Annotated in this window: 93 protein-coding genes, 1 tRNA gene and 2 pseudogenes (2 of these 96 cut by a window edge); 49 read left to right on the plus strand and 47 right to left on the minus strand. The window is 72.8% G+C overall.

The genetic code is table 11. From position 1 onward, the window contains the following. Positions 1–329: the 3' portion of a restriction endonuclease gene (locus ACZ4MH_RS01775; protein ID WP_467753756.1), read on the plus strand. 349 nt of this gene lie to the left of the window's left edge; only the last 329 of its 678 coding nucleotides appear in the window; the start codon falls outside the window, past its left edge; the stop codon is at positions 327–329. A 136-nt stretch (positions 330–465) separates the two neighbouring features. Here the strand turns inward: ACZ4MH_RS01775 and ACZ4MH_RS01780 are convergent, their stop codons facing one another. Beyond that, positions 466–1,032, minus strand: a complete 567-nt coding sequence (locus ACZ4MH_RS01780; protein WP_351587244.1) for a TetR/AcrR family transcriptional regulator — start codon at positions 1,030–1,032, stop codon at positions 466–468. 113 nt (positions 1,033–1,145) lie between these two features. Between ACZ4MH_RS01780 and ACZ4MH_RS01785 the strand changes: the two genes are divergently transcribed. From ACZ4MH_RS01785 to ACZ4MH_RS01840, 12 genes and pseudogenes are all read left to right on the plus strand, one after another. Then, complete coding sequence (locus tag ACZ4MH_RS01785; protein ID WP_351587246.1) at positions 1,146–1,607, plus strand: nuclear transport factor 2 family protein; 462 nt, start codon at positions 1,146–1,148, stop codon at positions 1,605–1,607. 119 nt (positions 1,608–1,726) lie between these two features. Next, a complete protein-coding gene (locus tag ACZ4MH_RS01790) occupies positions 1,727–2,020 on the plus strand; it encodes an ArsR/SmtB family transcription factor (RefSeq protein ID WP_351587248.1) in 294 nt (97 codons plus the stop codon). Then, positions 2,017–2,403 carry a VOC family protein gene (locus tag ACZ4MH_RS01795; RefSeq protein WP_351587250.1) on the plus strand — a complete coding sequence of 129 codons (387 nt, stop codon included), beginning with the start codon at positions 2,017–2,019 and terminating at the stop codon, positions 2,401–2,403. Before ACZ4MH_RS01790 ends, ACZ4MH_RS01795 begins: the two co-directional genes overlap by 4 nt. 193 nt (positions 2,404–2,596) lie before the next feature. Beyond that, positions 2,597–2,806: pseudogene (locus ACZ4MH_RS01800) on the plus strand (ArsR/SmtB family transcription factor); the annotation flags it as partial. 231 nt (positions 2,807–3,037) lie between these two features. Continuing rightward, positions 3,038–3,454 (plus strand): tellurite resistance TerB family protein, encoded by a 417-nt coding sequence (locus ACZ4MH_RS01805; RefSeq protein ID WP_351587305.1) that lies wholly within the window; start codon positions 3,038–3,040, stop codon positions 3,452–3,454. Between the two features lie 166 nt (positions 3,455–3,620). After that, positions 3,621–4,148 (plus strand): DinB family protein, encoded by a 528-nt coding sequence (locus ACZ4MH_RS01810; RefSeq protein ID WP_351587252.1) that lies wholly within the window; start codon positions 3,621–3,623, stop codon positions 4,146–4,148. A 398-nt stretch (positions 4,149–4,546) separates the two neighbouring features. Beyond that, on the plus strand, positions 4,547–6,733 hold the full coding sequence (gene helR, locus ACZ4MH_RS01815; RefSeq protein WP_351587254.1) for an RNA polymerase recycling motor ATPase HelR: 2,187 nt from the start codon (positions 4,547–4,549) through the stop codon (positions 6,731–6,733). Between the two features lie 115 nt (positions 6,734–6,848). Next, a complete protein-coding gene (locus ACZ4MH_RS01820) occupies positions 6,849–7,766 on the plus strand; it encodes a helix-turn-helix transcriptional regulator (protein WP_351587256.1) in 918 nt (305 codons plus the stop codon). A 159-nt stretch (positions 7,767–7,925) separates the two neighbouring features. Next, positions 7,926–8,333 (plus strand): YciI family protein, encoded by a 408-nt coding sequence (locus tag ACZ4MH_RS01825; protein WP_351587258.1) that lies wholly within the window; start codon positions 7,926–7,928, stop codon positions 8,331–8,333. Between the two features lie 20 nt (positions 8,334–8,353). Beyond that, entirely contained in the window at positions 8,354–9,529 is a 1,176-nt protein-coding gene (locus ACZ4MH_RS01830; protein ID WP_351587307.1) for an RNA polymerase sigma factor, read from the plus strand. A gap of 117 nt (positions 9,530–9,646) precedes the next feature. Beyond that, on the plus strand, positions 9,647–10,774 hold the full coding sequence (locus tag ACZ4MH_RS01835; protein WP_351587260.1) for an aminotransferase: 1,128 nt from the start codon (positions 9,647–9,649) through the stop codon (positions 10,772–10,774). A 72-nt stretch (positions 10,775–10,846) separates the two neighbouring features. Then, a complete protein-coding gene (locus ACZ4MH_RS01840) occupies positions 10,847–11,395 on the plus strand; it encodes a hypothetical protein (RefSeq protein WP_351587262.1) in 549 nt (182 codons plus the stop codon). 10 nt (positions 11,396–11,405) lie between these two features. Here ACZ4MH_RS01840 and ACZ4MH_RS01845 read toward each other — a convergent pair whose 3' ends face one another. Continuing rightward, positions 11,406–12,251, minus strand: a complete 846-nt coding sequence (locus ACZ4MH_RS01845) for an EamA family transporter (protein ID WP_351587264.1) — start codon at positions 12,249–12,251, stop codon at positions 11,406–11,408. A 73-nt stretch (positions 12,252–12,324) separates the two neighbouring features. Here ACZ4MH_RS01845 and ACZ4MH_RS01850 point away from each other — a divergent pair, with 73 nt between their 5' ends. Continuing rightward, entirely contained in the window at positions 12,325–13,236 is a 912-nt protein-coding gene (locus tag ACZ4MH_RS01850) for a LysR family transcriptional regulator (protein WP_351587266.1), read from the plus strand. 38 nt (positions 13,237–13,274) lie between these two features. Here ACZ4MH_RS01850 and ACZ4MH_RS01855 read toward each other — a convergent pair whose 3' ends face one another. Then, a complete protein-coding gene (locus ACZ4MH_RS01855) occupies positions 13,275–13,940 on the minus strand; it encodes a TetR/AcrR family transcriptional regulator (protein ID WP_351587268.1) in 666 nt (221 codons plus the stop codon). A gap of 167 nt (positions 13,941–14,107) precedes the next feature. Between ACZ4MH_RS01855 and ACZ4MH_RS01860 the strand changes: the two genes are divergently transcribed. Further along, entirely contained in the window at positions 14,108–15,028 is a 921-nt protein-coding gene (locus ACZ4MH_RS01860; protein ID WP_351587309.1) for an alpha/beta fold hydrolase, read from the plus strand. Between the two features lie 104 nt (positions 15,029–15,132). After that, positions 15,133–15,206: transfer RNA gene (locus ACZ4MH_RS01865), tRNA-Met, on the plus strand. 24 nt (positions 15,207–15,230) lie between these two features. Here the strand turns inward: ACZ4MH_RS01865 and ACZ4MH_RS01870 are convergent. Further along, the gene (locus ACZ4MH_RS01870) at positions 15,231–16,478 is read right to left on the minus strand and encodes an ROK family transcriptional regulator (RefSeq protein ID WP_351587270.1); all 1,248 of its coding nucleotides are present in this window, start codon (positions 16,476–16,478) and stop codon (positions 15,231–15,233) included. Between the two features lie 141 nt (positions 16,479–16,619). On the opposite strand from ACZ4MH_RS01870, the gene ACZ4MH_RS01875 reads away from it, so the two are divergent. The 4 genes and pseudogenes from ACZ4MH_RS01875 (at position 16,620) to ACZ4MH_RS01890 (ending at position 21,129) form a co-directional block, all read left to right on the plus strand. After that, positions 16,620–17,936 carry an ABC transporter substrate-binding protein gene (locus ACZ4MH_RS01875; RefSeq protein ID WP_351587272.1) on the plus strand — a complete coding sequence of 439 codons (1,317 nt, stop codon included), beginning with the start codon at positions 16,620–16,622 and terminating at the stop codon, positions 17,934–17,936. A 16-nt stretch (positions 17,937–17,952) separates the two neighbouring features. After that, a pseudogene (locus ACZ4MH_RS01880) lies at positions 17,953–18,861 on the plus strand (carbohydrate ABC transporter permease); the annotation flags it as partial. Beyond that, positions 18,854–19,717 carry a carbohydrate ABC transporter permease gene (locus ACZ4MH_RS01885; RefSeq protein WP_351587274.1) on the plus strand — a complete coding sequence of 288 codons (864 nt, stop codon included), beginning with the start codon at positions 18,854–18,856 and terminating at the stop codon, positions 19,715–19,717. The pseudogene ACZ4MH_RS01880 and the gene ACZ4MH_RS01885, both read left to right, overlap by 8 nt. Next, complete coding sequence (locus ACZ4MH_RS01890; protein WP_467753765.1) at positions 19,714–21,129, plus strand: GH1 family beta-glucosidase; 1,416 nt, start codon at positions 19,714–19,716, stop codon at positions 21,127–21,129. Before ACZ4MH_RS01885 ends, ACZ4MH_RS01890 begins: the two co-directional genes overlap by 4 nt. Here the strand turns inward: ACZ4MH_RS01890 and ACZ4MH_RS01895 are convergent. Further along, positions 21,107–22,438 carry a formimidoylglutamate deiminase gene (locus tag ACZ4MH_RS01895; RefSeq protein WP_351587278.1) on the minus strand — a complete coding sequence of 444 codons (1,332 nt, stop codon included), beginning with the start codon at positions 22,436–22,438 and terminating at the stop codon, positions 21,107–21,109. The two genes, ACZ4MH_RS01890 and ACZ4MH_RS01895, sit on opposite strands and share 23 nt — an antisense overlap. A 306-nt stretch (positions 22,439–22,744) precedes the next feature. Then, positions 22,745–23,860, minus strand: coding sequence for a LacI family DNA-binding transcriptional regulator (locus tag ACZ4MH_RS01900; RefSeq protein WP_351587280.1), 1,116 nt, complete (start codon positions 23,858–23,860; stop codon positions 22,745–22,747). 208 nt (positions 23,861–24,068) lie between these two features. Between ACZ4MH_RS01900 and ACZ4MH_RS01905 the strand changes: the two genes are divergently transcribed. Genes ACZ4MH_RS01905 through ACZ4MH_RS01930 form a run of 6 tightly spaced genes read left to right on the plus strand, consistent with a single transcriptional unit; the run spans position 24,069 to position 33,558 of the window. After that, positions 24,069–25,382 (plus strand): ABC transporter substrate-binding protein, encoded by a 1,314-nt coding sequence (locus ACZ4MH_RS01905; RefSeq protein WP_351587282.1) that lies wholly within the window; start codon positions 24,069–24,071, stop codon positions 25,380–25,382. A 3-nt stretch (positions 25,383–25,385) separates the two neighbouring features. Beyond that, positions 25,386–26,264 (plus strand): carbohydrate ABC transporter permease, encoded by an 879-nt coding sequence (locus ACZ4MH_RS01910; protein WP_351587285.1) that lies wholly within the window; start codon positions 25,386–25,388, stop codon positions 26,262–26,264. After that, positions 26,261–27,091, plus strand: coding sequence for a carbohydrate ABC transporter permease (locus ACZ4MH_RS01915; RefSeq protein WP_351587287.1), 831 nt, complete (start codon positions 26,261–26,263; stop codon positions 27,089–27,091). The genes ACZ4MH_RS01910 and ACZ4MH_RS01915 overlap by 4 nt, the downstream gene beginning before the upstream one ends. Before the next feature lie 45 nt (positions 27,092–27,136). Next, positions 27,137–28,357, plus strand: coding sequence for a glycoside hydrolase 5 family protein (locus ACZ4MH_RS01920; protein ID WP_351587289.1), 1,221 nt, complete (start codon positions 27,137–27,139; stop codon positions 28,355–28,357). 30 nt (positions 28,358–28,387) lie between these two features. Beyond that, on the plus strand, positions 28,388–31,432 hold the full coding sequence (locus ACZ4MH_RS01925; RefSeq protein WP_467753770.1) for an alpha-mannosidase: 3,045 nt from the start codon (positions 28,388–28,390) through the stop codon (positions 31,430–31,432). 2 nt (positions 31,433–31,434) lie between these two features. After that, positions 31,435–33,558: an endo-beta-N-acetylglucosaminidase gene (locus ACZ4MH_RS01930; RefSeq protein ID WP_351599460.1), complete on the plus strand. Its 2,124-nt coding sequence runs from the start codon at positions 31,435–31,437 to the stop codon at positions 33,556–33,558. A 3-nt stretch (positions 33,559–33,561) separates the two neighbouring features. Here the strand turns inward: ACZ4MH_RS01930 and ACZ4MH_RS01935 are convergent, their stop codons facing one another. After that, positions 33,562–34,359, minus strand: coding sequence for a GNAT family N-acetyltransferase (locus ACZ4MH_RS01935; protein WP_351599459.1), 798 nt, complete (start codon positions 34,357–34,359; stop codon positions 33,562–33,564). Between the two features lie 262 nt (positions 34,360–34,621). Here ACZ4MH_RS01935 and ACZ4MH_RS01940 point away from each other — a divergent pair, with 262 nt between their 5' ends. Continuing rightward, positions 34,622–35,074 (plus strand): DUF7144 family membrane protein, encoded by a 453-nt coding sequence (locus ACZ4MH_RS01940; protein ID WP_351599458.1) that lies wholly within the window; start codon positions 34,622–34,624, stop codon positions 35,072–35,074. A gap of 55 nt (positions 35,075–35,129) precedes the next feature. Here the strand turns inward: ACZ4MH_RS01940 and ACZ4MH_RS01945 are convergent, their stop codons facing one another. The 17 genes from ACZ4MH_RS01945 to ACZ4MH_RS02025 all read right to left on the minus strand — a co-directional run bounded on the left by ACZ4MH_RS01945 (position 35,130) and on the right by ACZ4MH_RS02025 (position 59,471). Next, positions 35,130–36,398 (minus strand): MFS transporter, encoded by a 1,269-nt coding sequence (locus ACZ4MH_RS01945; RefSeq protein ID WP_351599457.1) that lies wholly within the window; start codon positions 36,396–36,398, stop codon positions 35,130–35,132. Between the two features lie 81 nt (positions 36,399–36,479). Next, the gene (locus ACZ4MH_RS01950) at positions 36,480–38,201 is read right to left on the minus strand and encodes a 3-hydroxyacyl-CoA dehydrogenase family protein (protein ID WP_351599456.1); all 1,722 of its coding nucleotides are present in this window, start codon (positions 38,199–38,201) and stop codon (positions 36,480–36,482) included. 44 nt (positions 38,202–38,245) lie between these two features. After that, a complete protein-coding gene (locus ACZ4MH_RS01955) occupies positions 38,246–39,472 on the minus strand; it encodes a beta-ketoacyl-[acyl-carrier-protein] synthase family protein (protein ID WP_351599455.1) in 1,227 nt (408 codons plus the stop codon). Further along, positions 39,469–39,723, minus strand: a complete 255-nt coding sequence (locus ACZ4MH_RS01960) for an acyl carrier protein (RefSeq protein WP_351599454.1) — start codon at positions 39,721–39,723, stop codon at positions 39,469–39,471. Before ACZ4MH_RS01960 ends, ACZ4MH_RS01955 begins: the two co-directional genes overlap by 4 nt. Before the next feature lie 52 nt (positions 39,724–39,775). Then, positions 39,776–40,852 (minus strand): beta-ketoacyl-ACP synthase III, encoded by a 1,077-nt coding sequence (locus tag ACZ4MH_RS01965; RefSeq protein WP_351599453.1) that lies wholly within the window; start codon positions 40,850–40,852, stop codon positions 39,776–39,778. Continuing rightward, the gene (locus ACZ4MH_RS01970) at positions 40,849–41,931 is read right to left on the minus strand and encodes an AfsA-related hotdog domain-containing protein (RefSeq protein WP_351599452.1); all 1,083 of its coding nucleotides are present in this window, start codon (positions 41,929–41,931) and stop codon (positions 40,849–40,851) included. The genes ACZ4MH_RS01965 and ACZ4MH_RS01970 overlap by 4 nt, the downstream gene beginning before the upstream one ends. A 151-nt stretch (positions 41,932–42,082) precedes the next feature. After that, the gene (locus ACZ4MH_RS01975) at positions 42,083–42,871 is read right to left on the minus strand and encodes a thioesterase II family protein (RefSeq protein ID WP_351599451.1); all 789 of its coding nucleotides are present in this window, start codon (positions 42,869–42,871) and stop codon (positions 42,083–42,085) included. After that, positions 42,868–43,731: an ACP S-malonyltransferase gene (fabD, locus tag ACZ4MH_RS01980; RefSeq protein WP_351599450.1), complete on the minus strand. Its 864-nt coding sequence runs from the start codon at positions 43,729–43,731 to the stop codon at positions 42,868–42,870. Before fabD ends, ACZ4MH_RS01975 begins: the two co-directional genes overlap by 4 nt. After that, on the minus strand, positions 43,728–44,285 hold the full coding sequence (locus tag ACZ4MH_RS01985) for a flavin reductase family protein (protein WP_351599449.1): 558 nt from the start codon (positions 44,283–44,285) through the stop codon (positions 43,728–43,730). Before ACZ4MH_RS01985 ends, fabD begins: the two co-directional genes overlap by 4 nt. A 20-nt stretch (positions 44,286–44,305) precedes the next feature. Next, positions 44,306–45,355 (minus strand): MupA/Atu3671 family FMN-dependent luciferase-like monooxygenase, encoded by a 1,050-nt coding sequence (locus ACZ4MH_RS01990; RefSeq protein ID WP_351599448.1) that lies wholly within the window; start codon positions 45,353–45,355, stop codon positions 44,306–44,308. A 36-nt stretch (positions 45,356–45,391) separates the two neighbouring features. Beyond that, the gene (locus tag ACZ4MH_RS01995) at positions 45,392–46,645 is read right to left on the minus strand and encodes an MFS transporter (protein ID WP_351599447.1); all 1,254 of its coding nucleotides are present in this window, start codon (positions 46,643–46,645) and stop codon (positions 45,392–45,394) included. Positions 46,646–46,661: 16 nt separating this feature from the next. Continuing rightward, positions 46,662–48,248: an amino acid adenylation domain-containing protein gene (locus ACZ4MH_RS02000; RefSeq protein WP_351599446.1), complete on the minus strand. Its 1,587-nt coding sequence runs from the start codon at positions 48,246–48,248 to the stop codon at positions 46,662–46,664. Beyond that, the gene (locus tag ACZ4MH_RS02005; protein WP_467753779.1) at positions 48,245–51,556 is read right to left on the minus strand and encodes a beta-ketoacyl synthase N-terminal-like domain-containing protein; all 3,312 of its coding nucleotides are present in this window, start codon (positions 51,554–51,556) and stop codon (positions 48,245–48,247) included. Before ACZ4MH_RS02005 ends, ACZ4MH_RS02000 begins: the two co-directional genes overlap by 4 nt. Continuing rightward, entirely contained in the window at positions 51,553–55,065 is a 3,513-nt protein-coding gene (locus tag ACZ4MH_RS02010) for an amino acid adenylation domain-containing protein (protein ID WP_467753781.1), read from the minus strand. Before ACZ4MH_RS02010 ends, ACZ4MH_RS02005 begins: the two co-directional genes overlap by 4 nt. Further along, positions 55,062–56,528, minus strand: a complete 1,467-nt coding sequence (locus tag ACZ4MH_RS02015) for a condensation domain-containing protein (RefSeq protein WP_351599818.1) — start codon at positions 56,526–56,528, stop codon at positions 55,062–55,064. The genes ACZ4MH_RS02010 and ACZ4MH_RS02015 overlap by 4 nt, the downstream gene beginning before the upstream one ends. After that, positions 56,528–58,384: a non-ribosomal peptide synthetase gene (locus tag ACZ4MH_RS02020; protein WP_351599816.1), complete on the minus strand. Its 1,857-nt coding sequence runs from the start codon at positions 58,382–58,384 to the stop codon at positions 56,528–56,530. The genes ACZ4MH_RS02015 and ACZ4MH_RS02020 overlap by 1 nt, the downstream gene beginning before the upstream one ends. Before the next feature lie 346 nt (positions 58,385–58,730). Next, complete coding sequence (locus ACZ4MH_RS02025; RefSeq protein ID WP_351599814.1) at positions 58,731–59,471, minus strand: SDR family NAD(P)-dependent oxidoreductase; 741 nt, start codon at positions 59,469–59,471, stop codon at positions 58,731–58,733. Positions 59,472–59,673: 202 nt separating this feature from the next. On the opposite strand from ACZ4MH_RS02025, the gene ACZ4MH_RS02030 reads away from it, so the two are divergent. Genes ACZ4MH_RS02030 through ACZ4MH_RS02040 form a run of 3 tightly spaced genes read left to right on the plus strand, consistent with a single transcriptional unit; the run spans position 59,674 to position 62,262 of the window. Next, a complete protein-coding gene (locus tag ACZ4MH_RS02030; RefSeq protein ID WP_351599812.1) occupies positions 59,674–61,284 on the plus strand; it encodes a sodium:solute symporter family protein in 1,611 nt (536 codons plus the stop codon). Between the two features lie 25 nt (positions 61,285–61,309). Beyond that, positions 61,310–61,945 (plus strand): RNA polymerase sigma factor, encoded by a 636-nt coding sequence (locus ACZ4MH_RS02035; RefSeq protein ID WP_351599811.1) that lies wholly within the window; start codon positions 61,310–61,312, stop codon positions 61,943–61,945. Next, a complete protein-coding gene (locus tag ACZ4MH_RS02040) occupies positions 61,942–62,262 on the plus strand; it encodes a hypothetical protein (protein ID WP_351599810.1) in 321 nt (106 codons plus the stop codon). Before ACZ4MH_RS02035 ends, ACZ4MH_RS02040 begins: the two co-directional genes overlap by 4 nt. Before the next feature lie 13 nt (positions 62,263–62,275). Here the strand turns inward: ACZ4MH_RS02040 and ACZ4MH_RS02045 are convergent, their stop codons facing one another. The 3 genes from ACZ4MH_RS02045 to ACZ4MH_RS02055 form a co-directional block, all read right to left on the minus strand. Beyond that, positions 62,276–64,045 (minus strand): FAD-dependent oxidoreductase, encoded by a 1,770-nt coding sequence (locus ACZ4MH_RS02045; RefSeq protein ID WP_351599808.1) that lies wholly within the window; start codon positions 64,043–64,045, stop codon positions 62,276–62,278. Further along, entirely contained in the window at positions 64,045–65,973 is a 1,929-nt protein-coding gene (locus ACZ4MH_RS02050) for a maleylacetate reductase and hydroxyquinol 1,2-dioxygenase domain-containing protein (RefSeq protein WP_351599806.1), read from the minus strand. Before ACZ4MH_RS02050 ends, ACZ4MH_RS02045 begins: the two co-directional genes overlap by 1 nt. A 150-nt stretch (positions 65,974–66,123) precedes the next feature. Next, entirely contained in the window at positions 66,124–67,002 is an 879-nt protein-coding gene (locus ACZ4MH_RS02055; protein WP_351599804.1) for an AraC family transcriptional regulator, read from the minus strand. 392 nt (positions 67,003–67,394) lie between these two features. Between ACZ4MH_RS02055 and ACZ4MH_RS02060 the strand changes: the two genes are divergently transcribed. Then, positions 67,395–67,715, plus strand: coding sequence for a GNAT family N-acetyltransferase (locus ACZ4MH_RS02060; protein ID WP_467753904.1), 321 nt, complete (start codon positions 67,395–67,397; stop codon positions 67,713–67,715). Here ACZ4MH_RS02060 and ACZ4MH_RS02065 read toward each other — a convergent pair. From ACZ4MH_RS02065 to ACZ4MH_RS02075, 3 genes are all read right to left on the minus strand, one after another. Continuing rightward, the gene (locus ACZ4MH_RS02065) at positions 67,648–70,464 is read right to left on the minus strand and encodes a molybdopterin-dependent oxidoreductase (protein WP_467753787.1); all 2,817 of its coding nucleotides are present in this window, start codon (positions 70,462–70,464) and stop codon (positions 67,648–67,650) included. The genes ACZ4MH_RS02060 and ACZ4MH_RS02065 overlap by 68 nt on opposite strands. Beyond that, a complete protein-coding gene (locus tag ACZ4MH_RS02070; RefSeq protein WP_351600194.1) occupies positions 70,461–71,288 on the minus strand; it encodes an FAD binding domain-containing protein in 828 nt (275 codons plus the stop codon). The genes ACZ4MH_RS02065 and ACZ4MH_RS02070 overlap by 4 nt, the downstream gene beginning before the upstream one ends. A 103-nt stretch (positions 71,289–71,391) precedes the next feature. Next, positions 71,392–71,979 (minus strand): Rv1733c family protein, encoded by a 588-nt coding sequence (locus ACZ4MH_RS02075; protein WP_351600188.1) that lies wholly within the window; start codon positions 71,977–71,979, stop codon positions 71,392–71,394. A 343-nt stretch (positions 71,980–72,322) separates the two neighbouring features. Between ACZ4MH_RS02075 and ACZ4MH_RS02080 the strand changes: the two genes are divergently transcribed. Then, complete coding sequence (locus tag ACZ4MH_RS02080) at positions 72,323–73,195, plus strand: GvpL/GvpF family gas vesicle protein (protein WP_351600186.1); 873 nt, start codon at positions 72,323–72,325, stop codon at positions 73,193–73,195. Between the two features lie 28 nt (positions 73,196–73,223). On the opposite strand, the gene ACZ4MH_RS02085 is transcribed toward ACZ4MH_RS02080, so the two are convergent. Together ACZ4MH_RS02085 and ACZ4MH_RS02090 are read right to left on the minus strand one after the other, a co-directional pair. After that, on the minus strand, positions 73,224–73,877 hold the full coding sequence (locus ACZ4MH_RS02085; RefSeq protein WP_351600184.1) for an HD domain-containing protein: 654 nt from the start codon (positions 73,875–73,877) through the stop codon (positions 73,224–73,226). A gap of 162 nt (positions 73,878–74,039) precedes the next feature. Next, complete coding sequence (locus ACZ4MH_RS02090) at positions 74,040–74,858, minus strand: DeoR/GlpR family DNA-binding transcription regulator (RefSeq protein ID WP_467753790.1); 819 nt, start codon at positions 74,856–74,858, stop codon at positions 74,040–74,042. A gap of 285 nt (positions 74,859–75,143) precedes the next feature. Here ACZ4MH_RS02090 and ACZ4MH_RS02095 point away from each other — a divergent pair, with 285 nt between their 5' ends. The 5 genes from ACZ4MH_RS02095 to ACZ4MH_RS02115 are packed head-to-tail and all read left to right on the plus strand — an operon-like array spanning position 75,144 to position 81,226. Next, a complete protein-coding gene (locus ACZ4MH_RS02095) occupies positions 75,144–76,505 on the plus strand; it encodes an MFS transporter (protein WP_351600182.1) in 1,362 nt (453 codons plus the stop codon). Between the two features lie 2 nt (positions 76,506–76,507). After that, the gene (locus ACZ4MH_RS02100) at positions 76,508–78,010 is read left to right on the plus strand and encodes an FGGY-family carbohydrate kinase (protein ID WP_351600180.1); all 1,503 of its coding nucleotides are present in this window, start codon (positions 76,508–76,510) and stop codon (positions 78,008–78,010) included. Next, complete coding sequence (locus ACZ4MH_RS02105) at positions 78,010–79,518, plus strand: FGGY-family carbohydrate kinase (protein WP_351600178.1); 1,509 nt, start codon at positions 78,010–78,012, stop codon at positions 79,516–79,518. The genes ACZ4MH_RS02100 and ACZ4MH_RS02105 overlap by 1 nt, the downstream gene beginning before the upstream one ends. After that, positions 79,515–80,141, plus strand: coding sequence for a histidine phosphatase family protein (locus ACZ4MH_RS02110; RefSeq protein WP_351600176.1), 627 nt, complete (start codon positions 79,515–79,517; stop codon positions 80,139–80,141). Before ACZ4MH_RS02105 ends, ACZ4MH_RS02110 begins: the two co-directional genes overlap by 4 nt. A 44-nt stretch (positions 80,142–80,185) precedes the next feature. Then, positions 80,186–81,226, plus strand: a complete 1,041-nt coding sequence (locus tag ACZ4MH_RS02115) for a 2-hydroxyacid dehydrogenase (protein ID WP_351600174.1) — start codon at positions 80,186–80,188, stop codon at positions 81,224–81,226. A gap of 9 nt (positions 81,227–81,235) precedes the next feature. Here ACZ4MH_RS02115 and ACZ4MH_RS02120 read toward each other — a convergent pair whose 3' ends face one another. The 4 genes from ACZ4MH_RS02120 to ACZ4MH_RS02135 are packed head-to-tail and all read right to left on the minus strand — an operon-like array spanning position 81,236 to position 83,927. After that, a complete protein-coding gene (locus tag ACZ4MH_RS02120; RefSeq protein ID WP_351600172.1) occupies positions 81,236–81,754 on the minus strand; it encodes a lasso peptide biosynthesis protein in 519 nt (172 codons plus the stop codon). Then, entirely contained in the window at positions 81,751–82,026 is a 276-nt protein-coding gene (locus ACZ4MH_RS02125; protein ID WP_351600170.1) for a PqqD family peptide modification chaperone, read from the minus strand. Before ACZ4MH_RS02125 ends, ACZ4MH_RS02120 begins: the two co-directional genes overlap by 4 nt. After that, a complete protein-coding gene (locus tag ACZ4MH_RS02130; protein WP_467753795.1) occupies positions 82,017–83,753 on the minus strand; it encodes an asparagine synthase-related protein in 1,737 nt (578 codons plus the stop codon). The genes ACZ4MH_RS02125 and ACZ4MH_RS02130 overlap by 10 nt, the downstream gene beginning before the upstream one ends. 60 nt (positions 83,754–83,813) lie before the next feature. Further along, positions 83,814–83,927 (minus strand): lasso RiPP family leader peptide-containing protein, encoded by a 114-nt coding sequence (locus ACZ4MH_RS02135; RefSeq protein ID WP_351597894.1) that lies wholly within the window; start codon positions 83,925–83,927, stop codon positions 83,814–83,816. A 97-nt stretch (positions 83,928–84,024) separates the two neighbouring features. Here ACZ4MH_RS02135 and ACZ4MH_RS02140 point away from each other — a divergent pair, with 97 nt between their 5' ends. Both ACZ4MH_RS02140 and ACZ4MH_RS02145 read left to right on the plus strand, forming a co-directional pair. Continuing rightward, a complete protein-coding gene (locus ACZ4MH_RS02140) occupies positions 84,025–85,044 on the plus strand; it encodes an ATP-binding cassette domain-containing protein (protein WP_351597891.1) in 1,020 nt (339 codons plus the stop codon). After that, positions 85,041–85,871 (plus strand): ABC transporter permease, encoded by an 831-nt coding sequence (locus ACZ4MH_RS02145; protein ID WP_351597888.1) that lies wholly within the window; start codon positions 85,041–85,043, stop codon positions 85,869–85,871. The genes ACZ4MH_RS02140 and ACZ4MH_RS02145 overlap by 4 nt, the downstream gene beginning before the upstream one ends. Before the next feature lie 69 nt (positions 85,872–85,940). On the opposite strand, the gene ACZ4MH_RS02150 is transcribed toward ACZ4MH_RS02145, so the two are convergent. Beyond that, positions 85,941–86,267, minus strand: a complete 327-nt coding sequence (locus ACZ4MH_RS02150; RefSeq protein ID WP_351597885.1) for a chaplin — start codon at positions 86,265–86,267, stop codon at positions 85,941–85,943. Positions 86,268–86,569: 302 nt separating this feature from the next. Here ACZ4MH_RS02150 and ACZ4MH_RS02155 point away from each other — a divergent pair, with 302 nt between their 5' ends. Together ACZ4MH_RS02155 and glxA are read left to right on the plus strand one after the other, a co-directional pair. Beyond that, on the plus strand, positions 86,570–88,933 hold the full coding sequence (locus ACZ4MH_RS02155) for a glycosyltransferase family 2 protein (RefSeq protein ID WP_351597882.1): 2,364 nt from the start codon (positions 86,570–86,572) through the stop codon (positions 88,931–88,933). 44 nt (positions 88,934–88,977) lie between these two features. Continuing rightward, positions 88,978–90,906, plus strand: a complete 1,929-nt coding sequence (glxA, locus tag ACZ4MH_RS02160) for a radical copper oxidase GlxA (protein ID WP_351597879.1) — start codon at positions 88,978–88,980, stop codon at positions 90,904–90,906. On the opposite strand, the gene ACZ4MH_RS02165 is transcribed toward glxA, so the two are convergent. The 6 genes from ACZ4MH_RS02165 to glyA all read right to left on the minus strand — a co-directional run bounded on the left by ACZ4MH_RS02165 (position 90,854) and on the right by glyA (position 98,666). After that, positions 90,854–92,005: a glycoside hydrolase family 6 protein gene (locus tag ACZ4MH_RS02165; RefSeq protein WP_351597876.1), complete on the minus strand. Its 1,152-nt coding sequence runs from the start codon at positions 92,003–92,005 to the stop codon at positions 90,854–90,856. The two genes, glxA and ACZ4MH_RS02165, sit on opposite strands and share 53 nt — an antisense overlap. Positions 92,006–92,204: 199 nt before the next feature. Continuing rightward, a complete protein-coding gene (locus ACZ4MH_RS02170) occupies positions 92,205–92,834 on the minus strand; it encodes a sarcosine oxidase subunit gamma (protein ID WP_351597873.1) in 630 nt (209 codons plus the stop codon). Then, on the minus strand, positions 92,827–95,718 hold the full coding sequence (locus tag ACZ4MH_RS02175) for a sarcosine oxidase subunit alpha family protein (protein WP_351597870.1): 2,892 nt from the start codon (positions 95,716–95,718) through the stop codon (positions 92,827–92,829). Before ACZ4MH_RS02175 ends, ACZ4MH_RS02170 begins: the two co-directional genes overlap by 8 nt. Further along, the gene (locus tag ACZ4MH_RS02180; protein ID WP_351597867.1) at positions 95,715–96,011 is read right to left on the minus strand and encodes a sarcosine oxidase subunit delta; all 297 of its coding nucleotides are present in this window, start codon (positions 96,009–96,011) and stop codon (positions 95,715–95,717) included. The genes ACZ4MH_RS02175 and ACZ4MH_RS02180 overlap by 4 nt, the downstream gene beginning before the upstream one ends. A 139-nt stretch (positions 96,012–96,150) precedes the next feature. Next, complete coding sequence (locus ACZ4MH_RS02185) at positions 96,151–97,371, minus strand: sarcosine oxidase subunit beta family protein (protein ID WP_351597864.1); 1,221 nt, start codon at positions 97,369–97,371, stop codon at positions 96,151–96,153. Beyond that, entirely contained in the window at positions 97,368–98,666 is a 1,299-nt protein-coding gene (gene glyA, locus ACZ4MH_RS02190) for a serine hydroxymethyltransferase (protein WP_351597861.1), read from the minus strand. The genes ACZ4MH_RS02185 and glyA overlap by 4 nt, the downstream gene beginning before the upstream one ends. A 94-nt stretch (positions 98,667–98,760) precedes the next feature. Between glyA and ACZ4MH_RS02195 the strand changes: the two genes are divergently transcribed. Further along, a complete protein-coding gene (locus tag ACZ4MH_RS02195) occupies positions 98,761–99,420 on the plus strand; it encodes a GntR family transcriptional regulator (RefSeq protein WP_351597858.1) in 660 nt (219 codons plus the stop codon). A gap of 344 nt (positions 99,421–99,764) precedes the next feature. Then, positions 99,765–100,244, plus strand: coding sequence for a flavin reductase family protein (locus ACZ4MH_RS02200; protein ID WP_351597855.1), 480 nt, complete (start codon positions 99,765–99,767; stop codon positions 100,242–100,244). Between the two features lie 8 nt (positions 100,245–100,252). On the opposite strand, the gene ACZ4MH_RS02205 is transcribed toward ACZ4MH_RS02200, so the two are convergent. Next, positions 100,253–100,705, minus strand: a complete 453-nt coding sequence (locus ACZ4MH_RS02205) for a winged helix-turn-helix transcriptional regulator (protein WP_351597852.1) — start codon at positions 100,703–100,705, stop codon at positions 100,253–100,255. Between the two features lie 99 nt (positions 100,706–100,804). On the opposite strand from ACZ4MH_RS02205, the gene ACZ4MH_RS02210 reads away from it, so the two are divergent. Continuing rightward, a complete protein-coding gene (locus tag ACZ4MH_RS02210) occupies positions 100,805–102,079 on the plus strand; it encodes an MFS transporter (protein ID WP_351597849.1) in 1,275 nt (424 codons plus the stop codon). Beyond that, on the plus strand, positions 102,072–103,088 hold the full coding sequence (locus tag ACZ4MH_RS02215) for a LacI family DNA-binding transcriptional regulator (protein ID WP_351597847.1): 1,017 nt from the start codon (positions 102,072–102,074) through the stop codon (positions 103,086–103,088). The genes ACZ4MH_RS02210 and ACZ4MH_RS02215 overlap by 8 nt, the downstream gene beginning before the upstream one ends. A gap of 67 nt (positions 103,089–103,155) precedes the next feature. Here the strand turns inward: ACZ4MH_RS02215 and ACZ4MH_RS02220 are convergent, their stop codons facing one another. Next, positions 103,156–105,306 carry a SpoIIE family protein phosphatase gene (locus ACZ4MH_RS02220; protein WP_351597845.1) on the minus strand — a complete coding sequence of 717 codons (2,151 nt, stop codon included), beginning with the start codon at positions 105,304–105,306 and terminating at the stop codon, positions 103,156–103,158. Between the two features lie 218 nt (positions 105,307–105,524). Between ACZ4MH_RS02220 and ACZ4MH_RS02225 the strand changes: the two genes are divergently transcribed. After that, positions 105,525–106,388, plus strand: coding sequence for a serine/threonine protein kinase (locus ACZ4MH_RS02225; RefSeq protein ID WP_351597843.1), 864 nt, complete (start codon positions 105,525–105,527; stop codon positions 106,386–106,388). 129 nt (positions 106,389–106,517) lie between these two features. Here ACZ4MH_RS02225 and ACZ4MH_RS02230 read toward each other — a convergent pair whose 3' ends face one another. Continuing rightward, positions 106,518–106,862, minus strand: a complete 345-nt coding sequence (locus ACZ4MH_RS02230) for an STAS domain-containing protein (RefSeq protein WP_351597840.1) — start codon at positions 106,860–106,862, stop codon at positions 106,518–106,520. Between the two features lie 751 nt (positions 106,863–107,613). On the opposite strand from ACZ4MH_RS02230, the gene ACZ4MH_RS02235 reads away from it, so the two are divergent. After that, the gene (locus ACZ4MH_RS02235; protein WP_351597838.1) at positions 107,614–108,972 is read left to right on the plus strand and encodes an NAD(P)/FAD-dependent oxidoreductase; all 1,359 of its coding nucleotides are present in this window, start codon (positions 107,614–107,616) and stop codon (positions 108,970–108,972) included. A gap of 34 nt (positions 108,973–109,006) precedes the next feature. Here the strand turns inward: ACZ4MH_RS02235 and ACZ4MH_RS02240 are convergent, their stop codons facing one another. Further along, positions 109,007–109,381 (minus strand): ArsR/SmtB family transcription factor, encoded by a 375-nt coding sequence (locus tag ACZ4MH_RS02240; protein ID WP_351597836.1) that lies wholly within the window; start codon positions 109,379–109,381, stop codon positions 109,007–109,009. A 173-nt stretch (positions 109,382–109,554) separates the two neighbouring features. Here ACZ4MH_RS02240 and ACZ4MH_RS02245 point away from each other — a divergent pair, with 173 nt between their 5' ends. Further along, on the plus strand, positions 109,555–111,543 hold the full coding sequence (locus ACZ4MH_RS02245; protein WP_467753810.1) for a heavy metal translocating P-type ATPase: 1,989 nt from the start codon (positions 109,555–109,557) through the stop codon (positions 111,541–111,543). A gap of 161 nt (positions 111,544–111,704) precedes the next feature. Beyond that, positions 111,705–113,521, plus strand: partial view of an ABC transporter ATP-binding protein gene (locus tag ACZ4MH_RS02250; protein ID WP_351602061.1) — the 5' portion only. Its footprint extends 76 nt past the window's final position; the window shows 1,817 of its 1,893 coding nt (coding positions 1–1,817); its start codon is at positions 111,705–111,707; the stop codon falls past the right edge of the window.

The following is a 113,521-nucleotide window of genomic DNA, read 5'->3' on the forward strand; positions in this document are numbered from 1 at the left end:
ACAACGGCGCCGATGTGAAAGCAACCGACCCGTACGGGAGGCGGTGGGTCATCCAGTGCAAGCACCGCAGCGCCGGCGCGGCCGGCTCCCCCGTCGGCACCCCTGACCTGCACGTCCTCAACGGCACCGCGCGGCAGCTGCACGGCGCGGACGTGGTGGTCCTGGTGACCAACGGCCGGTTCACCGCCAAGTGCCCCCCGCTGGCGAAGTCCCAACGGCTGCACCTGGTCGACCGCCAGACACTCGCCACCTGGGCGGCAGGCTCCCGCCCCCTGTGGGAGCTCCTCCCCCGACTGCCCGCACCACGCAAGCCCGACTCACTGCCATAGCCCTGTCACTCGTGCCTCGTATGTGCGCCAGAGCCAGAAGCCGTACCGACTTTCTGGGTCGACCTGGAGACGGTCGCCGTGTTGCTGGGGCTCTAATTGCTGTGGGCCACCAGATCGTTGACCGTGTGGCCAGGCGTCAAGGCGTCCCGAGCAACATCTCGACGGCTGCGCGTGCATGGCGGGCTGGGGCTGGGTCGCCGCTGATGCCGGCGGTCACAATGGCTCCTTCGGCGAGCAGGAAGACCGGTTCAGCCACCGGCACCCCAGTGGCGTGGACCCACGCCGCAACCTGGTCGTGGAACTCCTGCTTGTGCGACCGGACTTCGACCAGTACCGCCTCGGACGTCGGGCCGAGTTCGCCATGGGCATTGACCCAGGCGCAGCCACGGAAACCCGGCTCTGCGAACCACTCCGCAAGCCAGTCGAAGATCGCGAGTACGCGCTCGCGAGGATCCGGGACCTGATCGACATGGGCGGCCAGGTCTCCCCTCCATCGTTGGTCGCGGCGTTTGAGCATCGCGACGACGAGGTCCTCCTTCGCCGCGAACAATCGGTAGATCCGCTTCAGTGGCAGACCAGACGCTGCGCGGACCTCATCCATTCCGACCGCCTGTATGCCTCGCTCATAGAAGAGCCTCTCCGCTGCGTCGAGCAGTGCCTCACGGTCCTGGCGGCTCCGTTCCTCGGTGATCGGGGCTGGCATCCGGGGCTCCTTGACGTTGAGAACGATCGTTCTCTAGCCTATGCCTTACCGGTGGAGAACGCACGTTCTCGCCAGGTCTCACCCTGAGAAGGTCTCACCCCGAGGGGGTCGCAGTGCCGGAAGAACGCCCGCCCTACCCGCCATTCACGCGGGAGACAGCCCTGCAGAAGGTCCAGGCGGCCGAGGATGCGTGGAACACGCGCGATCCCCAACGCGTGGCACTCGCCTACACGCCGGACTCGACGTGGCGGAACCGGGACACGTTCGTCAGCGGCCGCGAGGAAATCGTCGCTTTCCTGACGCAGAAATGGGAGCGCGAACAGGACTACGCGCTGCGCAAGAGCCTCTGGAGTTTCCACGAGAACCGGATCGCCGTCCGCTTCCAGTACGAGTGGCACGACGCCGACGGCCAGTGGTGGCGCAGTTACGGAAACGAGCTGTGGGAGTTCGAGGAGCGCGGTTTGATGGGACGCCGCGAGGCGAGCATCAACGACATCGCCATCACCGAAGCCGACAGGCGCATTCACGGCCCCCGGCCCATGGACGAGTACGGGATCGACATCCCACTCCGATAGCGCCCGCCACCACGCCACCTCAAGGTGGCCCGCCGCCACGCCACCTCTCTTCGATCAGGCAACGCCGTCAGAGCGCCCGACTTGATAGGCAAGCCGCCACTTGCCTATGGTGGATGATTATGACGGAGGATGTCTTCAAGGCACTCGCCGACCCAACCCGTCGGCGCATCCTTGATGAGCTGGTGGAACGGGACAGCCAGACCCTGTTCGAGATATGCGCACGGTTGGTGACCAAGCACGGCCTGGGGCTGTCCCGCCAGGCGATCAGCCAGCACCTGGCCGTACTCGAATCCGCGGGTCTGGTCGTTTCGCGGCGCCAGGGCCGCTACAAGTTCCACGATCTGAACACCGAACCTCTTGAGCGCATCGCGACCCGATGGCTCAGGCCCGACGCACCGGAGAGCACACCATGAGGATCCACCTGACCAGCGTCTTCGTCGATGACCAGGAGAAGGCCCTGCGTTTCTATACGGACGTGCTGGGCTTCGTGAAGAAGCACGACGTTCCGTTGGGTGAGGACCGGTGGCTGACCGTGGTCTCGCCGGAAGATCCCGACGGGACCGAACTGGTACTGGAGCCCTCCGGCCATCCTGCGGTACAGCCGTACAAGACGGCGCTGGTCCAGGACGGCATCCCGGCCACCGCTTTCGCCGTGGACGACGTACAAGCGGAGTTCAACCGGCTGAGCGGGCTCGGGGTGCGCTTTACGCAGGACCCGCTGGAGATGGGCCCGGTCACCACTGCGGTTTTGGACGACACCTGCGGCAACCTGATCCAGATCATGCACACCAAGTAAGGCGCCCCCCCCAGGCACCGGCCGCGATCCACTGGCGCCGGCCGGGGCCGGACCGGCAGCGAGGCGGCTTCGGCGCTGTGAGAAAGTGAGTGCTTCTACGCGACTGTCGATCGAGGCGTCAGCGCACTGGCCGGAGGTGGTCGTGAGCAGGGTGCAGGTGCAGGTGCAGGAGACACCGTTGGACGAGGAAACGGTGGTCTTCCTCAAGGCACTGGCAAGCGAGACCCGGCGGCGGATGCTGACGCATTTCTCGGGCACCGGCGAACTCACCGCCGGCGAGATAGCCGAGCGCAACGGCCTGAGCCCCTCCACCGCCTCCGAACATCTGCGCCTCCTCCATCGCGGCGGTCTGATCGACGCCCGTAAGGACGGGAAGCAGATCTACTACCGGGTCGCCGACGTCACACTGGACCAGCGCCTCTCCGCTCTGCAGGACTATCTCGATCACTGCCGCCTGCCACCCGCCCTTCCGGACGGTACCGACGCCTGCGCCGACAGCCATCAGGAGGCCGGCTCGGGCGAGCGGAGCCTCACGGACAGGACGTCGACCCGGCAGCGGCAGGCGGGCACCCATCACCCGGCCACGGGAGGGCGGGTAGCGGTCTGGGACCGCCTCAAGGCATCCGCCTCGGCGATGCAGGCCCAACTGGTCGCGCGCAAGCACGAATTGCGGAGCGGCGCGTTCCGCGACGCGAGCATGGCGATGTGCGCCCTGGTCGCTGCCGCCGACGGCATCATCGACCCCGCTGAGCAGGTCCGGGTCGCTCAACTCATCGCCACGAACGAGGTACTGCAGAACTTCGCCGCGGACGACCTGCAGCGCCGTTTCGAAGACAACCTCGACCGGCTGGCCCTCAATTTCGACCACGGGAAGACCACCGTCCTGCACGAGGTCGGCAAGGCGAAGAGGAAACCCACCGAAGCCCGCGCCGTCATCCAGATCGGCATCATCATCGGCGGCGCGGACGGCGCCTTCATCGAAAGTGAACAGGCCGTCGTCCGCGAAGCCTGCCATGCACTCGGGCTGGCCCCGCAGGACTTCGACCTGTGATTCCGGGCGTGGCCCTCAAGGCTGCCGCCCTGCATCAGTGCTCCAAGGCCACCCGCTCGCCGAGGCGGCCTGAGACAACCCGGTGAAGATCGCGGACCGTAGGAGGCCCGCTGTCTCGGCGATACCGGGTAGGCCGCAGAGCCCGCCCGGCGCTACCCTCCGGCGCATGATCGCTTCCCCCGAGCCCGCGGTAGAGCCGCCGGACACCTTGACCGACCCCCGCGAGCTGGTGCTCGCTTACCTCGACTACTACCGTGCCGCGCTGCTGCGCAAGCTTGACGGCATGTCCGAGGAGGACCTGCGTACCAGCAGGCTCCCGTCCGGCTGGGCCCCGCTCGCTCTGCTCAAGCACCTCGCGTTCGTGGAACGGCGATGGTTCCGCTGGGGGTTCGCCGCCGAATCAGTGGATGCCGTCTGGGGCGATGAAGACCCGGACACACGAAAATGGCAGGTCGGCGCCGAGGAATCGACAGAAGAGATCCGAGACCTCTTCCTGGACGAGTGCGCGCGATCCCGCAAGATCGTGGCGGGCGCCGAACTGCAGGAACCCGCACGCAGCGGTGGCGGCTTCAATCCCCCTGACCACCACCCGGCGCTGAGCTGGATCCTGTTCCACGTGCTGCAGGAGTACGCCCGACACGTCGGCCAGCTCGACGTGGTCCGCGAACTCGCCGACGGGGTCACCGGCGAGTAGCGCAGCGCCGGCGGGAACAGACCACGCCGGCACCCCGCAGTCGCTGCCACCATCGTCGGCTGCGGACCCCGCGACGGGCCGAAAAGTGTGAGGTAGGGCCTGTCGTCACAAAGAGAAAGGCAAAGAGGAATACCCACTCCTTGCCACTCTCAACTTATAGCGCACTGGGGGGCTTGCCGCAAGGCCCCGGTCGTGGGGCAGAATCGCGGGCCGAGGCCAGAACCTGCCGAAATTGGAGATTCACGAAGTGCGTGTGGTGTTGTCGGTTTGTGAGTCATGCGGTGACGTCGTCGGGCCGGTGAGGGGACGCGCGCTGCGGGTGCGGGCGCTCGGCACTGAGGCGCGGGCGGGCGCGCCGTCGGCCGTCGCGGCAGCGACCCCGGACCGGAGCTGATGACATGAATCCCCTGGCCACCAGCGCGTTCGACCTGCCCGACCGCCTCTCCCCCAAGGCGGACCCGACGCTGATCGACGGCGACGAGCAGCACTTCGCGGCCATCGCGGAGAGCCTTGAGCAGACGATCGCCGAACTGTCCGACCGCCTCGATGCCGAGCGCAAGGCGCCCGGCGGCATCGGCCGGGCGGCGATGGACCGGGACGCGGAGATCCACCGGCTGGCCGCCCGCCTGCGCGCGTTGCGTCGCTTCGGTCTTGACCTGTGCCTGGGGCACATCGTCCGTGCGGACAGCCCCGAGCCCGTGTACATCGGACGCCTCGGCCTCACCGACAGCACGGGGCGCCGGCTGCTGCTCGACTGGCGTTCCCCCGCGGCCGAGCCGTTCTTCGCGGCGACCCACGCCAACCCGATGGGCCTGGCGAGCCGCCGCAGGTACCGCTGGACCCGCGGCCGGGTCAGCGACTACTGGGACGAGGTGTTCACCGCCGACGGGCTCGAAGGGCACGCCGCGCTCGACGACCAGTCCGCGTTCATCGCCAGCCTGGGCAGCAACCGGTCGGACCGGATGCGCGACGTACTCGGCACCATCCAGGCCGACCAGGACGCCGTCATCCGGGCCGGCTCCCGCGGCGCCCTCGTCGTCGACGGTGGTCCCGGTACGGGCAAGACCGTCGTCGCTCTGCACCGCGCCGCCCACCTCCTCTACGCCGACCCGCGCCTCGGTCACCGTCGGGGCGGTGTGCTGTTCGTCGGTCCGAGCCGGCCCTACCTGGCCTATGTCGCCGATGTCCTGCCGAGCCTCGGCGAGGAGGGCGTGCAGACCTGCACCGTGCGCGACCTCGTCACCGAGGGGGCCGGAGCGGCGGTCGAGACCGACCCGAGCGTGGCCCAGCTGAAGGCGTCCGCGGACCTGGTGAAGGCGATCGAGCCGGCCGTCGGCATCTACGAGGAGCCGCCCACCGAGGGGATGACGGTCTCCAGTCACTGGTCCGACGTCTGGCTGAGCGCCGAGGACTGGGCCGCGGCGTTCGCGGCCGTGGAGCCCGGCACCCCGCACAACGAGGCGCGCGACCAGATCCGCGAGGAGCTGCTCACGATCCTCATGGACAAGCACACGGAGGAGTACGAGGACGACGGCGCGGTCTCGCCCCAGCTGCTCCGGAGGTCGCTGCTGCAGAACCGGGAGCTGATCAGGACCCTCAACCGTGCGTGGCCGATACTCGAAGCGGCCGACCTCGTCGGAGACCTGTGGTCGGTGCCTGCCTACCTGCGTAAATGCGCTCCCTGGCTCAGCCTCGATGAGGTACGGAAGCTCCAGCGCGCGGACGCCCAGGCCTGGACGGTGTCCGACCTGCCGCTCCTGGACGCGGCACGGCAGCGGCTCGGCGACCCGGAGGCGTCCGTACGCAAGCGTCGGCACGAAGCCGCTGTCGCCGCCGAACGTGCGCGCAGGGCCGATGTCATCGACGGCATCCTGCAGGACACCGAGATCGACGAGAGCGAAGGCGCGGTGGGGATGCTGCGCGGACAGGACCTGCAGGACACTCTGATCGACGAGGGCGCGCTGTCCGGCACCGAACCGGACCTGCTCGCCGGCCCGTTCGCGCACATCATCGTGGACGAGGCTCAGGAACTGACCGACGCCGAGTGGCAGATGCTGCTGCTCCGCTGCCCGTCCCGGAGCTTCACCATCGTCGGTGACCGCGCCCAGGCCAGGCACGGGTTCACGGAGTCGTGGCAGGAACGGCTGGCGCGGGTCGGGCTCGACCGGATCACCGTGGCCTCCCTGAGCATCAACTACCGCACGCCGGAAGAGGTCATGGCGGAAGCCGAGCCGGCCATCCGCGCTGCGCTGCCGGACGCCAATGTGCCGACCTCCATCCGCAGCAACGGCATCCCCGTCGTACACGGCTCTCTCGCGGAGCTGGACACGGTCCTCGACACCTGGCTCGCTGCGCATGACGACGGCATCGCCTGCGTCATCGGCGCTGGTGACACGGGGGTCGGCACGTTCCGGGCGTCATCCCGCGTGCGGTCGCTGACGCCGGAGCTGTCGAAGGGGCTGGAGTTCGATCTGGTTGTCCTCATCGACCCGGAGACGTTCGGCGAAGGCATCGAAGGAGCCGTCGACCGCTATGTTGCGATGACCCGCGCGACCCAGCAACTCGTCGTCCTGACGAGCGCCTGATGAACTCCTGACGAGCTCCTGACAAGTCTCGATGAGCTCCTGACGGGCGGCGGATGCTTATGGGGGGTACAAGCTCAACCTCCCTCCGTGGCCGTTCGCGGATACCGTGGGTTGCATGGACCACCGACCCGGCGACCGCACCGACAACCGCTCCGAGATCCGGGATTTCCTCGCCAGCCGGCGCGCCAAGATCACACCGGGGCAGGTCGGGCTGCCCACCAGCGGCCGGCGCAGGGTTCCCGGGCTGCGGCGCGAGGAAGTCGCCGTGCTCGCCGGCGTGAGCACCGAGTGGTACACCCGGCTGGAAAAGGGCCACATCAGCGGCGTGTCCGAAGAGGTACTCAACGCGGTCGCCGAGGCACTCCAGCTGGACGACGCCGAACGCACGTACCTCTTCGACCTGGCCCGCGCGGCCCGGCCCGCCCACCGCACGCAGTCCCGCCGCAAGAATGTCGAGGCCCCACCACCCGTCCAGTGGCTGCTCGACTCCGTCACCATGTCCGCTGCCTTCGTACGCAACGGCCGCATGGACGTCGTCGCCGCGAACCCGCTGGCCCGCGCCCTGCACGCGCCGATGTTCGACAGCGAGACCACCGACAAGCGCGGTCGCGCCAACATGGCCCGGTACCACTTCCTCGACCCCGGGGCCCACCACTTCTTCGTCGACTGGGACGCCGCCGCCAACGCCACCGTCGCGCTGCTGCGCGCCGAAGCCGGGCGCGAACCCCATGACCGGGCCCTGCGCGAACTCATCGGCGAGCTGTCCACACTCAGCCCCGAGTTCCGTACGATGTGGGCCGCGCACGACGTCCGCACCCGCCACGACGGCATCAAGCGCCTGCAGCACCCGGAAGTCGGCCGCCTGGAGCTGACCTATCAGTCCCTGGATCTTCCCCTGCCCAACCGGGCGGTGCACGACCTGACCTTCTACACCGCCGAACCGGGCACCACCTCCGAGGACCGGCTCAAGCTCCTCGCCAGCCTGGCAGCGACCCGGTCCCGGGCAACGGAGCCCACCAACGAGCTGCACTGAGCCACCTGCGCCGGACACGCCTCCGAGACGACCGATCGAGCCTCATCGATGCTCATGCCAAAAAATATTTCGGACGATGATGTCGAGAACCCGTGACCGGCTCCGTCCCCGCAGTGAATGCGACCACAATGGGTCGCACCAGCATCGAGGAGACTCACGATGGCCAAGTACCTGCTGCTCAAGCACTACCGTGGCGCCCCGGCTGCGGTCAACGACGTGCCCATGGACAAGTGGACGCCGGAGGAGATCTCGGCGCACATGCAGTACATGCAGGATTTCGCGGACCGGCTCGAGAAGACCGGCGAGTTCGTCGACGGTCAGGCGCTCGCCCCCGAGGGGACGTGGGTCCGGTACGACGGTGAGGGGCGTCCGCCGGTCACCGACGGACCGTTCGCCGAGACTAAGGACCTCATCGCCGGCTGGATGGTGATCGACGTCGACAGCTACGAGCGCGCCGTCGAGCTGGCCGGGGAGCTGTCGGCCGCTCCCGGTGCGGGCGGGAAGCCGATCCACGAGTGGCTCGAGCTGCGCCCGTTCTACGGCGTGTCGCCCACCGTCACGGAGTGATCTCCGAGGTGACCTCAGAGCTGGACGAGGCCCTGCTCCGGAGCCTCACGCCGAGCGTGCTCGGGATCCTCGTCCGCCGCGGAGCCGACTTCGCGGCGGCCGAGGACGCCGTGCAGGAAGCGCTGGTCGAGGCGGTCCGCGTGTGGCCCGCCGACCCTCCGCGCGACGCGAAGGGCTGGCTGGTCACCGTGGCCTGGCGCAAGTTCCTCGACGCGACCCGGGCGGACACCGCCCGGCGTCGGCGCGAGGACCTCGTCGAGGAGGAGCCGGCGGCCGGGCCCGCGCCCGCGGTGGACGACACGCTCCAGCTGTACTTCCTGTGCGCCCACCCGTCGCTGACGCCGTCGTCCGCGGTCGCGCTCACGCTGCGCGCCGTCGGCGGGCTGACGACCCGCCAGATCGCCCAGGCGTACCTGGTGCCCGAGGCGACCATGGCGCAGCGCATCAGCCGGGCCAAGCGCACCGTGACCGGCGTGCGCTTCGAGACGCCCGGCGACGTCGCCACCGTGCTGCGCGTCCTCTACCTGGTCTTCAACGAGGGTTACTCCGGCGACGTCGACCTCGCCGCCGAGGCCATCCGGCTCACCCGGCAGCTCGCGGCCGCGATCGACCACCCCGAGGTGGCGGGGCTGCTCGCCCTCATGCTGCTCCACCACGCCCGGCGCGCCGCCCGGACCGCGCCCGACGGCAGCCTGGTACCGCTCGCCGAGCAGGACCGCGGCCGGTGGGACACCGAGTCGATCGCCGAGGGCGTCGAGATCCTGCAGGCGGCCCTCGCCCGCGACCGGCTGGGCGAATTCCAGGCCCAGGCCGCCATCGCGGCACTCCACGCCGACGCGCCCACCGCCGAGGAGACCGACTGGGCGCAGATCGTCGAGTGGTACGACGAGCTCGCGCGCCTGACCGACAGCCCGGTCGTCCGGCTCAACCGCGCGGTGGCCGTCGGCGAGGCCGACGGACCGCGCGCCGGCCTGGCGGCGCTCGCGGCGCTGGACGACGCCTGCCCGAGCTCTTCGGGCAAGGGATCCCCCATACCCCGCCGCGCCGCGGTGGCGGCGTACCTCCACGAGCGCGACGGCGACCTGGCGACGGCGGCACGGCTGTACGCCGAGGCGGCCCAAAAGGCACCCAACCTCGCCGAACGCGACCACCTGACCCGCCAGGCCGCCCGCCTCAACGCCCGCCGGCGTGACTGACGAGGCGCGCTCGGACGTTCCCGCGGCACTCGGCCAGAGGCGACGGTCACCTGGCCCTCCTCCTACCATCACCACCAGAGCGACGACGAGACGACGAGACGACGAAGGGCAGCCCCGGTGAAGATCCGTGAGTTCGCGGTCGAGCAGTGGATGAACGAGTACGAGGAGTCCTGCCGGTACAACCTGGCCGAGACCTGCGTCCGCTCGCTCACCACCGGGGAGCTGCTGGACCTGTCCGGCCGACGCGAGGAGGTACTGGCCGAGCTGGCAGCCACCCCGCTCACCTACGGGCCGATCCCGGGCAGCCCCCGCCTGCGCGGGCTGGTCGCGGGCCTGTACTCGGCTCAGGACGCGGACAACGTCCTGGTCACCCATGGCGCGATCGGCGCCAACGCACTCGTGCACGCCACCCTCGTCGATCCGGGCGACCACGTCGTGGCCGTGGTCCCCACCTACCAGCAGCACTACTCCATCCCGGACAGCTACGGCGCCCGCGTCGACCACCTGACGTTGCGTGAGGAGCACGGGTGGCTGCCCGACCTGGACGAACTCGACCGCCTGGTCACCCCGGACACCAAACTCATCGCGGTCAACAACCCCAACAATCCCACCGGCGCGCTCATCGACGCCACCGGGCTGGCCCGCATCGCCAAGATCGCCGAGCGCGTCGGGGCGTGGGTGCTGTGCGACGAGGTCTACCGGGGCGTGGACCAGGACGGTGCCGGATTCACCACCTCGATCGCCGACCTGTACGAGCGCGGCATCTCCACCGGCAGCATGTCCAAGCCGTACTCCCTGGCCGGTCTGCGCCTGGGCTGGATCGTCGGCCCGACCGGCCTGCTGCAGGCGGTCGCCACCCACCGCGACTACACCACGATCAGCGTCGGACGCGTCGACGACCTCCTGGCCTGCGTCGCGCTGGAGAACAAGGACGCAATCCTGGCCCGCTCCCACCGGATCACCCGCACCAACCTGGCCGTCCTGGACGAGTGGATCACCGGCCGCGACGACATCGGCTACGTCAAGCCGTCCTCGGGCACCACCGCGCTGCTCCGCTACAACGCCCCTCTCGACTCCTATGAATTCTGCATCCGCCTGCTGAAGGAGACCGGAGTCATGCTCACCCCGGGCGCCGCCTTCGACATCGAACACACCGTACGCATCGGATTCGCCGACGACACCGACACACTGCGCACCGGCCTGCACCTGCTCGGCCAGTTCCTCGACCAACTCCCCCTGGCGTAACGCCCCAGGGCGAGCTCCGTGGTGCGGCTGCCGTGCGAGCATGGGTGGTCGGACTGTCACCGAGGAGCCCACGTGAGACAGAGCGTCGGAATTGCGCTGCCCCTGGCGGCTCTGGCATGTGCTCTGGCACTGCTCACCGCGTGCGGGGGATCCACGGGAAACACCCACCCTTGCACCCTGAGGGGCACGCTCGCCGGCATCCAGGTCAAGGTCCCCCCGGAACTGGCGAACCGGACGGCCGACGCGACCCTCACGGCCTGCTGGGACGGCACATGCCGGAAGCGCACGCTGTGGCTGCGGGGAACCCGGCCGGAAGAACCGGCGACCCCGGGGAACCCGGTAATGACCACGGAGACCGCCACTGCCACTGCCACCGCGACCGGGGCCGCCTCCCAACCCCCCGAGCCCCATACCTGGCCTGGCTTCGCGGCCATACGCGACCTGCCAACACAGCCGGTACACATCACGCTGGTATTCAAGAATCAGCGCGGCGCCACCGTGCTCGACCGACAGATCACTACCACCCCGCAGCCCACCTATCCCAACGGCCGCGACTGCGCACCGGGTAACCATCAGGCACACCTGACGGTCACGAAAGAGGGCTCGCTGATCCCACGCTGACCGTGCGGATTCACAACGGACGGGCTCTCTCCTCATCCCCTCCGACCACCGCCCCGGCACTCGCCGTGCCCACGCAGGCCAGGGCCACCCACTGCACCACGCTCAGGTGTTCCGCCAGGACCAGCACTCCCGCAAGGCCCGCGCTCGCCGGCTCCAGGCTGGTCAGTACGCCCACCGTCCTCGTCGGCAGCCGCCGCAGGGCCGCCAGCTCCAGCGAGTACGGGAGTACCGCCGAGAGCATCGCCACCACCACTCCGGTCAACAGCACTCGCGGGGCAAGCAGTTCCGTCCCCTGACGCAGCACGCCCAGCGGTGCCGTCAGCACGGCTGCCCAGGCGACCGCAAGAGCGAGTAGGCCCCCTCCCGTACTGCCGGCACCCGCTTTCTTGCTCAGTAGCAGGTAGGCGGCCATACAGGCGCCTGCGGCCAGGGCGAGAAGCACGCCGGCGAGCGGGAAGTGGGTGCCGTGCGGGGTGTGGAAGAGCCACACGCCGCCTCCGGCCAGGACAGCGCAGCCCGCGTCACGCAGGCGGCGCGAGGTGAGGAGGGCGAGGGTGATCGGTCCGAGGAGTTGGAGAGCGCTGGCCAGGCCCAGGGGCAGGAGGAGCAACGCGGGGTAGATCAAGTTCATCCCCGCGATGGCCGTGCCGAAGCCGAGTACCACCAATGCGTCCGTACGGCTGCGCGGCAGCGAAGGCCGGTACAGGAGCAGCAGGAATACCGCGGCCAGTCCGAGACGCAAGGTCACGACTCCCGGCGCGCCGACCGCACCGGAGAGTTGTTTGCCGATGGCCTGCCCGAACTGGATGCTCAGCACGCTTCCCAGCATCAGCGCGGGAGCGGGAGGCTTCGTCATGGCTCCAGGCTCGGCGCCGTGAGCATCCAGGTCCAGCAAAGGTTTTTGCAGGTAACTGTTTAGGCTTGACTGCATGATTGACCATCGGCTGCACGTTCTGCGGACGCTCGCCGAGCACGGGACAGTGACCGCGACCGCCGCTGTCCTGCACCTGACCCCCTCGGCCGTCTCCCAGCAGTTGCGTCTGCTGGCCCGTGATCTGGAGGTGGAACTGCTGCGGCCGGAGGGGCGGCGAGTGCGGCTGACACCGGCCGCGCACATCGTGCTCCGGCACGCCGACACGTTGCGGATGCAGTGGGAGGCGGCCCAGGCGGAACTCGCTCAGCAGAGCACTGTCCTCCGGGGCACGCTGCGATTGTGCGGGGTGTCCTCCGCGCTGGCCGCGCTCGCAGCCCCGGCCTTGGCCCGGCTGCGGAAGACGCACCCGCTGGTGGAGCCGCTGATCTTCGAGGAAGAGAGCGCCGAGTGCTACCGGCTGCTGCTCGCCGACGAGGCGGACGTGGCCCTGGTGCTGCCCGGCCCGGACGCGCCGCCCGTCACCGACGCCCGTTTCGAGCAGACACCACTGACGACCGACCGCCAGGACCTGCTGGTCGCCGAGGGACACCGGCTCGCCCGACCCGAGGGAGTCCAACTCGCGGAAGCCGCCGATCAGCCGTGGATCGTGAAGAAACACAACAATGACACCTACCCCTTGGTGACTGCGGCGTGTGCGGCGGCCGGGTTCACTCCCTGCATCGTCCACCAGGTCAAGGAGTGGTACGCAGTCTCCTCACTCGTCGCCGAAGGGCTCGGCGTCTGCCTCATGCCCAGAATTGTTCCGCTGCCCCAACACGCCGTTGTGCGGGTCCCGTTGCTGGGCGAACCGACTCCCGTGCGGCAATTGCTGACCGCCGTGCGGCGAGGCAGCGCCGCACACCCCCTCGTCAAGGCCGGACTGGACGCGCTGCGCAACGCGGCGTCGACCCACGCTGTTGGCGGCTGACACCACGGCCCGGATGGACACGGATACGAGGAAGCGGCTCAGCTCCTGGCCGCACCCTTCCCCGTACCGTTTCGTGTCTGTCGAGTCGGAGCGCGGTGCTTGTCCGGGCGGAAGATCCGGTCCAGGTGGTACTCGAAGATCGCGGTGGCGGAGTCCGGGCCGCGCTGGCCGACGAGGATACTGGTGCCGAGCCCGGCGGACATGGCGAGCAGGCTGACCGCCTCCGCCCGGGGGTCCACACCGGGCCGCAGCAGACCGGACTCCTGCGCCTGCCGGAGGAGTCCGGCCAGGGCGGCCTCGGCGGCGTCGGGGTCCTTGATGAACGGCTGGGCCGCGAGCGCCGGGTCGTTCACGGCCAGGACGGCGTACGAGGTGTAGAGGTGGTGGAAGGTGCGGCTCTCCTCGTCGGTCGGCAGTGCCGCCATCAGCAGCGCCTCGATCGTCGCGCGCGGCCCCGGGTGGTCCCCGGCGGCCCGGAGCCTGGCGGCGACCCGCTCGCCGAATCGCTCGGTCAGCTGCCGCAGCCCGAAGAGCAGCAGCTTCTCCTTGGTCTCGAAGTAGTACTGCACCAGCCGAAGCGAAACCCCCGCCTCCGCCGCCACGTCGCGCATCCCCACGGCATGCAGCCCGCGCCGGGCGGCGACCCGGACGAGCGCCTCGGCGATCTCGGTCCGGCGCTCTGCGTGATCCACGCGCTTGGGCATCGTCCGGCTCTCCGCTTCTCGTTGGCATGAGTTGGCATGGGCTGGCGGGGGCTGGCATGGGCTGGCATGGGTGCGGGCTCCAGCGGCCCCCTTGATGATACAGCCGTACCACCATCGTGGTACGTTCGTATCACGACGTCCGTACTACGACGTTCGACTACCCGGAGGTGGCCGTGCCCGAGACCACTGCAGTCCGCGCCCAGGCCGATGTCGGCCGCTATGTGAGCGACGTCCGGCGCGACCGCTACTTCGCCGCCTGCGACGCGGTCTACGCGTTGGGGGCGCCCGCGCTGGCGGAAGAGGACGTCACGACGTCCTTCGGCACCACGCACGTCTACCGCTACGGCCCGGCGGACCCGGCCGCCCGCCGCCGCACCCCCATCGTCCTGGTGCACGGAGCGGGCTCCTGCTCCGCCATGTGGTACCCCAACACCCCCGCACTCAGCGCCGAGCGACCGGTCTACGCGATCGACACGCCGGGCGACCCCGGCCGCAGCGTGCAGCGCGCGCCCATCCACCAGCCCGACCGCGCCGCCCAGTGGCTGGACGAAACGCTCGCCGGGCTGGGGCTCGACCGCGTGCACCTCGTCGGCTCGTCCTACGGCGGATGGCTCGCCCTGAACCAGGCGCACCGTGGGCCCAACCGCTTGGCCTCGGTCACCCTGCTCGACCCCGGCGGCCTGGAGAAGGTGGGGCTGCGCTTCTTCGTCTGGATCTTCGCCAGCCTCTTCGCGACCTTCGCGCCGAAGGCGCTGCGGCCACGGCTGGCGGCCTGGCTGGAGCAGCCGGTGCTCGTCGTGCCGGAGCTCCGCGCGATGATCAGGCTCGGCGTACGCGCCTATCGCATCCGCCGCCCGGCGCCGCTGCCCCTCTCCGATGCCGAACTGTCCGGCATCCGCACCCCGCTCTCTCTGATACTCGGCAAGCGCAGCCTGCTCGTGCACCCGCAGCGGCAAGTGGAGCGTGTCCCGCGTCTGATACCGGGCGCCCGGGCCGAGATCGTCTCCCACACCGGCCATGGACCGCAGATCGACCATGCCGAGGAGGTCAACCGGCGGATGCTGAGCTTCCTGGAGTCCGTCGACTGATCAGCCGGTTCTCGAAGCCGGGCCTGGCTGCGGTCCCGGCGGGATGCGGGGCCGCTCGCCGATTAGGTGTGCGGGCTCGGGCCGCGTAGAGTTGCAGCTACCGACGCGGGGTGGAGCAGCTCGGTAGCTCGCTGGGCTCATAACCCAGAGGTCGCAGGTTCAAATCCTGTCCCCGCTACTGATCCCCGGGCCCGGCGGAATATCATCCGCCGGGCCCGGGGCTTTTGCGTGTACGGGCTCCCGGTGCTCCGCCTGTGGTGAGGAAGCGGTTCAGGGGCAGTGTCGCGGCGCCTACCGTTACCGCGTCCGTGCCGAGGCGGCCGAGTTCGATCGTGGCGCGGGCTGCCGGGTACCGGAGGGCGTATGCCGCGGTGGCCTCGCGTACGGCAGGCAGCAGGCGGGCGCCGAGGAGGAGGCCGGCCCAGCCGGCCAGTACGATCCGCTCGGGGTTGAAGAGGTTGACCAGGTCGGCGATGCCCGCGCCGAGGTATTCGGCGGTCTCCGCCAGGACTTCGGCGGCGGCCGGACCGTCGGCGGCCAGCAGCGCGGCGAGCGCGGACTCCTCGTCCGCGCCGGGCGCGCCTCCGCCGCCCGCCTCCCGCCAGCGTTCCCGTACCGCTTCGGCGCCGACGTACGCCTCAAGGCAGCCGCGGGCGCCGCAGCGGCAGCGGCGGCCGCGCAGCTGCAGGGTGGTGTGGCCCCACTCCCCCGCGCCCTGTGCGGCGCCGCCGTACGCGCTGCCGTCGGTGATCACGCTGGCGCCGACGCCGGAGCCGATGAGGGCGATGACGGCGTTGCGTGCCCCTCGACCGGCGCCGAACCACATCTCGGCCTGACCGAGCGTCTTGGCCCCGTTGGAGATGAACAGTGGTGTGTTCGAGGTGAGTTGGGCGGTGGTGCGGAGGAGGGATTCGAGCGGGGCGGCGTCCCAGCCGACGGTTTGGGCGTGCACGACGGCGCCGCCGGTGGCCGGGTCCTCCGCGACGATGCCGGGGACGCCGACGCCGATGCCGAGCAGCGGGCCGCGCGGGACGTCCGCGCCGCGCACCGCCTCCAGGCCCTCGGCGATGAGCCGTACGACGTGGGTGACGTCATGACCGCCGTCCTTCAACGGGTGTTCGGAGCGGGCGAGTTCGGTCATGGAGAGGTTGAAGAGTTCCACGCGAATTCGGGTTTCGCCGACGTCCACGCCGATGAGTGAGCCGGCGCCCGGCGGGACCCGCAGCAGGGTGCGCGGGCGGCCGCCGTCGGAGTCGACGGAACCCGCCTCCTCCAGCAGGCCGTCCGCGAGCAGTTCGGCGGTGACGTTACTGATGGACGCCGAGCTCAGGCCGGTGTGCGCGGCCAGTTCCTGACGGCTCAGCGGTCCCTCGAAGTACAGCCGGCGCAGCAGTGTCGCGCGGTTGCCGCGGCGCAGATCGCGGACCGTCCTGCGGTGGCGTTCGGGCATGTGGCTCCTTCCCTCCACGCCAACTTACCGGCGTCCGGCGTCTTGACGGCCCCTTCTCTCACTACTTAACTCACGCCTTGAGTTAAGACCGAGCCGCGTTCAGAGCTTTGACGCTCACCTCCCAGAGGGGCCTCAACGACCATGCGCAGAATCCGTATGGCGGCAGCCGCCGCGCTCACCACCGCACTGACCGCCGCCCTCGCCACCGGCTGTGGCGGTGGCACAGCGCCCGGCGGCGCGGCCGGCAACGACAACCCGAAGGAGCTGACGTACTGGGCGACCAACCAGGGCTCCAGCGTGGAGGCCGACAAGAAGGTGCTGGCGCCCGAGCTGAAGAAGTTCGAGCGGCGGACCGGCATCAAGGTTCATCTCGAAGTCGTGCCCTGGGCCACACTGTTGGACCGCATCCTCGCCGCGGCCTCCTCCGGGCAGGGGCCCGACGTGCTCAACATCGGCAACACCTGGTCCGCCTCGCTGCAGAAGAGCGGCGCACTGCTGCCCTTCGACGGCAAGGCGTTCACCAAAATCGGCGGCAAGGACCGGTTCGCGACCGCGCCGATGGCCGCGACCGGCGCCGCCGGACAGGACCCGGCGGCGGTCCCGCTGTACTCCCTGACGTATGCGCTTTATTACAACAAGAAGATGTTCCGGGAGGCCGGGATCGCTCAACCACCCACGACGTGGGGGGAGTTGGTCGCTGATGGGAAGAAGCTGACCAAGGGCGGGACGTACGGGCTGGCCGTCGAGGGCGGCAATCCGGTGGAGAACGCCCACCATGCGTTCGTCTTCGGCAAGCAGCACGGCGCCGACTTCTTCGACGCCGCCGGGAAGCCCACGTTCGACAAGCCCGCGAACGTCGCGGCCGTCAAGCAGTACATCGACCTGCTCGCCGCCGACCGGATCGCCGCGCCGGGCAACGCCGAGTACGCCCAGAACCAGTCCGTGCGGGACTTCGCGACCGGCAAGGCCGGGATGCTGCTGTGGCAGGCCGCGCGCACCTCGCTGCTCGCGCACGGCATGAAGCCGGAGGAGTACGGTGTCGCGCCCGTCCCCTTCCGGTCCGCCGACACTGCCGACCGTCGCAACATCAACTCCATGGCCGCCGGCATCAACATCGGTGTCTTCAAGAACACCGACAACCTCGACGGTGCCCTGAAGTTCGTGAAGTTCATGACTTCGACGGATGAACAGAATGTGCTGACGACGGCGTACGGGTCGCTGTCGCCCGTGCTCGCGGTGCAGAAGCACGCGCCGCGGACGCCGGACGAGGCCGTGCTGCGTGACGTACTCGCCAAGAGTGCGGAGCCGTTGCCGCAGGTTCCGGACGAGGCGCAGTTCGAGACGCTGGTCGGCGGGGCGATGAAGGAGCTGTTCGCCGACGCCGCCGCGGGCAAGAAGATCACCACGGCGGACGTACGGGCCCGGCTGACCGCGGCCCAGCAGCAGATGCAGCGGTGAGGCGGCGATGATCGCCCGTATCCGGCGCGGCGGCCTGCCGTATCTTCTGTTGCTCCCGGCGCTCGCTCTCGAACTGCTCATCCATCTCGTGCCGATGGTCATCGGCATCGCGATGAGTTTCAAGCGGCTCACCCAGGAGTACATCGGCAACTGGGGCGCGGCGCCCTGGGCCGGGCTGGACAACTTCCGGCTCGCGGTCGACTTCGACGCGCCGGCCGGCCGGGCGCTGCTGCACTCCTTCGCGGTCACCTGCGCCTTCACCGTGCTCGCCGTGGGCCTGGCCTGGCTGCTCGGTGTGACGGCCGCGATCCTGATGCAGGACGCGTTCCGGGGCCGCGGCCTGCTGCGCGCGCTGTTCCTCACCCCGTACGCACTGCCGGTCTACACCGCCGTGATCACCTGGTCCTTCCTGCTCCAGCGGGACAACGGGCTGGTGAATCACGTCCTGCACGACCAGCTCGGGCTGACCGACTCGCCCACGTTCTGGCTGGTCGGCGACAACAGCTTCCTCGCGCTCGTGGTCACCTCGGTCTGGCGCACCTGGCCGTTCGCCTTTCTGATGCTGACGGCGGCGCTGCAGAACATTCCCCGGGAGTCGTACGAGGCCGCGCAGCTGGACGGGGCCGGGATCCGGCGGCAGATCCGGCACATCACGCTGCCCGCGCTCCGTCCCGTCAATCAGGTGCTGGTGCTGGTGCTCTTTCTGTGGACCTTCAATGACTTCAATGTGCCGTACGTACTCTTCGGAAAGGCCGCGCCGGAGGCCGCCGACCTGATCTCGATCCACATCTACCAGGCGTCCTTCGAGACCTGGAATTTCGGCTCGGGCTCGGCGATGTCCGTCCTGCTGCTGTTGTTCCTGCTCGTGGTGACGGCCGTATATCTGCTGGTCACCGGCCGTGGAAGGAGGGGCGGGCATGGCTGAGGCCGTAAAGTCGCCCACCGCGCCGCCCCGGTCCTTCGTCTGGACCCGGCGCGTGCTGCTCACCCTGCTGGCCCTGTTCACGGCCACCCCGCTGTATGTGATGCTGAGCAGCTCGCTCAAGCCGCTGCGGGACGTGACCGGCGCCTTCCGGTGGTTCCCCAGCCACCTGACGGTGCAGCCGTATCTCGACATCTGGCGGACCGTGCCGTTGGGCCGGTACTTCGTGAACTCGCTCATCGTGGCGAGCGCGGCGACCGCCTGCTCGGTGGTGATCGCGGTGTTCGCGGCGTACGCGGTGAGCCGGTACACCTTCCGGGGCAAGCGGCTGTTCACGGTGACGGTGCTGTCCACCCAGATGTTCCCCGGCATCCTCTTCCTTCTCCCGCTCTTCCTGCTCTTCGTCAACATCGGGAACGCCACCGGCATCGCGCTCTACGGCTCGCGCGGCGGCCTGATCCTCACGTACATGACCTTCACCCTGCCGCTGTCCATCTGGATGCTGGTGGGTTACTTCGACTCCATCCCGCGCGATCTGGACGAGGCGGCGCAGGTCGACGGCTGCGGGCCGCTCGGCGCGCTGCTGCGGGTGGTCGTGCCCGCGGCCGTGCCGGGCATCGTGGCCGTGGCGATCTACTCCTTCATGACCGCCTGGGGCGAGGTGCTCTTCGCCTCGGTCATGACCAACGACGTCACCCGCACGCTCGCGATCGGCCTGCAGGGCTACGCCACCCAGACCGAGGTGTACTGGAACCAGATCATGGCCGCCTCGCTCGTGGTCAGCGTCCCCGTCGTCGCGGGCTTCCTGCTGCTCCAGCGCTATCTCGTCGCCGGGCTCACCGCCGGCGCCGTCAAATGACGCCTTACGGAAGGACTTCCGTGTCCGACAGCCAGCTCGCCGCGCTCCCCGCCGGCTTCGTGTGGGGGACGGCCACCGCCGCGTACCAGATCGAGGGCGCGGTCGCCGAGGACGGCCGGGCGCCGTCCATCTGGGACACCTTCAGCCACACCCCCGGTGCGGTCGACAAGGGCGACACCGGGGACGTGGCCTGCGACCACTACCACCGCTGGCCCGAGGACATCGCGCTGATGCGGCGCCTCGGGGTGGACGCGTACCGCTTCTCCGTTGCCTGGCCGCGGGTCGTGCCGGGCGGCGACGGACCGGTCAACAAGGCGGGCCTGGACTTCTACGACCGGCTCACCGACGCGCTCCTGGAAGCCGGGATCACGCCGTACCCGACCCTGTACCACTGGGATCTGCCGCAGGCGCTGCAGGACCGCGGCGGCTGGCCGGCCCGGGAGACCGCCGAGCACTTCGCGTCGTACGCCGCGGTCGTCGCCAAGCGGCTCGGCGACCGCGTCCAGCACTGGGCCACGCTCAACGAGCCGCTCTGCTCCGCCTGGATCGGCCACCTCGAAGGCCGGATGGCGCCGGGCCTGACCGACCTCACCGCCGCCGTCCGCGCCTCCTTCCACCTGCACCTCGGGCACGGCCTGGCGACGCAGGCGATCCGGGCCGCGGTGCCCGGCGCCCGGATCGGCATCGTCAACAACCTCACGCACTGCGAGCCGGCGAGCGAGCGCGAGGCCGACCACGCCGCCGCGCGCCGCTCCGACGGCCACACCAACCGCTGGTGGCTGGACCCGCTGCACGGCCGCGGCTATCCCGAGGACATGGTCGCGCTGTACGGCACCGAGCCGCCGGCCCGCGCCGGGGACCTGGAGACCATCGCCGCGCCGCTGGACTGGCTCGGCCTGAACTACTACTTCCGCAACGTCGTCGCCGACGATCCGGCGGGCCCGGTGCCGCACGCCCGGCAGACCGCCGTCCCCGGCGCGCGCCGCACCGCCATGGGCTGGGAGGTCCACGCGGAGGGTCTCGTCGCGACGCTGCGGCGGCTGACCGAGGACTACGGGGCGCGCTGCCTGTACGTCACCGAGAACGGCTCCGCCTACCCGGACACCGTCGGCCCCGACGGGCGGGTCGACGACCCGGAGCGGGTGCGCTATCTGGAGGAGCACCTGGCGGCCTGCGCCCGCGCGGTGTCCGAAGGGGTGCCGCTGGCGGGCTACTTCGCCTGGTCACTGCTGGACAACTTCGAGTGGGCGTACGGCTACGACAAGCGGTTCGGGCTGGTCCATGTGGATTACGGGACGCAGCGGCGGACGATCAAGAGCAGCGGACACCGGTACGCCGCCCTGATCGCCGCACACCGGGCCCGGGTGGGCCCGGTTCCACGAGTGGCGTTCAATCGGCCAGCAAGGTCGTGATGGCCTTGTCCAGCGCGCCGCCGACGTCCTCGATGTGCCGGTGCCGGCCGTTCTCGACGACGAGTTCGCCGCCGGTGACGACATGGCTGACGTCGGCGGCGGTGCCGGCGAACACGGTGTGGGCCAGCGGATCGCCGGCCCGCGCCCCGGCCGTGCGCGGCGAGTCCAGCCGTACGGTGGCGAGGTCGGCGAGCCGGCCCGCCGCGATCGCGCCGGCGTTCCAGCCGAGCGCCGCCATGCCCGCCGAGGTCGCGGCGGTGAGCAGTTCGGCGGCGGTCCAGTGGCCGCGGCGGCCGCTGATCAGCCGCTCGTCCAGTTCGATGGCGCGGGCCTCCTCCCACAGGTCGATCATCATGTGCGCGTCGCTGCCGAGGCTCAGCGGCGTGCCGGCCGCCGCCAGCCGCCCGGCGGGCCCGATCCCGTCGGCCAGATCGCGTTCGGTCGTCGGGCACAGGCAGACGCCGGTGCCGGAGCCGCCCAGCAGCGCGATGTCGGCGGAGTCCAGATGGGTCGCGTGCACGGCCGTCGCGCCCTCGCCCAGTACTCCCTTCTCGTGCAGCAGACGGGTGGGGGTGCGGCCGTACCGCTGGCGGCAGGCGGCGTTCTCGGCGGGCTGTTCGGAGAGGTGGACGTGGAGGGGGACGCCGCGGCGGCGGGCGTCGGCGGCGACGAACGTCATCGCCTCGCGCGGCACGGCCCGCACACTGTGCACGGCGGCGCCGATGCGGAGCCGGTCGCCGTCCCGCAGGGCGCCCGTGCGCCGGGCCCAGTCCTCGGCGCTGCCGTCGCTGAACCGCCGCTGCACGCCTTCCAGCCGTCTGCCGTCGATGTCGGCCATGAGGTAGCAGGTGTCGAGGAGGGTGAGCCGGATGCCCGCGTCGGCGGCGGCGCGGGCGAGCGCGTGGCCCATGGCGTTGGGGTCGTCGTACGGTGTGCCGTCCGGGTTGTGGTGAACGTAGTGGAACTCGCCGACGGCGGTGATGCCGGACAGCGCCATCTCGGCGTACGTGGCGCGGGCGAGGGCGTACATACGGTCGGGATCGAGGTGTCCCGCGGCGTCGTACATGACATCGCGCCAGCGCCAGAAGTCGGTGACGCCGCTCTGGCTGCGGCCGCGGATGGCGCGGTGGAAGACGTGGGAGTGGGTGTTGGCCAGGCCCGGTACGGTGAGTCCGGGCAGTCGGTGGGCACCGGGCGGTGCCGGGGTGTTGTCGGTGACGCGGGTGATCCGGCCGTCGGCCACGTCGATGAGGACCTGCTCGGCGACGCCGGCCCCGCCGAGCCAGGCGTACTCGCAATGAAACGTCATCCGGCCTCCCTAGGGAGCCTGTGTCATGGCCCCGGCCGGGCGCCCGCCGCCTGGCACGCACGCTCGCGGCGTTGTCGTCGGTCGCCGACGCTCCGCGTCGACTCCCTCCTCCGCCTTGCGATCGCACGCACCAGACGACGTTCGCTGATCCGACCAGGGCCATGACACAGGCTCCGACGACGGTCCGCCGCGACCGGTCACGCACCGCGGCGACCACGGAGCTCTCCGTCAACGGTAGTTGATCTCCGAACGACTGGGAACGCCTCGTGCGGACGTGGCGTCAAGATGCCTGTGCCATGGGCGAGTTCAGGATGACCGTGGTGGGCCGGAAGGGCCCTCTTGCGGCGCCGGGGCCGGCTCCGGAGCCGACGCCGCGGCCGGGACCGGGCCCGTGCTGCCCCGCGGCTGGATCCGGGGCAGCGGCTCCTGGGTGTGCCCTGCGGGCGCGCCGTCCAGGAGGGCGGTGAGGGCCTGCGCGGCGTGCCGGCCGAAGGCGGCGGTGTCGCGCACCGGTGCGGTCAGCGCCGGGTGGACGCTGCGGCACAGGACCGAGTCGTCCCAGGCGACGAGGGAGAGCCGGTCGGGGACGCGGATGCCGCGCTCGGCGGCGACGCCCAGCCCGGCGACGGCCAGTACGTCGTTGTCGTAGATCAGGGCGGTGGGCGGCCGGGGGTGGTCCAGCACCCGGCGGGTGGCCGCCGCGCCCTCGCTGTCGGAGTAGTCGGTGGTCACCGAGGCGACCTCGGTGAGGCCGAGGCGGGCCGCCTCGGCGCGCAGGGAGGCGATCCGGCGCTGGGTGTGGGCGAATTCGGGCAGTCCGGCGATGTGCGTGATGCGGCGGTGGCCGAGCGCGTGGAGATGGCCGACGAGGGCGGCCATGATGCCCGCGTCGTCGGCGCCGAGGGTGGAGACGGCCGGGCTCTCACCGTCCACGACGGCCGGCGCGGGGGCGCCGATCATCACGGCGGGCAGCCCGAGGCCGCCCAGCAGGTCGGGGCGGGGGTCGTCCTGGCGCGGGTCGACGACGAGGACGCCGTCCACGCGGTGCTCGGCCCACCAGCGGCGGTAGGTCGCGCACTCCGCGTCCAGCCCCTCGACGACCTGGAAGAGCAGCCCCAGCTTGCGTTGGGACAGCTCCTCCTGGATGCCGGAGACCAGCTGGAGGAAGAAGGACTCCACGCCGAGGGTGCGGGCCGGCCGGGCCAGTACCAGTCCGACCGTCGCCGAGCCCTCGCCGGACAGCGCGCGGGCCGCGGCGCGCGGCTGCCAGCCGAGCTGCTCGGCTACCCGGCGGATGCGGTCCCGGGTCACCGGCGAGACGCCGGGGCGGTCGTTGAGCGCGAAGGAGACCGCGCTCTCGGACACCCCGGCGCGCAGGGCGATGTCCTTCATGGTCGGCCGCCGGGCCGGCGTAGGGCGCATGCTCCCTCTTCCGCTTCGCTACTAATGCGCTTGAGTACGGAGAGACTAAAGCGCATTAGCACTTCGCGCAACAGGCCCGAACTTACCGCTGTGACCTGGGGTTTCAGCACGCAGAAAAGAAATTCGCGCGAAAAGTGTTGACGTAACTCGGGGGCTGCGGGCACCTTTTGGGTCGCCACTCCGGCCCGATCGAAGGAGCCCTGCGGTCATGCGCACTTCCCGAGGCACCCGTGTGCCCAGATCCGCCCGGATCGCCGTACCACTGCTGGCGTCGGCGCTCGTCCTCAGCGCCTGCGGCGGAGGCGGCGGTTCCACCGGCGGCAGCAGCGCCGACGGCAAGGTGAGCGGCCACATCACCTTCCAGACGTGGAACCTGCGCGCCCAGTACAAGGACTACTTCAACGGCCTCATCGACCGGTTCGAGAAGCAGCACCCGGGCACGAAGGTGAAGTGGATCGACCAGCCGGCCGAGAACTACCCCGAGAAGCTCAGCGCGGACGCCGGCGGCGGCACCCTGCCCGACGTGGTGAACGTCTCGCCCGACCTGTCCTATCCGCTGGCCAAGGCCGGGCTGCTGATGAACCTGGACAAGGAGCCGGTCACCGCGAAGGCGAAGAGCACATACACGCCGGAAGCCTGGGCGGGCAACGAACTGCCGGGCCTGGACGGCGCGTACGCCTTCCCCTGGTACCTCAGCACCGGCCCGCTCTTCTACAACAAGGCGCTGTTCAAGAAGGCCGGGCTGAACCCGGAGAAGCCGCCGACGACGTACGACGAGCTGTTCGCTGACGCCGGGAAGATGGCGAAGTCCTCCGGCGGGAAGGTCGCCACGCTGGCCGGGGTGCCCGCGATCGAGGACTTCGGGCGGTACGGCGTGAAGCTGATGAACGCCGACGCCACGAAGTTCACGTACAACGAGCCGCGCGGCGTGGAGCTGCTCACCGAGTACAAGAAGCTGTTCAAGAGCGGCGGGCTGGACTCGCAGGCGCTGAGCGCCACTCCGGAGAGCGCGGGGCGGAAGTTCCTCCAGGGGCGCGTCGCCATGAACCCGGGCAGCGCGCCCGACCTCGTGGACTTCAAGGAGAACGCGCCCGAGCTCTACAAGAACCTCGGCATCACCGACGCGCCGGCCAACACCGGCAAGCCCAATATGTACGTGATGGGCCTCGGCGTGAACGACCGCAGTGAGCACAAGGCCGCCGCCATCGCCTTCGCCCGCTTCGTCACCAACCAGCGCAACCAGGAGTCCTTCGCGCACGAGGTCGCGGTCTTCCCCAGCACCAAGGGTTCCCTCGACAAGCCGTACTGGACCAAGGACGACGGCACCGACGAGGGCCGGGTGCGGGTGGCCGCGGCCAAGATGCTGGACGGCGCGGTCAACTACACGCCCGTGGTGATGACGGACGAGATGAAGACCGTCCTGCAGAACGAGGTCGCCAAGGCGCTGCAGGGCGACAAGTCGCCGAAGCAGGCGCTGGACGACGCGGTCGCGCAGAGCGACCGGCTGCTGCAGCAGGGCTGAGCCATGAGCGTACGGACCCATCGCACGGCCAGTCCCTGGCTGTTCCTGCTGCCGGGCCTGGCCGTGGTCGCGGCCTTCATCCTGTATCCCTTCCTCAGCACCGTTCAGCACGCCTTCACCGACGCGCGGACCCTCACCCCCGGCGTGTGGGTGGGGTTGCGCAACTTCCAGGAGATGCTGGCGGACGGCCAGTTCTGGACGGCGCTGCGCAACAGCCTGCTGTACGTCGTGGTCGTCGTGCCGTGCACGGTCCTGCTGCCGCTGCTGCTCGCGCTGCTCGTGGAGAAGCCGCTCAAGGGCGTCGTCTTCTTCCGCGCGGCCTTCTACACGCCGGTGGTCGCGTCCGTGGTCGTGGTCGCGCTGATCTGGGTGTGGATGCTGGACGACCGCGGGCTGCTCAACAGCATGCTGGAGATGCTGGGCGCGGGCCCGGTGTCCTTCCTCGGCGACGCCTGGCTGGTGCTGCTGTGCGCGATGGCCCTGACGGTCTGGAAGGGCCTCGGCTACTACATGATCATTTACCTGGCGGCGCTGGCACAGGTGCCCAAGGAGCTGCACGAGGCGGCCGCCGTGGACGGCGCAGGGCCGCTGCGCCGCTTCGTCACCGTCACCGTGCCCGCCGTGCGCTCCACGATGGTGCTGGTCGGCGCGCTCTCCTCGGTGGCCGCCTTCAAGGTGTTCTCCGAGGTGTATCTGCTGGCCGGGCCGACCGGCGGCCCGGCCGGGGAGGACAGCACGCTCGTGATGCTCGTCCAGCGCTCCGGCACCGGGCTCTCGGGCCGGGTCGGCTACGCCTCCGCGCTCTCCCTCGTCATCTTCTGCATCGCGCTGGTGCTGATGCTGCTCGTACTGCGCGCCGACCGTAAGGAGAACGCCGCATGACCCGCCTCGGCCGCACGGAGCGGGTCGTGCGTTACCTCCTGATGCTCGCCGTGCTGGCGATCACCGTCGGGCCCTTCCTGTGGCAGCTGTCCACCTCGCTCAAGGGCCCGGCCGAGAACATCTATCCCTCGCCGCCGTCGTTCGTCCCGCACGACCCGACCCTCGCCAACTACGCCGAGGTGGCCCGGATCATCCCGGTCTGGGACTACGCGCTGAACTCCCTGAAGGTCGCCGCCGCCAACGTCCTGACCAACTGCGTCGGCGCCTCGCTCGCCGGATACGCGCTGGCCCGGCTGCGCTTCCGCGGCCGTACGGCGGCCGGACTGCTCTTCGTCGCCGCGCTGCTGGTCCCCCTGGAGTCCATCGTCATCGCGCAGTTCACCACCATGCGCGACCTGGGCCTGAACAACACGCTGGTCGCCGTCGTCCTGCCGGGCAGCGTCGGCGCGCTCAACGTGCTGCTGATGCGCAACGCCTTCCGCGCGATCCCGTACGAGATCGAGGAGGCGGCCGTCGTGGACGGCGCCAACGTCTGGCAGCGTTTTCTGCGCATCGCGCTGCCGTCGGTCAAGGGCACTCTCGCGGTCGTCGCGATCTTCGCGTTCATGGGCGCCTGGGACGACTTCCTCTGGCCGCTGATCGTGCTCTCCGACCCGGACCACTTCACGCTCACCGTCGGCCTGAACTTCCTGCACGGCACCTTCGCCGACAAGCCACGCGTGGTCGCCGCCGGCACGATCATCGCGGTCGCGCCGCTGATCGTGATGTTCGCCTGCCTGCAGCGGTACTTCTTCCGCGGCGTCGGCGAGGGCGCGGTCAAGGGCTGACCCGCCGTAAGCGACGCTCCCCCTTCTCCGTCGAACAGGACCCGTATGCCCCCGCTCCGCTTCGGTGTGAACTACACGCCCACCTGCGGCTGGTTCCACCACTGGCTCGACTTCGACCTGGACGAGGTCCGGGCCGACCTCGATTCCATCGCGGCCCTCGGCCTGGACCACGTCCGGGTCTTCCCCCTGTGGCCGCTCTTCCAGCCCAACCGCACCCTGATCCGCCCGCGCGCGGTGGACCAGCTGGTCTCCCTGGCCGACGCGGCCGCCGAACGCGGCCTGGACGTCGCCGTCGACGGCCTCCAGGGCCACCTGTCCAGCTTCGACTTCGTGCCCGCCTGGACCACCACCTGGCACCGGCGGAACCTCTTCAGCGACCCCGATGTACTGGACGGCCAGGCGGCGTACCTGGAGACGCTGGCCGCGGCGCTCGCCGACCGGCCGAACTTCCTCGGCATGACCCTGGGCAACGAGACCAACCAGTTCTCCGGCGACCCGCACCCCGACCCCGACCGCATCACTCCCGCGCAGGCCACCGCCTGGCTGGAGCGAATGCTGGCGGCCTGCGAGCGCGGCGCACCCGGCCGGCTGCACCTGCATGCCTCGTACGACGCGGCCTGGTACCTCGACGGGCATCCGTTCACGCCGGGTCACTCCGCCACGCTCGGCGCGCTGACCGCCGTGCACGCGTGGGTGTTCAACGGGACGGCACAGCGGTACGGGCGCGAGTCCACGGCCACGGCCCAGCACGCCGCGTACCTCATCGAGCTGTCCAAGGCGTGGGCGGCGGACACGGGCCGGCCGGTGTGGCTCCAGGAGGTGGGCGCGCCGGCGCCGCACATTCCCGCCGAGCACGCGCCCGGCTTCGTACGGGACACCGTGCGCGCCGCGCTGGACTGCACGGACCTGTGGGGCATCACGTGGTGGTGTTCGCACGACGTGGACCGGGCGCTGGCGGACTTCCCCGAGCTGGAGTACAGCCTCGGGCTGCTGACGAACGACCGGCGGGCCAAGCCGGAGGGGCTCGCCCTCGCCGACGCCGTACGGGAGCAGCGGTCCGCGCCGCATGTACCGGAGCCGCGCACCCTCGCGCTGGCCGTGGAGAGCGGCACCCCGTGCGCGCCCGGCGGCCCGGTCTTCGAGGCCTGGATGCGGTTGGCCGAGCGCGGCCTGCGGCCCGCTTGCGTACGGCGCGAACTCGCGGGCGATGACGCCCACTTGAAGGCGCGCGGCATCACGGAAGTGCTCGCCCCCGACCAGGTCTGACAGCCCCGTTCCTGAAGGAGTCCCACCGCCATGCACGACCACCGCACCACCACCGAAGCCCGCCTGAAGCGGGTGCTGGAAGAGCGCCTGTGGCCCGCCGTGTACCCGGAGTCGGTGCCGCTGACCGTCGGCGTGTGGCACGCGCCCGGGGAGCCAGTGCCGGTCGCCGAGGGCATCGCCGCGCCGCGTACGCCCATCGAGCCCGGCGCCCCATGGGGCCCGCCGTGGGGCACCAGCTGGTTCACCGTGCGCGGCACCGTCCCCGAGGCGTGGGCGGGCCGTACCGTCGAGGCGCTGCTGGACCTGGGCTTCGACGAGAACATGCCGGGCTTCCAGTGCGAGGGCCTGGTGTACCGCCCGGACGGCTCGCCGGTGAAGGGTCTCAACCCGCGCAACCAGTGGGTACGCATCGCCGCCCCGGCCCGCGGCGGCGAGGAGGTGCACCTGCACGTCGAGGCGTCCGCCAACCCCGTGATCCTGGACTACCACCCCTTCCTCCCCACCGAGCTCGGCGACCGGGAGACGGCCGGCGATGTGCCGCAGTACAAGCTGGCCCGGATGGACCTGGCCGTCTTCGACGGGACCGTGTGGGAGCTGGCGCACGACCTGGAGGTGCTCGGCCAGCTGATGGCCGAGCTGGGCGAGGACACGGCGCGCCGCTGGGAGATCCTGCGGGCGGTGGAACGCGCACTGGACGCGGTGGATCTGCAGGACATCGGCGGGACGGCGGCCCGCGCCCGTGAGCTGCTGACCGACGTGCTGGCCGCGCCCGCGCACGCCTCCGCGCACCGCATCAGCGCCGTCGGCCACGCACACATCGACTCGGCGTGGCTGTGGCCGCTGCGCGAGACGGTGCGGAAGGTCGCCCGCACAGCGTCCAACATGACCGCGCTGCTGGAGGACGACCCGGACTTCGTGTACGCGATGTCGCAGGCGCAGCAGTACGCGTGGCTGAAGGAGCACCGGCCCGAGGTGTACGCGCGGGTGAAGAAGGCGGTGGCGGACGGCCGGTTCGTGCCGGTGGGCGGCATGTGGGTGGAGTCGGACACCAACATGCCGGGACCCGAGGCGCTGGCACGGCAGTTCGTGCACGGCAAGCGGTTCTTCCTGGAGGAGTTCGGGGTCGAGACGGAGGAGGTGTGGCTGCCGGACACCTTCGGGTACTCCGCTGCGCTCCCCCAGCTGGTCCGGCAGGCGGGCGCCAAGTGGTTCCTGACGCAGAAGATCTCCTGGAGCCGGGACAACAAGTTCCCGCACCACACCTTCTGGTGGGAGGGTCTGGACGGCACGCGGGTGTTCACGCACTTCCCGCCGATGGACACCTACAACGCGCAGCTGTCGGGCCAGGAAGTCGCGCACGCGGCACGCAACTTCCGCGAGAAGGGCGCGGCGACCCGGTCGCTGGCGCCGACCGGCTGGGGCGACGGGGGCGGCGGCACGACCCGCGACATGCTCGCGCGGGCGCGGCGGCTGGCCAATCTGGAGGGCTCGGCCAAGGTCGTCTTCGAGAAGCCCGCGGAGTTCTTCGAGAAGGCGCACGCGGAGTACCCGGACGCGCCGGTGTGGGCCGGTGAGCTGTATCTGGAGCTGCACCGCGCGACGCTGACCAGCCAGGTCCGTACGAAGCAGGGCAACCGGCGCAGCGAACACCTGCTGTACGAGGCGGAGTTGTGGTCGGCGACGGCGGCGGTGCGGACCGGACATCTTTACCCGTACGCGGAGTTGGACCGGCTGTGGAAGGAGGTGCTGCTGCACCAGTTCCACGACATCCTGCCGGGCACGTCGATCGCCTGGGTGCACCGGGAGGCGGCGGAACGGTACGCGCGCATCGCGGTGGAGCTGGAAACGCTCATCGAGGCGGCCCAGCGGGTGCTGGCGGGCGATCCGGCGGCGGGCTCCACGCTGGTGTTCAACGCGGCGCCGCACGGGCGGGAGGGCGTGCCGGCGCGCGGTGCGCTGCCCGAGCGGGCGGCGGCGAACGGCACGGGCTGCGTGCCGCGCGCGGGCGGCGGCTACGTCCTGGACAACGGGCTGCTGCGGGCCGAGATCGACGGCCGCGGGCTGCTGGTCTCCCTGTACGACCTGCGGGCCGGGCGGGAGACGCTGGCGCCCGGCAAGGCGGCCAACCTGCTCCAGCTGCACCAGGACTTCCCGACGATGTGGGACGCCTGGGACGTGGACGAGTTCTACCGCAGCACGGTGACGGACCTGGTGGAGGCCGATGCGGTGGAGGCCGTGGACGGCGGCACGGCCGGTGCCGTCCGGGTCCGGCGGACGTTCGGCTCCTCGGCCGTCGAGCAGGTGCTGACGCTGCCGCCGGGCGCGGCGCGGCTGGAGATCGCGACCGAGGTGGACTGGCACGAGACGGAGAAGTTCCTCAAGGCCGCCTTCCCGCTGGACGTGCACGCGGACCGGGTCGCGGCGGAGACCCAGTTCGGGCACCTGTACCGGCCCACCCACACCAACACCAGTTGGGACGCGGCCAAGTTCGAGGCGTGCGCGCACCGCTTCGTGCACGTCGAGGAGCCCGGCTGGGGCGTGGCGCTCGTGACGGACTCCACGTACGGGTACGACGCCTCGCGCGCGGCACGGGAGACGGGCCGCGGCACGACCACGACCGTACGGCTCTCCCTGCTGCGCGCGCCGCGCTTCCCCGACCCGCGCACCGACCAGGGCACCCACCGCTTCCGCTGTGCGCTCGTGCCGGGCGCCGGGATCGGCGACGCGGTGCGCGAGGGCTGGGCGCTGAACCTGCCGGAGCGGCGCGTGCCGGGCGACGCGGCGGTCGAGCCGCTGGTGTCGGTGGCCGGCGAGGCCGTCACCGTCACGGCCGTGAAGCTCGCGGACGACGGCAGCGGGGACGTGGTGGTACGCCTCCACGAGGCCCGCGGCGGGCGCGTCCGTACGGCACTGACCTGCGGCTTCCCGGTGGCCTCCGCGGTCCGGTGCGACCTGCTGGAGCGGCCCGCCGGAACCGGCGAGGAGCGGTGCGAGGGCGGCGTACTGCCCCTGGAGCTCCATCCGTTCGAGATCGTCACGCTGCGGCTGGGCCGCGGCGCCATCGAGGAGGCGTGACCGTGAGCAGTGGACCGCTGGATCGCAGAACCTTCGTACGGATGCTGGGCGCGGCCGGGGTGGCCGTGGGGCTGACCGGGCCGCTGGGTCCTTTCAGTGCGCCGCCCGCCGCCGCTGCCGCCCCCGCGCGCGGCGCCCACCAGCCCTTCATGCACGGCTACGACGCGGCCGCGCTGAAGTCCTGGAGCCCGAAGACCGACCGGTTCGCGCGCCACTTCCGCTCGCGCGTGCCGCTCGCCCGCCGCATTCCCGCGTTCGCCGCCACCCAGGCTGACCCGAACCTGGCGACCGGCCCGCGGCTGATGAACCTCAGCTACGACTACGACAACTCCTTCTTCACCGCATACAAGTACGGCGACGTCTTCGCGCGCAGGCTGCTGCGCTTCTGGCAGTACACCGACCTGTACGGCTCCTGGCACGGGATGCCGGTCGACGGCTCGCCCGAGGACGAGCCGGTGCACGGCGTGGTGAACCTGCCGAACCCGGCCTGGACCGACGCCGCGCACCGCAACGGCGCGCGCAGCCTGGGCTGTTGGTTCTGGCCGCGCACCGGCACCTTCGCCGACCTCCTGGAGCGCCGCGCCGACGGCTCGTACCCGGTGGCCGACGGACTCCTGGCGATGGCCGACTACTTCGGCTTCGACGGCTACTTCATCAACCAGGAAGCGAGCATCTCCGCGGCCGACGCGCACGAGCTGATGCGGATGCTGACGTACCTGCGGGCCAAGGCGCCCGAGGGCTTCCACCTCCAGTGGTACGACACGATCACCACCGGCGGGAAGCTGGACTACCAGAACGAGCTCAACGACAAGAACGCCGACTGGATCCAGCATGGCGACACCCCCGTCAACCACAGCCTCTTCGCCAATTACTGGCTCACCGAGGAGGGCGTGGAGACCTCGCGCCGCACGGCCCTGGAGCGGGGCCTCGACCCGTACGAGGCGGTCTTCCACGGCACCGAGACCGAGAAGTACGGCTTCAATCCGCCGTTCGACGCCCGGATGGTCTGTCCCGACGGGGAGCCGGCCCGGACCAGCTGGGCGCTGTTCGGCTCGCACTTCCCCTGGGACCGCTACCCCGAGCGCGAGGACCCGGACGCGCAGGGCGAGGTCTTCGTGCGCGAGCGGCACTACTGGTCGGGCCCGAACGAGGACCCGACCCGGACCGGGCGCACGGAGTACGTGCCCTGGCCGGACGAGGACGACGGCAAGCCGCGCGACGAGCACAACTTCCGCAAGTGGGACGGCGTGGCCCGGTACCTCACCGAGCGGTCGGTGATCGGCAGCTTTCCTTTCGTCACCCGCTTCAACACCGGGCACGGGCGTGCCTTCTTCCTGGCGGGCCGTCAGGTGTCCGACCGGGAGTGGAACAACATCGGCATCCAGGACGTGCTGCCCACCTGGCAGTTCTGGACGCGGGGCGCGGGCGGCGCCGAACCCTTGCACGCGGAGTACGACTACGCCACGGCCTACGACGGCGGCAGCTCGCTGCGCTTCTCCGGCCGCCTCACCCCGGAAGGGCCCACCACCGCCCGGCTGTTCAAGACCCGGCTGCGGGTCACGGGCGGGGAGCGGGCCCGGCTGGTGTACGCGACGGACGAGCGGGCGGGCCGGGTCGAGCTGGGCCTGATCACCGAGGAGGACCCCGGGGCCACGGTCTGGCTGCCCGCAGCCCGGCCGCGCGCGGGCGGCTGGACCACCGCGGAGCTGCCGCTGGCCGCGCTCGCGGGGCGTACCGTCGCCGCGGTGGCTGTCCGGTTCTCCACCACGGGCGGCCCCGCCGACCACACCTTCCGTCTCGGCGAACTCGCCTTCCTCGCCGGCCGCCCCGCGCCCCGCCCGGCCGCACCCGCCGGCTTCACGGTCGACGCCGTGCACCCCGCCGGGGACACCGCCGAGGTCTTCCTCTCCTGGCGGCTGGCACGGCAGGGCGTCTGGTACTACGACCTCACCCGGGAGCTCCCGGGCGGCCGTACCGAGTCGCTGGGGCGGATCTTCGACGACGTGTACTACGTCAAGGCCCTGACGCGGTCCGGGTCCGAGCGCGGGACGGAGCTGCGCCTGACGGCGGTGGCGCCGGACGGCACTCGGGGCGGCAGCGCCGTGGCCACGGTGCGCTGGCCCTGATCGTCAGCCGGTGGCCGCGGCCCCGGGCGTGAACACGTACGGGGTCGTGGTCGTCAGCGGCGCGAAGCCGAGCCGCTGGAGGATGGGGCGGCTCTGGTCGGAGGCGTCGACCTGGAGGTACGGGTAGCCACGTGCGGCGGCGATGCGGGCGCGGTGGGCGATCAGGGCGCGGTAGATGCCGCGGCCGCGCCAGGCCGGGTCGGTGCCGCCGCCCCAGAGGGTGGCGAAGGGCGCGTCCGGCGGCAGTTCCATGCGGGCCGCGCTCACCGGCTCCTCCCCTGCCATCACGACCACCGCCACCACCGTCTCCGGGGCCGCGGCGAGCCGGTCGAGGAGCTGGCTGCCGAAGCGGGCGCGGCCGGGGCCGAAGGCACGTTCGTGCACCGTGAGCATGAGGTCGACGCCGGCGGCGCCGGTGACCGGCTCCAGGCGGACACCGGCCGGGAGGTCCACCGCGGTGGGGAGGTCACGGGCCTCGGCGACCATCAGGGTCTCCTCGTCCTCGGGGACGAAACCGGCCGCCAGCAGTCGGTCCGCGAGGCCGGCCGGGCGGTCGTGGGCGTGCAGCTTCCACTCGAAGGCCCGGCCGAGCCCGGTGAAGTACCGGATCTGCGCGGCGATCGCGGCGTCCGCGGTGGCGGGCGTGAGGTCCGCCCAGAGGACGCCGTGCCAGCCGTCCGCCGCGTCGGCGGCCTGCCGGACCACGCCGTCCGCCCGCTCGATCCGGGAGCCGGGGCCGTCGGGCCGCGCCCCCTGCCGCATGTGCCGGTCGTACGCCGCGAGCACCGCTTCGTGATCCATGTGCTCACCTCAGCAGGGGCCGCGCGGCGGGACAACGGGTTTTCCGCGCCCGGAAGGCCCACAGGAGCGGTGCCGCACCGCCTGCGCGCTGCGCGCCCCTCGCGAACGGACCTGAGGTCTCCCGGTCCCGGCGTCCAGCCGGGCGTGCCCGTCCGGGACCGGGTTCGTTCGGTCTGCAACGTATCCGGTGGACACCGGGGCGCGGCGGGACGACGCTGGACGGACGGCATTCGCCGACGCATGTCTCGGAAGGGGAGCCACCATGTCGCAGGCAGCACCCCACGCAGCGGGCCCCAAGCCGTCCCGGGCGCACGGCCCGGACAACGTCTGGGCGTCCAGCGGCACGCTCTTCGCCGGAGTCCTGATGCTGGTCTCCGGGGTCCTCGGCGTCCTGGAGGGAATCGCCGGCATCGCCAACGACCAGGCGTACGTCCTGACGGGCAACCTGGCGGGCGACACCTATGTCTACAAGTTCGACACCACCGCGTGGGGCTGGATCCACCTCGTACTGGGCCTCGCCGTCGCCGTGATCGGGTACGGGCTGCTCAAGGGGACCCGCTGGGCCCGCACCCTCGGCGTCGTGGTGGCGGCGCTGTACGTGATCGCGCACTTCATGTGGCTGCCGTACCAGCCCATCTGGGCCCTGGTCGGCATCGCGCTCGGCGTCTTCGTCATCTGGTCGCTGTGCACGGACCGCACGCGTTACATCCCCTGACCGGCGCCCGATCCCGAGGCCGCTCCGCTCCGCCGAGCGGGGCGGCCTCCCGTGCTCAGCCCCGCGGCGCCGGCCTCGTGCGTACCGTGACCGCGATGCTGGTCAAGGCCAGCAGGACCACCACAGCGGCGAACACCGTGGCGGCGGTCCGCAGTGTCGTCGCCGTGACCAGCAGGCCGACGCCGATCGCCGGTACGGCCAGGCCCAGGTAGGCGGCGACGAAGTAACTGGAGATCAGTTCGCTCGCGCGGCCCGCCGGGGCCTCGGCCGCCACCAGCGCGAGCCCCGACCGGAACGCCACGCCGCCGCCCGCGCCCGCCACAGCGGCGCCGACCAGGAACAGCGGCAGCGAGGCGGCCGGCAGCGCGACCACGATGGCGGCCAGCCCGAGCGGTACGACGACCATGCCCCACACCGCCCCGGTGCGCGGCGCGATGCGCGCCGCGGCCAACTGGGCGAGGCCCGCGCTGCCGAACGCGCAGAAGACGACGATGCCCGCGAGGACCGGGCTGGTGTGGTGCAGACCCTCGGCCAGGAACTTGCCCGCCAGCGCCGACAGCAGCCCGAGGACCGCGAACGAGCCGAACACGGCGACGGCCGCCGCGGTGAACACCGGGCGGGCCGGCGCCGGTATCGACAGCCGCTGCGGCCGGACGCGGGCCTTCGCCCCGCCCTTGCGCACGGTCTCGGGGAGCGCGAGGACCAGCAGGCCGGGCAGGAGCAGGGCGGCGAGCACCGCGTACGGGGTGATCAGCGGGGCCGGGGCGTGCGCCACGAGCAGGCCGGAGAGCAGCGGGCCGACGCCCAGCCCCGCCATGTTGGTGACCGCGGCGATGAGCGCGGCGCGGGGCGGGCGGGAGTGCAGCTCACCGAGATAGGCGGTGGCCGCGCCCGTGGTCAGGCCGACCGAGACACCGGAGAGGATGCGGCCCGCGAGCAGGCCGGGGAGGGTGGGGAAGGCGGCGAAGACCACGCAGCTGAGCAGCCCGACGCCGACGGCCGGTGCGAGGACGGCGCGCCGGCCGATCTGGTCGGACAGGCCGCCGGCCAGCAGCAGCGGGCCGAGGATGCCGAGCGCGTACGCCGCGAACACCAGGGCCACCATCAGGGGGGACAGGCCCAGGCGCGCGGCGTACATGGGGTAGAGCGGGGTGGGCAGGGTGCCGCCGAGCATCACTGTGAAGAGCAGGGCCGTGACCGTGCACACGGCGAGGCCGCGGTGGCGTGGTGGGGCGGGGGCCGGGCGTGCGGCGGGGGCGTCCGGCCGCGCCCCTGTCACGGTCCCGGAGGAGGGGCCGGATGCGGTGCTGCTGTCCATCGTCATGAGCTGTCTTTCCGGCCGGGCGCACCCGGCCTTGAGTCGTTCTGCGATTGCTCGCCCGTCCCCCCCCCCGTGTTCCGTACGTCAGGCGGCCACCGCGGCCGCCGCCTCCGTCAGGTAGGCGCGTACGCCCCGGCCCGCGCTCTTGCGGCCCAGGAAGCCGCCGTCGACCAGCCGCTCCAGCAGGGGCGCGGGCGCGAACTCCGGCCGTCTGCCGTACTGCTCGTACAGCCGCCGGGCCACGGTGAGCGCGACGTCCGCGCCGACCGTGTCCAGCAGCCGGGTGGGCCCGATGGGCTGGCGGCCGACCGACTTCACCGCCGCGTCGAGCAGGGCCGGCCCGACCGCGCCGTCCTCCAGCAGCCCCAACGCGTCGTTGAGGTACGGGAAGAGGAGCGCGTTGACGAGGAAGCCGGTGCGGTCGGCGCAGTCGACGGGGGTCTTGCCGAGCCCCGTCACGATGCGCCGGGCGGTGGCGAGCGCGGGCTCGCCGGTGCCCGCGGCGCGGACCAGTTCCACCAGCGGCATCGCCGGCGCCGGATTGAAGAAGTGCAGCCCGACGACGTCGGCGGGGCGGCCGCTCGCCGTGGCGCACTCCCCCACCGGCAGGCTGGAGGTGGTCGTGGCGAGCAGGGTGCCGGTCGCGCAGACCGCGCCCAGCTCGGCGAAGAGCGCGCGCTTGACGGCCGGGTCCTCGACGACGGCCTCGATCACGAGCCCCGCGCGGCCGAGCACGCTCCGGTCAGTGGTCGCCGTCCAGCGGGCCACCGCCTCGACCGGGTCGGGCCCGCTCGCGGCGGTGCGCTCCAGTCCGAACCGCACGGCCTCGTCCGCCGCTGCCGCCTTCTCCTCCGTACGGGCCAGCAGCACGGTCCGGTAGCCGCCGCGCAGGAAGACCTCGCCGATACCGGTGGCCATCGTGCCGGAGCCGATGACGACGACCGGATCGATGCCGGGGACGGGGGCGGGGGTGGTGGCGGTGGCAGGTGCGGGCGTGGCGGCGGCGTTCCCGCACACATACCCCCGCCCCGCCTTGGCCCCGAGCGCGCCCTGATCGACCAATTTCCGCAGGCCGCGCGGTGGTTGGAAGCGCGGGCCCAGGCGTTCGTGCAGGCCGTCGAGTACGTCCAGTGCCGTGTCCAGGCCGATCGCGTCGAGCGTCCGCAGCGGGCCGTCGGGCCAGCCGCAGCCCAGCCGTACGGCGGTGTCCAGCTCGGCCGCGCTCGCGTGGCCCTCCTCGTGCATCCACGCGGCCTGGTTGAGCAGCGCGAAGAGCAGCACGGGAGCGACCGACCCCGGCAGGTCCGGTACCTGATGCACCTTCAGCCCGAGGCGGTGCAGCAGCGCGAGGACGATGGCCGTGTGCCGCTCGGGGGTGCCGGGTGCCCGGGCCAGCTCGACCGCGGTGAGCCGGTCGGCCCGTACGAAGCGGAGGGCCTGCAGACCGGGGCCGCCGCTCGCCGCGGTCAGTTCGGCGGCGGTCAGGGTCAGGGCCGTGGTGAGCACCGGGACGCCGGGACGGCGGTGGGCGGCGACGGCCGCCAGCACCGCACGCTTGGCCGCGGCGCGTTCCGGTACCGCCTCGATGACCGCGTCGGCCGCGGCGACGGCGTCGAGTGCGCAGGTCACCTCGATGCCGGTGCCGGCCAGCTCCTTCCGGGCGCGGTCCGCGTGCGCCGCGTCCGCCGTCACGCCGATCGTCCGCAGGCCCGCGGCGGCGCAGCGCCGGGCCAGGGCCGCGCCCGCCGTGCCGAGGCCGACCACGGCGACGGTCCGCACGCCGGCCTGTTCCGCTTCCTCATCCATCGTTGCTGTTCCCCCATTTCTCCCGTTCGGCGGTGCGCCGCGGGTCATGCTGCGGTCAGTACGAGCGCCGCGTTGTGGCCGCCGAAGCCGAGCGAGGTGCTGACGGCCACGTCGATCGGTGTCCTGCGGGCGGCGCCGGTCACCACGTCGACCTCGATCTCCGGGTCCAGCGCGGTGACGTTGGCGGTGGGTGGTACGACGCCGTCGCGCAGTGCGAGTGCCGTGTAGGCGGCCTCGACCGCTCCCGCGGCGGCGAGCGTGTGCCCGGTGACGCCCTTGGTGGAGGTCACGGCGGGGCGGGTGCCGAGCACGCGGTGCAGCGCGCGGGCCTCGGTCAGGTCGTTCATGGGCGTGGAGGTGCCGTGCGCGTTGACGTGGTCGACCTCGTCGGGCGCCACGCCCGCGTCCCGCAGTGCCGTACGCAGCGCGCGGGTCACGCCCCTGCCTTCCGGGTCGGGCGCCGTGGCATGGTGGGCGTCCGAGGAGGCGCCGTAGCCGGTGAGGCGGGCGTAGCCGCGTGCGCCGCGGGCCCGCAGGTCATCGGCGCGTTCCAGGACGAGGACCGCGGCGCCCTCGGCGGCGACGAAGCCGTCGCGGTCGGCGGCGAACGGGCGGGACGCGGCGGCGGGTTCGTCACGCCGGGTCGAGAGGGCGCCCATGCGGGAGAGGCCGGTGAGCGTCGCCGGTGTGATCGCCGACTCCGTGCCGCCCGCGAGGACGATGTCGCACAGGTCCGCGGCGAGCCAGGCGCGGGCGGTGCCGAGGGCCGCGGCGCCGGAGGCGCAGGCGGTCGCGGTGACCAGGCTGGGCCCGTGGACGCGCTGGTCGATGGCCACGTAGCCGGCGACCATGTTGACCATCGCCATGGGGATCATCAGCGCGGAGACCTCGTCGGGCGCCCCGTCGTAGTACGTGCGGTGCTGGGCCTCGAACGTGGCGGTCCCGCCGAGGGAGTTCCCCAGGACGACGCCCACGCGGGTGCCGTCCCAGGTCGCGGCATCGTGTCCGGCGTCCGCGACGGCCTGCCGGGCGGCGACCATGGCGAGCTGTACGAAGCGGTCCAGGCGCCAGGCGGTGCGCCGGCCGAGCAGCGCGTTCGCGTCGAAGTCCGGTACGCGGCAGGAAAAGTCGACGGGGAGACCGGCGAGTTCGGGGTCGCGGGCCGCGGCGGATCTGCCCGCGCGGACGCGGTCCCAGTTGGCCTCGACGCCGATGCCCGCCGGGGTGACGAGGCCGATGCCGCTGATCGCGACCTCCCGGCCTGCGCTCATGCCTGGCCGCCCTTCTCGGCGACGACCGCGACGGCGTCGTCGATACGGAAGGAGGACTGCAGGTCGCCTTCGGCCAGGACGACGCCCAGCTCCTTACGGACGAGCAGGCCCAGTTCGACGAGGATGAGCGAGTCGATGTCCAGCTCGTCGAAGGTCGCGCCGGCGAGGATCTCCTCCTCGGGCAGCCCGAACTTGGTGCTCAGGAGCGTGACGAGGCGGGTCTTGATGTCGGCAGGGGCGATGGTGGGCACGGTGGTTCCTTGTCGTGTAGAGGTGAATGAGGGGTACACGGCGCGGGGCGCGTCAGGGCGCCCGCGGCGCCGCGACCGGTTCGACGTACGGGGACGGCCAGCGCAGGGCCGCCGAGCCCCAGGTGAGGCCGCCGCCGAAGCCGGTGAGCAGTACCTTGTCGCCGGGGCGCAGGGTGCCGTCGGCGGCGGCGTCGGCGAGGGCCAGGGGGATGGAGCCCGCGACGGTGTTGCCGACGCGGTCGAGGTTGATGACGAGGCGGTCCTCGGGGAGGCCGAGCTGTTCGCCGACGGCCCGCAGGATGCGGACGTTGGCCTGGTGGGCCACGACCCGGTCCAGGTCCGTGCCGCGCCAGCCGATCCGGGCGAGCAGCGTCTCGGCGGACTTGCTCATGCTGAGCACGGCCTCGTTGAAGACGGCGCGGCCCTGCATGGTGAAGTACCGGTCCCGTTCGGGCGGGGGCGTGGCCGTCGAGCGCTGCCGGGAGCCGCCGGCCGGTACGGTGATCAGCTCCTCGCCCGCGCCGTCGCTGCCCAGGTCGAAGCCGAGCAGTGCGCCCGGCTCGGCGGGGTCGCCCGCGCGCAGCACGACCGCTCCGGCGCCGTCGCCGAAGATGGCGCGGGTGGTGCGGTCGGCGGGGTCGAGGATGGTGGAGAAGGTGTCGGCGCCGATGACGAGCGCGCGGCGCGCGGCGCCCGCGGTGATCATGGAGGCGGCGGTGGCCAGCGCGTAGACGAAGCCCGTGCAGACCGCGCCGATGTCGAAGGCCGCGACGCCGGTCAGGCCGAGCCGCTGGGCCACGGCGGGTGCGGTGGCCGGGCAGGGGTGGTCGGGGGTGCTGGTGGCGAGGACGACCAGGTCCACCGTGTCCGCTGCGGTCCCGTCCTGACCGCCCTCGGTGCCGTGGCCCCTGCGGGCGGATTCCAGGGCCCGGCGCCCGGCCGCCACGGCCAGGTCGGAGGTGGCCTCGCCGGGCGCGATGACGAAGCGCTGCCGGATGCCGGTACGGGTGCGTATCCACTCGTCGGTGGTGTCCAGCTCCGCGGCCAGCGCGCTGTTCGGTACGGCGGTGGCAGGCAGGGCTCCGCCCAGGCCACAGAGGACCGCGGCGCGGTGCGTGGCGGCCGTCATGCCGGCTCCTGTCCGGCGCCCGGGACGGGGAGGACAGCCAGGGCGACCGGCCGCCGGCTCTCCGGGCGGCGGGGGCGCCCCTCCGGTCCCGCGGTGGTGAGGTGGAGCCGCCCCTCGGCGACGGCCGTACCGTTCTGCTCGAACGCCGCCCGGAAGGAGCGGAGTTGTGGCAGGCCGGCACCGAGCCCGTCCTGCGGCTCGGCGGTGCCGTACGCGCTCAGCCGTACGGTGACCGGGAGGTGCGGCTCGGCGAACCGGTGACAGCGCAGGTCGAGTCCGGCGACCGTCGTCAGCGCCGGCAGCGCGCCGTACGTTTCGGCGGCGGTGCACAGCGCGAGCTGCCGGGCCGCCTCCAGCAGGACCATGGCCGGTACGTGGTCGTATCCGGCGTCGAACAGCGCGGGGTTGTCGGCGGGCAGCCGCAGCAGCGCCTTGGCCCTGCCGCCTTCCACCGCGACCCGGCTGAGGACCACGTTCTCCGGCCGGGTGCGGCCGACAAGGTGCGGGGCGACGGGCGTGCAGGGCAGCACCGGCGCTCCGGCGCGGGCCACCGCCTTGCGGGCGCGGGCCGGGCGCAGGCCGTCGTAGAGCTCGCGGGAGACGTGCCGGACGCGCAGGGCGGCCGTGCCGAGACGGCCCGCCGGAAGGGTCATGTCGAAGGCGTAGGTCATCCGCCGTGCGGTGCCGGTGCCGGGGCGGCCTTCGGCGGTCACGGCCAGGGCCAGGTCCGCCGGTCCGGGTGTCCGGCCGGCGGTGCGGATTCCGGGCAGCGCGAGCTCGCAGGATTCGATCAGGAACCGCCCGTCGGGCTCGATTCCCGAGAATTCCCTACCGCCGTACGGTCCGGCCTGTCGGCAGCATTCCATGAGCAGCAGCGGATCGATTCCGGCGCCCCGCTCCGGGCCCGGTACGCGATCGGTGTAGTAAGGGTGCTCGCCCGGAATGCGGGCCGTCGCGAGATATTCCGTCGTGGTCAATTTCCGTACGGCCGTCAGAAACAATTCGGGGAGCGCCCAGCGGTCGACTGCGGGCAGGGCCCGCTCATCGTCCGCTGGTCGCGCCGGGGCCGTGAACTGCATGTTTCCCCCGTCTCGATCAATTCAATTCCATGTTGCGGAATTGGTCTTTCGCCTTCTGAATCATGTCACCGCATTCGGCGACCCGTCAAGCCGCTTTTCCGCAATCCCGCAAGCCGCCGGTCCGGAATTTGGGCAATGTTTTTAACGATATTTACCCGGCGGCTGTAACCGTCGCCCGGATATCCTGGACAAGCCGCCCGACAACGGCCGCCACGCGCCCCTCGAAGTAGAAATGACCGCCCGGGAAAAGGTGCTGTCCGACAAAATCGTCGGCGCCGTCCGCCCAGTCGAGCAGGTTCTCCACGGGCACCACCCGGTCGTCCTCGCCGCCGAAGAGCGACAGCGGGACCCGCACGTCGGCCGAGACCGTCCGCGGCTCCCAGGTCTCCACCACCGAGAAGTCGGCGCGCACCCGGTCCTCGAACAGCGCCCAGAGGTCGTCCTCGTCGAGCACCGCCGGCGGGATGCCGCCCATCGCCCGCAGCGCCGCCCGGAGCCGGTCCGACGGCATCCGGTGCAGCGGCTCGCCGCCCAGGCCCTCGCCGGGCAGGTCCTCGTACGGCGCGCCGCAGGCCGAGACCCCGAGCCAGCACGGCTCCGGCAGCCCGCGCGCGGCGAGCCGCGCGGCCGCCTCGTACGCCACGAGCGCGCCCATGCTGTGCCCGAAGAGCGCGAACGGACGGTCCATCAGGTCCAGCGTCCGGCCGATGAAGTACTCCGCGAGGTCACGGGCGCCGCGCAGGGCGGGACGGTGGCTCGTCCGCCCGCGGCCCGGCGCCTCGAAGAGGCACACCTCCCAGTCGTCGGGAACGTGCCGGGCCCACTCGGTGAAGGTGAGGTGCGAGCCCGCCGCGTGGTGCAGCAGGAAGACCCGCAGCGCCGGCTCGTCCACCGGGCGCGGCCTGATCACCGCCTCGCTCACGTCGGTCGTGCCGTTCACGCCGCCGCCCTTTCCCGCCGGACGGCGCGCAGCATACGGGTGAGCACGCTGCCGTCGCCGGCCTCCCGGAATGCCGCCCTCCCCTCGGCCAGCAGTCCTTCCAGGGTCTGCCGCCACAGCACGGGGTGAGCGATCTGTTCGAGCAGTACGTGGGCGATCGCGGGCCCGTCGTCGCCGTACGGCGCGGCGTGCCGGTTCGAGAGGACCGGCAGGGTGGGCGCGGCGAGCGTCGCGGCCCTCAGTACCGGCGCGAACTCCTCCGCCGCCGGGGCCATGTGGGAGGTGTGGAAGGGCCCGCTGACGTCCAGCCTGCGGACCATCCGGGCGCCTGCCGCGCGCGCCGCGTCGGCGGCCGGCTCCAGGTCCTCCGCCGGCCCCGCGATCACGGTCTGGTCCGCGGTGTTGAAGTTGGCCGCCTCGACGCGCCCGAGCCCGGCGCGGCGCAGGACGAGGCGGAGGACCGCGTCGTCCAGGCCGACCACCGCCGCCATGCCGCCGCCGGTGACCGCGGACATCGCGCGCGCCCTGGCCGCGACCAGCCGCAGCCCCTCGGCGAAGCCGAACACCCCGGCCGCCTCAAGGGCGTTGTACTCGCCGAGGCTGTGCCCGATGGCGACGTCGGGGACGCCGTGCTCCTCGCGCAGGACGCGGTAGCCGAGCGCGTTGACGGTGTAGACGGCGGGCTGGGTGTATTCCGTACGGCCGAGCAGCCCGTCGGGGTCCTCGGCGCACAGACGGCGGACGGAGTAGCCGAGCACGGCGTCGGCCGCGTCGGTCAGCTCGGGGAAGCGGTCGAACCAGTCGGCGCCCATGCCGGGGCGCTGCGCCCCCTGGCCGGGAAACATCAGGACATAGGTCATGGGGTGGTGATCCTCGGGAGGGTGTCGGGTTCCGGTCGGGGTCCGGAATGGAAGCGGCTGTCGGTGAAGAGCAGCGGCGGGGCCGGCGAGAGCACCTCGAACTCCTCGGCGCGGCCGAGCAGGACGGTGTGGTCGCCGGCCGGGAACGTGCCGGCCAGCGCGCAGTCGAAGGCGGCGACGCCCTCGGTGAGCACGGGTGAACCGGCGTGAGCGGCGGGCCGGTACGGCCGCCCGGCGAAGCCCGCGGCGCCGGCCGGGCGGCCCGGGTCGGCGAACCACCGGGCGTCGGCCTCCTGGTGCGCGGCCAGTACGGTGACGGCGAACCGCCTGCCGTGCAGGGCGTGGCTGAGGAGCCGGGAGCCGTTGCCGAGCGCCACGAGAATCATCAGCGGGTCCACCGAGGCCGTGGCGAAGGCGTTGACGGTCGTGCCGTGCGGCACTCCCCCGGCCAGCGCCGTGACCACGGTGACCCCGGTGGGGAACCGGCCGGCGGCCCGCCGGAAGCGCCGCCGCTCGGCCTCGCTCACGGTCCGGGACGCGGCCGGTGCCGTCACGGTGTCGCTCCCGCCGCTCCTCATGCGCACCGCTTCCGCAGCGCGTCGAGGTGGCCGAGCCCGTCCAGTACGGTCTTGACCGGCAGCCCGAAGTCGATGAGGCAGGCCACCTCGTCCACGCCGAGCCCGGCCAGCCGCTCGACGACGCGGGCGGCCTTGGGCACCGTGCCGAGCAGCCCGCCGTCGTCGTAGTAACGGTCGAAGGCGCGGGCGACGAGGAAGTCCACGTCCTTCTCCTTGAGTTTCGCCGGGTCCACCCGCCGCGCGCCCACCGTTCCCGAGCCCAGCAGCAGCCCCAGTGAGCTGCGCAGGTACGCCTTCAGCGGCTCCCTGACCAGGTCCCGGACTTCGGCCTCGTCGGCACCGAGGAAGGTGTGCACCATCAGGACGACATGGCCGTCGCCGCCGCCCGGGCCCGCGCTCGCCGCGTACGCCCTGCGGTACTCGCGGATCTTCCCGGCCAGTTCGTCCAGGTCCTGCCCGAGCAGGTGGGTGAGCACGCCGGCGCGCCGGTCGCCCGCGGCGCGGAACGTCTCCACGCCGCCCGCGCTGGTGACCCAGACGGGCAGCTCCCGCTGGACGGGCGGCGGGTAGGCCCGCACGCGCTGCTCGGCGCCCGCTCCGTCGGTCACCGTCAGCTCCTCGCCGCGCCACAGCCGGCGGACGTCCTCGACGGTGTCGGTCATGACTTTCCTGCGGTCGGCGTACGACTCGGGGCGGAGCGCGAAGTCCACCGCGTGCCAGCCGGAGGCGAAGGCGAGCCCCACCCGGCCGCCGGAGAGGTTGTCGACGACGGACCACTCCTCGGCGATCCGCAGCGGGTGGTGCAGCGGCGCCACGACGCTGCCGGCGCGGATGGCGACCCGGCTCGTCACGGCGGCGACGGCGGCTCCGGTGACGGCGGGGTTGGGGTAGAGCCCGCCGAAGGGGTGGAAGTGGCGCTCGGGGGTCCATACGGCGGTGAAGTCGTGTGCGTCGGCGAACCGCGCGCCCTGGAGCACCAGGTCGTAACGGCCGCGCGCGGCCGGGTCACGGCCGTCGTCCCCGAAGTAGAACAGGCTGAAGTCCATCTGCTTCTCTCTGGCTCGGTCGAGTGATCCGGCCGGTCAGGCCGTGGTGGCCGCCGGCTCCGCGGCCGGCTGCCCGGTGGCGAACGGCCGGTTGCGCTCCGCCCAGTGCGCGACCGCCGGCGTCGCGAGGCCACCGGCGAGCAGCACGGCCGCGAAGACCAGCCAGCCGGCGCTGCCCCAGCCGATGAGCAGGGCCGTGGTGAGGGCCGGCGTGACGGCGGCCCCCGCGCGCTGGGTGAGCCCGAAGAGGCCCTGGTACTGGCCGTGCGCCTGCGCGGGCGCGAGGTCGTAGGACAGCGCCCAGGAGCCGGCGGAGTGCAGCATCTCGCCGATGACCTGGACGACGGCGCCCACCAGCAGGCAGCCGACGGCGACCCATGCGGGTTGGCCCGCCGAGAGGGCGAAGATGCCACAGGCGAGCGCGAGCACGAGACCGGAGCGGCGCATCGCGCGGGCCCCGCCGCGTACGTCCTCCGCGCCCCGGCTCAGCCGCACCTGGAACAGCACGCACATCGCGGTGTTGAGGAACATGATCGCCGCGTAGACGGAGACCGGCGCGTCCGTGCGGTCCGCGATCCAGATGGGCAGCGCGGCGGTGAGCAGCGCGTCCGTGCCCAGCACGAGGACGGCGTTGAGCGCCGAGACGGCCAGGTACGGCACATCGCGCAGGACGTGCCGCGCCCGCTCGCCCTGGGACGTGGCGGCCGGCGCTGACACGGGCAGCGCCAGGCAACTCAGGCCGCCCAGCACGAACAGCGCGCCGGCGCCGAGCAGCATGGCGGTGTAGACCGTACGGGAGTCGGCGGTCAGCGCGACGCCGCCGAGCAAGGTGCCGCCCGACAGGCCGACGTTGATGACGGACTGCAGGTACGCCCTGGCCCGTACCCGCTCGCCCGGCGGCAGCGCGTCCGCGATCAGGGCGCCACGGGCGGCGGTACTGGCCGAGTCGGCCATCGCGGCCAGGCTCACCACGACCAGGAACCCGGCGAACCCGGCGGCCGGCGCGTACCCGCAGACCAGCACTCCCTGCAGCACGCCGAACGCGATGGAGGCGGTGCGCGAGCCGAGCCGGTCGGACAGCTGGCCCGCCGGAATGCTGACGGCCATCCCGAGGACCGCGGAGACGGTCAGGCCGAGCCCCACCTGCGCGGCGGGCACGTGGACGGCCCGGATGAAGTACAGGACGCTGACGGACAGCAGGAAGCCGTTGCCCACGGTCCGGGCGAGGTTGCTGACGGTCAGGACGCGGACGACACCGGGCGGCGGCACCAGGGCGCGGAGCAACTGCATCGGTTTCCCTGCCATCTCAGGCCGCCGGCACACGGTCGGTGAACCGCTGCCGCAGCGCGGGGCGGTCGATCTTCCCGTTGGGGTTGAGCGGCAGCTCGTCGAGGTGGACGAGGCGGCGCGGGATCATGTGGACGGGGATGTGCTTGCGCAGCCAGAGCATCGCGGCGGACGGCGTCAGCTCCTCCCCCGTGTAGCAGCCCACGAGTTCGGTACCGTCGGCGCCGGGCACCGCCACGACCACTGCCTCGCGCATCGCCGGGTGGTGGCGCATCGCGGCCTCGACCTCGCCGAGTTCGATGCGGTAGCCGCGCACCTTGACCTGGTTGTCGAGGCGGCCCAGATGGACCAGCACGCCGTTCTCGTGCCGGACCCGGTCGCCGGTGCGGTAGTAGTGCCCGGCGGTGAGCCCGCCCTTGCCGTCGTACGGTTCCGCCCGCGCGCCATCAGTGCCGTCGGTTCCTCCGAAGTAGACGAAGCGTCCCTGGTCGTCGGCCGGGTCCAGATAGCCGTCGAAGCGCTGCGAGCCGCGGACGCACAGCTCGCCCTCGGCCGCCGGGCGGCCCTCCTCGTCCAGGATCAGCTGGTCGAGGAAGGGGTACACGGGCCCGATGGGCACGGTGGCGTTGGACGTCACCGGCCACTGGGCGGGATCGGCCGGGAGGCGGAACTCGGTGCAGGCAACGGTGAGTTCCGTTGGCCCGTAGACGTTTTCGAGCACGGCGTCCGGGGCCACCGCACGCCACGCCTCCGCCTGCCGGTACGTCAGCTGTTCGCCGATGAAGATGCCGTACCGCAGGCCGGTGACCAGCCCGGACGGCAGATTGCCGAGGCCTGCCGCCACCGAGACGAGCGAGGGCACCGAGAACCAGTGCGTGATGCCCCGCTCGACGAGGTGGTCGACCGGCTTGAGCAGCTCCGAGCGCTGCGCCGCCACGAGCGTGGCGCCCGCGCCCCAGGTCACGAAGAGGTCGAAGACGGACGGGTCGAAGGTGAGGTCGAAGGTGTGTGACACCCGGCAGCCCGGCCCGACCTCGTACCGCTCGATGTTGTGCGCGACATACGGGGAGAGGTTGCGGTGCCGGATCGGCACGCCCTTGGGCCGCCCGGTGGACCCGGAGGTGAACAGGACGTACGCGAGGTCGTCCGGGGTGGTGCCCGGGCCGTCTAGGGACAGCGTCCCCGCCGCGTCGGCGTACGCAGCGGCCTCGGCATCGGCCACGGTGAGCCGGGTGTGCCCCGATCGCTCGGGGAAGTGCGGCAGCTGTGCCGCGCCCGCCTCGTCCGTGAGCAGCACCTCGGCCCCGGCCAGTTCGTACACGCCCTGATTGCGGCGCGCCGGGTAGCCCGGGTTGAGCGGGGTGACGACCGCGCCGAGGCGCAGTGCGGCCAGGTACCCGACGAAGGCGGTCAGGCTGCGTGCGGCGAGCAGCGCGACGCGCTCCGGCGCCCGCCCGTGGTCCCGCAGCATCCGGGAGGCGAGCCCGGCCGCGCAGGCGTGCAGTTCGCGGTAGGTGAGGCGGTGGTCGCGCACCTCCAGCGCGGGCGCGTCGGGGTACCGCTCGACGGAGCGGGCGAACCATTCGTACAGCGTGCGGTCGGTCATCGTGCTCCTCGGGGCAGGGGCAGGGCGTGGGCGGTGAGGGCCGCGCAGTCGGGGTGGTGGGTGGCGGCGAACTCCAGACTGCGGCGCAGCAGTTCACCGGTCGGCACGGGTCGCTGTTCCTGCCGCTCCAGCCATGGCCGCCAGGCCGCCGCTTCCCACCGGGCCGTGGCTCCGGGCGCGCTCGCGTGCAGGGCGCGCAGCGCGAGCGGGTCCAGGGCAGGGGTGTCGTTCTCCAGCGCGCGCAGGGCCACGGCGCGCTGCCATGGCCGTACGGGGACGCCTTCGGTCGGCAGCCCGGCGTCGGCGAGCAGTCCGAAGAGCTCGCGTACTGTCACGGCCCGCTCGTCCGCCAGGTGGTAGGCGCGGCCCTCCGAGCCGGGCGCGTCCATGAGATCGGCGATCGCGTGGGCCGCGCGGTCGACCGGTACGAGCGGCAGCGGCCGGTCGTCCAGCGGATGCAGGCCGGTCGCGAGGCTCCCGATGAGCAGCTGCCCCAACGGGTCGTACGGATCGCAGGCGCCGTCGGCGAGCGCGCCGAGCAGCAGTCCCGTACGGAACACGCGTACCCGCATCCCGTCCCGTTCGGCCCGCTCCAGCAGGCGCTCGCCGACCCAGGCCGCGACGGCTGCACCGCCGCGTTCGGGATCCAGCGGCTGCTCGCGCTGCTCGGCGAGCACGGGCTCGGCGCCGAGCGCGGGGGCACAGGCGGCCAGGGTGGAGAGCAGTGTGAGATCCGCGATGCCGTTCTCGCGCTGCCAGCGCAGCAGCTCGGCGAACGGGAGCACACCGTGGCCACGGACTTCCTGGTACGTCCCGCCGTCGCCGGGCCGGGGCGCGGCGTGCACCACCCGGCCGACTCGGCGGGCGAGTTCGCCGTCCCGGTGGTGGGTGAGCGTCTTGCCTACGGAGGAGAGGCCGGCCGGGACGACGGGCACCCGGGCGGGGTCCGGTGCCGGCAGTCCGAAGCGGGCCGCCGCTTCGGCGAGCAGCGCGTGGCCGCTGTCCTCGTCGGGCACGGGCAGCAGCCGGTGGACCCGGGCGTCGGGCCGCCGCAGCAGCAGCTCGTGCAGGACAAAGGTCTCCAGCGCGCCCGTGCCGCCGCCGGTCAGCAGGGTGTCCGGACCGAGCGTGCGGCCGGGTGCCGCGGGTTCGCCGAGCGGGAGGTCCAGGTCGGCGTCGATCCCTTCGGCGGCCTGGTCGATCACGGAGAGCCCCACGGGTCCATCGGCGGTCCCGGCGGCAGCGCCGCCCTCGGCAGCCGCGCCCGCCGGGCGTTGCAGGCCGCGAAGGATGTCCGCCATCCGTCGTACGGTGGCCTGTCCGCCGCCCGCGCGGTGGACGTTGACCGACACGCCGTGGCGACGCTGTACCGCGGCCTCGATCCGCATCGCGGTGAGGGAGTCCCCGCCCAGCTCGCCGAATTCGTGGTCGGGGCCCAGCGTCGGCACGCCGAAGATCTCCCGCCAGAGACCGAGCAGCCCCGCGGTCACCTCGTCCGCGGGCCCGCCGGGCCGCGCGTCCTCCCTGGTGGGCGTCGGCGCACCGGCCGGCGCGGCCAGCGGCGGCAGGCGGTCCAGTGCCCAGTAACGCTGCCGCGTGAAGGGGTACGTGGGCAGCGGCACCCGCCGCCCGCGCCCAGCGGCGAGCGCCGCCCAGTCCACGTCGGCACCGTGCAGCCATGCGTCGGCCACGGCCTCGTCGACGCGGTCGTCGAGCACGTCGCCGGATGTGTCGATGACCAGCCGCTCGGCCTGCGCGGCGGGCGGCGTGGCGGCGGCGGGGGCACGCAGCGCCGCGGGCAGGTCGCCCGGCGCGGCGCACACCACCCGGCGCCGCGCGAACGCGGTCCGCCCTACGCGCAGGGTGTGGGCGACATCCGCCGCCCTGGCTCCGCCGCGCTCCAGCTCGTCCGCCAACTCCTCGGACAGCGCCCGCAGTTCGGCGTCGTCGCGGGCCGAGAGCACCAGGCGTACCCGGTCACGGTCCGGTGCCTCGGGGCGTACGGGCCGCGGCGGCGGGCCGAGGACGACGCCGGCGTTGGTACCGCCCAGGCCCATCGAGTTGACCAGGACGTACGCGTCCCCTTCGGTGATGCGGCCGGGCTCGGTGGTGATGCGGAAGGGGCTGTCGGCGAGCTCGCCGGGGCTGCGGGGGCGGTCGAAGCCGGGGTGCGGGGGCAGCTCGCCCGTGCGGGCCACCTCGACGGCCTTGATGAGCCCGGCGATGCCCGCGGCGGGCCCGCAGTGGCCGATGTTGGCCTTGACCGAGCCCAGGGCGCAGAAGCCGGTGCGGTCGGCGGGCGCGGCCAGGCCCTGGGTCAGGCCGCGCAGTTCGATGCGGTCGCCGAGCGGGGTGCCGGAGCCGTGTGCCTCGACGTACCGGAGCTGGTCGCCGCGGACGCCCGCGACGTCGAGCGCGGTGGCGACCACGTCGGCGAGCCCGGCGGGGCTGGGTGCGGTGAAGCCGGAGCGGGCCGATCCGTCGTTGCCGACGGCCGAGCCGTGGAGGACCGCGAGCACCGGGTCGCCGTCCGCGAGCGCGTCGGAGAGCCGGCGCAGCACCACGACGCCGACGCCGGAGCTGAAGGACGTACCGGTGGAGCGCGCGTCGAACGGGCGGCAGTGGCCGTCGTGGGAGGCCAGGGCGCCGGGCTGGTGCCGGTAGCCGAGCACCGGCTCGTTGACGGCCGCGCCGCCGGCCAGCGCCAGGTCGCATTCGCCCGCGAGCAGGCTGAGCACGGCGTAGTGCACCGCGGTCAGCGACGAGGAGCAGGCGGTCTGCACGCCGATGGACGGACCGCGCAGGCCCAGCTTGTACGCCACCCGGGAGGGCAGGAAGTCGCCCAGGCCGCCCAGGTGCAGCATGACGTCGTCCACCGCGCCCAGCACGCCGTCGGCGCGCGCCCTGGCGACTTGGAGCGCCGCCATGTACGTGCTGGGGCTGCCGCCCGCGAAGACGCCGGTGACCAGCGGGTCGCCGGTGGGCGGGTGCCCGGCCGACTCCAGCGCTTCCCAGCTCACTTCGAGGAAGAGCCGCTGCTGCGGGTCGGTGGCCTCGGCCTCGGTGGGTGAGTAGCCGAAGAACTCGGCGGCGAATTCCTCGGCGCCGTCCAGCGTCGCCGCGGTCGTCACGTACGAGGGGTCGTCCAGGGTCTCGTCGGTCAGCCCGGCCGCGCGCAGGGCCGCCCGGTCCAGCTCCCGGAACGCCACCCTGCCCGCGGCGAGGTTCCGCAGGAACTCCCTGGAGTTGCGGGCGCCGGGGAAACGGCAGCCGGTGCCGATGACCGCTATGGCCGCGTCGTCGTTCACGCCGCCGGCTCCGCGGAGCCGGCGCTGCCCGCGCCGCGGCGGTCGCGGCCGAGGAGGCGCGCGCGGCCCGCCGCGGCCCCGCCGGACCGGGCCCCCGTTGCCTCCCGCGCCGCCTCTGCCGGGCCGGCGAGCAGCGCGGCCTGGGCCTGCACGGTGCTGTGCTGGAAGAGGTCGGCCGCGTCCAGTTCCCGGCCGGTCAGCCCGGACAGCTGGTCCAGGAGGACGATCAGCAGCAGCGAATCCCCGCCCGCGTCGAAGAAGTTGACGTCGTGCGCGACGGTGGGCACGTCCAGGACGTCCCGCCAGGCGGCGCCGATCGCCTCGGTGAGCGCGGCGGGGTCGGCGGGCGCGGTGACGACGGCGGGCGCTGTGACGTTGACGGTGTCGGGCTGTGCGTCGGTGAGCACGGGGGCCTCCAGGTCGGTGGTGAGGTCGGCCGCGGCGGCGGCGAGATCGCCGAGCAGGGCGTCGGCGGTGGTGGCGTCGAACAGGGCGGTGGCATAGGTGAGATGGAGCCGGAGGTCGTCGGCGCCGCCGGTGGCGGTCAGCTCCAGCTCGTACTTGAGCTTGAGTGCCGGGGGTGTGCGGTAGCGGGTCGCGATGCCGGGGCCGAGGGCCGGCGGAGTGGCGGGCTCGTCGGTGGCGGAGAGGTAGACCGGGGTCACCGGCGGGCGGCCGAGGTCGCGCTCGGGGTGCAGCGCGGCGGCGAGCGCGTCGAAGGGCGCGTCGGCGTGCCGGTAGGCGGTCAGCGCGGAGCCCTTGACCCGGGTCAGGAGAGTGCGCCAGCTCGGGCGTCCGGTGAGGTCGGCCCGGAGCAGGAGGGTGTTCACGAACATGCCGACGGTGCCGGCGGCCCCGGCGCTGTCCCGCCCGGCCCAGGGGAACGCGAACAGGAAGTCCCGCTGTGCGCCGCGCCGGGCCAGCACGGCGGCCAGCAGCGCCGCCGCGGTCATGAACGTCGTACAGCCGAGTTCGGCGGCGATGTCCCGCAGCCGGGCGCTCTCCCCGGCCGGCAGCCGGAGCTCCCGGGTGGTGGCGGCCTCGATGCTCTGGGTCCGCTGCCGCGGCCGGTCGTACGGCAGCGCGATGTCGGTCGGCGCGCCCCGCAGCGCCGCCAGCAGCGCGTCGAGCGCGCCGTCGGGCACGGCCGGCGCCGGCAGGCTCGCGGGGTGCGTGGCGGGCGGCAGCTCGAGCGACCTCCCGGCAGCCAACTCCCGGTAGTTGTCGGCCACTTCCTCCATGACCAGAGCGAGCGACCAGCCGTCGGAGACGATGTGGTGGACGGCGTAGAGCAGGACCGTGCGGTCCCCGGCGAGCGCGATCACCTCACCGCGCGCCGGCGCCTGCCGCGCCAGGTCCACCGGCGCCCAGCACTCCCGCGCCAGATGCGCTTCCAGCTCCTCGCGGGTCCAGGCCTCCGCGTCGACGAGAGCGACCTCCGGCGGGCTGCCGTCGGTGCGGTACTGGACCCGGCGCGCCTTGGTGTCCAGGGTGAAACGGGAGCGCAGGGCGGGGTGGCGGGCGAGCACCGCGGCGAACGCGTCCCGCAGCGACGCGCGGTCCACCGGTCCGTCGATCTCGACGATGCCGGGCGCGAGATAGGCCGCGCGCACGGCGGGCAGCCGGTCCATGAGCCACAGGCGCTGCTGTACGGGGGTGGCGGGGTGCGGGCCGCCGTCGGGCCGGGTACCTCCGGCCGTCCGCACGACATCGCCGGTACCGGCCTCCGCCAGCGCGCCGGCCAGGCCCGCGACCGTGGGGTCCGCGAGGAACGCCCGCAGCGGTACGGCGATGCCCCACTCGCGTTCGGCCGCGGCCAACATGCGCACGGCGAGCAGCGAGTGACCGCCGAGGGTGAAGAAGTCGCTGTCGGGCGCGAGGCCGCCGCGATCACCTCGGCCGGGGCCCGCCTCGGCCAGGGTCGCGGCCATCAGGCGGGCGGCCTTGCGCTGGTCGTCCGTGAGCCGTACCGGCCGCTGCTCGCCGCGGGGCAGCGGCCGGTCGCGCAGTCCCGCCAGCGCGCCGAAGTCGACCTTGTCGTTGGCCGTGCGCGGCAGCGCGGCCACCGCGTACACCTCGGCGGGGAGCACGGCGGCGGGCAGCCAGTTCAGCAGCGGGCGGACGACGTCCTCGTGCGTCGGTGCCACACCCGGGGCGAGTTCCACGTACGCGACGAGCCGCTTCGGGACACCGGGCGCGTGCACGGCAGCTGCGGCGACGGCCGGGTTCTCCTCGATCAGTGCGCGGACCTCGTCGGGCTCGATCCGGTTGCCGAGGATCTTCACCTGGTCGTCGATCCGGCCGAGGTACTCCAACTCCCCGTCGGAGCGCACCAGTACCCGGTCACCCGTGCGGTACATCAGCGCACCCGGCGCGTCCGCGTACGGGTCGGGCAGGAACGCGGCGGCGGTGCGGCCGGGCATCCCGAGATAGCCCAGCGCCACGCCGGTACCGGCGACGTACAGCTCACCCGGCACCGAGGCGGGCAGCTCCTCGCCGTGCGGGCCGAGCACGTAGGCGCGGGTGTTGGGCAGCGGCCGGCCGATGGCCGGTGCGCGGACGTCGCCGGGGTCGACGACGTGGCAGGTGCTGTTGCAGGACGCCTCGGCCGGGCCGTACACATTGCGGACCTCGGCGCCCCAGCGGCGGGCGCAGTCAGCGGCGAGCGAGCGGGGCAGCGCCTCGCCGCCGGAGTAGACGACGCGCAGCGCGCACCCGCCCGGTCCGCCGTCCGCCCCGGCCGTCAGCATGGCGTGCAGGAGGCTGGGGGTGACCGAGCCCGCGACGGTCGCGCCGTCCGGACCGTGGACGAGCCGCAGCAGCGCGGCCGGGTCGCGGCGTTCGACGTCGTCGGCGAGGATCAGCCGGGCCCCGGCCAGCAGGCCCTCGACAACGTTGAAGGCGGCCGGGTCGAAGGCGGTGCCGGCGGTCACCAGCAGCCGGTCGGCGGTGCCGAGGCCGCAGTCGGCCGCCCACCACAGGGCGGTGTTGAGCAGGCCGCGGTGCGGGACGAGCACGCCCTTGGGGCGGCCCGTCGTACCGGAGGTGAAGATGACCACGGCCGGGTCCTCGGGGCCCGGGCGCGGTGCGGTGAGCGGCCCGGCCGCCTCCCCCGGCTCCCGGAGCTCCGCGAGGTCGACCGGCTTGGCGTCGGTGTCCAGACCGCGGAGCAGGTCGGCCCCGGCGTCGTCGACGAGGACCGTGGTGGCCCCGGTCTCGCGCAGTACGAAGGCGATGCGGGCTGCCGGGGTGTCCATCGCGAGGGGGACGAAGGCGGCGCCCGCGCGCAGCGCGCCCAGCCAGCCGGCGACCAGCGCCCCGCCGCGTGCGGTCAGTACCGGTACGAGCGTGCCGGGTCCCGCGCCGTGCGCCGTCAGGTGCCGGGCCACGGCCCGCGACCAGTCGTCCAGCGCGCGCCAGGAGAGCTCCTCCCCGGCACAGGTCACCGCGGTGCCGTCGCCGTTCATGGCGGCGAACCGCAGGTCGAGCAGGTCGGTCACGGTGGTCATGCGTCTCCTCCTCCGTGCGGCGCCGCGGCGCCGGGTGCCGTGCCGGCGAGCCGTTCCCGGTACTCCGCCGCCAGGTCGCGCCGGGGACCGGCGAGGACGGTGCGCGGCGGGCGGCCCGCCGACGGTTCGGTCAGGGGCAGGGCCAACAGTGCGGTGCCCGGTGCGGCGACCGCCGCGGCGAGCAGAGCGGTGAAGTGCGCGGCGAGCTGCCGCGCGGTGTCGGCGGAGTACCGGTCGGTGTCGTACTCGACCGTGCCGCGCAGCCCTTCGGGCGCGTACTCCAGGGTGAGCGTCACGTCGAGCTTGGTGGTGCCGGTCGGGAGCAGCCGCGGCGGGCCCCAGCGCGGCCGGTCGCCGAGCCGGGGCGCGGGCGCGTTCTGCAGGACGAAGCCGACGGTGGCCAGCGGTCCCGGCGCGCGGGTCCGGTCGGCGCCCGCGCCGGCCGTGAGCTGCTCGAACGGTAGGCGCTGGTGGGACAGCGCCCGGAACGCCTCGCCGCGCACCTCCGTACACAGCCGCTCGAAGGTCCACTCGGCCTGAGGCGCGCAGTGCAGCGGGACGGTGTTGACGAAGAAGCCGACGAGTTCTTCGACAGCGGGGTGCGGGCGGTTGGCGGCGACGGTGGCGAGCAGGAACTCGTCCCGACCGGTCCAGCGCTGCACCACCACCTGGAACGCCGCGAGGAGCACCACGAAAGGGGTGGCCCGGACGTCGGATGCCAACTTCTCCGCATCTGCCGCCAGTTCGGCGGCCACATGGAACGTGTGCTGGGCACCGCGACGGTCGCCCTCGGGGAGGGACGGGCGCGGTGGGCAGCTGCCGAGGGCGAGATCTCCGGACACGGTACGCAACTGCGCGAGCCGCGCCGCCACCCGCTCGGCCAGCGCGGGGTGTGCGGCCACCTCGCGGTCCCACTCGGCGAAGTCAGCGTACTGCACGGGGAGTTGAGGGAGCCGCGGGGCGAGCCCGGTGATCGCCTGCTCGTACGCGGCGGCCAGGTCCTCGTACAGCGCGCCCAGCGACCAGCCGTCCACCGCGATGTGGTGGACGACCAGCAGCATCGCGTCACCCTCCGGGCCGCCCCGCCACACGGTGCAGCGCAGCGGCTGCCCGGCCGACAGGTCGAAGGGGGCGCGGGCGCGGTCGGCGAGTTCGTCCTCCCCGGGCGGGCCCGCGAGCACCTCCACGGGGACGGGCGCCGGGTCGCCGATGTACTGGACCGGGCGGCCTTCGCGCAGTCCGTAGGTGGTGCGCAGGATCTCGTGGCGTGCGACGAGCGCGGTCAGGGCGCGGGCGAGCGCGGCGGTGTCGACGGGCTCGTGCCACCGGGTGAGCAGGGGGACGTTGTAGGCGGCGGAGCCGGGTGCCGCCGCGTCGATGAACCACAGCCGCTCCTGCGCGCAGGAGAGCGGCGCGGACGTGGCCGCCCGGCGGGTCAGGGGCGGCGAGGGCAGCTGCGCCATCAGACCGCCTCCGCCGACTCGCGTACCCGTCCGGCCAGTTCGCCGATGCCGGCGGCCAGCAGGATGTCGTACGGCTCGATGTCGGCCGCGAGCACCTCGCGGATGCGCGCCGCGGCCTGGGTGGCGAGCAGCGAGTTGCCGCCGAGGGAGAGGAAGTCCTGGTCGGGTGCGGCCGCGGGCGTGCCGAGCACCTCGGCCCAGATGCGGGCGAGCGCGTCGGCGACGGGGTCGCCGAGGGGCGGTACGGACGGCCCGGCGGGCTGCTGCTGCCGGTGCACCGCCTCCGCCGCGCTCTCCGCGGCGGCCTCGATCGCCGCTTCGATGCGTCCGCGGTCGGCCTTGCCGGTGGAGTGCAGCGGCAGGCTCTCCAGCGGCGTCCAGCTGCCGGGCAGCATGTACGCGGGGAGGGCGCGGGCGAGCGCGGCAGCCAGTTCCCCGGTACCGCCTCGGGCAGCAGCGGTCGGCAGGAACGCGCCCGCCAGCCGCGCCGCCGGCCCCTCCCCCACCTTCGTCACGAACGCGGCTTCGGCGAGGCCCGTGGCGACCGCCGCACGCTCGATCTCCTCCAGCTCGATCCGGTAGCCGCGCAGCTTCACCTGCCGGTCGGCGCGGCCCACCAGCTCCAGTTCGCCATCGGGCAGCTCACGTACCAGGTCGCCCGTGCGGTACATCGGCGTGCCGGTGCCCGGTTCGGGGACGAAGGAGCGGGCGGTGCGCTCGGGCTGTCCGAGGTAGCCCTTGGCGACACCCGGGCCGCCGATGCACAGTTCGCCCGGCTGTCCGGGCGCGACCGGGCGCAGCTTCTCGTCGAGGAGGTGCAGCGTGGTCTGCTGGATGGCGCGGCCGATGGGGATGCGGTCGCGGCCCGCGAGCGAGGCGTCGGTGCAGTCGAAGGACGTGGCGAAGACGGTGGCCTCGGTCGGGCCGTAACCGTTGACGAGGCGGCCGGGCGGGCCCGCGGCGAGGACCGCGCGGACGGCCGCCAGGTCGAGTTGTTCCCCGCCGACGACTAGGTTCCGCAGCGTGTGCAGCGCGCCGGGCCGGGTGCGGGCGACCAGATGGAAGAGCGAGGTGGTCAGGAAGAGGGTCGTGATGTCCTCGTTCTGGAGGAGCGCGGCCCAGCGGTCCATGGCGAGGTCGACGACGGTGGGCAGGACGACGAGCGTGGCGCCCGCGGTGAGCGCGCCCCAGACCTCGAAAGTGGTGGCGTCGAAGGCGGGGTTGGCGGCCTGCCCGACCCGGTCGCCGGGGGCGATGGTGCAGAAGGTCGCGTCGGTGACGAGGCGGCGGACGGCCCGGTGCGGTACGACGACACCCTTGGGCGTGCCCGTGGAGCCCGAGGTGTAGCCGACGTAGAGGGGGCTGTCGCCGTCCACGGGCACGTCGGGTGCGTCGGGTACGTCGAACTGCTGGTCCGGTGCCGGGCGGTCCACGGCCACCTGCCGTACCGCGGCGAGCCCGGCCGTGCGCCCGGCCCGCCCGCCGTCCTCCGGGTCGACGAGCACTGTGCGGACCCCCGCGTCCGCCAGGACCGTGGCCACCCGGTCGGTGGGGGCCTGGGCGTCGAGCGGCAGGTAGGCGGCGCCGGCCCGGGCGATGCCGAGGAGGGCGACGATCAGTGCGGTGCCGCGTTCCAGGTCGACAGCGACCGGCTCGCCGGGCGCGACGCCGTGCGTGGCGAGCGTGTGCGCCAGCCGGCCCGCACGCTCCCACAGCTGACGGTAGGTCAGGGACGCGCCGTTGCGCGCGTCGCGTACGGCACAGGCGTCGGGGCGTTCCCCGACGCGTTCGGCGACGATGTGGTGCACCCCACGTGTGCCGGCCCGCGGGACGGCGGTGTGCGCGTACATACCCATGGCTCAATTCCTTTGGTCGACGTCCGTGGAGCACCGGCCGCGGCTGCGCGCGGCACGGCACGGCACGCCGGACCGCGGCGTGCGGTACGGCGGGCCGGTGAACGGCATGGAGTACGAAAGAAGACGTAGACGCCCCAGAGGACGGCAGCGGGCGCCCCATCGCGCCCCCGCGGCCCTCTCACCGTGCGATCGCCGGTGGCTTCCGATCACTAGTTGCGCGGGGAGGGCGAACGGTTTACGACGATCCCGAAACGCACCGACGTGAGCTGCGCCACTTTGCCGGGTACGGCAAACGGGCCGGCCTCCCGAGGAGGCCGGCCCGTCGCTCAGTGCGTGGCAGGGCGGTTCAGACGAGGTGGCGGCCGCCGTCCACCCTCAGCACCTCGCCGGTGGTGTAGGCGGCGGTGGCCAGGGCGTGGACCGCCTCGGCGACGTCTTCCGGTGTGCCGACCCTGCGCTGCGGTGTGTTGGCGGTGATCCAGTCCCGCGAGCCCTCCCACACCTGCGGCGCCTCGTCGTACCAGGGCGTCTCGACGAGGCCGGGGGCCACGGCGTTGACCCGGACCTCGGGGCCGAGGGTCGCGCCGAGCAGGCGGGTCATGTGGTCGACGGCGGCCTTGCTGACGGCGTACGGGACGGAGCTGCCCATGGCGCGGCTGCCGGAGACGGACGAGATATTGACGATCGATCCGGCGCCGGTGGCCTTCAGGTGCGGCACGGCGGCGGTGATCATCTGCCAGGTGCCGATGACGTTGACGTCGAGGATGTCGCGCCAGACCTTGGCGTCGGCCGTGGCCAGGTCGTCGAGCGGGATGAAGCGGGTGCGCCCGGCGTTGTTGACGAGCACGTCGAGCCGGCCGTACCTCGCGATCGCGGTGTCGACGAGCCGCTGGACGTCCGCCGGGTCGGCGATGTCGCCCTGGACGTAGACGGCTTCGGGCAGCTCGGCGGCCAGCTCCTCGCCGGCCCGCACGGACGAGGCCGAGTTGACGACGATGCGCATCCCCGCGTCCGCCAGGCGGCGGGCGACGGCGGCTCCGATACCCGAGGACGAGCCGGTGATGAGGGCGACGCGTTCTTCACTCACACATACCTCCGCATAACGCGATTCGGACGGAACTCGCCTCTTCGGCAGGGGGTTTCGGCTCCCGGCCGGCGCATCGGAAATGTCTTGACGCTCTCGGAGGCGGACCTTAGAGTACCAAGAAATGGAATCAGGCTTTCACATTGTGGAATATCGGTCGTGGATGCCTGTCACGTGAGGGTGGGGGTCTCTCACGGTTCTCCGCGTGCCGTCCGCCGACCACGGACGGCCGCCGGAGGGACCCCGTCCGCACACCGAGGGGGTCGCCATCAACGCCGCACTGTTCGCTCCGTTCGCACTCGTCGTCTGCGCGGCGGTGCTCACCGGGGCCGTAGCGCGGTCATCCGGACCGCCCGCGCCGCTGCCGCACCCCGCGGAGTGGGCGCTCGGCGGGCGGCGCCTCACCTCGCTGCCCACGAACCTGCTGCTCGGCGGCACGGTCATCACCGCCTACACGTATGTGGCGATCCCCGGGCTCATGTTCGGCGCCGGCGGCCTCGCGCTGTACGCGCTCACCTACCTGCTCCTGCTCACCCCGCTGCTCATGCTGGTGCTGCCCCGGCTGCACCGGGTCGCGGCCCGGCACGGCCTGGTCACCGCCGCCGACTACGTCCGCGCCCGGCACGGCTCGCACACGCTCGCCCTGGCCGTCGCGCTGACCAGCATCCTCGCGACGATGCCGTACCTCGCCCTGCAGGTCATCGGCGTGACCACGCTGCTGGACGCGATGGGCCTGCCCGTCGGCGGCACGGCCTGCGCCCTCGCCCTCGTCGTGATCCTGCTGTGCTCCGCCGCGCTGATCCACCCGGGCGGACTGCGGGCCTGTGCCCGGATCGCGCCGGTGAAGGCCGCGCTGTGCGCGGGGGTCCTGATCCTCGTCGCGATCCTGGCCGTGGCGGAGTTCGGCGGCCCCGGCGCGGTGTTCGCGGCCGCCGACCGCCGCCTCGCCGCCCAGGGCCTGTCCCTGGTCGTACCGCCGGAGTCCGTCACCGCGTACGCCACCCTCGCGCTCGGCTCCGCGCTCGCCCAGCCGATGTACCCGCAGATCGTGACGGCCGCGCTGGCGAGCCGGGGCCGCCGCCCGCTGCGCGCCGCGATCGCGGCGCTGCCGCTGTGGGCGCTCTCCCTGGCCCTCTCCGCGTTCCTCGGCGTCGCCGCGCTGGCCGCGGGCATACAGTCCCACCCGGGCCACGCCGAACTGGCCGTACCGCTGCTCATCCGCACGCTGGTACCCGAGCAGCTGGCCGGCGTCCTCTACGGCGCGCTCGCGGTCGGCGCGCTGCTGCCCGCCGCCATGATGGCCATCGGCATGGCGGCCCTGCTCGTACGCAACGTCTACAGCGAGTACCTCAACCCCACGGCCACGCCCAAGCACGAGGTACGGGTCGCCCGGACGGCCTCGCTCGGCATCACGGCGGGCGCGCTGCTGTTCGCGCTGGTCCTGCGGCCGCAGGACGCCGTCAACCTGCATCTGCTGGGCGGCGTCTGGGTGCTGCAGACACTGCCCGCCGTCGCCCTGTCCCTGTTCACCCGCTGGTTCCACCACCGCGCCCTGCTCGTGGGCTGGGCGGCCGGCATGGCCTCCGGCACCGCCCTCATCTGCCTGCACGGCTTCTCGTCCGTCGTGGACCTCGGCATCGGCCCGCTGCACACCCCGATCTACGTCGCGCTCCCCGCCCTCGTACTGAACCTGGCAGCCGCCGCCGTCCTCACGCCCGTGCTGGACCGCCTCGGCGCGCCCCGCTGGAAGGACGCCACCGCCTGCGGCACGCCCCATGAACGCCGCGGGTCCAAATACACCGTCATCGTCGACTGACCAGACCGTCCAAGGACGCCTCGCCATGCAGCCATCGCCGCTCTCACCGACCTCACCGCCCTGCCCACCCCGCGGCACCCTGATGGGCCCGCCCCCGCCGGGCGGACCCGGACCCGGGTGCGCGCCGCCGGACCGCGCCGCCCCCCTGACGCTCGACCTGCGGGACGCCGACCGGCAGGCGGCCATCGCCCACCTCTTCGACACCCACTACACCCAACTGCTGCGGCTGGCCGTGCTGCTGGGCGCGGACGGGGACGCCGAGGACGTGGTCTCCGAAGCCTTCTACCAACTGCACCGCCGCTGGCCCAGGTTGAAGACTCCGGACGCGGCGGCCGGCTATCTGCGGTCCATCGTCTGCAACCTGACGCGTATGCGCATCCGCCACCTGCGCGTCGCCCGCCGGCACGCCTACCGCGAGGTCGACGAACACGTACTCTCCGCCGAGCACCAGGTGCTGCTGCAGGACGACCACCGCGCGCTGCTCGCGGCCCTGCAGTCGCTGTCCGCCCGCCAGCGCCAGGCCCTCGTCCTGAAATACTGGCTGGACCTGAAGGAGTCGGAGATCAGCGAGACGATGGGGATCTCCACCGGAGCCGTGAAGTCGCACACGGCCCGCGCCATGACGAAGCTGAAGTACACGCTGAGGAGAGCCGCCCGGTGACGGACGAGGTGGAGACGGAAGCGGTGCGGAAGGAAGCGGTGCCGGACGGGTCCGAGGAATGGCTGCGCCGGGCCCTGGACGACGTCGCTTCCTCCGTGTCCGCGCCGCCGCAGGCGTACCGCAAGGGCCAGGCGGACTGGCGGCGCCGCGCGTACCGCCGCAAGGCGCTGCTCGGCGTCCTGGTGCTGACGGTGGTGGCCGTGGTCTGCGCCATCGGACTGCTGGTGCTCAGCTGCGGTTCGGCGAGCACGCACGTCATCTACGACGACGCCGGGACGGGAACGGTGGTGGTCCCGTTCCCGCCGGCGTCCTCCTGACCCCGCAGCACCCTCAGCGCTGGAGTACCGCCTCCAGGGCCTTGCGCAGCTCGGCGGCGGCCGCTTCGGCCGTGTCCGGTGCCGTGCCGCGGCGCCAGGCGACGTAGCCGTCGGGGCGGACCAGCAGGCAGCCCGCCTCGTCGGTCTCGCGACGGCGCCGCCAGTCGCCGTACGCGTCCCGGGCGGCGTCCGAACCGATGCGTACGGTGGCCAGCGGGACCCCGAGAGCCGCGGCGCAGGCGTCGGCCGCTGCCTCCCACGCCACCCCTGACAAGCCGGTGACCAGGGTGCACTTGCCCTTGCCGACGAGGTCGAGGGTGGAGAAGCGGCGACCGTGCGCGTCCGTCAGCCAGGCGTGCGGGAGCTTGGCGCCGGGGCGGGTGCTCGGCTGGTGGTACAGCTCCCGGTCGCGCGGCCACTCCTCGGCCGGACCGCCGTCGTCGAGCACGGCGGCGGAGGCGTACCGCTGGTTCAGCTCCACGCCGTGCGCGTTGAACTCGTAGTTCTTCAGCTCGATCGCCGCGTCCAGCTCGCGCCGCCGCCGCGCGCCCTCCGCGTCCGGCGCCCGGCAGGCGGCCAGCGCGCTCGCGACGCCCTCCTCGTCGAGGCCGCCGCCGATGCCCAGCGCCTGGAAGATCGGGCCGAACTGGTCGCGGCTGAGGTTGGCGCGGTCGACGATCCCCCGGCCGACCGGCGCGCGTTCGGCGGTGTATGTGTCGAGCAGCCCCCCGCCCGCCTCGCCACGTACCACCATCGCCAGCTTCCAGGCGAGGTTGTGGGCGTCCTGGACCGAGGTGTTGGAGCCGAGGCCGTTGGACGGCGGGTGGCGGTGCACGGCGTCCCCGGCGCAGAACACCCGGCCGGTGGAGTAGCGGGTGGCGTAGGTGTGGTTGACGGTCCACAGGGAGGTCGAGGTGATCTCGACATCGATCGAGTCGTCGCCGACGAGGTCGTGCACGATCCGGCGGGCCTCCGCTTCGTCGATCTCCGGCGGCGCCTCGTCGATGTCGTAACCCCAGGTCAGCAGCCACTCGTTCCAGGGGCGGACCATCCGTACCAGACCCATGCCGATGCCGCCGGTCTCGGCGCCGGGGCGCATCACCCAGTACAGAACGCTGGGACGGTGGGCGACGTGCGCGCTCAGATCGGCCCGGAAGACGATGTTCATGCTGCCGGCCTTGCCCTCCTGCCCGGCGATCGGCAGCCCCGCCTGCTCGGCGACGCGGCTGCGGGCGCCGTCCGCGCCGATCAGGTAGCGGGCGCGGAGGGTGAAGTCATCGCCGCGCAACCGGTCGCGAAGGTGGGCGGTGACACCGTCCTCGTCCTGCTCCAGCCGGAGGAACTCGGTGTCGAAGCGGACCTTGGCGCCGCGCGCGGCCGCGTTGCTGACCAGGATCGGTTCGAGGTAGGTCTGCGGCAGGTCGGTCATCGGGCAGGGGCTGGCGGCGGTGTACTCGGTGAGCCGGTCGTCGCCCGTACCCCAGGTGCGGATGCGGCCGATCTCCTCACCTGCGAGGGCGGTGCACAGCACGGTGTCGCCCATCAGCTCCTGCGGGGTGCCCGCGGCCAGCGCCTGGTCCTCGATGCCGAGGTCGCGCAGGACTTCGAGGGTGCGCTGGTTGGTGATGTGTGCGCGGGGGGTGTTCGCGGTCCAGCCGTACTTGCTGACCAGCGTGGTGCGTATGCCGTACGTGGCGAGCAGCAGCGCGGCGCTGCCGCCGGCGGGCCCGCTGCCGACGACGAGGACGTCGGTGTCGTACGTATCGGGGGTGGGGTGGTTCATTACGTGGTCTCCGGGGCGAGGCGGAAGGTGTACTCGAGGGAGCGCCACGGGCCGTCGGCCGGGCGGCCGTCGGGGGTCGGCCCATGGTGCTCGGGAAAGTCGATGACCAGCGCGTCCTTCACGCCGAAGACGGTGTCGGCGTCGATGTAGGCGCCGCTCGCGACGAAGAGCTGGGTGACGAGCGTGCGCCGCCCCGGCGCGCTGATCATGAAGTGGACGTGCGGGGCGCGGTAGGGATGCCGGCCGACCGCGGCGAGCATCTGCCCGACCGGCCCGTCGTCGGGGATCGGGTACTCCGAGGGCAGGATGGAGCGGAAGCGGATGCGTCCTTCGCCGTCGGCGCGGAAGCGGGCGCGCAGCTGGGGCCCGTCGAGATCGGGCAGCTGGACGTCGTAGTAACCGTCCTCATTGGCCTGCCAGACGTCGGCCACCGCGCCGGCCAGCGGCTGCCCGTCCAGGTCGGTGATCCGCACGGACGCGTACATCGGGGTGCCGGGCAGGCCCTCGGCGAGGTCGGCGCCGTCGGGCAGCGGCGGCGGGCCCTCGACGTAGAAAGGTCCGAGGACGGCGGACGGCGTGCTCTGTGCCGTACGGGAGTTGGTGAGCAGGTCGACCGCGCTGGACACGCCGAGGGTGTCGGAGAGCAGGATGAACTCCTGGCGGTTCGCGTCGCACTGCTGCCCGGTGCGGGTCAGGAAGTCGATCGCGTACCGCCATTCGGCGTCGGTGAGGTCGTTGTCGGCGACGAAGCCGTGCAGGCGGCGGGTGAGGTCGGTCAGCAACTGCCGTACGCGGGCGTCGGGCGCCCCCGCGAATCCGTCGGTGACCTGAGCGAGGAGGGTGTGCAGCGAATCGGCGAGGGGGTCGGCGGGGGCCGGGCGGCGGCCCACGAGGGCATCGGCGAGCAGCGCCACGATGCCGTCCTCGGTGATCTCGCGGGGGTTGGGGTAGGGCGTAGCAGTGGCCAGCCCGGCCATGCGCGCCAACTCCCCCTCTGTGACACCGAGTTCGGCCAGGGTCGTCGGTGCGCCGAGGCGCCGGATCAGGTCGTGGACGGCGGTGGGCGCGTCGGCGGCGCCCAGGGCGCGGGCGATGCGGCGCATGGCGTCGGGCGCGGCGGGCGCGTTGTAGGCCATGACGTACGGGAGCACAACGGTGTGCGTGGGGGCGTGCGGCAGGCCGAAGGAGCCGCCGAGGGTGTGGCACAGCTTGTGGTGCAGGCCCATGCCGACGCTGCCGAGGCAGGTACCGGCCAGCCAGGCCGCCTCCAACGCGTCGGCACGTGCTTGCCGGTCGGCGGGATCGGCGACGATCCGAGGCAAGGCGTCGGCCAGCAACTCGATTGCCCGCAGCGCCAGTTGATCCGTCACCGGGTCGGTCTCCGGCGCGTACAACGCCTCGACCGCGTGCGCCATCGCGTTGATGCCGCTGGTGACGGAGACCGGCACCGGCAGGCCGAGGGTCAGGTCGACGTCGTACAGCACTGTGCCGGGCCGGATCTCCGGCGCCGAGCGGGTGGTCTTCACGCCGTTCTCGGTCTCCCCCAGCACCGGCGTGGCCTCGGACCCGGCGTACGTGGTGACCACGACGACCTGCGGCAGCCCGGTCCGTACGGACACCGCCTTGGCCAGCCCGGTCGTCGAGCCGCCGCCGACGGCGACCAGGCAGTCCGCGGCCAGCTCGCGGGCGACGGCCACGGCCTGCTCGGTGACGTCGACGGGGGTGTGCATCGCCGCGCCGGTGAACTCCCCGGCCGCCGCGGTGCCAAGGATCTCCCGGGCCCGGCGGGCCAGGTCCGCCCGGCCCGGCGTGGTGAGGACCAGGGCCCGGCCGGCTCCCAGCCGCTCCAGCTCCTCGGGCAGGCGACCGATCGTCCCGGCGCCGAACACCACCCGGGCGGGGTGGCCTGCGTAGGTGAATGCGCGCATGCGACTCGCTCCGACTCTCACAGCTCGTGATCGGCAGATGGATGTCGAGTATCGGCCCGGCGGTGGCGCCCGCGCCTGCACGATCCCGCCGTGCCGCCTGCACGAAAAGCGCGTCCACGCAGCTGGAGGGTGGTTGATACGGATACGTGGTCAGTCGGCGCGGCGCAGGGCGCCCGGCGTGGTACCCAGTCGGTCGCGCAGCACACGGGTGAGGTGCTCCTGGTGCGAGAAGCCGCAGCGGGCCGCGACCTCGCTGATCGGCAATGCGGTCGTCCGCAGCAGCCGGGACGCCCGCTCCACGCGGAGCCGCATGAGGTACCGGTGTGGCGGAAGCCCGGTGCGCGCCTTGAAGCTGCGCGCGAACTGACTGACGCTCAGGTTGGCGACCTCGGCGAGGTCGGCGAGCGGCAGCGGGTCCGCCAGCCGGGCGTCCAGCAGCTCGCGCACGGCGGCGAACTGGCGCTCGGTCAGGCCGCCGCGGGCGCGGGCCGCGGGCGGGGCCGGGCGGCGGGTGCTGTGGTGCCGGGCCAGCTGCCCGGCGATCATCATGCCGAGCTGGTCGGCATACGTGCGGGCGCCCGGCTCCCGGTCCCGCACAACGCCCTCCAGCGCGCGGACGAGCTGTTCCAGCAGCTGATCGGTGACCCCGAACTCCTCGGCGAGCCGCACCGGGCGGCCGCCCCCGGCCGCCTCCTGCAGCGCCTCGTCCGCCAGGTAGATGTGCACGGTGTCCAGCCGGCCGCCCAGCTCGACGTCCAGTTCGGTGTCGGCCGGGTGCAGGAAGAGCCCACCGGGCAGGATCCGCCGGGCCGCGGTGAGGCCGCGCCGCCCGCGGCTGACCGTCACCGGCCCGTTCAGGTGCAGGATCAGCAGATGGCTGCGCGCCCCGTCGAAGGCGTCCCGGTAAGGCAGTTCCCGCTGACTGGAGAGGTAGAGGTGCTCCCAGCCCAGCCCCGCGCTGGTCCGATCCTGGCGAACCCCCGGCCGGTCCAGGATCCCGTGAGTGTCCTGCAGCCCGAGCTCACCCATCGGCTCCCGCCCTCCCGCCTGTGTGCCGGCGCCGTACCGTTTCCCCCCTTCCTCTCCCCCATTGGGGGGTGCCGAGGTCCCCTTCTCAACACAGTACCGGGGGGTACTGACAACGTCGGTGCCCCACCGAACCAACCTCGGCTCCCCCACCGTCCCGTGGACGCGCGTACCCTGCCTCTACAAAGCTGTAGAAGGCGGCGTTCGTGGCCGGGACCGATCCCGGTTGCCGCGTCCCCGGGTGGGAGGAACGCATGGCGGCACCGCGAGGGTCCGCGCGGCGGGGGCGGTTATGGGGGCCACCGGCGCCGCGCGGCGGGCCCGTGCCGGACGCTGCCGCTATCGCCTTCCGGCCGGTCGGGGCCGTGGTGCCGGGCGGGCGGCAGGCGGTCGTGATGTGTGATGCGGCGGGGCGGGTCGTGGGGCGGTTGGAGTACCAGCTGTGCCACGCGTGCCGGCGTGGATACATCCGTAACATCGCCGTGGCCGAGCGCTGGCGGGGTCGGGGGCTGGCTCGTGAGGCGCTGCACCGGGCGCTCGCGCCGGGTTTGGACTACCGCTGGTGGACCTCGCGGCAGACGGCCGACGGGCGCCGGTTCTTCGCGGCCATGGCCGAGGAGACCGCCGTCGCCTTCCCGGCGCCGTTCCTCAGGCGCGGCGCCCGCTGTCCGCACATGACGTCCCGTCGAGCACGCGCCACACCCGGTCGCGCGTGAGCGGGAGTTCCGTGCAGCGCACTCCGGTCGCGTCCCGTACCGCGTTGGCCAGGGCCGGTGCGACCGGGTTGAACGGGCCCTCGCTCATCGACTTGGCGCCGAGCGGCCCGATCGTGTCGGCCACCGCCGCGAAGTGCACTTCCGTACGGGGTACGTCGGCGAAGGCGGGCACCCGGTAGCGGCGGAAGGTGTCGGTGGTGACGGCGCCGCGCCCGTCGATGCGTACGTGTTCCAGGAGCGTGGCGCCCAACGCCTGCGCCACGCCGCCTTCGACCTGGCCGCGGCACTGCATCGGGTTCACCACCGTGCCGGCGTCGGCGGCGTGCACGCTGCGCAGGACGCGGATCTCGCCGGTGCCGGGGTCGACGGCGACCCGGAACCACTGGACGTTGAAGGCCACCGAGCGCGGGGTGCCGCCGGCCCGCCCGTCGGCGGCCGGTTCCTGCCCGGCGGCGCGGGCCGCCGCGAGCAGCGCGGCGAGGGTCACCCGGCGGTCACCGGCCACCACCGCGCTGTCCGTGAGGCGGCAGTCGGTGGCCGCGACGCCCAGGTGCCGGGCTGCGCGGTCGCGGAGCGCGGCGGCCAGTGCGCGGGCGGCGCGCAGGACGGCCCGGCCGCCGACCACCGTGCCGGTGGAGCCGAAGGTGCCGGTGTCGTGCGGCACGAGGCCGGTGTCGGCCTGGCGTACGGTGACGCGTTCGGCGGTGGTGGCGAGCTCGGCGGCGGCGAGCTGGCGCAGGAGGGTGGTGGTGCCGTTGCCGCACTCCGCGGCGCCGACGGAGAGCGTGTACGTGCCGTCGGCGGTCAGTGCGGCCCGTGCGGTGGCGAGATGGCCGCCGGGCGGGCCGGTGGCGAGCATCGAGAGGGCGAGTCCCTCGCCGGACTGCCAGCCGTCCGGGGCCGGTGGGGCGGGTTCGGCCCGGGCCCGGCGCACGAGGTCCAGGCACTGGTCCAGGCCGTAGCCGGCGAGGTGCAGGTCCGCTTCCTCGCCGAGCGGGCCGACGAGGGGTTCGCCGGGGCGGACGACGTTCTTCTCGCGCAGCGCGAGCGGGTCGAGGCCGAGCCTGCGGGCCAGTTCGTCCAGGGCCGATTCGACGGCGAGGACGACCTGGCCGAGGCCGTAGCCGCGGTACGCGCCCGCGGGGACGGTGTGGGTGTAGACGGCGAAGCCGTCGGCCCGCTTGTTCGGGCAGCGGTAGAGGGCCAGCGACTCGCCGCAGGCGCGGCGGAGCACGCTCGGGCCGTGGTTGCCGTACGCGCCGGTGTCGGCGACGACGCGCAGCTGGAGGGCGGTGAGCGTGCCGTCGCGGCGGGCGCCGGCCCGGATCCGGACGGTGAACGGGTGCCGGGTCGTCGTGCCGTGGAACTGTTCGGCCCGGGTGAACTCCAGCTTCACCGGGCGGCGCAGCCGCAGCGCGGCGAGCGCGACGATGTCCTCGGCCAGCATCTCCTGCTTGCCGCCGAAGCCGCCGCCGACCCGGCCCGCGACGACGCGGACGGCGTCGGGCGGCAGGTCGAAGAGGGTGCACAGGGCGCGGCGGGTGAGGAAGGGGGTCTGGGTACTGGAGCGGACGACCAGCCGCCGCTGCCCGTCGGCCGTGCCCTCGGCGGACTCGGCGGACTCGGTGGGCTCGGTGGACTCGGTGGACTCGGTGGGCTCGGTGGGCTCGAGCCAGGCGATCGCGCCGTGCGTTTCCAGGCTCGCGTGCTGGACGCGCTGGGTGCGGAAGGTCTCCTCGTACACCACGTCGGCCGTGGCGAAGCCCGCCGCGACGTCGCCCGTCCCGCCGTGCACCTCGCCCGCGATGTTGTGCGCGGGCCGGGAGATGCGTGCGGTCCGCGCGTCCTTGTCGTGCACGACGGGCGCGCCGGGCCGCATGGCCTCCTCCGGGTCGAGGACGGCGGGCAGTACCTCGTACGTCACTTCGATGCGGCGGCAGCCTTCCTCCGCGGCCGCCTCGGTGTCGGCGACGACGGCCGCGACGCGCTGGCCGATGTGGCGGACGGTGTCGTCCAGGACGCGGGTGTCGGCCGGGTCCTCCTCGGGGTGTTCGTGGCGGGCGCTGGAGTAGTGGCGGGCGGGCGCGTCGTGGTGGGTGAGGACGGCGTGCACGCCGGGGACGCGCAGGGCGGCGGCGGTGTCGAGGGCGGTGATGCGGGCGTGTGCGTGCGGGGAGCGCAGCAGTTTCATGTGCAGCAGTCCCGGTACGTCGAGGTCGAAGGTGTAGCGGGCGGTGCCGGTGACGATCGCGGGGCCGGCCGGGTCCGGGAGGTTCCGGCCCACCGTCTGCCCGGGGCCGGGCTCCTCGGTGTGCTGTACGCCGCGTACCGCGTCCTCGACGGCGCGGTAGCCGGTGCAGCGGCAGAGGTTGCCCTTCAGGGCGCGGGGCAGGTCGGCGAGCTGTTCGTCGTCCAGGGCCGCGGCGGTCATCAGGAAGCCGGCGGTGCAGAAGCCGCACTGGAAGCCCTGTGCGTCGAGGAAATTCCTTTGTACGGGGTGGAGTTCGCCGTCCGGTGCGGCCAGTCCCTCGACGGTGGTGACGGTGCGTCCGGCGGCGCGGAAGGCGGGGTAGAGGCAGCTGTGCACCGGCTCGCCGTCGACGTGGACGGTGCAGGCGCCGCAGTCGCCCGCGTCGCAGCCCTTCTTCACGCCGTACCAGCCGTGTTCGCGCAGGTAGGTGCGGAGGCACTGGCCGGGGCGCGGGGCGGTGTCGTACGGCCGGCCGTTGACGCGGATGGCGAAGGTCACGGGTGGCCGGTCCTTTCGTCCAGTTCCCGCCGGGCCTCTTCGGCCAGCCGGAAGGTCATGTGTCGCCGCCAGGCGGGCAGTCCGTGCGGGTCGTCGTACCAGTCGCCGTCGGGCACAGCGCCGGCGATTGCGTCCCGCAGTGCCGGTGCGTCCGGGAGCGCGGGGAACCACAGTCGTACCGGCCGTACGGTCGACGCGGTGACCGTCAGTGTGAAGGTCGCGTCGGCGGGGTCGAGGGTGGCGATGATCAGGGCTCCGGAGCGGCCCAGGCCGGACAGGGAGGCTTGCCGGAACGCGGTACGGCGGTGGAGCGCGCGGGCGGGGAGTGTCACCGAGCGCAGCAGTTCGCCCTCTCCGAGGTCCTGCTCCCCGACGCCGGTGACGAACTCGGTGACCGGGACGCGGCGGAGGATCCCGGCCTGCGAGCGGAGCAGGCAGCTGCCGTCGAGCGCGGCGGTGAGGGCGATCATGGGTCCGGCGGGCAGGGCGGTGCAGAGGTTGCCGCCGACGGTGGCCTCGTGCCAGATCTTGAACGAGGCGAGGAAGGCGCGGCAGCACTGCTCGACGAGCGGGGCCGCCGGCGCGTCCAGTGCTCGGGCGTACCGGGAGAGTTCGGCGATGGTGCAGGTCGCCGCGGTCTCCAGCGCGCCGTCCGGCAGTCTGGTGATCGGTTGCCAGCCCATCCGGCCGAGGTCCACCAGGCGCCGCACGTGCGGCTGGGGTTCGGAGAACAGGAAGGTGCCGCCGGCCAGCCAGGCGTCGCCCGGCCGCCAGGGGACGCGCTCGCGGGCGTCCCGCACCTCGGTCACCGTGTTCAGGTCCATGTCACCGCCGGACTGGAGCGTCAGCACGCCGTTTCCAGGATAGCGAGGGGCGTGCGGCGCGCCCCATATGCGGGTGATCCCGGCCGGGGCGCCCGTGTCGCGCTCAGATGTGGTTCCGCCCCCACCGCGGCCCGATCTGGGCCCATTCGCGTTCCCAGCCCGCGAGGCGTACGTGGTCGAGGTAGCGGCGGCCGCTCCAGCGGACGGCCAGGACGAACAGGCCGAGGGCCATGCCGGTGCCGAGGCCGGCGGCGACGCCGTCGTCGGCCGCCTGGGCGGTGGTCATGGGCGCGCCGGCGGGCCTCCCGTCGAGGTCGGTCCAGACGGTGACCGCGGCGCCTTTGCGGGTGCCGGGGTCGACGTGCACCGTCGTGGTGTGTTTGCGGCCGTCGGGCGCGGTCCAGCGGGCCTGGGCGGGCACCTGGCCGGTTCCGGCGGCGAAGCCGGTGGCGGACGGGTCGGAGGGTACGGTCTCCAGCAGGCGGCCGGTCAAGGCCCGGCGTTCCGCGAGCTGTTCGGCGCGTTCCGCGCGCTGCGAGCCGTAGGTGGCGAGGCCGATGGAGAGTCCGACGGCCGGTACGCCCAGGAGGAGTGCGAGGGCCGTCAGCAGGCCGAGCCAGGCGTCCACCACGTCCCAGCGGCGGCGCAGCGGGCCCCGCCGCCACCGCCACCGTCCGCCGATGTGCTGCATGCCTGCCGCCTCCCTCGGCTCGCTCCGCTCGCGCTGCTCTCCCCCATCCCCCGGGTCCCTGTTGTCCGGCTACCCGCTTTCGGGCGGAAGGTGCCGGGCGGGACGCGGGTGGTTGTCCGTGTGAGTGCGTTGTTACTCACGTTTCAGCTGTTGTTGCTCGCGTTTCGGCTATTGCGCGGCTCTTCTTGCAGGCTAGTCCGTCCTCGGCCGGGCCGCGCCTTCGCGCCGGTGGCCGGGTTTGCCGGGCCGTGACTCCGGTACCCGTACAGCCGGGAAATCGAACGCAAGAGCGTACGAACACAGGCCGGAGAAGGAGAGGGCAGTGGCGGTGTCCACGCGTCCGATGGCAGGCCCCTTACACGACTCCCCACAGGGACCGCTGTATGTCTATGGCATCGTCCGCAGAGGTTTCCGGCCACGACCTGGGCTCACCGGCGTCGGCGGCGCCGCCGTGGTCGTGGTACCGGAAGGGTCGCTTGCCGCACTGGCCTCCGCCGCGGACAGCACGTCCGGTCCGCCCAGCGTCTCCGGTCCGCCCGGCGTCTCCGACCCGCCCGGCGTCTCCGGGCCGCCCGGGGAGCCGGCCGCCGACGACGCGTCCCTGCAGGCCACCGCCGACGCCCACCGGAGAGTCGTCGACGAGGCCGCCGCCGCTGTCTGCGTGCTCCCGACGCGCCTCGGTACGGTCCACCGCGACGCCCAGGAGGTGCGCCGCATCCTCGCCGCCCGCGCCGACCTGTACCGACGGCTGCTCGCGCGGCTGGACGGGCGGCTGGAGTGGGGCGTGAAGGCGTACGCCGAGGGCGAGGAGGCCGGTGCCGCGCCCACCGGTACCGAATCCGTGGCGGACGGCGCCGGCGAGCCCACGGACGGGCTGGCCCGCGCGGCCCACCACACGCTGGCGGACGTCGCCGAGTGCTCCTGCGTGCACCCCCCGCGGGACGCCTGCCCCGCCGGCGCCGCCGCTTCCCGCGCGACCTCCGCCTATTGGACCTCCCCCATCGCCCGGGCCCCGTATCCGCACGGCCGGAACCTCCTCGACAGCGCCTATCTCGTGCCGCGGGAGGCGGCCGGTGCCTTCGCCGAGACGGTCGGCGGACTGGCCGCCCGCTCCCCCGCGCTGCGCATCGAACTGACCGGGCCCTGGGCCCCGTACTCCTTCGCCGAGCCGGGGCGGCTGCCCGGCTTCCCGGGTTTCCCGGGCTTCCCCGGCTGAGTACCCCGGTCCGGCCGGCGGCGGGGCCTCACTCCGGCCAGGCGGACTCCTGGATCGTCGTGACGAAGTCCCCGCGCCGGAAGCCCGGCACGAAGTGCTCCAGGACGTCCGCCTTGACGTTGCCGAAGGTGGTCTCCGGCTTGGGCGCGATGCCCTCGGTGAAGGCGGCCAGGATGCGGCGCTTGAAGTCGGGGCGCGGGTGCTGCCGGGTGACGGCGGCCCGCGTCTCCGCGTCGATGTCGTCGTAGCCGATGCCCAGTACGTCGTACTCGACGCCGGCCGTCACCAGCGCGACCTCGGGCTCCATGAACTCGGGGATGCCGGGCGTGGTGTGCAGCGCGATGGCCGTCCACACCCGCCGCACGCTGTCCTGCGGCACGCCGCGCGCCGTGAGGAACCGCTTGGCCTCCTCCGCGCTGTCCACCTCGAACCGCCGGCCGCTGCGCCGGAACTCCTCGTTCAGGCCGAGGTCGTGGAACATCGCCCCGATGTAGAGCAGTTCGGGGTCGAAGGCCAGCTTGCGGTTGCGGCCCTGGAGGCTGCCCCAGTAGTACACCCGCCGGGAGTGGTGGTAGATCAGGTCGTCCGTCAGCTCCCGCACCAGCTCGGTGGCCTCGGCGGCCAGCCGGGTGTCCGGCACGGGCACCGGCATCCCGTCGCCGAGCTGCTCCGAAGGCGGCATACGCGCTCTCCTCTCAGACCGGCGCCGGGCCGTACCGCGACGCCTGAGACCTCTTCCCGGCCCTCATTCTGCGCGACGATCTCCGTACGCGCGGGCGATTCCGGCACGCGGGTGCGGTCGTTGGCGCCCCGGGAAAGCGCGCCCCCGTCGCCGCCCCGGGTGTTACGCGCCGCCGCCGACCGTGATCACCGGCACCCCCAGGTCCCGGAGGCGGCGCAGTTCGGCGACGGGCAGTGCGTCGTCGACGAGGACGGTGTCGAAGTCGGTGAGCGGGGCGAGCGCGTACACGCCCCTGCGGGCGAACTTGGTGTGGTCCACGAGCAGCACCTTGCGCGCGGCCCGGTCCATCAGCGCCCGTTTGACCTGCACCGTCTCCTGCGACTGGTGGTAGCAGGTGTCGCCGGTGACGGCGGTGGTGGACATGAAGAGCACGTCCGCGCGGAAGGAGCGGACCGCGTCGGCGGTGTGCGGGCCGAGGAACGCGTCGTACGCCGGGTAGTAGGCGCCGCCCAGCGCGAGGAGGGTGATGCCGGGCTCGCCCGCCAGCAGCTTGATGACCGGCAGGAAGTTGCTGATGACGGTGAGCGGCCCGCGTTCGGTGAGGTGCTGGGCCAGCGCGAGGCAGGTGGTGGACTCGTCGATCATGACGGTCTGGCCGGGGGTGAGCAGCCGCAGCGCGGCGCGGGCGAGCCGGCGTTTGGTCGCGTTCATGGCGGCCATGCGCTCGCTGATGTCGCCGTGGAAGAGCAGCGAGGGCAGCGAGGAGGCGCCGCCCCTGACCTTCCGCAGCCAGCCCTGCGCCTGGAGGACGTCCAGGTCGCGGTGGATGGTCATGATGCTGACCGCGTACTCCTCGGCGAGCGCGGCGGTGCGGACGAATCCCTCGGCGGCGACCTGTTCGCGGATGCGCTGCCGCCGTGCGTGCTGGACGTCCTCGCGTCTCGCGCTGCCGCCGGGCGCGCCGCCGTCGTCCTCGGTCACTGCGGGAACCTCTCGTTAACTTCACGCGGATCTCACACGGCGGTACTGCTTCCGCGCCCCAGGTCAGCGCGGAAATGCCGAGCTCACGCCGCGTTGCCGCCATGTTAAGCCCGCGGTGCGGGGGTGCGCCGCCGGCGGTTTTCACTCGGCGACCCGGCCGGCCCGCGAGAGGTCGTCCGGCGGGCGTTGACCCGCTCCGCGCGGCCCGCGTTGCATCGGTTCCAGAAGGGGCCAGGACGCGCCGGTCAGGGGCGCGGCCGCCCGTACCACTGGAAGAGGTGCCTCGTGGCCAGTACTCCTCCCGCGCTGATCGGGCCGCCACGCGCAGAACGGCCGGCCCGGACCGACCGGCTCGGCATTCCCCGCCCGCTCGCCTGGGGATTCCTCGGTGTCCTCGTCTTCATGATCGGCGACGGTGTCGAGTCCGGGTACCTCTCGCCGTACCTGGTGCAGGAGGGCCTGTCCGCGCAGCGCGTGGCGATGCTCTTCACCGTCTACGGCATCACCGCGTCCATCGCCGCGTGGCTCTCCGGCGCGCTGTCGGACCTGTGGGGGCCGCGCCGGGTGATGATGGCCGGGTTCGGTGCCTGGGTCGGCTTCCAGGTGCTCATGCTGGCGATCGCGGTGCCCTCGATGAACTATCCGCTGCTGCTCCTCAGCTACGGCCTGCGCGGCATCGGCTACCCGCTCTTCGCGTTCGGCTTCCTGGTGTGGATCGCGGCGACGGCGCCGGAGAAGCGGCTCGGCACGGCCGTCGGGTGGTTCTGGTTCGCCTTCACCGGCGGGCTGCCGACGCTGGGCTCGCTTCTCGCGAGCTTCCTCATTCCGCAGATCGGCGCCTACCGCACGCTGTGGTTCTCGCTCGGTCTGGTCGTCCTCGGCGGGCTGATCGCGCTGCTGCTCGTCCGCGAGCGGACCGGTTTCCGGCGGCTGGCCCCCGCGGGTGAGCGGCCGGTGGCCACGCTCTTCGGCAGTCTGGCGCTGCTCGGGCGCAATCCGCGGATCGGTATGGGTGCGATCGTCCGCATGATCAATACGGTGCCGGAGTTCGGCTTCCTGGTGTGCCTGCCGGCGTTCTTCACCCAGACGATCGGGCTGAGCCTGTCGCAGTGGCTGCGCCTGCTGTCCGTGATGTTCGCGGTCAACATCGTCTTCAACCTGGTCTTCGGGGTGCTCGGGGACCGGATCGGCTGGCGGCGCACGGTCGCCTGGTGCGGCGGCGCCGGCTGCACGGTCACCTCGCTGCTGCTGTACTACGTGCCGACGCTGCTCGGCGGGCAGTACGCGCTGTGCCTGCTGGTGGCGGGCCTGTTCGGCGCCACGCTGGCCGGGTACGTGCCACTCTCCGCGCTGATGCCCTCGCTCGCCCCCGCGCACAAGGGCCAGGCGATGGCGGCGCTGAACCTCGGCGCCGGGGCCAGCACGTTCGTCGGCCCCGCGCTCGTCGCGCTCTTCCTCGGCCCGCTCGGCGTGCAGGGCGTCATCTGGATCTTCGCCGGGCTGTACGCGCTGAGCGGCGTACTGGCCCTGTTCCTGCGCACGCCCGCCGAGGACCGGGACCGCCGCGCGGCCGGCACCCCCGAGCCCGGCCCCGTCCCGGCCACCACGACCGCGCCGCCCGCCCCCGGCGCCCCCGAAGGACTGTGAGCATGTCTGTACTCTCCATCGACGTCGGGACCTCGTTGATCAAGTCCGTCGTCTACGACGACGAGGGCCACGAGGTCGCCGTCTCCCGGCGCGCCACCGTCGTCGACCGTCCCCGGCCGGGCTGGGCCGAGCAGGACATGGACGCCGTGTGGGACGCGGTCGTCCACACCGTGCGGGCGGCGCTGGCCGAGGTGCGCGAGCGGGGCGCCGACCCGGTGTGGCTGGTCACCTTCACCGCACAGGGCGACGGCTGCTGGCTGGTGGACGAGCGCGGCCGGCCCACCGGCCCTGCCGTCCTGTGGTCCGACGGGCGGGCCGCCGACACGGTCACCGAGTGGGGCCGCACCGGCGGCCTGGAGGAGGCGTTCCGGCGCAACGGCTCGCTGACCTTCGCGGGCCTGCCGAACGCGATCCTCACCTGGTTCGCGCAGCACGACCCACAGCGCCTGGCCCGCTCCGACGCCGCCCTCACCGCCGCCGGCTGGCTCTTCCTGCGGCTCACCGGCGAGCGGGTGATCGACGAGTCGGACGCGTCCGCGCCCTTCCTCGACCACGCCACCGGCGCGTACGACCAGCAGGTCATCGACCTCTTCGGGCTGCGCGGGGCCGAGCGGCTGCTGCCCGACGTCGTCGGCGACGACCGGCGCATCGCGGAGATCACCGGCGCTGCCGCCGCCGAGCTCGGCGTCCCCGCGGGGCTGCCCGTCGTGATGGCGCCGTACGACATCGCCGCCACCGCGCGCGGCATCGGCGTGGTCAACCCCGGCCAGGCGTGCGCGATCCTCGGCACGACGCTGTGCGCCGAGGTCGTCCGCACGGCCGTGGACACCACCGGCGAGCCGAGCGGCATCCACATCGCCTACCGGGGCCGGGAGCGCGTGCTGCGCGCCTTCCCCACCCTCTCCGGTACCGAGGTACTCAACTGGACCGCCGGCGTCCTCGGCCTCTCCGGCGCGGCGGAGCTGTGCACCGAGGCGTTCCGCTCCGTGCCCGGCGCGCACGGCCTCGCCTTCCTCCCGTACCTCTCCCCCGCGGGCGAGCGGGCCCCCTTCCTCGACCCGCGCGCCCGCGGCACCTTCTGGGGCCTGAGCCTGGAGCACACCCGGGCCGACATCGCCCGCGCGGTCCTCGACGGGCTCTCGCTCACCCTGCGCGACGCGCTCACCGCCTCCCGTACGGAGGTCAGCGAGCTGCGGCTGTGCGGCGGCGGCGCGCGGAGCGACGCGTGGTGCGGGCTGATCGCCGACGTCACGGGCGTGCCCACCACCCGCTCCACCGACACCGAACTCGGCGCGAAGGGCGCCTTCCTCACCGGTCTCGTCCTCACCGGCGCCGAGTCGAGCATGCACCGCGCCGCCGACAAGTACGTCCATATGGGCCCCGCCTGGGAGCCCGACCCCGAGCGCGCCGCGCTCTACACCGACCGGTACGCCGCCTTTCTCTCCTGGCGCGCCCTGGCCCGCGAGGCCGGCTGGCAGCCGACCGGCCCGAAGGAGGAGTCCTGATGTCCCGCCACCCCGACCCCGTACGCCTCGGCCTCGACCTGGGCACCCAGAGCGCCCGCGCCGTCGCCGTGGACGCCCGCGGCCGGGTGCTCGCCGCCGCCTCCCGGCCGCTGCACAGCAACCGTACCGGCGAGCGCCACGAGCAGGACCCCGAGGAGTGGTGGCGCGCGCTCGCCGCGGCCTGCCGCGAAACCCTCGCGCAGATCGATCCGCGGCGGGTGACAGCGCTCGCCCTCGACGGCACGTCCGGCACGATTCTGCTCGCGGACGCGCAGGGCACCCCGCTCACGCCGGGCCTGATGTACGACGACGGGCGGGCCGCTGAGCAGGCCGTACGCGTCAACGACGTCGGCGCCGGCGTCTGGGAGGAGCTGGGCTACCGCGCCATGCAGCCCTCGTGGGCGCTGCCGAAGCTGGTGTGGCTGCTGGAGCACTCGGCGGCCGCCACCGCACCCGGCACCCGGCTGCTGCACCAGGTCGACCTGGTCACCTGGCGGCTGGCGGGCCGTCAGGTCGCGAGCGACGCCAGCCACGCCCTCAAGACGGGCTACCACCTCCTCGCGGAGGACTGGCCGGAGAAGGAGCTCGCCGCGCTCGGCGTGCCGGACTCCCTGCTGCCGGAGGTGGTACGGCCCGGCACCGTGCTCGGTACGGTGTGCGCCGACGCGGCGCGGGCCACCGGCATCCCCGAGGGCGTGGAGATCGTCGCGGGCATGACGGACGGCTGCGCCGCGCAGATCGGGGCCGGTGCGCTCGCGCCCGGCGCGTGGAACTCCGTGCTCGGTACGACGCTCGTCCTCAAGGGCGTCAGCACGCGCCTGGTCCGCGACCCCGGCGGCCTCGTCTACTGCCACCGCGGCCCCGGCGACACCTGGCTGCCGGGCGCCGCGTCCAGCAGCGGCGCGGGCGTGCTGACCCGCGAGTTCCCCGGCGCCGACCTGGCGGCCCTCACCGAACGAGCCGTCAACTCCGTTCGGCGGACGCCGAGTCGGGGGCACGACCCCGTCGCGTACCCCCTCGTCGGCTCCGGTGGCGAGCGCTTCCCCTTCCGCGCGCCGGACGCCCGCCCGTTCGTGCTGGGCGACCCGGCGGACGAGGCCGAGCGCTTCCACGCCCACCTGCTCGGCGTCGCCTGCCTCGAACGGCTCTGCTTCGACTACCTCGGCCACCTCGGCGCCCCCGTCGACGGCCCGCTCACCCTCACCGGCGGCGGCACCCGCAACGCGTACTGGAACCAGCTGCGCGCCGATGTCCTCGGCCGGACCGTCACCCTGCCCGAACATGCCGAGGGCGCCCTCGGCATGGCCGTGCTCGCGGCCACCGCCGACGGCACCCCCCTCACCGAGGCCGCCGCCGCGATGGTCCGCGTCCGTACCGCACACCACCCCGACCCCGAGCGCACCGCCCGCTTCACCCCCGCCTACCTCGCCTTCGTGGAGGCACTGAACCAACGCGGCCTGCTCGCCCCCGACGTGGCCGAGCACGCCGTCGGAAAGGCCCAGCAGTGACCGACTTCCTTCTCGTACGCCACGGCGAGACCGTCTGGCACGCGGAGAACCGCTACGCCGGACGCACCGACGTCGCCCTCACCGAACGGGGCCACGCGCAGGCCGCGGAGCTCGCGGCGTGGGCCGCCGGGGCCGCCATCGACGCGGTGGTCTGCTCCCCGCTCTCCCGGGCCCGGCTCACCGCTGAGCCGGCCGCGCGCGCCCTCGGCCTCGCCCCGCGCGTCGACGAACGCCTCCTGGAGGTCGACTTCGGCCGCGGCGACGGGCTCACCCGCACCGAGATGCGCGAGGTGTTCCCCGAACGGCTCGACGCGTTCCTCCGCGACCCCGTCGTGCATCATCTGCCCGGCGGCGAGGACCCCGAGCAGGCCGCAGCGCGGGCCGCCGACTGCCTCGCCGACCTCGCCCGGGAGCTGCCGGACGGCCGCGTGCTGGTCGTCGCCCACTCCACCCTCGTCCGGCTGCTGCTCTGCCGCGCGCTCGGCATCCCCCTCGGTACGTACCGCACGGTCTTCCCCGCGCTGGACAACGGCACCCTCACCGAACTGCGCCTCAAGGACGGACAGGCGTCCCTGCTCCGGCTGAACGCGCCCTGCGTCGTGTCCCCCTCCCCCGCCCACTGACCCGCACCCGCACCCGCACCCGCATCCACGGAGAAATGAACGACATGCCCACCACCGTCCTGGCCGCAGGCGACCACTTCGTCCTGCCCCGCCTGCTCACCGAACAGGTCGACGCCGCGACCGGCGGCGCCGCCGAGGTCCGCGAACTGCTGCTGCCCTGGCCGCACACCCCGTTCGGCCCGGTCGCCGAGGTGCGGGAGGCGTCCGGCACCGAGGACGAGATGATCGAGGCGCTGCAGGGCGCCCGCGTCTGCGTCACCCAACTGGCCCCGCTCACCGAGCGCATCCTCGCCCACTGCCCGGACCTGGAGCTCTTCTGCGCCAGCCGCGGCGGCCCGGTCAACGCCAACCTGGACGCGGCCACCCGGCACGGCGTCGCCGTCTGCTACGCGCCCGGCCGCAACGCCGTCGCCACCGCCGAGCACACCCTCGCGCTGATCCTCGCCGCGGCGCGCGGCCTCGGCGACGTCCACACCGACCTGCGGCGCGGCGTGTGGCGCGGGGACTACTTCGACTACGACAACTGCGGCATCGAGATCGACGGCGCCACCGTCGGCCTGGTCGGCTTCGGCGCCGTCGGCAGCCGGGTCGCCAAGGTACTGCTCGCGCTGGGCGCGACGGTGCTGGTCCACGACCCGTACGCCGATCCCGAGCGGCTCGCGGGGATCGCCGAGCAGGTGTCCCTGGAGGAGCTGCTCACCCGCTCCCGGATCGTCTCCCTGCACGCGCGGGTCACCGAGGAGACCACCGGCATGATCGGCCGCAAGCAGCTGGACCTGCTGCCCGAGGGGGCGGTACTGGTCAACTGCGCCCGCGGCGCCCTCCTCGACTACGACGCGGCGTGCGACGCGCTCGCCACCGGACGGCTCTCCGCCGCCGGCTTCGACGTCTTCCCCGAGGAGCCGGTCCCGGCCGGCTCGCCCCTGCTGACGGCCCCCGGCGTCGTCCTCACGCCACACATCGCGGGCGGCAGCCAGGGCGTCGCCCACAAGGCGGCCCGGATCGTGGCGGGCGAGGTGGGCCGCTTTCTGCGCGGCGAGCCGCTCGCCCACTGCGCCAACCTGGAGGTCCTGCGGCAGCGTTGAGAGGTCCGGTCACGGTGCCGGGCCGCCCGGCGACAGGGCGGCGCACCGTACCCGCTGGAGTACGGTATGGCCGGTCCGCACGCCCGGGATGTCGTTGAGCACCTCGCCGTGCAGTTCGGTCCAGGAGTGGAAGCCGAAGCGCGCGCCGATCGACGACCGCTGCCGGGCGATGACGGTCTCGGCCGGGAGTCCGAGCGCCGACAGGTAGACGGCCAGGGCGAACGAGCGGGCCAGGCACAGCGCGTCGGGTTCGGCCAGCCGTACGACGAGCTGGCAGCGCGGCAGTTCACGGCGGGCGAGACGGACCGCCGTGTCGTCCGGGAGGCCGCGGTGGGCGCGCGGGGCCGCCCGCGCGTCCCGCAGGCAGGACTGTGCGGCTCCCCAGCCGTGCCGCCGCAGGACGCGCAGCGCCCGTGCGGTGCGGACGGCGGCGGTCAGCCGGGTCCGCGGGGAGGTGCGGGGCACGGGCCCGGCGGCGTCGGCGCCCCACAGCAGGAAAGCCCAGTCCCGGGACACCCAGTTGGTCACGGCGCCGTGCCGGTGGGTTCGATGAGGCGGCTCTCCGCCAGTTGGGCGGCGAGCGCCCTGATGCCCTCGTGGAGCTCGCTCTCCTCGGCTTCGATGCCCTCCGTGAGATGACGGACGGCTTCGTCGGCCGTTTCGAAGCGCAGGGCTGCCTGGAGCATGAGGGTGGCGGTCGGGTTGAGTTCGAAGTAGACGCCCTCGGCGGTGTCGAGGAGGACGCCCGTGCCGTCGGCGGGGTCGAAGACGGTCTGTTCGGCAAGGCGGATCAGCGGCATCGGAGGTCCCCTGTCGGCTCGGTCCGGTGTGCCAGGTCGCGCAGGAACAGCTCGACCATGGCGGTGCACAGCAGGCTTTCGGCGTTACGGCGCAGCGCGCGCGGGTCGGCGAGGACGGCCGCGAGGCGCCCCGGGTCGACGACGCCCATGGCGGGCAGGCGTGCGTCGGGGCCGTCCAGTACGCCGGCGAGGGCGTCCGGGTGCCGCAGGCACCAGTTCTCGTCCGGCGAGCCGAGCCAGTCCCGCCCGTAGTGGCGCCAGACGCAGGCGGGAATGCGGCGGGCCGCGGCAAGACGCAGCACGGGTTTGTCGATGGTGCGCCCGGCATACGGGATGACCCGGTAGGCGTTGGGCAGCCGGGCAGCCAGCCGGCGCGGCCGTCTGCCGCCCCAGGGTTTGGCGCAGTGCAGGCCGTACGGCCGCCAGATCGTGAGGTTGAGGGTGTGCTCCTGGGCCGCCGAGTCCGGGTCGTACGGCGCGCTGGAGGCACCGGGAAAGGTGACGAGGAAGTCGCTCGCGCGCTCGGTCTCGGCGGTCGCTTCGGGGTCTTCGTAGAGGGAGCGGCCGGGGTGCAGGCTGCGGAGGATCCGGCTCAGCTCCCATCTGGAGCTGAGCAGCCCGTTGACCATGGCCCCGCGTTCCCGCCAGGGCGCGTCCGCGACGGCGATGTCGTACAGCCCGTACCGCAGCGGGCCGAAGACGAGGTCCCCGTCCAGGCCGGAGAGCACCGTGCGCACCCCGTCCGCCGCGATCCGGCGGGCCGTCAGGTCCAGGCGGCGGAACCAGACGTGGTTGAAGGGCAGCGGGAAGTCCCGCGCGGCGGGGAAGTAGGACTCGTCCTCGCCCGGCGGGTCCACCGTCACCAGGGGGACCGACAGGTGCCGGCACACCTCGCGGGCCCGGGGCGATTCGTCGGCGAGCGGGTCGGTGCTGCGCATGTGGTACGCGACGACATCGGCCCCCTGGTCGGTGAGCGCGGCGAGCACGGTGGCGGAGTCGACGCCGCCGGAGAGCAGGACGCCGATGCGGCCGCCGGTGGCGTAGGGCCGGGTCTCGGCGAGCAGCGACTCGTAGGCGAGGTCGGCGTACTGACGCAGCGAGGTGCGGCGCGGCAGTGGCAGCGGAGTGATCCGCTCGAAGGTCTCGGTACGCGTCGACCAGCCGTCCAGGACGGCGAGCCGGCCGGGGAGCAGTCGCTCGATGCCCGGGTAGACGAAGACGTCCTCGCCCCGGCACGCGCGCCACAGCGTCTCCCGGTCGAACTCCGGAGCGCCGTCGAGCAGGTCGCGCGGATCGCTCGACCACCGCGTCCGCCCGCCCCCCGCGCGGAAGTACAACTGCTCGGCGCTGCACACCCCGCGGAAGAGGACGACACGCCGCGCCGTCGCGACGGCACCGGAGACTTCCGCCGGCAGCTCCCGCAGTACGGCGTGGCGGCCGCGCGCCACCTCGCGGGCCAGCCGCTCCGCGCGGTCCGCGGCGAGCGGCCCGCCCAGCGGGCCCGCCAGGAGGAGGAAGGTGCCGGGAAGGGCTTCCGGTACGCGGGACCGTGCAGGGCGCGTTCCGGCAGGAACCCACTGGTGGACATGGCTGCCCCGTGGGCGGTCCGCGGAACGGGCGTCGAAGGGCACGCAGCCCCGCTCGATCGTGTGCGCGCCCGTGGCGATCAGCCCGGAACAGCCGGGGAACTCGGTGAAACCCTGTGCGACGACGTCGTGTCCGGCCACCCTCTCACCACCTCATGGGCGGAGGCGGAGCGCTCGGCTCCGCCTCCGTTCAGCGGACGGTCAGAGGATGTTGCCGTGGCCGAGCAGATCGGGAACGCCGTGGCGCAGCTGGCCGGTCAGCTCTTCGACCCGTCCCATGCGGACGACTGTCGGAGGAATGTACGGCAGGCGCATCGTCGTCACCTTCTTTCTGCGCTCGTGTTGGCGCCCGTCAGGCAGGGTGCCCGGATAAGGTGATTTTCTCCCTTGTTCTCATGCTGAGGTGTGGAACGTGCCGCGTCAAAAGGAAGCGTCCGGCGGTGCCGAGGACCGCGCCGGCCACGCCGAGCGCTACGCGATCTGCGCCCATGGTCTGACCAAGCGCTACCCCGGCGCCGAGGCGGTACGCGGGGTGGACCTCGACGTGCGCCCCGGGGAGACCTTCGCCTTCCTCGGGCCGAACGGCGCCGGCAAGACCACCACCATCGCGATGCTGTGCGCCCTGGCCCGCCCCACCGCCGGGCAGGCCGTGGTGGCCGGGGCCGACGTCCGCACCCAACCGCAGCAGGTACGGCGCGGGGTCGGCCTGCTGTTCCAGCACAGCGCGGTCGACCCCGACCTCAGCCTCGAATGCAACCTCTACCTCCACGCCCGCCTGTACGGCCTCCCCCGCGCGCGCTCCCGGGCACGCAGCGCCTCGCTCCTGGAGCTGACGGGGCTGAGCGACCGCCGCCGGCACCGTGTGCGCACGCTCTCCGGCGGGCTGCGCCGCCGCCTGGAGATCGCCCGCGCACTGCTCCACGAGCCGGGCGTGCTCTTCCTCGACGAGCCGACCGTCGGCCTCGACCCGCACTCCCGGGCCCAGATCTGGGACCACCTGGCGCGGCTGCGCGCCGACCGGCGCACCACCGTCTTCGTCACCACGCACTACTTGGACGAGGCCGAACACTGCGACCGGATCGCCATCCTCGACCGCGGCCGCGTCGTCGCCGAGGGCACCCCGGCGGCCCTGAAGGCCGCGATCGGCGACGACCGCCTGCGCGTACGCACCGCCGACGACCGCGCGGCGGCGGCCGCCCTGCGCGAGGACCTCGGCCTGCGGGCGGTCACCGCGCCCGAGGGGCTGACCGTCGCCGTGGCGGCGGGCCCCCGGCAGATCCCCCGGCTGTGCGCCGCGCTCGCCGCCCGCGGCGTCCCCGTACACGCCGTCTCCCTCACGGAACCCACCTTGGACGACGTCTTCTTCCACCACACCGGGCGGCGCATCGCTCCGCCCGACGCCCCCCTGAGCGGCGACGGGAGCCGGCCGTGACGGCCGGTGCGCTGGATCCGCCGGGCGCCCTGCTGCGCGAACTGCGCGCCGTCCACGCCCTGGTCCTCCGCGACCTGCTGCGTATGCTCGGCCAGCCGCTGCAGACGGTCGTGACGCTGGTGCAGCCGCTGCTGTTCCTGCTGCTGCTCGGCGGCGGCCTGGCCGCGCTGGTCCCCGCGACGGCCGTCGGCGGCGACTACCGCACCTACCTGTTCCCCGGCGTACTGGTGATGACCGTGCAGACCCCCGCGGTGACGGTCGGAATGCGGCTGATCACCGATCGCGAGAGCGGCTATCTCCGCGAGACGCTGATGGCGCCCGTACGCCGCTCCAGCCTGCTGTACGGGAGCTGTCTGGGCGGCACCGCCGTGGCCACCGCCCAGGGTGCGGTCCTGCTCGCCGCGTCGGGGACCGTCGGGCTGCCCTACCGCCCCCTGTTGCTGCTCGCGCTGCTGGCCACGATGGCGCTGACCTCGTTCGTCCTCACCGCCCTGACGGCGGCGCTGGCGATCGGCATCCGCAGCGTCGAGTCCTTCCACACCCTGCTCGGGCTGGCCCTGATGCCGCTGCTGTTCCTCTCGGGGGCCTTCTTCCCGCTGACCGCCCTGCCCGGCTGGCTCACCCAGTTGACCGCCGTCAATCCGCTGGCCTACGCCGTCGACGTGCTGCGCCGCAGCATTGCCCAGTACGTCCCCGGCGGCCTCGCCTCCACCGGCGTCCGCTGGGGGGACTGGCAGCCCCCGGCCGTCCTCGAACTCCTGGCCCTGGCCCTGCTGGGCGCGGGCGGGCTGGCGTGGGCCGCCCGCCGCTTCGGCCGGCTGGAGTGAGCGGCCGGCCCGCCCCGTCCGGTGCCGGGCTGGGAACACCGGACGGGAGCGGGCGCGGGCGTGCCGGTCTCAGTGCCCCTTGTGGTGGTGGTTGTCGTGGTGGTCGTTGTGGTGGTGGTCGTCCTGCTGGCCAGTGTGGCCGTTGACGCAGGTGTTCCCGAAGGCCGGGTTCAGCAGGCCAATGATGTTGACGGTGTTGCCGCAGGCGTTGATCGGGATGCTGATCGGCACCTGGACCACATTGCCCGACAGCACACCGGGGGAATTCGACGCCGCGGCGGCGGCACCGGCGCCACCGCTGCTTCCGCCGTTGTGGGCGGAAGCGGTCGTCGCCCCACCGAGGACGGCAGTGGCCGCGAGTGCCGTGAGAGCGGTGAGCTTCGCCATTCGTGACATGACAACTGGCCTTTCCTGAAGCGAGTGGGAGGCGGCCGTACTGCCGTCTCCCTTCCCCCTCTTGATCGGGCCGAACGGGCTCAAAGTTGCGGAGAAACAATTTTTTCACCTGTTCGGACGCAGAGAAATTCAGAATCTCGCGCCAGGACGGCCGGCCACCCTGCCGCCATTCGGGCGGCCCGCGGGGATGGCGAACTCTCCGGCATACAGAAGTTTTGTTAGCTTAGCGTTTTAGTGGCCCGTTCGACCTATAAACTACATACGTAACGAGGGGTAACGTGGCATTCTCGCGGAAAACTGCCATGGATCAGCACGATGGCCACCCGTCGGTAGCGGTCACCAGCCGTTCAGTACAAGGGGAGGACACAAAAACCGAGATTTGCTCCCCCGTCGGCGACGCGCCGTCCGTCCCTCGTTACGACTACGAGAAATTCAGCCGGCTGGCCGGTCCGCTCACTCCACCGCACCCCGATCCCGCGAATTACCGGGTGCAGTACCGAAGCCTGCTGAGCGGCGGCCCGCACCGCGTGTGGACGGCCCTGCTGCTGGTCGGGGCGCCCCTCGCCTCGCTGGCGCTGCTCATCTGGCTCCTGCAGCCGCTGCACTGGGTGCACCGTGAATACGCGGCGGGCTGGGAGACGGCCGCCGACGCCGTCATGCTCGTCTCCATCGGCCTGCTGGAGACCTTCCGCGTCCTCAACGTCGTCTCCATCGCGCACGCCACGCTCGTGGCCCGGGACCCGGTGCCGGTCACTCCCGCGCCCGGCACCCGGGTGGCATTTCTGACCACCTTCGTCCCGGGCAAGGAGCCCGTGGAAATGGTCCGGGCCACGCTGGAGGGCGCCATGGCGCTCCGGCACAACGGCCCGCTCGACGTGTGGCTGCTGGACGAGGGGAACACCCCGGAGATGCGGCGGATGTGCGAGGAACTGGGCGTGCGGCATTTCTCCCGCAAAGGCGTGGAGAAGTGGAACCGGCCGACCGGTTCGTTCCGCGCCAGGACCAAGCACGGCAACTACAACTCCTGGCTGGACGCGCACGGCGACGCCTACGAATTCCTGGCGGGGGTCGACACCGACCATGTGCCGCTGCCCGCGTACCTGGAGCGCATGATGGGCTTCTTCCGGGACCCCGATGTGGCCTTCGTCGTCGGGCCCCAGGTCTACGGGAATGACGACAGCACGGTCGCCAGGGCGTCGGAGAGCCAGCAGTTCCTCTTCCACGCGCTGATCCAGCGCGCCGGGAACGCCTATGGCTCGCCCATGTTCGTCGGCACCAACAACTGCGTCCGGATCAGCGCCCTGCGGCAGGCCGGCGGTTTCTACGACTCCATCACCGAGGACATGGCCACCGGGCTGGAGATCCACCGCCGGCGCAACCCCGCCACCGGCCGGCCCTGGCGTTCGGTCTACACCCCCGACGTACTGGCCGTGGGCGAGGGACCGGCCACCTGGAGCGACTTCTTCAACCAGCAGCTGCGCTGGAGCCGCGGCACCTACGAATCGCTCTTCCGCCAGTTCGGGCGGGCGGCCTTCCGCCTCACGGCCGGCCAGGTGCTCAATTACGCGCTGATGGTGACCTACTACCCGATCGCCGCGGTCAACTGGATGATCGGCGGCCTCTCCTGCGCGCTGTTCCTCTGTCTCGGCGCCTCCGGCGTCCAGGTCGAGTCGCGGATGTGGATGATGCTGTACAGCGATGCCGCGGCCCTGCAGATCGGCCTCTACATGTGGAACCGGCGGCACAACGTCAGTCCCCATGAGCCGCAGGGGTCCTCGGGCATGGTGGGCATGGCGATGTCCGCGATGGCCGCGCCGCTGTACGCCCGCTCCCTGACGGGCGCGGTCCTGCGGCGGAAGGCCGGCTTCATCGTCACGTCGAAGGGCGGCACGGCCAACCCGGACCGGCTGCGCTCCTTCGCCACCCATCTGCTGTGGGCCGGTGTGTTCGGCGCGACGCTGATCGCCTCGGTGTTCCTGAACCACACCCACGCGGCCATGCGGACCTGGGCCTCGATCGCGCTGGTCATCTCCCTCGCCCCGCTGGTCGTCTGGCGCTGGTCGGTGGCCCACGAACGACGGCGCGCGAAACACCCGACACCGGCCCGCGCCGAGCCGCTCGCGCCCGCCGCCACGAGCGACCAGGAACGTTTCCGGGAGCTGGTGCAGCACGCCCTCGACACGGAGGCCCCGTTCTCCTGGGTCACCGCCGACGCGCTGTACGGGCAGGACGCGCCGCTCCGGGACTGGCTGGAGGAATCCCGCGTCCCCTACGTGCTGGCCCTTCGGCCCAACGACACGGTGCACACCGCCGACGGCGCCGACGCACGCGTGGACACCCTGGTCACCACCCTCCCCGTGCAGGCGTGGAAGAGCGTGCCGGGCCGGGCCGACAAGCACCACGACCGGGACTGCTCCTGGGCGCGCGTCACGATCCGCCCGCCCCGGCAGGACGGGTTCGGGCGCTGGGTGCTGGCCCGGCGGACCGGCGGCGAGCCGCACGGCATCGCGTACTACGTCTGCTGCGGGCCCTCGGCCGCCCGGCTGAAGGACCTGGTCGAGGTGGCTTCGAGCCGGTGGGCGGTGGAGGAGTACCTGCGGAGCCCCGACACCGAGGGCGGGCCGCCGCGCGCCGCCGAAGCCGACCCGCCGCACCCACCGGCCTGACCGCCTCGGCCCGGCCCTCGTCTCACCGTCAGGAGGCTCGCACCGTGAGATACCGACCCAGTCCCCGCACGCGCAAAGTGGCGATCGGGGCCGTCGCGCTGAGCGCGGTCGGCGCGATGAACGCGCCGGCCGTCATCGGCTACGCCGAGCACAAGTACCACGACTACAAGATCAACCAGCCGTCCTACAAGGCGCGGTACGGGCACTGGGACCTGGTGGACGTGCCGCAGCGTTTCCGGATCAACTCCATCCACGCCGCGCTGCTGCACACCGGGAAAGTGCTGATGATCGCCGGGTCCGGCAACAACGCGAAGAACTTCGCCGCCGGCACGTTCCAGAGCGTGCTGTGGGACCCGGCCAAGAACACGTTCAAGGAGATCGACACACCGAAGGACATGTTCTGTGCCGGGCACGCCCAGCTGCCGGACGGCAAGCTGCTGGTGGCGGGCGGCACCCGCCGGTACGAGAAGCTCAAGGGCGACGTCACCCGGGCCGGCGGCCTGATGGTCGTGAAGAACGAGGATCCCGACAAGCCGAAGACGCTGCGCAAGGGCACCGTCTTCCGCAGCCCGGACGGCCTGGAGTACCGCTCGCAGTTCCCGGTGGTGGTGCCGCGCGCCAAGAAGAAGGCCGCCCGCGACGGGAGCGGGAGGATGCGGGTCAGCGCGCGGGAGGCGCGGGTGTACGTCGAGGCCGTGCGGCGCGGCAGGGCCGGGGTGACGAACACGGCCGCGCAGTACAGCATCAAGGGGCTCAAGGGCGCGGACGCCCGTAACCACTACGGTCTGGCGACCAAGCTCGGCCTGGACAAGAAGGACTTCCAGGGCCTCAAGGACGCCTACGAGTTCGATCCGGTCGCCGAGCGGTACCTCCGCGTCGACCCGATGAACGAGGCGCGCTGGTACCCGACGCTGGTGACCCTGAAGAGCGGCAAGGTGCTGTCGGTGTCCGGGCTCGACGACATGGGCGAGATCATCCCGGGCAAGAACGAGATCTACGACCCGAAGACGCGCAAGTGGTCCAAGGGGCCGCACCGCTACTTCCCGACCTATCCGGCGCTCTTCCTCACCGGCGACGGCAAGCTCTTCTACTCCGGCTCCAACGCGGGCTACGGCCCGGCCGACAAGGGCCGCACGCCCGGCATCTGGAACGTCGAGAAGAACACCTTCAAGCCGGTGCCCGGGCTGACGGAGCCTCAGCTGACCGAGACCTCCGCCTCCGTGCTGCTGCCACCCGCCCAGAAGCAGCAGGTGATGCTCCTCGGCGGGGGCGGTGTCGGCGAGTCACCGAAGTCCACGGGGCGCACCGCGCTGGTCGACCTCACCAAGAAGCACCCGGAGTACCGGCCGGGGCCGGGCCTGACCGAGGGCACCCGCTATCTGAACGCGGTGCTCACGCCGGACGACAAGGTGTTCACCAGCGGCGGGTCCGGCGACTACCGCGGCAAGGGCGCCAGCGACAACCACAAGGCGCAGATCTTCGACCCGCGTGCGCACGCGTTCGCCAAGGCGGCGGACCCGACCGTGGGCCGCAACTACCACTCCGAGGCGCTGCTGCTGCCGGACGGGCGGATCGCGGTCTTCGGCTCGGACCCGCTGTTCTCGGACCGCGCGAACACCAGGGTCGGGGAGTTCGAGAAGCGCATCGAGGTCTACACGCCGCCGTACCGCTACGACCGTGCGCGGCCGGCGGCGGCGCACGGCCCGACCGAGGTGAAGCGGGGCGGGACCACCCGCTTCACCGTGGCCGGCGCCGGGAAGGTGCGGACCGCCCGGCTGATGCGGCCCAGCGCCGTCACCCATGTCACCGATGTGGAGCAGCGGTCGGTGGCGCTGGACTTCGAGCGCCGCGGCGGCACGCTGTCGGTGCGCGTGCCCAAGAGCCATTCGCTGGTGCCGCGGGGCTGGTACATGCTCTTCCTCACGGACTCGCGGGGGACTCCGTCGCAGGCGAAGTGGGTGCATGTGAAGTGAGCGGCGAGGCGGCCGGTGCCGGGGAGGCGGCACCGGCCGTTTCCCGGGCCGGGGCCGCTTCCTGTGCGGCGGCGGCCTGCTCCTGCTCCGGCTTCTGCGGGGGCACCGGCTTCTGCGGCGGCTCCGGTGGCCGCAGGTCCTCCCCCACGGCGCGGGCGAGCCGCAGCGCGTAGTCGGTCCACCACTGGCCTGCCGGGGGGCCGCCCCGGCAGGTGCCGTCCGACTCGCCGGGCCGCTTGATCCACAGGTAGGCGTCCACGAGCGGGTGGCCGGTGCGGGTGGTCGGGGGGAGGCCGAGCGCGCGGTCGGGCGGGTTGCACCAGGCTTCCGCGCCGATCGCGTGATCCTGGGTCTCCGGGGGCGGGCCGTTGCCGTTGCGGCTGGTGTCGATGACGTAGTGCACGCCGCCGAGCGCCTTGGAGAGCTTGTCGCCGTACTCCTCGCTCACCGCCGTGGTCTGGAAGTTGGCGACGTTGAGCGCGAAGCCGTCGGCCCGCTTCACGCCCGCCGCCGTCAGATAGCGGGCGAGCGCGTCGGTGTCCTTGATCCAGGAGGCGTTGCCCGCGTCCACGTAGACCGAAGCGCCGGGGCGCGCCTTGAGGGTTTTGACCGCCTCGTTCAGCAGCGCCAGGCGGTCGTTGCGTGCGCGGTCGCGGCAGCCGGCGACGGTGTGCGGCACCGCGTCCGGTTCCAGTACGACGACCGCCTTGCGGTTGCCCAGTCCCTTGGCCAGCCGGGCGACCCAGTCGCGGTAGGCGCTGTCGCTGCCGGCGCCGCCCGCCGAGTAATGGCCGCAGTCCCGCTGCGGGATGTTGTAGGCGACGAAGATCGGGACGCGGCCGTCGCCGGCCGCCTGCCCGGCGATGCGCGCCACGCGGGGTGCGGGGTTCTGCTCCGTGAGCCAGACGGCCACGGGCTGGTCGGCGATCCGGCGCAGCAGGGTCGCCTCCGGCTCCCGTCCCCGTTCGGCCAGTACGCGCGCCTTCCGGGCGCCCGGGGTGTCCGGGTCGACCCAGAACCCGGTCGGCTTGCCCTCGGGGGCCGCGGCCCAGCACGCGGCGGTCACCAACCCGAGCAGCGGTAGTACTCCCAGGGCCACGCCCGCCCGGTTATTTCGCCGGCTCATCAGCTGTCTGCCCAGTCATCGGTTCCCTTTCCTTCGCGGTGCGTCCGTACGGCGCGCCACCCCGACAGAACGGTCATGTCATGTCATACCAGTTCAGAATGGCATGACATGACCGCCTTTCGTGGTATTTACTGCCCGGCTGTGGCAGCGCCCGCGAAGGAGTGGTGCGCCGTCAGGTCACCTCCGGCCGGGCGTACTCGCTCATCGCGTCGATCAGCCAGCGCGCCAGGTAGTCGGCGAAGGAGGCGCGCGGGAGGAGGCGGTAGGTGTCCTCGGCGGTCCGCCACAGGAGCACCGGGACCGGGCCGAGCCGGGTGGCGACGGCCTCTCCGGGGGTGAAGACACGCGGGTGCAGGTCGAGCGGGCAGCCCTTGTCGAGGACGTCGCGGGCCGCGGGGCCGCGCAGCTCCAGGACCGTGCGGTTGGCCGACACGTCGACGACCGAGCCGGGTTCGCCGGCCAGCGCCTCGTGGAGTTCGGCGGTGAGCGGGGCCGTGCCGGGCGGCGCGACCACCAGCCATTCGTCCGGGCCGAGCCACAGCGTCGTGCGCGGCCCGGCCGGCGCGGTCTCCCCGCAGCGCGCGGGCAGCGCGGCGCCGAGGCACTTCTCGATCCGCGCGGCGGCGGCCGAACCCGGCTCGACGCGCAGGCTCAGCATCGTGGTGTACGGCCACTCGCTCACCGCGACGCCGCGCGGACCGGTGACGGTGGCGTCGCGCAGCCGGTCGGCGAGGTGGGCGAGCGGGCTGCGGCGGAGCGCAGCGGGGCCGGTGGCGGTGTCGGTGACGGTCGGCTCAGCCATCGCGCTTGGTCCCTTCGGGGTCGTAGAGGACGGGTCCGGAGACCTCGACGGGTACGAGGTCGTCGCCGACGACGGCGAGCAGGGTCTCGCCGACCCGGTCGCGCCCCGCGGTGACCAGCGCCAGGCCGAACGGGCGGCCGAGCGCCGGGCTGTAGTAGGCGGAGGTGACGTGGCCGAGCATCGGCACGGGGCCGGCCTCGGGGGTCACGGGCACGCCGCGGTCGATGATCTGGGTGCCTTCGGGGAGGCGGGTCGTGCGGTCGGCGGGCAGCAGGCCGACCAGGTGCTTGCGGTCGGCGCGTGCGGTGTCGGCCCGGGCGAAGGAGCGCTTGCCGACGAAGTCCTTCAGCTTGGAGACCACCCAGGACATCCCGGCGTCCTGCGGGGTGACCGTGCCGTCGGTGTCCTGGCCGACGATGATGAAGCCCTTCTCGGCACGGAGCACGTGCGTCGTCTCGGTGCCGTACGGAGTGATGCCGTACGGGCGGCCCGCCTCGTGCACCTCGTCCCAGACGGCCCGGCCGTACCAGGACGAGACGTTGATCTCGTAGGCCAGTTCACCGGAGAAAGAGATCCGGCAGACGCGCGCGGGGACGCCGGAGGCGAGGGTGGTCTCGCGGAAGGTCATGAAGGGGAACGCGTCGTTGGAGACGTCCAGGTCCGGGGCGACCCGGGCGATCACCTCGCGCGACTTCGGGCCGACGACGGCGACGGTGGTCCACTGCTCGGTGACCGAGGTGCACTTCACGTCCAGCTCGGGCCACTCGGTCTGCAGCCACTCCTCCAGCCAGTCCAGCACGGCGGCGGCGTTGCCGGTCGTGGTGGTCATGAAGTACCGGTCGTCCGCGATGCGCAGGGTCACGCCGTCGTCGAAGATCATGCCGTCGGGCTTGCACATCACGCCGTAGCGCGCGAAGCCGGGCTTCAGCTTCTTGAAGCCGTTGGTGTAGATGCGGTTGAGGAATTCGCCGGCGTCCGCGCCCCATATCTCGATCTTGCCGAGGGTGGAGGCGTCCATGAAGGCGACGCCCTCGCGGGCCACCCGGCACTCGCGGGCGACGGCCTCGTCCATGGACTCGCCGGGCCGCGGGTAGTACCGCGGCCGCTTCCACTGCCCGACGTCCTCGAACTCCGCGCCCTGCTCGACGTGCCAGTCGTGGACGGCGGTGCGGCGGTCGGGGTCGAAGAGGTCGCCGCGCTCCCGCCCGGCGAGGGCGGCGAAGGCGACCGGGGTGTAGGGCGCGCGGTAGGTCGTCGTGCCGATGTCGCCCGGCGAGGTGGGTGCGCTGCCCTCCTTCAGCAACTCACCGATGACACCGATGGCGTTGACGCCGGAGGTCTTGCCCTGGTCGTTGGCGGTGCCGAGCGAGGTGTACCGCTTGACGTGCTCGGCGCCGCGCATCCCGGCGCCGGTGGAGCGCCGCACGTCGGCGACGGTCACATCACGCTGGAGGTCGACGAAGTGGGTGTCCCAGGCGCCGGGGTCGTCGCCCTCGCCGGGGACGAGCCAGAGGGGACGTACGGGCGCCGGCGGTTCCGGCGTGCGCGCGGCCGGGACATCGGTCGCACACCCGGCGTCCGCGGCGGCCTGCGCCCCGGCCCTTGCCCCGTCCGCGACACAGCCGGCCAGGTCGTACGTCCCGCACACCGCGCCGGCGAGCCGCTGGTCGCGCACCGGCTCGCCCGGTACGAAGCCCGCCAGCTCCTCGTCCCAGCGCAGCTTCCCCTGCCGCTGGCTGTGCAGGTGCACGACCGGGCTCCAGCCACCGGAGACCGCAAGCAGGTCGCAGTCCAAGGACCGGGCGGGGCCGGTCAGTTGGCCGTTCTCGTCCAACGCGCGGACGGTGACGCCGGTCAGCCGCGGGTCCCCGGCGGTGCCGGCCACCGCGCTACCGGTCAGCACCTCCACTCCGGTGGCAGTGGCGAACTCCCCTGCCGGCTCGGACAGTTCGGTACGGGCGTCGACGACGGCCGCGACCTCGACGCCGGCCGCGCAGAGGTCGGCCGCCGTCTCGTACGCGCTGTCGTGGGTGGTGGCGACCACGACGCGCGTGCCGGGCGCCACCGCGTACCGGTTGAGGTACGTCCGGACGGCGGAGGCGAGCATGATGCCCGGACGGTCGTTGTCCGCGAAGACCAGCGGCCGTTCGTGGGCGCCGGTGGCCAGTACGATCTGCGCCGCCCTGATGTGCCACAGCCGCTGCCGCGAGACGCCTTCGGGTGCTTCGGCGCCGAGGTGGTCGGTGCGGCGCTGCACGGCGAGGACATAGTTGTCGTCGTAGGAGCCGAAGGCGGTCGTACGGGAGAGGACGAGCGTCTCGGGCGCGGCGTCGAGCGCGGCCCGGGTCTCCTGTACCCAGGCGAGCGCGTCCCGGCCGTCGACCGTCTCGCCGCGCCCGGAGAGCAACGCGCCGCCGCATTCGGGCTGTTCGTCGAGGAGGAGCACCCGGGCGCCGGTGGCCGAGGCGGTGGCGGCGGCCGCGAGCCCGGCCGGCCCTGCGCCGATGACCAGCACGTCGGTGTGCACGTACTTCTTGTCGTACACGGCGGGGTCGGGGGTGGGGTCCAGCCGGCCCTGGCCGGAGATCGTGGTGGCGGACAGCCCGTCGTACAGCTCCACGGTGGTGGCCGGGAGCATGCCTTCCGAGCACGGGCCGTCGATCTGCAACAGCGCGTTGGGTTCCTCGACCCCGGCGGCGGTGATGCCGCGCGGGCGGCCGCGGTAGATCGAGGGTGCGACCTCGGTGACACCGGCCGCGAGCAGCGCGGAGGCGACGGTGTCGCCCGGGTGGCCGGTCAGTTCGCGGCCGTCGACGGTGAAGCGGAGCGGGGTGGCGCGGTCGATGCGGCCCCCGAACGGGAGCCGGCGGTGCTGGTCGGTCATCGGTTCCCTCCCTCGGACAGCACGTCGGGGCGCGGCTCGTGGAGCCGGTAGGTGGCCAGCACTTGGTAAGTGGCGGTGTCCCGTACGGCGTTGAACCAGCGGCGGCAGCCGGTGGCGTGCATCCACCGCTCGGCGAACGGGCCCTTGGGGTTGTCCCGGTAGAAGACGTACTCGGCCCACTGCCGGTCATCGAGCGTGTGCGGGTCAGCGGGGAAGGGGACGTGGGCCTGGCCCCCGTAGTGGAATTCGGTCTCGTCACGCGGACCGCACCATGGACAGGACAGGAGGAGCATGGTCGTTCCTCTCGAGGGGGGCGGGCCCGTCACGACGAGCCCGAAGGGCGAGTTCAGGGGCGCGGGGAACTGCGCGACCAGCCACAACGGCGTCGCACCCGGCAACAAAGAAAAACGGCTACGGCGCGAGGCCGCCGCGTCAATGCGCCACCGCAGCCGCACCGTGTTCATCGATCAGCGCCCCCGTGACGAAGCGGTCGAGCGCGAAGGGCGCGTTGATCGGATGCGGCGCCCCGGTCGCAATCGTGTGCGCGAACGTCCAGCCGGCCGCCGGGGTGGCCTTGAAACCGCCGGTCCCCCAGCCGCAGTTGACGTACATGTTCTCCACAGGCGTGGTGCCGATGATCGGCGAGGCGTCCGGGGTGACATCGACGATGCCGCCCCAGGTACGCAGTACATGGGCGCGCGCGAAGACCGGGAACAACTCCACCGCCGCGGCCATCTGCTCCTCGATGACATGGAACGCGCCGCGCTGCCCGTACCCGTTGTACGAATCCACGCCCGCGCCCATCACCAACTCGCCCTTGTGCGCCTGCGAGACGTACACATGCACGTGGTTGGACATCACGACGGTCGGGTGCACCGGCTCGTGCAGCTCGGAGACCAGCGCCTGGAGCGGATGCGACTGTACGGGCAGCCGGAAGCCGGCCTTCTCCGCCAGGACGCTGCTGTGGCCCGCGCTCGCGAGGCCGACGCGCCCTGCGTTGATGCGCCCGCGGGTCGTCTCCACGCCGACGACCCGGTCGCCGTCCTTCACGAAGCCGGTGACCTCGCAGTGCTGGATGATGTCGACGCCCAGTTCGTCGGCGCGGCGGGCCAGCGCCCAGGCGACGTGGTCGTGCTTGGCGATGCCGGCCCGGGGCTGGTAGGTGCCGCCGAGTACGGGATAGCGGGTGTCGGACGAGACGTTGAGGATCGGGCAGACCTCGGCGACCTGCTGTGGGTCCAGCCACTCCGCGTCCACACCGTTGAGCTTGTTGGCACCGACGCGGCGGACGCCTTCGCGTACGTCCTGGAGGGTGTGCGCGAGGTTGAGGACGCCGCGCTGGCTGAACAGGAAGTCGTACTCCAGCTCTTCGGGCAGCGCCTCCCACAGCTTCAGCGCGTGCTCGTAGATCCCCGCGCTCTCGTCCCAGAGGTAGTTGGAGCGGATGATCGTGGTGTTGCGGGCCATGTTGCCGCCCGCGAGCCAGCCCTTCTCCAGGACGGCGACGTTGGTGATGCCGTGGTTCTTGGCGAGGTAGTAGGCGGTGGCCAGCCCGTGACCGCCACCGCCGACGATCACCACGTCGTACGAGGAGCGGGGCTCGGGGTTGCGCCAGAGGTGGTCGGGGTGCTCGGGCAACGGCGTCGTGCTCATGCGGTGGCTCCGTTCAGGCCCGGGTACAGCGGGAACTTGTCGGTGAGCGCGGTGACGCGGGCGCGCAGCACGGCGGCGCGCTCCTCGTCCGGCTCTTCCTTCAGCGTCTGCGCGATGATGTCGGCGACCTCGCGGAACTCCTCGGCCCCGAAACCGCGGGTGGCGAGCGCCGGGGTGCCGATGCGCAGGCCCGAGGAGACCATCGGGGGTCGGGGGTCGAAGGGGACGGCGTTGCGGTTGACGGTGATGCCGATGCGGTGCAGCCGGTCCTCGCCCTGCTGCCCGTCCAGCGCGGAGGCGCGCAGGTCGACGAGGACGAGGTGGACCTCCGTACCGCCGGTGAGGACGGAGACGCCGGTCTCGGCGACGTCGTCGGCGAGCAGCCGCCCGGCGAGGATGCGCGCGCCTTCCAGCGTGCGCCGCTGCCGCTCCTTGAACTCCTCGGAGGCGGCGACCTTGAAGGCCACGGCCTTGGCGGCGATCACATGCTCCAGCGGCCCGCCCTGCTGCCCCGGGAAGACGGCCGAGTTGATCTTCTTGGCGAGCTCCTGGGTGGACAGGATCACACCACCGCGCGGCCCGCCGAGCGTCTTGTGGGTGGTCGTGGTGACGACGTCGGCGTACGGGACGGGGCTGGGGTGCAGCCCGGCGGCGACCAGCCCGGCGAAGTGCGCCATGTCGACCATCAGATACGCGCCGACCTCGTCCGCGATGCGCCGGAAGGCCACGAAGTCCAACTGCCGCGGATAGGCGGACCACCCCGCCACGATCATCTTCGGCCGATGCTCGCGCGCGAGCTCCGCGACCTCGTCCATGTCGACCCGCAGATCGTCCTTACTGACGTGATACGGAACGACGTTGTAGAGCTTGCCGGAGAAGTTGAGGCGCATGCCGTGGGTGAGGTGGCCGCCGTGCGCGAGGTCCAGGCCGAGGATGGTGTCGCCCGGCTTGAGCAGTGCGAACATCGCGGCGGCGTTGGCCTGCGCGCCGGAGTGCGGCTGCACGTTGGCGGCCTCGGCGCCGAACAGCTCCTTGACCCGGTCCCGGGCGAGCCGCTCGACGGCGTCGACGTGCTCGCAGCCCCCGTAGTAGCGGCGACCGGGATACCCCTCGGCGTACTTGTTGGTCAGGACCGAGCCCTGCGCCTCCATGACGGCGGCCGGCGCGAAATTCTCCGACGCGATCATTTCCAGGGTGGACTGCTGACGGTGGAGTTCGGCGCCGACCGCGGCCGCGACCTCGGGGTCGAGCTCGCCGAGCGGTGACGTGAGGGCGATCGAAGCATTCGCTGCCATCTGCGCACTCCTAGAATTCAGCTGAAGAGCAACTGATATATCAGGCTGTGCGGTAAGGTATGGGAGTCCGAAGAACAGGTCAAGAGGTGGCTTGATGAACGGTACGGAGTCCAGGTCAGAGGAGCTGTCGCTCGCCGAGCGGGCCTACCGCGCCATCCGCGACCGCCTGGTCATGCTGGACATCCGCCCCGGCGAGCCGATCAACGAGGACCAGCTCTCCCAGTCCCTCGGCTTCGGCCGCACCCCGGTGCGCGAGGCGCTCAAGCGCCTCCAGTACGAGCGGCTGATCGCCACCTTCCCCCGCCGCGGCACCTTCGCCACCGAGGTCAACATCACCGACCTCGCGCACATCTCCGAGGTCCGCCGGCAGCTGGAGCCGATGGCCGCCGCGCAGGCGGCGCGCCGCGCCACCGCCGCGGACCGCGCCCGCCTGACCGACCTGCTGCGCGAGCTGGAGAGCGCGGGCGACCAGGGCCGCAGCCCGGACGACCTGATGCGCCTCGACCTCGCGGTGCACCGCGCGATCTACGCCGCCACGCACAACCCGTACCTGGAAGACACCCTGGTCCGCTACGACAACCTCGCGACCCGGGTGTGGTGCCTCTTCGTCGACCGCCTGCCCGGCATGGCGGGCCACATCGGCGAACACGGCCCGCTGCTCCGCACCATCACGGCCGCCGACCCGGACAAGGCCGCCGAACTGGCCCGCAGCCATGTCGAGGGCTTCGAACAGGCAATCCGCGAGGCGATCTGACCAACGGCGACCGACCCGCCGACCGGCGCGGCGATCCGGTCCGATCCGATCCGTAATGCTCTGGCCTTGGTTTCCCTGACACGGGCCGGATTTGGGACCGTGTACGGGAGGGGACCGGGGGAACTCGACAGCACCGCGCGGCAGTGGCCTGCGGCGCGGGGGCCCGGCGGCGACGGTCCACCGTCGAGCCACAGCGCGGCGGCCTGCCCCGCGCCGGACCGGTCGAGGTGACCCTGATGACAACGACAGCACAGCCCAGAGCAACAGCGCCGGCACAGCCCAGAGCGGCGGTACCACCTGGGACCGCGGCGCAGGCCCCTTCGCCGGAGGAGATGCGACGGGCCATGGGCGCGTTCGCGACAGGGGTGACGGTGGTGACCGCGCTGGACGGCGGCGAACCCGTCGGATTCACCTGCCAGTCCTTCACCTCGGTGTCCCTGACACCCCCGCTGGTACTGTTCTGCGCCGACCATCGGGGACGCAGCTGGCCACGCATCCGAGCGGCCGGCCGCTTCACGGCCAACGTGCTCGCCGAGGACCAGACGGAGCTGTGCGCACGCTTCGGCTCGCGCGCCGGCCGGAAGTACGAGGGACTGGGCTGGGACCTGTCCCGGTGGAGCACACCGTCGCTGCGCGGGGTCCTCGCGCGGGTGCACGCCGAGATCACGGACGTCCACAGCGCCGGCGACCACGACGTGGCGATCGGCCGGGTCCTCGCGCTGGAAACCGGCCACGAGGCCCGCCCCCTGGTCTTCTTCCGCGGCCGCTTCATCAAAACCACAGCCGCCGCCCCGCCTCCGGGTTGGCCTCGGCCTCTGCCTTAGGGGGTGTCTTACTGGGCGGAGACCTTGTGGACGGTCGTGTCGTCGGGGTTCAGCCGTCGTCCGTCGGCGGACAGCACTTCCAGTGCGCGGAGGCGCTGTCCCTCTCGGCTGTCGACCAACTCCGAGTGCGGTTCGCCGGGGGCGAAGAAGTTCTGTTCGCCCCACTGCCGCAGTGCCACGATGACGGGAAAGAGCGCCTTGCCCTTCGGAGTCAGTACGTACTCGCGGTAGGCGCTGCCGTCCGAGGCGGGGACGGATTCAAGTACGCCGCCATTCACCAGAGTTCGCAGACGTGCGGTGAGGATGTTCTTCGCCACGCCGAGGCTGCGCTGGAACTCCCCGAAACGCCGGCTCCCGTCGAAGGCGTCCCGCACGATCAGCAGGGACCACCAGTCGCCGATCGCGTCCACCGACCGGGCGACGGGGCATTCGCTGTCGTCGAAGCGCGTCCTGGTCACCATGGCTTCCCGTCTCCCCTCGCTCCCTGCGGTTGCAACATGCTACCAAGAAAGTTACCGTCACCACTGGTAGCAACTTGAAACCATAATGCGGGGGTACCGATGTCAGGTAACTGCGAGTCCGCCCTGTCCCGTGGCGTCGTCATCCTGTTCGCCGTCGCCTGCGGGGCGGCCGTCGCCAACGTCTACTTCTCCCAGCCGCTCCTGGTGACCATGGGCCACGACCTCGCCATGAGCCCGGCACTTGTCGGCAGCGTGGTCACCCTCACGCAGGTCGGATACGGGCTGGGGCTCTTCTTCCTCGTGCCGCTGGGCGACGTGGCCGACCGTCGACGGCTCGTCGTGGCCCAACTGCTGCTCCTGGTCGGGGCGTTGACCGTGGTGGCCACCGCCCGCACGGCGGCGCTCCTGCTGGCCGGCATGGCCGCGACGGGGCTTCTCGCGGTCGTCACGCAGACACTGGTGGCCTTCGCGGCATCACTGGCACCCGCCGCCGGGCGCGGACGGGTCGTCGGTCTGGTCACCAGCGGCGTGGTCGTCGGAATCCTGCTCGCCCGCACCGCATCCGGCCTCATCGCCGATCTCGCGGGCTGGCGCTCCGTCTACCTCGCCTCGGCGTCGCTCACCGCTCTGCTCGCCCTGGTCCTGTACCGAGTACTGCCGCGCCACAGTGACACCGCGCCGACGACCCTGCGCTACGGACAGCTCCTGCGCTCCACGGTCACCCTGTTCGCACGGGAGCGACTGCTGCGGCTCCGGGCCCTGTTCGGTCTGCTGGCCTTCGCCGCGTTCAGCACCCTGTGGAGCAGCGTCGCGCTGCCGCTCAGCGAGGCCCCGTACTTCCTGTCGCACAGCGCGATCGGGGCGCTGGGGCTGATCGGTGTCGCCGGTGCCCTGGCCGCGAGTGTGGCGGGCCGCCTCAACGACCGCGGACTCTCCCGGCGGACCACCGGCATCGCGCTGGCACTGCTCGCCGCCTCGTGGCTGCCCTTGGCCTTCACCCGCAGCTCGCTCTGGGCCCTGGTCGTCGGAGTGATCCTGCTCGACCTCGCCGTGCAGGCGGTCCATGTCACCAACCAGACCCTGATCTACGCGCTGCACCCGGACGCGGGCAGCCGGCTGATCGGCGGATACATGGTCTTCTACTCGATCGGCAGCGCCACCGGCGCCATCGCCGCGACCTCCCTCTACACGGTGGCGGGTTGGGGCGCCGTCTGCGCACTGGGGGCCGCGTTCAGCTGCCTCGGGCTGGTGCTGTGGGCGTTCACACGACACAGCACCCCTGGCGCTTCCGCCCCCGGTGGCGGGTCGGGGGCTCGTGCGGCCGGCTATAAGGTGAGCGGGGGAGATCGAGAAGCTGGGAGGCCCCGTGCCTAACGGGTATGACGTGGCGCGTGCCGCCGGGGTGTCGCAGACCACGGTGTCCCGGGTCTTCCGCGGTGACACCCTCGTCGCCGGGCGCACCCGCGACCACGTCCTGACGGTCGCCCGGCAGCTGGGGTACGCGCCGAACCTCGCGGCCCGCACGCTGACGACGAACCGCGCGTACACCGTCGCCGTGATCACTCCGGACGTGGTGAACCCGCTGTACCCGCAGGAAATCACCACGCTGCACGGCGAGTTCAGCGCGGCGGGGTACCGCACGATGCTGCTCGCCCGGGGCGAGGCGGACGCGGATGCGGACAGCGCGCCGCGCGACCTGGACGCGCTGCGCGGCCGGGCGGTGGACGGCGTGGTCTTCGCCGCCGCGACGGTGGAATCACCGGCGGTGGCGCGGTTCCTGGAGTCGGGGATGCCGCTGGTACTGCTGCACCGGGACGCCGAGCGGGGCGAGGTGGACCGGGTACTGAGCGACGACCGGGCGGGCTGCGACCTCGCGGCGGAGTACGCGGTGGGCCTGGGCCACCGGCGGATCGGCGTGCTCACGGGGCCGCCGGAGACCTCCAGCGGGCGGGCCAGGCGGCAGTACTTCGCGGAGGCGCTGGCGAAGCTGGGGCGCCCGCTGGACGCGAAGTACGCGCGCTGGGGCAGCCATTCGCACGAGACGGGTTTCGCGCTGGCCGAAGAGCTGCTGGCGCTGGACCCGGCGCCGACGGCGGTGCTGTGCGGCAGCGACATCGTGGCGTACGGCGTGCTGGACGCGGCCCGGCGGCGGGGCCTGCGGGTCCCCGAGGACCTGTCGGTGATCGGCTTCGACGACATCGCGATGTCCAGCTGGTCGATGATCGGGCTGACCACCGTGCGCCAGCCGCTGGAGAAGATGGCGAAGGCCGCGGCGACGACGCTGCTGCACCGCATCGAGCACCCGGACGCGCACACCCCGCAGCGGCAGGTCTTCGACGTGGAGCTGATCGAACGCGGCACGTCGGGCCGCGCGCCCGTCTGATCGTCCCAGTACCGCGTGCACGTCATCGCCCCAGTACCGCGTGCACCTCACCGTCTCGGTACCGCGTTCACATCACCGTCGCCGAGCCCTCCGGTTCCTGGCCCTCCGGGCCCGGCATCCGGGCGGCGATCACGGCGATGTCGTCGTTGCTGGTGGCGGACGGGCCCTCGACCAGGGCGCGGCAGAATTCGTCCAGCGGCTCGGTGGCGAGCCGCGCCGCGTGTTGGCGCAGCCGCTCCAGGCCCTGGTCGATGTCCTCGTCGGCGCGTTCCACGAGGCCGTCGGTGTAGAGCAGGACGATGCTGCGCGGCGGCAGCGGTTCGGTGGTGCTGGCCCGTTCCTTGTCCGGGGCCAGCCCGCCGAGCATGATGTCCTGCGCGGCCTCCAGGAACCGTGCCTCGCCGTCGGCGGTGACCAGCAGCGGCGGCGGGTGCCCCGCGACGCTGAAGTGCAGCTGCCGGGGCCCGCCGGACTCGCCCTCGATGCGCGCGTACACGCAGGTCGCGGTGCCCTCCTCGGTGTCGAGGATCTGGGTGCTCACGTCCAGCCTGCGCAGGATGTCGCCGGGCGGCTCCTGCCGGTCGACGACCAGGCCGCGCAGCATGTTGCGCATCTTGCTCATCGTGACGGCGGCGGCCAGGTCGTGGCCCGCGACATCGCCGATGATCAGGGTGGTGGCACCGTCGGGCAGGACGAAGGAGTCGTACCAGTCGCCGCCGACCTCGTCCGCCATGGTGCTGGGCGTGTACCGGGCGACGATCTCCAGGCCGTCGACCGTGGGCGGATCGGTGAGCAGGCTTCGCTGGAGGGCGAGGGCGATGCGCTGGGTGTGCCGGAGCTCCAGGGCGTGGCTGAAGACGGGCAGGGACTGGTCCAGTACGGCCCGGATGAGGCCGAGTTCGTCGCGGCTGAAGGGTTCGCGGCCGCGGCAGGCGTAGACGGTGAACACGGCGTGCACGCTCCCCGCGACGGTGACGGGGAACATGACGACGTCGTGCACGCCCGCCTCCGCCGCCCAGTCGGCCACGCCGGGCGGCACCTTCTCGGGCGGTACGGGGCCGGGGCCGAGGGTGCGGTGGACCGGGCGGTGTTCGCGGATCGCCTGGTCGAAGGCCGATCCGGACGTCACCCGTTCGGGTCGCAGCGGAGCCATGGCCCCGGGCAGCCCGTCCCGGATCGTGGCGGAGATGCGGTGGATGACCTGCCCCTCCCGCTCGGTGCCGGGCTCGCCCTCCGGGAAGAGGTACACACCGCAGGCGTCGGCCAGCTCCGGTACGATCACCCGCCCCACCGCCGCGAAGGCGTGGTCGGCGCGGGCCGACTCGGTCACCGCGGCCGAGGCCCGCACCAGCAGCTCCTTGCGGCGCTCCGCCAGCCACTGGTCCTCGATGTCGGCGCAGGCGCCGATCCACTCCACGACCCGGCCCGCCTCCCGGATGGGGACCGCGCGCAGCTCGCAGTGGCGGTGGCAGCCGTCCTTGTGGCGCAGCCGGAAGCGGTGGTGGAACAGCTCCGGCACCTCCTGGACCGCGCGCCGCCACGCCTCGGCGAGCGCGGCGCGGTCGTCGGGGTGCGCGGAGTCCAGCCAGCCGTCGCCGCGGAGCTGGTCCCACGACATGCCGGTGACCTGCTCCCAGCCGGGGCTGCGCTCGATGAGGCGGCCGTCCGGGCCGGTGACCCACACCTTCTGGGCCCCGGCCGTGACCAGGCTCTGGTACCGGTGGAGCACCCGCAGCCGCTTCTCCGAGAGCAGCCGGGCCCGCTCCCTGGCGGTGACCTCGCCGGTGACCTCCATGGCCACCAGCAGCACGCCCGCCTCCTCCGGGTCCCCCACCCAGCCCTCGGGCACGGCCCGGGAGAGGCTGAGGCTGAACCAGCGGTCCCGCAGCTCGCCCCGCGCGTCCTCGATCCGTACCGGCCGGTCGGGGCCGATCTGCACCGGATCGCCCGTCCGGTACACCCGGCCCATCAGCTCGAAGTGTTCCTGCTGCAGGTCGGACAGGGCCTCCCGGGCCGGTACGCCGTGCGGCCGCTCCCCGAACAGCCGCCGGTAGACGGCGTTGGTGTACGCCAGGATGAGGTCGGGGCCGTGGAAGACGGCCACCGCGACCGGTGCCGGGTCGAACACGTCCAGCGCCGGGATGCCCTGCGTCTCCCCGGCGGGACCGCCCGGCCCGGCATCGCCGGCTCCGTCACGGTGTGGCTGCTCAGTCACCATCACGCCCACTTCCACGTCGTGTATGCATCATTTCTACTCAATGCCGGGCGTTTCCGTCGGGCGGGACGCGTGATCGGGTGGGGGCAGCGCCTTCCGGGGCTCGTCCTGCCTGCTCCCGATCCAGCTCGGCGGGGACCCGGAATGCGGGCCGGCCGGAAATCGCCGGCGCGGCCCGCCGCGGCCCCGGCCGCACGGAGGCCGCTGGCAGGATGACCGGTATGACCGACCATCCGCTGCTCGGAACGTATGAGGTGGCCGCCGTCGAGCCGTATCTCGCCCGGGTGGGCGAGGTGTTCGCGGCCGGACCCGGCCATGACTCGGGGTGTCGTACGTACGGTGTGCGGCTGCCCGACGGGGAACGCTGGTGCGTCAAGGAGGCGTTGACGGACGCGGCGCAGCGGTCGCTGGACCGCGGCTGGGTGTTCCACCGTGCCGTACGGCATCCGGTGATCGTCCCGCAGGTGCACCGGATGCGGGTGGGCGAGCGGACCGCCGTCGTCCTACCGTGGCGGGACGGCGAGCCGCTGTACCACCGCGCCCCGCCCCGCGCCCCCGGAGAGCCGCGGGGCGCCGCGCTGGCCCGCTTCCGGGCGCTGCCCGTGGAGCGGGTGCTGGCGGCGCTGGACCTGATCCTGGACGCGCACCTGGCGGTGGAGCAGGCCGGGCACGTCGCGGTGGACTTCTACGACGGGGCCGTGCTGTACGACTTCGCCACGCACACCCCGCACTTGATCGACCTCGACGAGTACCGCCGCGGCCCGTTCGTCCTGCAGGAGGACCGGCTGCCGGGGTCGCGGCGGTTCATGGCGCCGGAGGAGTGGGTGCGCGGGGCGATCATCGATGTCCGTACGACGGTGTTCACGCTCGGACGGACGGCGCGGCTACTGATGGACGCGGGCGACGAGGAGCGGGCGTGGCGCGGCACGCCGCGGCAGCGCGCGGTGATAGCCCGGGCCACCTGCGCCGATCCGCCGCACCGCTTTCCGAGCGTGCGGCAGTTCGTCGGGGAGTGGCGGGCGGCGGGCCGCGAGGTGCCGGCCGATCCGCACGAGCCCCTTGGCCGCGGCGAGTTGATGCATTAATCTAACGGGCGGAAATGGTGCATTAATGCATCGAGGAGGGTGCGCGCACCACGAGGAAGACAGCCGCAAGGCAGACACCCCCGCAAGGCGGACAGCCACGAGAGGCAGCGAGCCGTGGAGAGCGACCGGTCAGGCGATGGCGTCGTCGGACGTCGTGCCCAGCGGGTCGAGCGCGGAGAGCAGATCGGCGTGGATCTCGAAGGAATCGAGGAGGCCGGTCAGGCTCAGCAGCCGGACGACACTCGTACTGCCGTCGTCCGAGACGAGCCGCAGCCGCCCCTCACGCGCCATGATCCGCAGCCGCGCCCGGCACAGCAGCGACAGGCCGCCGCAGTCCATGAAGGTCACCCGGCGCAGGTCCACGACCAGGTCGGGGCGTCCGGTACTGGTGAGTACGTCGATGCGGTCGGCCAGGTTGATCCTGGCAAGGATGTCCAGCTCCCCGCTCAGCTCCATGACCGTGGTGGCACCCACGGCCCTTTCACGGCCCCCGAAGGACCGCCTCTCTTTGGCCATCCCCGTCCCCACTTCACTGTTCGGCCGAGACGCGGGATCGCGCCGTACACCGGCGATGGAGTCTTGCGGAGGTGGGGGGCACCCGCGGAGTAAGGTCGCGCAACGACCACCGTCGGCGTTCGGGAATCCGCGTCGTGCCGGCCGTCGGCAGGGTCCGGGTCATCGGCCGGTCCGTTACGTGGTTACGGTGTACCCGGCTCCGCTGGCCCGAGTCAACAACTTGGTTGTACCAGAAAGTTGTTGACCCCCTTCCGCCACTCTTCGCCACCCCTCGCGCTCCGCTCCCTCGGCCGCGTGCACAGAAGGAAGACCCGCTGTTCCGCGCGATGGCCGGGTACGCGGGGAGCGTCCGCGCACACGGATATGCGCCGACGCCCCCGCCATCCCCCGTACGGCGCTCCCCGGCGCCGCGCGCACCATCCTGCCGCCGCGGCGAGCCCGAGGGGAAGGAGATCCCGATAGGTCTTCCGTGCGCATTGATGCGCCAGTGCCTATCAAGGCGCAGGTGCTGAGCAATGCGGCGGCCGGTGTCAAAAAGCGATGCATGGGACCGCCGCCTGCGGGGCACCCGGCGCACCTGGGAACGCCGGTACTCACCCGGTCGCACGACCCTGGCCGCGGCCCGATGGCGGGCCGGAGGGGTGCGTGCCAGCGTGTCCAGGGGTGGCGCCGCCACCGGCCCCCTGCTGCCGATATTGCGAGGACCGTGATGGAACGACCCAGAGTGCTGATCGTGGGCGGCGGCTTCGCCGGCGTGGAGTGCGCCCGCGCCCTGGAGCACGGCCTGGAGGCCCGCGAGGCCGAGCTGACGCTGGTCTCCCCCACCAACTACCAGCTCTATCTGCCACTGCTGCCGCACCTGGCGGCCGGCGTGGTCACCCCCCAGTCCATCGCCCCCTCCCTGCGCCGCATCCTGCACCGGACCCGGCTCGTACCGGGCGGCGTGATCGGCGTGGACACCGCCGCCAAGGTCTGCGTGGTCCGCCAGATCACCGGCGAGACCGTCAACCTGTCGTACGACCACCTCGTCCTCACTCCAGGATCCGTCACCCGGACCTTCGACATCCCGGGCCTGACCGAGCACGCGCGGGGCATGAAGACGCTCGCCGAGGCCGCGTACGTCCGCGACCAGGTCATCGCGCAGCTCGACATCGCCGCGTGCTGCTCCGACCCGGCCGAGAAGGCCGCGCGGCTGCAGTTCGTCGTGGTCGGCGGCGGCTACGCGGGCACCGAGACGGCGGCGTACCTGCAGCGGCTGACCAGTGCGGCGGCGTCCCGCTACGCGGGGCGCATCGAGCCCGACGAGATCAAGTGGCATCTGATCGACATCGCGCCGAAGCTGATGCCGGAGCTGGGCGAGCGGCTCGGCACCAAGGCGATGGAGCTGGTGCGCAAGCGCGGCATCGAGGTGTCGCTCGGGGTGTCCGTCGAGTCGGTCACCGAGGACACCGTGACCTTCACCGACGGCCGGGTGCTGCCCTGCCACACGCTCATCTGGACGGCGGGTGTCGCCGCGAGCCCGCTGATCGGCACGCTCGGCGCGGAGACCGTGAAGGGCCGGCTGGCGGTGCACGCGGATCTGTCGGTGCCGCGGATGCCGGGCGTGTGGGCCTGCGGCGACGCCGCCGCGGTACCGGACATCACCAAGGAGGGCGGCGCGGTCTGCCCGCCCACCGCGCAGCACGCGCAGCGCCAGGGCAAGCACGCCGCGAAGAACATCATGGCCTCGCTGCGGGGTCAGCTGCCCACCTCGTACAAGCACAAGGACCTGGGGCTGGTGGTCGACCTCGGGGGCACCGACGCGGTGTCCCGGCCGCTCGGCAAGGAGCTGGTCGGGCTGCCCGCGCAGGTGGTGGCGCGCGGCTACCACATCATGGCGCTGCGGACCGGCACCGCGCGGTTCCGTACCGTCGCGAACTGGCTGCTCAACGCCACAGCGGGCGACGATTTCGTACGGACCGGGTTCCAGTCGGGGCGGGAGGCGACGCTGCGCGACTTCGAGCGCACGGACGCCTATCTCTCGGCGGATGCGGTACAAGCACAGACCGGCGGGCGCCGGAACAGCTGACGGCCGCGGTGGAGCGGCGCGGCCGGGCGGCCCCTCAGAGCTGCTCGGCTCCGTCGTCCACCGGCAGGTCGCGGGCGCCCAGGCGGAGGTGCTCGATGTGGTAGACGGCCTCGTCCAGGAGCTGCGCGACGTGGTTGTCGTAGAGGCTGTAGACGATGCGGCGGCCCCGGCGGGCGCCGGTGACCAGGCCCAGCGCGCGCAGCAGCCGCAGCTGGTGGGAGACGGCCGACTGCTCCATGCCCACCGCTTCGGCCAGCTCGCCCACCGGGCAGGCCCCTTGGCGGAGCCGGGTGAGGATCATCAGGCGTGACGGCGTGGCCAGCGCCTGCAGCGTGGCGGCGATGGTCGCGGCGGACTCCGCGTCCAGGTGCTCGGCCGGCGTGACCCGGGCGTCGACTCCATGTCCCATGTGCCCATCGTAACGACCAGCATATTTGAAGACCTCTTCATGTGTTCGGCTATGGTGACAGTGATGCGCACGCATGAAGAGGTCTTCATGCGTGCGTGACGTTCGCCCCCGTCCGCACTGTCGTCCGCCGGCCCCGCCGCGCGGACGTCTCCGCTCCCCGAGGTGTCCTCCCCATGGCTTCCACGCTGGCCGACGAGCCCACGGCCGCCGCCACCGCGCCGGCGCCACCGGCCCCCGCGGCGCTCCCCCGCCGCACCAGGCTCTTCGCGCTCCCCGAGGTCCGCTGGGCCGCGCTCGCCCTGCTCACCTTCCTGATCGCCTTCCCGCTCGACCTCATGGGCGCGCCCGCCTGGGCGTGGGGCCCGCTGTACGCGGCCTGTTACGCGGCGGGCGGCTGGGAGCCGGGCTGGGCGGGCCTGACGGCGCTGCGCGAACGCACCCTCGATGTCGACTTGTTGATGGTGGTGGCGGCGATCGGTGCCGCCGCCATCGGCCAGTACCTCGACGGCGGGCTGCTCATCGTGATCTTCGCGGTCTCCGGCGCGCTGGAGGCCCTGGCCACCCGGCGCACCGAGGACTCCGTACGCGGCCTGCTGGACCTCGCGCCGTCCACCGCCGTACGGCTGACCGCCGACGGCGAGGAGACGGTCGCCGCGACCGGGCTGGCGGTCGGCGACACCGTCCTCGTACGCCCCGGCGAGCGGCTGCCCGCCGACGGCACCGTGCTCGACGGCGCGAGCGAGGTGGACCAGGCGTCCATCACCGGCGAGCCGCTGCCCGCGGAGAAGCGGACCGGCGACACGGTGTTCGCGGGCACCCTCAACGGCACCGGCGCGCTGCGCGTCCGCGTCGACAAAGACGCGTCCGAATCGGTCATCGCGCGCATCGTGACGATGGTCGAGGAGGCCAGCGGTACCAAGGCGCCGACCCAGCTGTTCATCGAGAAGATCGAGCAGCGGTACTCGGTCGGCGTGGTGGTGGCCACCCTCGCGCTCTTCGCGGTCCCGCTCGCCTTCGGCGCGGACCTCACCGCGACGCTGCTGCGCGCCATGACCTTCATGATCGTGGCCTCGCCGTGCGCGGTCGTGCTGGCCACGATGCCGCCGCTGCTCTCCGCGATCGCCAACGCCGGGCGGCACGGCGTCCTGGTGAAGTCGGCCGTGGCGATGGAGCGGCTGGGCTCGGTCACCCGGGTCGCGATGGACAAGACCGGCACCCTCACCGAAGGCACCCCGCGGGTCGCCGCCGTACAGGCGCTGCCCGGCTTCGGCGAGGACGAGGCGCTGGCGGCGGCCGCGGCGGCCGAGCTGCCCAGTGAGCACCCGCTCGCCCGCGCCGTGGTCACCGCGGCCCGCGAGCGCGGCCTGCGGCCCGCCACCGCCGAAGACTTCTCCTCCGTACCGGGCCGGGGCGTGCGCGCCGAGGTCGGCGGGCGCACCGTCCGGGTGGGCAGCCCGGCGGGCCTGCTGGACGACACGGAGGGCACGGACGGCACGGACGGCACGGCGGGTGCCCGTAAGGCGGTCGCCGGGTACGAGGAGGACGGCCACACCGCCGTCGTCGTACTGATCGACGGGGCGCCGGCCGCCGTGCTCGCGCTCGCCGACCGGCTGCGGCCCGGCGCGCCCGGGGCCGTGGCCCGGCTGCGCACTCTGGCCGGCGCCGAGCCCGCCCTGCTGACCGGCGACAACGCGCGTACCGCGGCGCTGACCGCCGCCGAGTCGGGGATGACGGACGTACGGGCCGGGCTGCTGCCCGAGGACAAGGTGGCCGCGGTGCGCGGCTGGCAGGAGCAGGGCGAGCGGGTGCTGGTCGTGGGCGACGGCGTCAACGACGCGCCCGCGCTGGCCGCCGCCGACAGCGGCGTGGCGATGGGCCGGGCCGGTTCGGACCTGGCGCTGGAGACGGCCGACGCGGTGGTCGTGCGGGACGAGATCGGCGCCGTGCCCACCGTCGTGGCGCTCTCCCGGCGCGCCCGGAAGCTGGTGACCCAGAACCTCGTCATCGCGTCGGTCTGCATCGGCGGCCTGGTGGTCTGGGACCTGGCCGGCCACCTGCCGCTGCCGCTGGGCGTGCTGGGGCACGAGGGCTCGACCGTACTGGTGGGGCTGAACGGGCTGCGGCTGCTGCGGGCCGCGGCATGGCGCCGGGCGGCAGTCTGAACGCCCGCGCCCCGGCGCCGGAAGGAAATACTCAAGGAGTACCCGAAAGGGTCCTGCCGAGGGAAGCAGTTGACCTCAACATTGGTTGAGGTCATAGCTTCCTGATGTGTCGCCGGTCGCTCGGACCCGCGACGGACGACCGCGCACCCCGGAGGACCGCAATGGACATGGAAGTCACCGCCTGGCATTCGCTGCACAGCACCATCACCGCGCAGCAGGACCGGCGTCCCTTCTCCCGGGAGACCGTGCGCCGCATCGCGGCCTTCGCCCGCCCGCACCGCCGCCACCTGGTCGCGTTCCTGCTGCTCAGCACGGTGACGGCGATGCTGGCCGTGGCCACTCCGCTGCTGGCAGGCCGGGTCGTCGACGCGATCGTGCACCGCTCCTCCACGGACCTGGTGCTCGGCCTGTCCGGCCTGATCGCCGCCATCGCGGTCGCCGAAGCGGGCCTCGGGCTGGTCACCCGCTGGCTGTCAGCGACCATCGGCGAGGGCCTGATCCTGGACCTGCGGACGACCGTGTACGACCACGTCCAGCGGATGCCCGTCGCGTTCTTCACCCGCACCCGCACCGGCGCCCTGGTCAGCCGGCTCAACAACGACGTCATCGGCGCGCAGCGGGCGTTCAGCGACACGCTCTCCCAGGTCGTCGGCAACATCGTCACGCTGATCCTGACGCTGGTCGTGATGCTGGGCCTGTCCTGGCAGATCACCCTGATCGCCCTCGTGCTGCTCCCGGTGTTCGTACTGCCGGCGCGGCGCGTCGGGCGGCGCCTCGCGCAGCTGCGCCGGGAGGCCGCCGACCACAACGCCACGATGGGCACGCAGATGACCGAGCGGTTCTCCGCGCCCGGCGCGACGCTGGTCAAGCTCTTCGGGCGGCCCGAGCGGGAGTCCGCCGAATTCGCCGCGCGGGCGCGCCGGGTGCGCGACATCGGCGTCCGTACCGCCATGGTGCAGACGTTCTTCGTCACCGCGCTCACGCTCGTCTCCGCGCTCGCGCTGGCCGTCGTCTACGGGCTCGGCGGCTACCTCGCCCTGCGCGGCAGCCTGGAACCCGGCGCGATCGTGTCCCTCGCCCTGCTGCTGACCCGGCTCTACGCGCCGCTGACCGCGCTGTCCGGCGCCCACGTCGAGGTCATGAGCGCCCTGGTGAGCTTCGAGCGGGTCTTCGAGGTACTGGACCTGAAGCCGCTCATCAGCGAGAAGCCGGACGCCCGCACGGTGCCCGACGGCCCGCTGGCCGTGGAGTTCGACGGCGTACGCTTCGGCTACCCGGCCGCCGACAAGGTCTCCCTCGCCTCCCTCGAAGAGGTCGCGACGCTCGACACCCGGGGCGGCGACGAGGTCCTGCACGACGTGTCCTTCCGGGCCGAGCCGGGCCAGATGGTCGCGCTGGTCGGCTCCTCCGGCGCCGGCAAGTCCACCATCGCGCAGCTGCTGCCGCGGCTGTACGACACGGACGAGGGCGCCGTGCGCATCGGCGGCGTGGACGTGCGCGACCTGTCGGCCGCCTCGCTGCGCGGCACCCTCGGCATGGTCACCCAGGACGGCCACCTCTTCCACGACTCGCTCCGCGCGAACCTGCTGCTCGCCCGGCCCGAGGCCACCGAGGAGGAGCTGTGGGACGTACTGCGCCGGGCCCGCCTGGACGGCCTGATCGCCTCGCTGCCGGACGGCCTGGACACGGTCGTCGGCGAGCGCGGGTACCGGCTCTCCGGCGGTGAGCGGCAGCGGCTGACCATCGCCCGGCTGCTGCTGGCCCGCCCTCGGGTGGTCATCCTCGACGAGGCCACGGCGCACCTGGACAACACCTCCGAGGCCGCGGTGCAGGAAGCGCTGACCGAGGCGCTGGCGGGGCGCACCTCCCTGGTGATCGCCCACCGGCTGTCCACCGTGCGGGCCGCCGACGTCATCCTCGTGATCGAGGACGGCCGGATCGCGGAGCGCGGCAGCCACGAGGAGCTGCTCGCCGCGGG

Source organism: Streptomyces sp. NPDC026301 (genome assembly GCF_055567935.1).

Bases quoted from the DNA above. Each gene is read 5' to 3' on its own strand.
- ACZ4MH_RS01925 (WP_467753770.1), top strand. From the start codon at position 28,388: ATGCACGACCACCGCACCACCACCGAAGCCCGCCTGAAGCGGGTGCTG.
- ACZ4MH_RS01820 (WP_351587256.1), top strand. From the start codon at position 6,849: ATGGACCACCGACCCGGCGACCGCACCGACAACCGCTCCGAGATCCGG.
- ACZ4MH_RS01845 (WP_351587264.1), bottom strand. From the start codon at position 12,251: ATGACGAAGCCTCCCGCTCCCGCGCTGATGCTGGGAAGCGTGCTGAGC.
- ACZ4MH_RS02100 (WP_351600180.1), top strand. From the start codon at position 76,508: ATGTCTGTACTCTCCATCGACGTCGGGACCTCGTTGATCAAGTCCGTC.
- ACZ4MH_RS01950 (WP_351599456.1), bottom strand. From the start codon at position 38,201: ATGGATGAGGAAGCGGAACAGGCCGGCGTGCGGACCGTCGCCGTGGTC.
- ACZ4MH_RS02135 (WP_351597894.1), bottom strand. From the start codon at position 83,927: ATGCGCCTGCCGTACATTCCTCCGACAGTCGTCCGCATGGGACGGGTC.
- ACZ4MH_RS02195 (WP_351597858.1), top strand. From the start codon at position 98,761: ATGAACGGTACGGAGTCCAGGTCAGAGGAGCTGTCGCTCGCCGAGCGG.
- ACZ4MH_RS02020 (WP_351599816.1), bottom strand. From the start codon at position 58,384: ATGGGTATGTACGCGCACACCGCCGTCCCGCGGGCCGGCACACGTGGG.
- glyA (WP_351597861.1), bottom strand. From the start codon at position 98,666: ATGGCAGCGAATGCTTCGATCGCCCTCACGTCACCGCTCGGCGAGCTC.
- ACZ4MH_RS02125 (WP_351600170.1), bottom strand. From the start codon at position 82,026: ATGCCGCTGATCCGCCTTGCCGAACAGACCGTCTTCGACCCCGCCGAC.
- ACZ4MH_RS02080 (WP_351600186.1), top strand. From the start codon at position 72,323: ATGGCAGGCCCCTTACACGACTCCCCACAGGGACCGCTGTATGTCTAT.
- ACZ4MH_RS01890 (WP_467753765.1), top strand. From the start codon at position 19,714: ATGACGCCTTACGGAAGGACTTCCGTGTCCGACAGCCAGCTCGCCGCG.
- ACZ4MH_RS01905 (WP_351587282.1), top strand. From the start codon at position 24,069: ATGCGCACTTCCCGAGGCACCCGTGTGCCCAGATCCGCCCGGATCGCC.
- ACZ4MH_RS02050 (WP_351599806.1), bottom strand. From the start codon at position 65,973: ATGCGCGCATTCACCTACGCAGGCCACCCCGCCCGGGTGGTGTTCGGC.
- ACZ4MH_RS01955 (WP_351599455.1), bottom strand. From the start codon at position 39,472: ATGAGCGCAGGCCGGGAGGTCGCGATCAGCGGCATCGGCCTCGTCACC.
- fabD (WP_351599450.1), bottom strand. From the start codon at position 43,731: ATGACCTATGTCCTGATGTTTCCCGGCCAGGGGGCGCAGCGCCCCGGC.
- ACZ4MH_RS01940 (WP_351599458.1), top strand. From the start codon at position 34,622: ATGTCGCAGGCAGCACCCCACGCAGCGGGCCCCAAGCCGTCCCGGGCG.
- ACZ4MH_RS01805 (WP_351587305.1), top strand. From the start codon at position 3,038: ATGCAGGCCCAACTGGTCGCGCGCAAGCACGAATTGCGGAGCGGCGCG.
- ACZ4MH_RS02035 (WP_351599811.1), top strand. From the start codon at position 61,310: ATGCAGCCATCGCCGCTCTCACCGACCTCACCGCCCTGCCCACCCCGC.
- ACZ4MH_RS01810 (WP_351587252.1), top strand. From the start codon at position 3,621: ATGATCGCTTCCCCCGAGCCCGCGGTAGAGCCGCCGGACACCTTGACC.
- ACZ4MH_RS02150 (WP_351597885.1), bottom strand. From the start codon at position 86,267: ATGTCACGAATGGCGAAGCTCACCGCTCTCACGGCACTCGCGGCCACT.
- ACZ4MH_RS01920 (WP_351587289.1), top strand. From the start codon at position 27,137: ATGCCCCCGCTCCGCTTCGGTGTGAACTACACGCCCACCTGCGGCTGG.
- ACZ4MH_RS02015 (WP_351599818.1), bottom strand. From the start codon at position 56,528: ATGGCGCAGCTGCCCTCGCCGCCCCTGACCCGCCGGGCGGCCACGTCC.
- ACZ4MH_RS01825 (WP_351587258.1), top strand. From the start codon at position 7,926: ATGGCCAAGTACCTGCTGCTCAAGCACTACCGTGGCGCCCCGGCTGCG.
- ACZ4MH_RS01875 (WP_351587272.1), top strand. From the start codon at position 16,620: ATGCGCAGAATCCGTATGGCGGCAGCCGCCGCGCTCACCACCGCACTG.
- ACZ4MH_RS01855 (WP_351587268.1), bottom strand. From the start codon at position 13,940: ATGCCCAAGCGCGTGGATCACGCAGAGCGCCGGACCGAGATCGCCGAG.
- ACZ4MH_RS02175 (WP_351597870.1), bottom strand. From the start codon at position 95,718: ATGACCGACCAGCACCGCCGGCTCCCGTTCGGGGGCCGCATCGACCGC.
- ACZ4MH_RS02220 (WP_351597845.1), bottom strand. From the start codon at position 105,306: ATGGTGACTGAGCAGCCACACCGTGACGGAGCCGGCGATGCCGGGCCG.
- ACZ4MH_RS02045 (WP_351599808.1), bottom strand. From the start codon at position 64,045: ATGAACCACCCCACCCCCGATACGTACGACACCGACGTCCTCGTCGTC.
- ACZ4MH_RS02055 (WP_351599804.1), bottom strand. From the start codon at position 67,002: ATGGGTGAGCTCGGGCTGCAGGACACTCACGGGATCCTGGACCGGCCG.
- ACZ4MH_RS02085 (WP_351600184.1), bottom strand. From the start codon at position 73,877: ATGCCGCCTTCGGAGCAGCTCGGCGACGGGATGCCGGTGCCCGTGCCG.
- ACZ4MH_RS01935 (WP_351599459.1), bottom strand. From the start codon at position 34,359: ATGGATCACGAAGCGGTGCTCGCGGCGTACGACCGGCACATGCGGCAG.
- ACZ4MH_RS02180 (WP_351597867.1), bottom strand. From the start codon at position 96,011: ATGCTCCTCCTGTCCTGTCCATGGTGCGGTCCGCGTGACGAGACCGAA.
- ACZ4MH_RS01910 (WP_351587285.1), top strand. From the start codon at position 25,386: ATGAGCGTACGGACCCATCGCACGGCCAGTCCCTGGCTGTTCCTGCTG.
- ACZ4MH_RS02060 (WP_467753904.1), top strand. From the start codon at position 67,395: ATGTGTGATGCGGCGGGGCGGGTCGTGGGGCGGTTGGAGTACCAGCTG.
- ACZ4MH_RS01945 (WP_351599457.1), bottom strand. From the start codon at position 36,398: ATGACGATGGACAGCAGCACCGCATCCGGCCCCTCCTCCGGGACCGTG.
- ACZ4MH_RS01990 (WP_351599448.1), bottom strand. From the start codon at position 45,355: ATGGACTTCAGCCTGTTCTACTTCGGGGACGACGGCCGTGACCCGGCC.
- ACZ4MH_RS02010 (WP_467753781.1), bottom strand. From the start codon at position 55,065: ATGACCACCGTGACCGACCTGCTCGACCTGCGGTTCGCCGCCATGAAC.
- ACZ4MH_RS02225 (WP_351597843.1), top strand. From the start codon at position 105,525: ATGACCGACCATCCGCTGCTCGGAACGTATGAGGTGGCCGCCGTCGAG.
- ACZ4MH_RS02205 (WP_351597852.1), bottom strand. From the start codon at position 100,705: ATGGTGACCAGGACGCGCTTCGACGACAGCGAATGCCCCGTCGCCCGG.
- ACZ4MH_RS01780 (WP_351587244.1), bottom strand. From the start codon at position 1,032: ATGCCAGCCCCGATCACCGAGGAACGGAGCCGCCAGGACCGTGAGGCA.
- ACZ4MH_RS01850 (WP_351587266.1), top strand. From the start codon at position 12,325: ATGATTGACCATCGGCTGCACGTTCTGCGGACGCTCGCCGAGCACGGG.
- ACZ4MH_RS01900 (WP_351587280.1), bottom strand. From the start codon at position 23,860: ATGCGCCCTACGCCGGCCCGGCGGCCGACCATGAAGGACATCGCCCTG.
- ACZ4MH_RS02070 (WP_351600194.1), bottom strand. From the start codon at position 71,288: ATGGACCTGAACACGGTGACCGAGGTGCGGGACGCCCGCGAGCGCGTC.
- ACZ4MH_RS01965 (WP_351599453.1), bottom strand. From the start codon at position 40,852: ATGACGGCCGCCACGCACCGCGCCGCGGTCCTCTGTGGCCTGGGCGGA.
- ACZ4MH_RS01885 (WP_351587274.1), top strand. From the start codon at position 18,854: ATGGCTGAGGCCGTAAAGTCGCCCACCGCGCCGCCCCGGTCCTTCGTC.
- ACZ4MH_RS02105 (WP_351600178.1), top strand. From the start codon at position 78,010: ATGTCCCGCCACCCCGACCCCGTACGCCTCGGCCTCGACCTGGGCACC.
- ACZ4MH_RS02185 (WP_351597864.1), bottom strand. From the start codon at position 97,371: ATGAGCACGACGCCGTTGCCCGAGCACCCCGACCACCTCTGGCGCAAC.
- ACZ4MH_RS01895 (WP_351587278.1), bottom strand. From the start codon at position 22,438: ATGACGTTTCATTGCGAGTACGCCTGGCTCGGCGGGGCCGGCGTCGCC.
- ACZ4MH_RS01970 (WP_351599452.1), bottom strand. From the start codon at position 41,931: ATGCAGTTCACGGCCCCGGCGCGACCAGCGGACGATGAGCGGGCCCTG.
- ACZ4MH_RS02000 (WP_351599446.1), bottom strand. From the start codon at position 48,248: ATGACCGACCGCACGCTGTACGAATGGTTCGCCCGCTCCGTCGAGCGG.
- ACZ4MH_RS02115 (WP_351600174.1), top strand. From the start codon at position 80,186: ATGCCCACCACCGTCCTGGCCGCAGGCGACCACTTCGTCCTGCCCCGC.
- ACZ4MH_RS01795 (WP_351587250.1), top strand. From the start codon at position 2,017: ATGAGGATCCACCTGACCAGCGTCTTCGTCGATGACCAGGAGAAGGCC.
- ACZ4MH_RS01995 (WP_351599447.1), bottom strand. From the start codon at position 46,645: ATGCAGTTGCTCCGCGCCCTGGTGCCGCCGCCCGGTGTCGTCCGCGTC.
- ACZ4MH_RS02155 (WP_351597882.1), top strand. From the start codon at position 86,570: ATGGATCAGCACGATGGCCACCCGTCGGTAGCGGTCACCAGCCGTTCA.
- helR (WP_351587254.1), top strand. From the start codon at position 4,547: ATGAATCCCCTGGCCACCAGCGCGTTCGACCTGCCCGACCGCCTCTCC.
- ACZ4MH_RS02240 (WP_351597836.1), bottom strand. From the start codon at position 109,381: ATGGGACATGGAGTCGACGCCCGGGTCACGCCGGCCGAGCACCTGGAC.
- ACZ4MH_RS02235 (WP_351597838.1), top strand. From the start codon at position 107,614: ATGGAACGACCCAGAGTGCTGATCGTGGGCGGCGGCTTCGCCGGCGTG.
- ACZ4MH_RS01870 (WP_351587270.1), bottom strand. From the start codon at position 16,478: ATGCCCGAACGCCACCGCAGGACGGTCCGCGATCTGCGCCGCGGCAAC.
- ACZ4MH_RS02200 (WP_351597855.1), top strand. From the start codon at position 99,765: ATGGGCGCGTTCGCGACAGGGGTGACGGTGGTGACCGCGCTGGACGGC.
- ACZ4MH_RS02210 (WP_351597849.1), top strand. From the start codon at position 100,805: ATGTCAGGTAACTGCGAGTCCGCCCTGTCCCGTGGCGTCGTCATCCTG.
- ACZ4MH_RS02075 (WP_351600188.1), bottom strand. From the start codon at position 71,979: ATGCAGCACATCGGCGGACGGTGGCGGTGGCGGCGGGGCCCGCTGCGC.
- ACZ4MH_RS01915 (WP_351587287.1), top strand. From the start codon at position 26,261: ATGACCCGCCTCGGCCGCACGGAGCGGGTCGTGCGTTACCTCCTGATG.
- ACZ4MH_RS01790 (WP_351587248.1), top strand. From the start codon at position 1,727: ATGACGGAGGATGTCTTCAAGGCACTCGCCGACCCAACCCGTCGGCGC.
- ACZ4MH_RS02245 (WP_467753810.1), top strand. From the start codon at position 109,555: ATGGCTTCCACGCTGGCCGACGAGCCCACGGCCGCCGCCACCGCGCCG.
- ACZ4MH_RS02170 (WP_351597873.1), bottom strand. From the start codon at position 92,834: ATGGCTGAGCCGACCGTCACCGACACCGCCACCGGCCCCGCTGCGCTC.